Here is a 112,597-nt window from a genome sequence, read left to right as displayed (position 1 = left end):
CGAGGGCTGGCGCATAAGTGAACTTGTCGAGGAAGGCTATTGGAATCACAATTTGCCGGAGGGGTTCGCGTTCTGACGCCTGTTACGCGCTGTGCTGGATCCGCCCCGGACGCCGTTTTCAGACGTGGCAGCTACTGGCGCAACACCGTGTTCTTGGTGCCTTCTTCGACCTGGTCGATGACCAGCAGCTTGACCGGATCGGCGCCGACATTGGTCGCCTGATGCCACTGCCCGATCATCTCGATGATGAAATCACCTGTTTGATAGGTGTTGCTCTTGCCGGTCTCGACATTGGTGACCTGAAGCGTGCCGGCCTCGACATATGCATAGCGCGGAAACGGATGCTTGTGGACCGGCAAGGTCGCGCCCGGCGCGATCTGATAGGCCGAGACCAGGACCTGTACGTTCTTCTGCGGCAGCGTGATCGGCTGGCCGGACGCGGTCTCGGTGCGAGAGGCAAGCGGGGTCACGACAACCGGCGTGCCGCTGGCATCGAGCGCCTGGGCGTTGTTTGCAAACAGTGCAGCCGCGAGCAGCAGCGTCGATACCAAGATTTTTCGCATGATTCCCCCCGAGCTGCGCCAGCATTGCGCAGCAAGCTTTGAGGCACAAGCTTGTCTGTTCAGGAGCGCCTTATCCCGCTCTTCTGAACATGCCCGGCGTCATGCCATGCATGGCCCGGAATGTACGGGAAAAATGGCTCTGGTCGGCGAAACCCGCCGTAATAGCGGCGTCGGCGAGGCCAAATCCCTGTTCGATCAGCGCGCTCGCCCGGCGCAATCGCCGGTCGCGGATATAGGCCGCCGGCGTCAGGCCAATTACCTTGTTGAAGTCGCGGATGACCTGGAACCGGGTCACGCCAGCCGCGCCGGCAAGCCGCTTGAGGTCGACCTGCGAGCCAAGCTCGCTTTCGACAAGATCGCGGTAGAGGGAAAATCTTCGCTGCGATCCGGAGCTTTCGATCTCTTCGGCCTGTCCGCTCGAGTCGCCATGCCGAACGATCAGCCGTCGCAGCGCCACGAGCAGGGACGTCTCGGCCGTCATTGTGTCCGGGGATGTCGAGCCCTGGTGTGCTGCCATCAATGCTGCGGCGAGACTGCTGTCTTCGATAGTCGCGCGCGAAAATACTGGAGCGCCGTCGCGGCCGAGTTCGCGGGTAAGCGCGGTCATCATCGGCACCGAAGGATAAAACGTCCGGTAGGCCCAGCCTTCATCCGCCCCGCGTTCGCCGTCATGCCACTCCTCGGGATTGACGACGGTAATGGTGCCTGCCGGAGCGAGAACGCTTTTGCGGCCGATGCGAATGCGCTCGCAGCCAGAGGTGATCAGGGCGATCACATAGGTCGGGTGCGTGTGCAAGTCATAGCGGTGCCGGGTGAAGCGCGCCTCGAACAGGCCCAGGTCGGGGAAGCACGGATGGCGCCAGTATTTCCCGGTCTCTGCCGCTTCGTTTGTCCTTGCCATGGTCAATCCGGTTCAAGACGCCTCTCGCCGGGCCTTCTATGGCAGGCAAACCAAGCCGCTTTTTGTCGGCGGAAAGGAGGCATCATGTTGCATAATGACCCCGTCGCCGCGCTGACACCAGAGGTTATAGGCTGGCGGCACCATATCCATGCCAATCCGGAACTCGCATTCAATGAATACGAAACGGCGCGTTTCGTTGCAGAGAAGCTGCGCTCCTTCGGCGTCGACGAGGTGCATGAAGGGATCGGCGGCACCGGCGTCGTCGGTGTCCTGCGCAGCGGCGCTGGAACGTGCGCTATCGGCCTTCGCGCCGAGCTCGACGCGCTTCCGGTGCTGGAGAAAACCGGCCTGTCCTATGCTTCGAGGCAAGAGGGCGTGATGCACGCCTGCGGCCATGACGGCCACGCCGCCATGCTGCTCGGCGCCGCCAAACTGCTCAGTCAATCGCGCGCCTTCGACGGAGCCGTCACTTTCATCTTTCAGCCGGCCGAGGAAAACGAGGGCGGCAGCATGCGCATGATCGAGGACGGCCTGTTCAAGCGCTTTCCGGTCGAAGCGGTCTATGCGGTTCACAACTGGCCGGGCATCAGGCTGGGGACGATCGCCGCCCGCGTCGGGCCGCAAATGGCGGCCGTCGATAATTTCGAACTGACCTTTGAGGGTCTTGGCGCTCATGCCGCCATGCCGCAGCTCGGGGATGACCCGATCCTGGCCGCGGGCGCCTTCGTGCAAGCCGTCCAGCGCATCGTCAGCCGCTCGGTCGACCCTCAGAGCGCGCTTGTCGTCAGCATCACGCAGATTCATGGCGGCAATGTCGGCAATATCGTGCCGGGCAAGGTCTGGCTGCAAGGCACCTGCCGCTTCTTCGAGCACGGCCTTTCCGACCATTGCGAGAGGCTGATCGGCGAGATCGCACAAGGTATTGCCGCCGCGCATTCGCTCAAGGCCAGGCTCGACTACAGGAAGGGCTATCCGCCGCTGATCAATACGGCCGATGCGACGGCCCGCGCCGTCGAGGCCGCCGCCTCCGTCGTCGGCCGGGAGAATGTCTTGACCGAGTTCAGCCCCAGTCTCGGCTGCGAGGATTTCGCTTTCATGATCCGCGCCGCCGGCGGCTGCTATGCGTGGATCGGCGCCGGCGAGGTCGGCCCGGGCGAAGGCCTGCACGGCGACCGCTACGTTTTCAACGACGAGATCGTGCCGACGGTGATGCGCTATTACGTCAACCTCGTCGAGCAGACGCTTCCGCGGGCCGATCCTTCCACAGCAGTTTTTCCGGCGTGATCGGCAACTCCCGGATCCGCTTGCCTGTGGCGTCGAAGACGGCGTTGGCAACAGCAGCGGCAACGCCGGTGGCGCCGAGTTCGCCGATGCCTTTGCCGCCGATCGGGCTGGCATGCTCGTCCACCTCATCGACGAAGTGGATTATGATGTCGCCGGGAATGTCGGCGTTGACCGGAATGGCGACTCCGGAAAGGTTCTTCGACAGGAACCGGCCAAGCACCGGTTCGTGCCTGCTCTGCTCCATTGCCGCCATGCCCCAGCCCCAGATGATGCCGCCCGTCATCTGGCTGCGTGCGGTGCGGGGATTGACGATGCGGCCGGCGCTGTAGCTGCCCACGGCGCGACGAAGCCTGAGCAGGCCGAGCCCCGGATCGACGCCGACCTCCATGAAAATCGCGCCGAAAGTGCGCATCGCGAGGCCTTTGCCATGCTGCGCCGGATCGAACGAGCCGGAGCCGGTGATCTCGCCGATGTCGGTATGGCTCATCACGTCGGCGATCGTCTGACCGCCGGCAGCGCCTCTGCGGCGAATCTTGCCGTCCTGCATCTCGACCTCGTCCGGCAGCAGATTGGCAAGACGGGCAAGCTGCGAACGCGCATCTTCGGCAGCGGCAAGCACCGCCGCGCCCACCCCCATGGTCGATGACGAGCCATAGGTCGGTCCCGCCTCCGGCAGCTGTGTATCGCCCATTTCCATCTCAATCCTCTCCATCGGCAGGCCCAGCACGTCGGCCGCGATCTGCGGAAAGATGGTGAGTGTTCCGGTCCCTATGTCCTGGGTGCCGGTGCGGATGAGCACCGTGCCATCTCGGTGCAACCTGACCTCGGCTGCAGGCGTCGGGTTGCGGAAACAGCCCATGCTGCAGGTCGCCATGCCGTAGCCGATCAGCCAATCGCCGTCGCGTTGCGGCTTGCGCGGGCGCTCGCGCCAGCCGAACAGGCGGGCGCCTTCCTCATAAGCCTCGCGCAGCTTCTTCGACGACCAGGGCTGGCCGGTGGCCGGATCCGTGTCCGCATGGTTGACCAGACGCAGATCGAGCGGATCGATGCCGAGGCGGTGGGCGAGCTCGTCCATCGCGCTTTCGAGCGCCCAGGTGCCCGGACCCTCGACCGGCGCGCGCAGCGGCGTCGGCATGGCGACGTTTGCGCGCTCCACGCGCTGGCTGAGACGCATGGCCGGCGTGGCGTAGAGACCCTTCGAGGCTTCGGTGGCGAACTCGACGAAATCGTCGGTCACGGTGGTCAGGTTGACCACGTCCTGTTGCACGGCGGTCAGCTTGCCCGACCTGTCCGCCGCCAGCACGATCTTCTGTGCCATGCGCGGCTGATAACCGAGGCACGAATAGGCATTGGCTCGGCTTAGCGCCAGCCTGACCGGGCGCTCCATGATGCGCGCGGCGGCGGCGGCCAGCACCTGATGCGGCCAGATCCAGCCCTTGCCGCCGAAGCCGCCGCCGGTATGGCGGGAAATCACGCGGACCTTCTCGGCCGGGACATTCATGCGGGCGGCAACCACCTGGCGGACACCGTAGACGTGCTGCGTGGCGTCGTGCAGCGTCAGCTCTCCGTCATTCCATTCGGCGAGCGTCGCCGAGGGCTCCATGGCGTTGTGATGGCGCGACGGCTGCAAATAGACGGCTTCGACCGTGGCGGCGGCATCAGCAAGCCCGCGGTCGACCTCGCCCTTCGTAAACGTCGGCTCCAGGAACAGGAAGCCGCTCTCCCTCGGCACGACAGCAGCCTTGTCGATGGCGGTCCACTCGGGGGGTGCCGGCAACTCCGGCTCGGCGAACGCGTAGCGCAACGCGACGCGGCGAGCGCCGGCCTCCGCCGCCTCCAGCGTCTCGCCCAGCACAATGGCAAGCGGCTCGCCCTCGTGACGTATTTCGTCGCCCTGCATGGGCATGAAGCTCTGCGCCGCGGGCGGGCCTTCGGCTTGCTGCATCTGCGTATCGGGCTCGGCCCTTGGCGATACGAACCGGCCGAATTTGGGCATGTCCTCATGCGTGAGCACACGCACGACGCCGTTCTCGGCGAGCGCGTCGTCGACCATGATCGACGTCACGCGGCCGGCCGGAACGGGCGCGGTCACGAGTACCGCATAGAGCAGGTCGGGGGCGAAATAGTCGGCCGCATAGCGGGCGCGGCCGGTGACCTTGACGCCGCCGTCAGGGCGGGCAACAGGCTGGCTGATCATCATGACGGCATCCTCGCTGCTCTTTCGATCGCCCGCAAAGCGGCGGTCTTGGCCAGTTCGATCTTGTAGGCGTTCTGCGACAAGGGACGCGCTTCGGCGAAGGATTGCTCGATAGCGGTGCTCAACGCCTCGCGATCGCCGATTTCGGCACCGGCGAGCTGCTGGTCGGCGGCGCTCAGCCGCCACGGCCGCAGCGCGACGGACCCCAGCGCCAGGGCCGCCCGACGGATGGTTTGGCCGTCCATCTCCAGCACAGCGGCGGCAGAGACGATGGCGTACTCGTAGGATTCGCGCTCGCGCACCTTGAGGTAAGCCGATCGCGGCGCCGGCGCCGGCAGCTCGATTGCCGTGATCAGTTCGCCTTGCTGCAACACATTGTCTGCCTCGGGCCGCGTGTCGGGAAGCAGGTGGAATTCCGCTGCCGGAATGCGCCGGCCGCCGCTGCGGTGCGCGGTGACGATGACCGCATCAAGTGCTGCCAGCGCCACCGCCGGGTCGGATGGCTGGGTGGCGACGCAATCCTCGGTCCAGCCGAATATCGCGTGATTGTCGTTGATGCCATGCAATGCCGAGCAGCCGGAGCCGAGCTGACGCTTGTTGCATGGCAACTGCTCTTCGGCACGGAAATAGGCACAGCGCGTCTTCTGCAGAAGATTGCCGCCTATCGTTGCTAGGTTTCTCAGCTGCGGCGATGCGGCGTTGAGGATCGCCTGGCTCAACACCGGATAATCGCGCATCACCAGCGCATGCTGCGCGACATCGTTGAGATGCGTCAGCGCGCCGATCGTCAAGCCGCCGCCGGGCAGTGCCTCGATCTGATCCAGCCCGTCGAGGCGGGAGATATCGATGATCCGCGCCGGCCCGGCAATTCCAAGGCGCAGCCAGTTGAGCAATTCGGTGCCGCCGGCGAGAAAGGCGCTGTCGGGCGCGGCACCGGCTGCGATCGTGTCGCCCAGGCTGTCGGCGCGCGCATAGACGAATGGGGTCATTGGATCGCCCTCCCGGCCGCTGAGCGCACCGCCTCGACGATTTGCGGATAGGCCGAGCAGCGGCACAGATTACCGCTCATCCATTCGCGGATCTCGGCATCGGAGCCGGTATGTCCCTCCTCGATCAGTGCCGCCGCCGACATCACCTGTCCGGGCGTGCAGAATCCGCACTGGAACCCATCATGATCGATGAACGCCTGCTGCACGGGATGAAGCGCATCGCCGTTTGCCAAGCCTTCGATCGTCGTGACCTCGCGTCCCTCGCAGGACACGGCAAGTATCATGCAGGCATTCACACGCCGTTCGTCGAGATGCACGGTGCAGGCGCCGCACTCGCCGAAATTGCATCCCTTTTTCGTTCCGGTCAGATGAAGCCGCTCGCGCAGCAGGTCGAGCAGCGTGACGCGGGGATCGAGATCGGAAAGGCTGTGATCCTCTCCGTTCACCCGCAACCGCAATAGGTGCCGATCGTGGAAGTCCATTGGGGGTTACCTCGAAGCACATGCCGTACTCGTCGCAGGGACTCGTCCAGCAAGCAGCCACCCACCTGTCGAGGCGAAATAGGGCGGTCGATTCCGGTGAAAAGGCGCTGCCGGTCAGGGAAGGCTAAAAAACGCGCATTTGAGATTTGCGGCGGAGCGGAAAGGCCCTGCATAACTGTGGTTCACGGCCGTCCCAACATGAGCCGAATGCAGACGGTCCCCTTTAGGGACGATTACCATGAGCTGAAGTCACCTGGTGAGGTCTAAGACTATCTTTCCGGGAGCGTGGCCGGTGCGATTGCGCTCGATCGCGGATGCCAGATCGTCGAAGCCGATCACTTCTGCAATCGTCGACCGCAGCGGGCCGCCAGCGATCTCTTGAGCGATTGTGGCTAGGCGCGCGGTGTCAGGTTTGACTGACAACCAGATGCCACGACGGCCTACCGGGGCGCGCGAAACCACATCAGTTGCAGCGATGCTGGCCAGGACGCCGCCAGGCGATAGGACCGACCAAGATTTGTCTAAGACCTGGCCCCCGACAAGATCGACGATAAGGTCAATGTCGCTCGCAAGAAGCTCGAAGTTCTGCTTCTGGTAATCGATTACTTCGTCAGCGCCCAAGGCTTGGACATGGGCCACGCTCTTGGTTGAGGCTGTAGCATAGACGGTCGCTCCAGCCGTCTTGGCGAACTGGACAGCGAAGTTGCCCACCCCACCAGCCGCGCCGTGGATCAACACCCGCCGCCCCCGAAGGTCGAAATCGGCGACCTGAAGGACTTGCCATGCCGTCATCGCTGCCACCGGTACTGCCGCCGCGTCAATGTCTGACAGGACTGCAGGCGTCTTGACGAGTTTTTCGGCATTTATCAGCAAATGGTCAGCATAAGCGCCCAGGCCACCCAGCGCGGCCATGACCCGGTCTCCGACCCTCACGCCTTCGACGTTGGAGCCGGTCCGCAGCACGACCCCCGCCATTTCGATGCCAAGCGTCGCGGGCAAAGATAACTTGAACTTGTCGCGGACGTAGCCTTCACGGATTTTCCAGTCGATTCCGTTTACTCCGGCAGCCTTGACCTGGACGAGCACTTGGTCGGGACCAGGCTCGGGGGCGGATAACCAATCGACCTTCAAGCTCTCTGTGCCGCCATATGCTTGAAGACGTAGGGCCCGGCCGGAGCCAAGCGGTTCAGCCCGGCCCTGGGGCGCTTTGGAAGTCATTGTGTTGGTTCATCAGGCTTCTCCTTCCTGTTGGACGATATAGTTTGAAGCCTCTCAAGAAGAACTTCGAATTATGCAGTCCACCTCGGGTGAGAAATGTTATTCGACTGCTGGCGCTTGGGAATTTACTTGCTTGCGCTTTACGCGCTCAAAGCAGGATAGTCGGTGTAGCCCAGGGCGGTGCCACCATAGAAAGTGGCTTGGACTGCCGCATTCAGCGCCGCATTGGTCTTCAACCGTTCCACAAAGTCCGGATTGGCCAGGACCATCTGGCCGTAGGACTCCTGATCGGCCAGCCCCGAAGCTACGTCGGCGCCGATCTGGTCACGCGGACGACTTGGCCGATTGAGGATCAGCGATTGGTGCCAGAGCTTGCGGATATCGGCCAGCAGCGCCTCGTCGCCCTGGTGCATGATGTGCACGTAAGCGAGCCCGAGCTTGTCGAGTTCGGTGACCAGATAGCGGTAGAGGTCCCGCCCTTCGGCGCCTTCGTCGATCCCCCATATCGTCGTCCCGGGTGACAGGCGGATCGCGGTGCGGTCCGCGCCAATCTCCTCGGCGATCGCCGTGGCGACTTCGATGGCGAAGCGCGCTCGGTTCTCGATCGACCCGCCATATTCGTCCGTGCGCGTGTTGGCGCTGGGCGCGAAGAACTGCTGGACCAGGTAGGCGTTCGCGCCGTGAATCTCTATGCCGTCGGCGCCGGCCTCGACCGCCGAGCGGGCCGCATGGCGGAAATCGGCGACCGTCTGGCGCACCTCTTCGGTCGTAAGCGCGCGCGGCGTGGGAATATCCTGCATCCCGGTCATGGTGAACATACCCGCCGCCGGCGCGATCGCGGAGGGCGCGACCCCCTGGCGGTGATGCAGCGTATTGTCGGGATGCGACATGCGCCCGGCGTGCATCAGCTGGATGAAGATGCGGCCGCCCTTGTCGTGCACGGCGGAAGTGATCTTCCGCCAGCCGGCGACATGGGCGGGCGTGTAGATGCCCGGGGTGGTGAGATAGCCCTGGCCGTCATCCGAGGGCTGGGTGCCTTCGGTGACGATCAGGCCGACGCCGGCGCGCTGGGAATAATATTCGGTGGCCAGTTCGCCCGGCGTACCGTCGAAGCCGGCGCGGCTGCGGGTCATCGGGGCCATGACGAGGCGGTTAGGCAGAGTGTAGCGGCCGACGCGGACAGGGGTGAATAAGGGACTCATTGGGATCTCCATTTGCTGGAGCGCTTGTCCACTATTCCAATGTCGGGATAAATCCGGCAAAAGTGAAAATCAATGTTCCAAATATGGAGCAATAGCGTGAGCCACTTGAACGACATGGCGCTGTTCGTGGAGGTGGCGAGAGCGAGGAGCTTCCGGAAGGCGGCTGAGGCTCTGGGCATGCCCAACTCGACTCTGTCGCGACGTATCAGCGCGCTGGAGAAGGCGATCGGCCTGAGGCTTCTGCATCGAACGACGCGCAAGATCGAGCTCACCGAGGCCGGCCAGCTCTATTACGAACGAAGCAAGCGCATCGTCGACGAGGCACGGCTCGCACACGAGCAGCTCGCCGCGATGCTGGAGCAGCCGAGCGGTGTCCTGCGGGTCTCGCTCCCGGTCGACTTCGCCACGCTTTACCTGACGCCGATCATCGTCGATTTCGCGCGGCACTATCCCGGCATCACCTTCGAGTTCGACCTGACCCCGCGCCGCGTCGATTTGGTGGCCGAGCCGTTCGATGTAGCGATCCGCATCGGCGAGCTGGAAGACTCCAGCCTGATCGCTCGCCTGATCGGGCGCCACGCGCGCCACCTCTATGCGTCTCCTGGCTACATCGAAGCGTCCGACGAGCCGGCGACACCGGCGGATCTGGCGGAGCATGAATGCATCTGCATGCCGAAGATCTGGACCCTGCATCAGGGGATGAACAAGGTCGAAGTCGAGGTTGGAGGCCGCTTCACAGTCAACAGCGTCGGGATGATCCGCGCCCTGGCGGTCAACCACCAGGGCATCGCCCTGCTTGCCGAGAAGATCGTCGCCGAAGATTTGGCCTCGGGCAGGCTCCGGCGTGTCCTGCCCGAATGGCAGGGATCGTCGGTCAGCATTCACGCCGTCACCGAAACTCGCCTCATTCCAGCCAAGACCCAGCGCTTCATCGAATTCCTGTCCGCCAGGCTGGTGGAAACTTGACCCAGATCGTTACGCGGAGAAAAGTCGGACGGCGGCGCGCTGCATCGCGCCTCAGCGTAGAAAAGACGTTGGCTCGCCGGAGTCGATGAAGCTGAGAAATACGAATTTGCCATACCCCTACACCAGAATGCACCAGAGTCGCCAAAAATGCGCAAACGTGACCGGACGGCGCAGAAGCCCTACGCCTCGCCGGCGGGCCGACACCGACGCTCAGGGAGCGGGCCATCGCTCTACCGCGAGGGCGGGGCGAGGTGCGCACGGCTGAACTCACGGCCATCGGCATCCCCGATGCTATCTATCCAGGATGTGCGACGAGCGACTGCTCGTGAAGGTGGGTTCGGCATCACAAGGCTTCCCTGTGAGGTGAGATGGCGAGGGCCGGCAAACGGATCGATTCCGACCCTCACCGAAATGCTCGCCATCCCGGCCCGAATCAGCCTTCGCTCGGCACAGGCGTCTTGAGGAGTTGTTGCTCCCACAGGAAGGCGATGCCGCTGCCGCCGAAGTGCTGGATGAGAATCTCGGTCAGCTCTTCGACATGGTCGGTGCGCGCCCAGTCGCGCTGCCACTCGCCAGCGAGCGCCATCACGGTCATCATGTTTGCGCCAGCCGCGATCATCCGCTGGATGGCGATCTGGTGGGACTCGGTCGAAACGCCGCCCGACGCATCGGTGATCACGGACACGTCCCAGCCTTCGCCGAGGGCTTGGATGACAGGCATCGCGACGCAGACTTCGGTCCAAAGGCCTGCGATAATCAGTTGTTTGCGGCCGGTCGCCTTGACCACGTCCACCACCTTCTCGTCCTGCCAGGTGTTCACCCAAGTCCGGTCGATCACTTCCTGCCCCGGGAAGACGTCAGTGATCTGCTTGAAGAGGATGCCGCCACGACCCGCGATCACGCTGGTGAGAATGGTCGGAACATTGAAGGCTCTTGCTAGCTTCGCCAGCGCGGTCGCGTTGTTGACCACAGCTTGCGGATCGTGGCTGTTCAGGTTCGCGAGTTGGTAAGGCTGGTGGTCGATCAGAACGAGTACCGAGTCTTCAGGACGAAGAAGCGAATCAAGGCCGTTGCGAGGGGTCATCAAGACTTCCTTTCTCTGCCGCCATGGACGGCAATCTTTCTCTGCCGCTATGGACGGCAATGGGTTCACGGGAGACATGCGCCAGCGGGCGACGTTGCCTGGACGCAATTTGCCGTTCCTTTTGGTGATGCAGTAGTGCCATAATCAGGCAAGCTGTGTCGCGAAATGAGGAACGCTGAATTGGACATCGAAGATCTACAGACATTCGTCGCAGTGGCCGATGCAGGGGGCGTATCGGCCGCCGCGCGCCGGCTCGGCGTCTCCAAGTCAATCGTCAGTCGGCGGCTCTTTCGGGTTGAAGCGGAACTTGGCGTCCAGCTTCTTGCACGAACGACCCGCGGCGCCGCGCTCACCGAAGCGGGAATCGCGTTCAGAGACCATGCGGCCCGGGCCAGCGCAGAGATCGATACGGCTCGGGAAACGATTCTCCCCACCGGTGAGCTGCGCGGCCGCCTGAGGGTTGCCATGCCGCTTACTTTCGGCGCGACCCACTTCGCCCCCGTGCTCGCGGAAATGGCGCGTCTGCACCCGAAGCTTCACATCCATACTTCCTACAGCGATCGCTTCGTCGATCTCATCGCAGAAGGTTTCGATTGCGCGATCCGGGGCGCCTACCTTCAAGACTCCAACCTGATCGCGAAGCGCGTCGGGCCGATCCATGGAAAGCTTGTCGCAAGCCCGGGTTATATCGAGGTGCACGGGTCACCCGAGACTCTGGACGAACTCGTCACCCATCAGGCCCTCATGCAGGGAACGGAAGCCTGGCAGTTCATAAATGGCAGCAAGATTGTTACGGTCCAGCCGCAGGGCAGGTTCAAGGCCGATAGCGCCACGGCGCTTGCCGCCGCGGCGGCGGCAGGTCTCGGCATCGCCTGGCTCCCCGATTGCATCACACATGAATATGTGGCCTCCGGCGCGCTGGTCCCGATCATGACACGCTATCCGGTACCTCCGGGGGCCGCGTATGTCGTCCGACCGCCGGGTCAGCATCCCACGCGGAAAGTGCGGGTGCTCACCGAGATGCTGATTGAGTACTTCAAACGGAACACGGATCTTTGGGGTCTCGACAACTAGGACACGAACGGTGCGAAGCCTCCCCACCGGCAGGAGGCACGGGGGTAAATTCTCTAGGCAACGCCGCAGGCGCGACGTCCACGCGGATCATGTTCAACCGAGTAGGCGTTGAGATCTTGCCTGTGCAGATCTGGCGCGAGGCCTCTCCGCTTTGTCCCAGCGACGCCTCGCGCGCGCAGGCTCAAAGCTATGCAATCCGCCGTCCACGAACACCTCGCGCCCGTCTGTAAGCTGCTGTCGTTGAGGCAGCGACGGCAAGTAATAACGGGCGGCAACGTTCGGACGCCGCCGCGGCGAACTGAACGGCGCACTCGGGCGCGAAGCCGCCGGTCATCAGTATTTCCGCGCGGTAGCCGCCGAATAGGCGTGGGCGGGCGAACCTGCTATTCTACGCCTGATTTCATCGGTCCTCGATGCTCTGACACTCTGGAAGCAGGACTATCGAGATCGACGCGTAGGGAGAAATTGTACGCTGGCGCGCAATATCGCGCTATGGCGTAGAAGAGGCGGTGGCTCCCCGGGCCGGATTCGAACCAGCGACCAACCGGTTAACAGCCGGTTGCTCTACCACTGAGCTACCGGGGAACAGAGGCTCTCATGTGAGTGGGGCAGCCTATAGCAAACCCGTTTCGGCTTTGCAAAGAAGCATTTCGCATTTTTTCGGTGCTTTTTGGCGCAGGGCTTGCTGGCAATGGCCGGCGAGCGCCCTCATATGAGCTGTCTCTCGCATGTCACGGAACAGAAAAGGCCGTTGCGGCTTTCTCCGGCTGACGGTGCTACTGATGCAAACGGATCGACATTTCACATGACGGCAATGAGCGACGAACAGCCACCGGCCCGGAAAATCTCGGTCTTCGGCCGCCAGTTCACCATGCCGCGCTCGCGCGGCCTCCGGATTGCGATCGGCGTTGTGCTGATCATCGGCGGCATTCTCGGCTTCCTGCCGATCCTGGGTTTCTGGATGGTACCGATCGGATTGCTGGTGCTCTCCTATGAATTCGCGTTGGTGCGCCGTCACCGGCGCCGCTTCGTCGTCTGGTGGGAGCGACGGCGCCGGCCTGACTGAGATTGCCCCGCTGACGGCCGCCAGCCTGCCATATGTCGGCGAGCGGCGTCGTCCGCCCAACGTTTACCGAGGTTGGTCGAAGCAGCTCTCCAGACGTTCGCAAAGCTCCTTGAGAACGGCGGTAGCCGATGCCAGCCGCGCCCGGTCGCGCGGCGGCAGGGTGTTTGCGCCTTCTATGCTGAGGCGGTCGATGGCATAGCGCACAAGCTCTGCAGACTGCGACAATCCGCGCGACGTGCCGTCCTTCGTAGCTGCTCGACGCATGGCGGAGCCTCCTCTTTGCCCAACGTGGCCGCCGGTTTCGGGTTCCCGTCGCCCAGAATCATGCTTAACGATAAGCTAATATGTTATTGCTAAGATGGGCATTGCGTTGATAAGGCAGGGCATGGAATGTCGAGGAACCGTTGGGAATGCATGGTGGCCGCTTGACGGCATTTTCGCCGCAACCTATTGGAGCCGGGTGGAACGCCGGGAGCAATGAGGCCTCGTGGCGGAGTGGTTACGCAGAGGACTGCAAATCCTTGCACCCCGGTTCGATTCCGGGCGAGGCCTCCAATGCCCGAGCTCCCGCGCGTCAGCGCCAGGGGGCTTCAGTTCCGGTCGAAACAGCCGCGGCCTTTGCGCGGCAAGCGGATGGTTGGAACATGAGCGCTGATTTTGCCGAACGCCGGGTGAAGATGGTCGACGGCCAGATCCGCACCACCGACGTGACCAGCGCGCCGTTGCTCGAGGCGATGCTTGTGGTGCCGCGCGAGGCCTTTGTTGCCCCCGGCCAGCGCGATCTTGCCTATATCGACGAGGACATCCGCATTGCCGATACGGCCGATGGCCCGCGCTATCTGATGGAACCGTCGCCATTGGCCAAGCTGATGCAGCTGGCCGATATCGGCCCAAGCGATTCGGCACTCGATGTCGGCTGCGGCACCGGCTATGCGGCGGCGATCCTGTCGCGGCTGGCAAGGTCCGTGGTCGCGCTGGAAAGCGATGCGGCGCTGGCCGAGACCGCCACTTCGACGCTTGCGGCACTCGGTTGCGGCAATGTCACCGTGGTCCAGGGGCCGCTGCCGCAAGGCCACGCAGATAAGGCGCCTTACGACGTCATCCTGATCGGCGGCAGCGTCGGCGAGGTGCCGGCGGCGCTGTTCGACCAGCTTGCCGAAGGCGGCCGACTCGTCGCCGTGGAGGGGCAGGGCAATTCGGGCGTAGCCCGGCTTTTTTTTAAGACTGGAGGGGTTGTAACGGGAAGACGCGCATTTAATGCGGCAATTAAGCCACTACCGGGATTCGAACGCATTCCCGCCTTCGAATTCTGAGTGATTTTGCCTTGCAGCGAAGGCGCTGTCATGATCGCTTGCGTTTGAACAATCGTTGCTGATCTGCATAACCGGGTGTTTCTTGGGGGCTTTCAGCGGGGGAACGATAAAAAACGCGGCGCCGGCTGATCAGAAGGAGAAGCCAGCGTGGCGCAGTTCCCGTGCAAAACGAATGAGGGAATATAACGTGCCGTCTGTACGCAAGTTGCTTTTTACCGCTGTCCTCGTTTCGGCGACCGCGCTTTCTCCAATGGCCGCCTCGGCCGAAACCATTCTCGGGGCCCTTTCAAAAGCCTATCAGAACAATTCCTCGCTTAATTCGACACGCGCCGGCGTTCGCGTCACCGACGAGGGCGTTGCAATCGCAAAGTCCGGCTGGCGCCCGACCATCACCGGTTCCGCGGACATCGACTACACCAGCACCCATATCAATGGTACTAGTCGAACCGCGCGCATAACTACCGGCAACTTTGGCGTCCAGATCAATCAAACCCTGTTCGACGGCTTTCAGACCAGGAACAACGTCGCGGCCGCCGAAGCGCGGGTCAGCGCCTCGGTCGAGAGCCTGCGCAACACCGAAGAAAACACCCTTTTCAACGCGGCAAGTGCCTATATGGACGTCATCCGCGACCGCCAGATCGCGGTGCTGACCGAACAGAACCTGCAATTCCTGACCGAGCAGGCGCGTGCGGCGCGTTCGCGCTTCGAGGTCGGCGAAGGTACCCGCACCGACGTCGCGCAAGCCGACGCGCAGCGTGCCTCCGCGGTGGCGCAGTTGAGCGCCGCCCGCGCCACGGCGCTGGCAAGTGCCGCGACCTATCGCCAGATCGTCGGCGATGAGCCCGGCCGTCTCAGGCCGGCTTCGCCGCTGTCGAAGCTGTTGCCGTCGAGCCTCGATGCAGCGATCGCGATCGCATCGGCCGAACATCCGGCCATCCTCGCCACCGAGCACCTGGTCGACGCGGCGGCGTTTTCGGTTAAATCGGCCGAAGGCGCGCTGCTGCCGCAGCTTTCGGCTAGCGCCGGCGTTTCCGGCGACTATCGCAACACGGTTCCGGGCGTTCTTGGGGCATCGCAGGATGGCACAAGGACGTCGGCGAACATCGGCGCGACACTGACCGTGCCGATCTATTCCGGCGGACGGACCTCGGCGACCGTGCGCCAGAACAAGGAATCGCTCAGCCAGGCGCGGATCGAAGTCGACGTGAGTCGCGACCAGGTGCGCCAGGCCGTTACCTCGGCATGGTCGCAATACACCGCCGCGCAGCAAAGCGTCACGGCCAACCGGCAGGTGGTCGCCGCCGCGCAGCTTGCCCTGAACGGCGTCATCGAAGAGCGCAATGTCGGCCAGCGCACCACGCTCGACGTGCTCAATGCGCAGGCGACCCTCATCACCGCCAAGATCAATCTTGTCAGCGCCGAACGCGACGTGGTGGTGGCGAGCTATGCCATCCTCTCGGCGGTTGGCCATTTGTCGGCAGACCGCCTTGCGCTCAACGTGACGAAGTACAGGCCCGAAGAGCATTACAACGCCGTCAAGGACAAGTGGATCGGCCTGCGCACGCCGGACGGCCGCTGATCGCCAGGCCGTCTTTTCAGCCCGCGCTCGAACGACGCGCGGGCTTTCAACTCCCGACCCTAATCTGTTGAAATCCGAGATGTCGCCAGATTGGGGATTCTCGCAAGCCGTTCCGTCGGTTACGCTGTTGCCATGATTCGAATCCGGCATTGCCGGACAGGAAATCTGAGAACGAGTCACAAGGGCGGCGGATGTGACGATGGCGACGGCAAGCAGCGTACAGCGCGAACCTTCCATGGAAGAAATACTGGCTTCCATCAGAAGGATCATCGAGGACAGCGATACCGGCCGCAAGCAGCCGGGCGACGCGGACGAGCTGCGCCAGGATCTGCAACCGGCGCCGGCAGCCGGACGGGCAGCGGAGGGGGATGCGTTGCGCTCCGAACTGCGCGGCGGGCTGGAGATCGCCAAGCCGGCCACGCGCGCCGAGGTGCAGCCAACGGCCGCGCCGGTCATTGAGCCCCTGGAAACGCCGCTGCGCGCCGGCCCGGTAAAGGCAGCGGTGACGCCGGCTGAGGTGAACACCGCTCCCGCAAAGCCGGATCGGCCTGCGACAGCCAAGGCTGCCGAGACGACCGACACCATCATTGCCGATTGGCGGCGCGAGATTGCCATGGTCGGCGACGCAATGGCCAAGCCGGAGCGCGCCGAGCCACTCCGGACGCCGGACGCCGAGCCGAAAGCCGAGGTTTTCGAGAACGAGGCGACTGCTGGACCTGTGCCGGAGCCTTCGGAAATTGGCCCGGAGCCTTCGGAAAGCGGCCCGGAACCTTCTAAAATCGGCCCGGAATCTTCTAGAATCGGATTGGCGCGTCCGGCGGCCAGCGAGGCGCCGTCCCTTCGGCCGGCGATCCTTTCGGAGCATACGGGCCGGCAGGTTGCCGCCGCCTTCGGTGAGCTTTCAGACGCGTTTGCCAGCCGCAGCAAGAAGACCTTCGACGAGATGGCCGAGGAGATGCTGCGGCCGATGCTGCAGGACTGGCTGGACAACAACCTGCCGACGCTGGTCGAGCGGCTGGTGCGCGAGGAAATCGAGCGCGTCGCGCGCGGCGCGCAGTAGCAATTCGGAGAGCCGCCAACGGGCGGCGCTCGACCGGCGAATTGTCGAAGTCGGCGCTGCCCCTCATCCGCCTGCCGGCACCTTCTCCCTGTATAGTGACGGGGAGAAGGGGTTGACCGCAATTTAGGCGCCTTTTCCGCAACGTTCGTGACTGGCGAAAGCTTCAGTCAGGCGTTTTTCTCCCCGTCACTATACGGGGAGAAATGCCCGGCAGGGCAATGAGGGGCAGCGCAAACCTGAAGCGATTGCCGTGCAACATTCAGTTCCGCGAGTTGCACCGAACCATCCCGGCGCTATCTATTGGCCATGCCCTTGCGGTTGACTTGGCAACAACCTTCCGATTTACACCGGACCACAAATTCCGGACAGCGCGGACCGTTTTCCCATGCTCGAAAAGACCTACGACGCCAAAGCCGTCGAGCCGAAGATTGCCAGGATATGGGAAGAGGCCGACGCGTTTCGGGCCGGCGCCGGGGCCGAGGAGGGGGCTGAAGCCTTCACCATCGTCATCCCGCCGCCGAATGTCACCGGCTCGCTGCATATGGGTCATGCGCTCAACAACACGCTGCAGGACATTCTGGTGCGCTTCGAGCGCATGCGCGGCAAGAACGTTCTTTGGCAACCAGGCATGGACCATGCCGGCATCGCCACGCAGATGGTGGTCGAGCGCCAGCTTATGGAAAAGCAGATCCACCGCCGCGACCTGACGCGAGATGAGTTCATCGACAAGGTGTGGGAGTGGAAGGCCGAGTCCGGCGGCGCGATCCTCAACCAGCTGAAGCGGCTCGGGGCCTCGGCCGACTGGAGCCGGGAGCGCTTCACCATGGACGAGGGCCTGTCCAAGGCCGTGCTCGAAGTGTTCGTGACGCTCTACAAGGAAGGGCTGATCTACAAGGACAAGCGCCTTGTGAACTGGGATCCGAAGCTGTTGACCGCCATCTCGGATCTCGAGGTCGAGCAGCAGGAAGTCAACGGCAACCTCTGGCACTTCCGCTATCCAGTCGAAGGCATGACCTTCGATCCGGAAAATCCGAAGACCTTCATCACCGTTGCGACGACCCGCCCGGAGACGATGCTGGGTGATACGGCTGTCGCCGTCCACCCCGACGACGAACGTTTCCGGCATCTCGTCGGCAAGAACCTCATCCTGCCGATCGTCGGCCGCAGGATTCCGGTGGTGGCGGACGAGTATTCCGATCCCGAAAAAGGCAGTGGTGCGGTCAAGATCACGCCGGCGCATGACTTCAACGACTTCGAGGTCGGCAAGCGCCACCGGCTGCCGGCGGTCAACATCCTCACCGTCAATGCGGCGGTGAGCCTCAAGGACAATGAGGACTTTCTCGCCGGACTGGAAGTGACGCCGGAGCGCCAGGCCGTATGGGACAGCCTCGACGGCCTCGACCGTTTCGACGCGCGCAAGAAGATCGTCGAGTTGATGCAGGCGGGCGGCTTTCTCGAAAAGGTCGAGCCGCATCGCCACGCCGTGCCGCATGGCGACCGCGGCGGGGTGCCGATCGAGCCGTTTCTGACCGACCAGTGGTATGTCAATGCGGCGGAACTGGCCAAGCCTGCGATCGCCTCGGTGCGCGAGGGCCGTACCAATTTCGTGCCCAAAAACTGGGAAAAGACCTATTTCGACTGGATGGAAAACATCCAGCCCTGGTGCATTTCGCGCCAGCTCTGGTGGGGTCACCAGATCCCTGCCTGGTACGGGCCGGACGGGCATGTCTTTGTCGAAAAGACCGAGGAAGAGGCGCTCGGTGCCGCCGTCGAATATTATCTGGCCCTGGAAGGGCCGTGGAAGGCCTGGGTCGAGGACAAGCTTGAGAATTTCCAGCCTGGCGAGATCCTGACCCGCGACGAGGACGTGCTCGACACATGGTTCTCGTCGGCGCTGTGGCCGTTCTCGACGCTTGGCTGGCCGGACCAGACGCGGGAGCTGAAGACCTATTACCCGACCGACGTGCTGGTGACCGGTTTCGACATCATCTTCTTCTGGGTCGCCCGCATGATGATGATGGGCCTGCATTTCATGGATCAGGAGCCGTTTCATACCGTCTATGTCCATGCTCTGGTTCGCGACAAGAACGGGCAGAAGATGTCGAAGTCGAAAGGCAACGTCATCGATCCGCTCGAGCTCATCGACGAATACGGCGCCGATGCGCTGCGCTTCACCTTGACTGTGATGGCAGCGCAAGGGCGCGACGTTAAGCTCGATCCGGCCCGCATTGCCGGTTATCGCAATTTCGGCACCAAGCTGTGGAACGCGACGCGCTTCGCCGAGATGAACGAAGTGGCGCGCGACGACGATTTCTGGCTGCAGGACGCCAAGCTGGCGGTCAACCGCTGGATCTTGACGGAGCTGACGCGAGCCGCGCGGGACATAACGGACGGTATCACCTCATACCGCTTCAACGAGGCGGCGGGTGCCGCCTACCGGTTCGTCTGGAACCAGTTCTGCGACTGGTACCTGGAACTTTTGAAGCCGGTGTTCATGGGCACCGACGAGGCCGCCAAGGCCGAGAGCAGGGCATGCGTCGCCTTCGTACTCGACGAGATCTACAAGCTGCTGCATCCGATGATGCCGTTCATGACCGAGGAACTGTGGGCCGAAACCGCCGACGAGGGCAGGCAACGGCAATCGCTGCTTTGTCATGCGGCATGGCCGTCGCCCGACTTCGAGGACGAGGCGGCCGCCGCCGACATCAACTGGCTGGTCGACCTTGTCTCCGGCATCCGCTCGGTGCGTTCGGAGATGAACGTGCCGCCGGCGGCTATCGCACCGCTCGTGGTGATCGGCGCCAACGACGCGACACACGAAAGGCTCGAGCGTCAGGGCTCGGCTATCAAGCGTCTGGCGCGGGTCGGCGACATCTCGCTCGCCGAGGCGCCACCGAGGGGATCCGCCCAGATCGTGGTCAACGAGGCGACGATCTGCCTGCCGCTCGGCAGCCTGATCGACCTTGCCGCCGAGGCAGCGCGCCTGCACAAGGAGCTTGCGAAGGTGACCGAGGAAATAGCGCGGCTCTACAAGAAGCTGTCCAACGAGAAATTCGTCGCCAACGCGCCGGAAGAGGTGGTGGAGGCCGAGCGTGAAAAACTCGCCGAATATCGCGAGGCGCAAGAGAAGCTTTCGGTGGCATTGGCGCGGGTGCGCGATGCCAGTTGATCGAACAGATTGGGCCTGTTGGCCGCAATAGATTCGCCGGTCACGAATCTGCCTTCCAGACAGGCCGCCTGCCACGAAAACGGGCATTCCGCAGCGTAAATCTTGAGGCAAACTGAATGTTTTTGCCCCATTGTTGCCGTAATGTAACAATGGCTGACTGGGCACGCAAAATGCCCTGTTTTGTATTGATTTAGGGGTTTTTCCCGAGTTTTCTCGTCGATCTGTATTGTGGCGGCCATTTTCCCACCTCGGTAAGAAGGCCGACACCTTGTCGGAAATGCGTTCAGCCAAGCTGTACATGTACGCACGGCGAATTCGTTGTTGCGCCGTTAACCTGAATTGGTTCTAGCTTGATGCAAGGATATTTCGGGGAGGAGATTCATGTGTTATTCGCGTCTGAAAGTGCTGCTGGGCGCGGGAGCTTTTTCGCTGGCTTTGGCTGGGACGGTGCAAGCCGGGGGCTTTGACCGGGGCGGCGTTAATATCGACCAGCTGTTCGACGCGGCGCCATATTCGTTCGACGCAGGCGTCACCTATGTTTCGCCACAGCGCAAACTCAAGAATGTGCAGCGCCTCGATGGCTCGGGTTTGTCGACATCAGCGGTGGACGTTGGTGGCGACTATGCGGTGCCGCATGTCGGCATCAAGGCCAACATCTTTGAGCCCGTAGACTGTCTTGCCACCTATACGAGACCGTATGGTGCGGACGCGAATTTCGGCATGAACAACGCCTATTCGCCGACAGCGGTCAAATACGCCGTCGACACAGACGATTTCGGTCTCACCTGCTCCTACAAGGTGAACGTCGGCAAGGGCGCCATACGATTCATCGGCGGTGTCTCCTACCAGCAGGTCGACGCGTTTCTGTCCCGCCAGACACTGCTCGCCTTCGGCAATACCGGCCTCGGCGTATTCAAGCTATCCGACGAGGCATGGGGTTGGCGTGCGGGCGCCGCCTATGAGATCCCCGAGATCGCCCTGCGCGCCAGCCTGATGTACTCTTCAAGCTACAAATATGACGGGCTATCGGGAACCGTCGACACTACCGGCTTCAGGGGCGCCTTTCCGGCGGATCTGATTCCCGGCTCTACCGGCGTGTACCCAGTCTCGGCGTCAGCTGAGATACCTCAGGCTCTGGAATTCAAGCTGCAGAGCGGCATAGCTCCTGGCTGGCTGGCCTTTGGTTCCATCCGCTGGCAGGAGTGGAGCAAGCTTGGCGTCATTGCCATCAATGGCGTGCGCAGTCCGGTAACCGGTTTGCCCTCGCCCGTTTCATTCGACCTGCTGTATCGCGACGGCTGGACGGTCACGGGCGGTATCGGGCACAAGTTCACCGATCAATTGTCGGGCGTGGTTTCGCTGACCTGGGATCGCGGCACCTCGACGACCTCCGGCTATCAGTCGGATACCTGGGCCGTTGCCAGCGGCGTCTCCTATTCGCCGAACGACCAGATCGAGGTCAGGCTCGGCGGCTCGATCGGTGTGCTGACGAGCGGGTCATCGACTTTCAGCGGTGTCGGCGACGTGGCAAATGCCGTTACCTATACCTACGGCAACGACCTGCTTCTCGCTGGTTCGGCTTCCGTCAAGATCAAGTTCTAACTATTAAATTTTAAACGACAAAACGGCCGGGCACTGCCCGGCCGTTGGTTGGATGCGTGGCGTCCGGCATTCGGCCGGCGCAACAATTGTCCCCATGATGTTCGCTTCTGTAATTGTGACGTTTTGGCAACAGTTTCTGAACAACCCTCGCGTCGCCCGGCCGCCCGGGAACATTGCCTATTTCCCGCCATAAACCCGGCGCACCTCGAACCTGTCTCGGGACATGCGCCAAAAGGCTAGGCGAAGAGGCAGGCCGCACCGCCCGCGGCAAGGACGAGTATGGACGCCAGAGCGATCTCCAAGGCCAAGCTGCCGAGCCGCCACGTGACCGTTGGTCCCGAGCGGGCGCCGCATCGCTCCTACCTTTATGCTATGGGGCTGTCGGCGGCCGAGATCGCGCAGCCTCTGGTCGGTGTCGCCAGCTGCTGGAACGAGGCCGCGCCCTGCAACATCTCGCTGATGCGCCAGGCGCAAGTGGTCAAGAAGGGCGTGGCGGCCGCCAACGGCACGCCACGCGAATTCTGCACCATCACCGTCACCGACGGCATCGCCATGGGTCATCAGGGCATGAAGTCGTCGCTGGTGTCGCGCGAGGTCATCGCTGACTCGGTCGAGCTCACCATGCGCGGCCATTGCTACGATGCGCTGGTTGGATTGGCCGGTTGCGACAAGTCGCTGCCCGGCATGATGATGGCCATGGTGCGCCTCAACGTACCGTCGATCTTCATCTATGGCGGCTCGATACTGCCCGGCAGCTACCGTGGCCGGCAGATCACCGTGCAGGACGTGTTCGAGGCGGTCGGCCAGCATTCGGTCGGCACGATCGGCGACGCCGAGCTGCTCGAGATCGAGCAAGCCGCCTGTCCGTCGGCCGGCTCCTGCGGCGCCCAGTTCACCGCCAATACCATGGCCACCGTCGCTGAGGCGATCGGCCTGGCGCTGCCCTATTCCTGCGGCGCGCCGGCACCCTACGAGATGCGCGACCGCTTCAATTTCGCTTCCGGCGAAAAGATCATGGAGCTGATCGCAAGGAACATCCGCCCGCGCGACATCGTTACTATAAAAGCGTTGGAAAATGCCGCGACCGTGGTCTCGGCCACCGGTGGCTCGACCAACGCGGCGCTGCATCTGCCGGCGATCGCGCACGAGGCCGGGATGAAGTTCGATCTTTTCGACGTGGCCAAGATATTCGAGAAAACACCCTATATCGCCGACCTCAAGCCGGGCGGCAAATACGTCGCCAAGGACATGTTCGAGGCCGGCGGCATTCCGCTCTTGATGAAGACGCTGCTCGACCATGGCTATCTTCATGGCGATTGCCTGACGGTGACCGGCCGCACTTTGGCCGAAAATATGGAACATGTTTCCTGGAATGACAGCCAGGATGTGGTCCGTCCCGCCAACAGGCCGATTACCCAGACCGGCGGGGTCGTGGGCTTGAAGGGTAACCTTGCCCCCGAAGGCGCGATCGTTAAGGTCGCAGGTATGGCGGAGCTCAAATTCTCGGGTCCGGCACGCTGCTTCGATTCGGAAGAGGAATGTTTCGAAGCGGTTACGCATCGCAACTATAGGGAAGGCGAGGTTCTCGTCATCCGTTACGAGGGTCCGCGCGGCGGCCCGGGCATGCGCGAAATGCTGTCGACGACGGCGGCTCTCTACGGCCAGGGCATGGGCGGCAAGGTGGCGCTCATCACCGACGGGCGTTTTTCGGGCGCAACGCGCGGTTTCTGCATCGGCCATGTCGGGCCGGAAGCGGCAGTGGGCGGCCCGATCGGGCTGCTTAGGGATGGCGACTTGATCTCGATCGATGCGGTGAACGGCACGATCGAGGTTGCATTGTCCAAAGCCGAACTGGCGGCGAGGGCAAAAGCATGGAAGGCGCGCACGACCGACTATCAGTCGGGCGCGATCTGGAAATACGCACAGACGGTCGGACCTGCCCGCGACGGCGCGGTCACCCATCCCGGCGGTGCCAAAGAAACACACTGCTATGCGGACATCTGAGTTGTTGAGGTCGTCTGTTCTTTCGGCACTGGTTGCGCTCGCCACGTTTGGCGCGACCTTGGGCGCCGTCGGCCAGGCCATGGCCTTCGACGACAAGGTGTTCGACGACAAGACCGGCGTGAAGCCGCAGTCGAGCCCGTGGGCGGTGTTCCAGTTCGGCTTTTCCGCCTACAAGAACGGCCATAAGGAGCAGGCCGCGGAAGCCTATAAATATGCCGCCGAGAACGGCCAGATCGGCGCCACCTGGAAGCTTGCGCGCATGTATGCCGAAGGCGATGGCGTGGCGCGAGACGACTACGCGGCGTTCAAGTTCTTCAGCGAGATCGTCGACCAGGATGTCGAGCCCGGTTCGCCCGAGGAAAGCTATGTTTCGGACGCGCTGGTGGCGCTTGGCGACTATCTGAGGAAGGGCATTCCCGGCAGCCCCGTCGAGGAGAACGAGGTGGCGGCCCAGGAATACTACATGCGTGCCGCTGCCAACTACCGCAATCCGAACGCCCAGTTCGAGATGGGCCAGATGTTCCTCAAGGGTGAGGGCGGCGTCAAGGCCAGCGTCAAGCAGGCCGGACGCTGGTTCCAGCTGGCGGCCGAAAAGGGCCATGCGGGCGCGCAGGCGACGCTCGGCAACCTGCTCTTCCAAAGCGGCAAGATCGTGCGGGGGCTGGCGATGATGACCGCGGCGCTCGAACGGGCCTCACCCGCCGACCAGCCATGGATCCGCGGCATGCAGGAAGAAGCGTTTGCGGCCGCCGGCGAAGCCGACCGCCGCACCGCGATCTCGCTGGCCGACGACATCCTCACCAAGGGTGGCGGCGACCAGTAGGTCGGCAGAATTTCCGTTTTGAAATCAATTGTCGGTCGGTTCCGTCGGCATGCCGCTGGGCGCCGGTGTTGAGATCGGCGTGCCCTGCAGATGTGGGGCCAGCGTGTTCTCCGGGCAGCCATCCCGCTGCTTTGTCCAGGACGTGTTGTTGAGCACCATCTCGCAACGGGCGAGGTAGCTTTGGCCGGCAAGCGTCAGGCAGGCGACCCGGCCGATCTGGAATGATTTGCCGTTAGCCAGGCACTCTGCATCGGCAAAAGCCGGCGTCGCCACCGCCATCGCAAGCGCGCAGCCGATCGGGCAGAGTGCAAATCGAGTAGTCATGGGAACCCCAGCCACCATGATGATTTCTCATCAAGCGCGCGATTTGTGGCGATAAGAGGTCAACTTATCAATGTGCCGCCGGACAGCAGCTCCGGTCAGGCCGGCTGCAGCGCCAGATCGATCGCCACCGGCACGTGGTCGGAGGGTTTTTCCCAGGCGCGCACCTGTTTTTCGATCGAAGCCGAGGAAAACCAGTTGGCGGCTTCGGGCGACAGAAGCAGGTGGTCGATGCGGATGCCGTTGTTCTTCTGCCAGGCGCCGGCCTGATAGTCCCAGAACGTAAAAATGTCCGGGGCGTCGGTGACGGCACGCACGGCTTCGGTGAAGCCGAGATTCTTCAGCCGCCGGAACGCTTGCCGCGTCGCGGGCTGGAACAGTGCATCGCTTAGCCAGTTTTCCGGATACTTCGCGTCGATCGGCTCGGGAATGACATTGTAGTCGCCGGCCAGGACCAGTGGCTCTTCCAGAGCAAGCCGCTGCTCGGCCCAGCGCTCAAGTCGCGCCATCCAGGAAAGCTTGTAGGAGAACTTCTTCTCGTCGTCGATCGGGTTGCCGTTCGGCAGATAGATCGAGGCAACGCGCAAGGCGCCCTTGTCGGTCGAGAACACGCCCTCGATGAAACGCGCCTGCTCGTCGGCATCGTCGCCCGGCAAGCCGCGATTGACCTCGTCGAAACGCAGCTTCGACAGGATGGCGACGCCGTTGAAGCCTTTTTGGCCGTAAGTCTCGACATTGTAGCCGAGCGCCTCGATCTCGGCGCGGGGAAACTGCTCGTCGACCGTCTTGATCTCCTGCAGGCAGGCGATGTCGGGCGCGCTTTCCGTCAGCCAATGGGTCAAATTGCCGATGCGGGCGCGAACGCCGTTGATGTTCCAGGTGACGATTTTCATGGCGGCCTCGATAGGCTGGTGGTCCGGAGACTAGCGATCCGGTGGATGACGTTCGACAAGGCCGATCGTATTGCCTGCCGGGTCCTTTAGGAAGGCCATCCATTCGCTTTCCCCCGCCTGGCCGAACAGGCCTTCGGTGTCGCGATGGACGAGCGCCGGCGGCGCGGTGAAGGGAACACCGGCGGCCCTTGCCGAAGCGTGGAACTCGTCGAGGCCCGATATGTCGAGATAGACGGTGCCGGCAGGCAGGCCGTCGGTGAAAAGCAGGCGCACGTCACCGGCCATGATAAAGGCGATGCCCGGCGGATCGAAACGCGCATGCAGGTTCATGCCGAGCACCTCGCGCCAGAACGCCAGCGTCGCATCGAGGTCGCGCCCGGCGGAAAGCGCGACCTGACGGACCGCGCCGATGTCGGGCATTTCTAGATCGAGAAGCTAGTGCCGCAGCCGCAGGAGGCGACCGCATTGGGGTTTCTGATCTGGAACGACTGGCCCATCAGATCGTCGACGAAATCGATCACCGAGCCGCCCATATAGACCAGCGACAGGTCGTCGATCAGCACGGTGGCGCCGTCCTTCTCGATGGCGACGTCGTCGTCATTGCGCCTGTCGACCAGGTCGAACTTGTAGGAGAAGCCGGAACAGCCGCCGCCCTCGACCGAAACGCGCAGCGCCGTCTTGCCGGCTTCGCTCGCCACAATCTTGGCGATCCGCCTGGCGGCGGCGTCGGTCATCTCGACTTTCATGGCGGTCTTGGCATCAGCGCCCATGGGCGTCACCTTGCTTTCGGTTTTGTATGATAGGTATGAAGCGCGACGGGGCAAGTCAACTGCGGCATACGCTATGACCAACGAGTTGGGCGACATCGGATTCGGCTATCGGCCGCGCGCGGCCTATGCCAGCGAGCCGGCGAAGTCGCGCGGGCGGCTGTTCGACGAGGTGGAAAGCCCGACGCGCACGCCGTTTCAGCGCGACCGCGACCGCATCATCCATTCGACGGCGTTCCGCCGGCTGAAGCACAAGACGCAAGTGTTCGTCGCACACGAAGGCGACCATTACCGCACGAGGCTGACGCATTCGATCGAGGTCGCGCAAATCGCACGCGCTCTGGCGCGGGCGCTGCGCGGCGACGAGGACCTGGCCGAGGCGGTGGCCCTGGTGCACGACTTCGGCCACACGCCCTTTGGCCATACCGGCGAGGACGCGCTGAATGAAAAGATGGCCGCCTGGGGCGGCTTCGACCACAATGCGCAGTCACTGCGTGTGGTGACGCGGCTGGAGCGGCGCTATGCCGAGTTCGACGGGCTGAACCTCACCTGGGAAACGCTGGAGGGGCTGGTCAAGCACAATGGCCCGCTGACCGATGCCAAGGGGAAAGGGCTGAAGGGACCGGTGCCGCAGGCTATCCGCGACTATTCCGAACTGCACGACCTCGAGCTCGATCGCTTCGCTGGTATCGAGGCGCAGTGTGCGGCGATTGCCGACGACATCGCCTACAACACCCACGACATCGATGACGGCTTGAGGGCAGGGCTGTTGAGGCTGGATCTGCTGGAGGGCGTCTCGCTGCCGGGGTCGATCCTCAAGGGCGTGCGTCAGCGCTATCCGGCGCTCGATGACGTACGCACCGGCCACGAGCTGATGCGCCGGCAGATCACCATCATGGTCGAGGACGTGATCGTCTCGACGACAGCCAATCTGGCGCGCATCAAGCCCGGCAGCGCCGAAGCGGTAAGGGCGGCCGGCGAGCCGATGGTGAGCTTCTCCGCCGAGACGGCCGTATTGGAAAAGGAGCTGAAGGCCTTTCTCTACAAGCACCTCTACCGGCATGCGGAGGTCATGCGGGTGCGCGCCGATGCCGACCAGATCGTCAGGGACCTGTTCGACGTCTATTTCGCCGATCCGCGCGCTATGCCGGATGGCTGGCGCGAAGGGCTCGACCGGGCAGAGGACCGCGTCAAGGCGCGCAGTGTTGCCGATTTCCTGGCCGGCATGACGGACACTTATGCACTCAAGGAACACAGGCGTTTGTTTGACCATACGCCGGATTTGAGCTAGGGCGGGCGCGATTTTGCCGGCCAACGAGCCGGATCCCTGCAAAACCGTCAGAGCCACAGCAATGAACATCTTCGCCGATTTCAACGCGCGAATCATAAAGGCCGTCGAAGCGCTTGATTTGAAAGACAAGGATGGCGTGTCGCCGGACCTGTCGCGCATCGCCGTCGAGCCGCCGCGCGATGCCAGCCATGGCGATCTCGCGACCAACGCAGCCATGGTGTTGGCCAAGCCGACCGGCCAGAACCCGCGTGCGCTGGCCGAAAGGCTGGCCGAGGCGCTGCGCGCCGACGAGGATATCGCGGCCGCCGAGATCGCCGGCCCGGGCTTCGTCAATCTCAGGCTCAAGGACGGCTTCTGGCAGGCGCATCTGACTGCGCTGCTTGGCGAAGGCCGCAACTATGGCCGCTCGACTATCGGCGGCGGCAAGAAAACAAATGTCGAATATGTCTCGGCCAACCCGACCGGGCCGATGCATGTCGGCCATTGCCGGGGTGCCGTGGTCGGCGACGCGCTGGCCAATCTGATGGCCTTCGCCGGTTACGACGTGACCAAGGAATACGTCATCAACGATGCCGGTTCGCAGATCGACGTGCTCGGACGCTCAGTCATGCTGCGCTACCGCGAAGCGCTCGGCGATGAGATCGGCGAGATTCCGGCCGGGCTTTATCCAGGCGACTATCTGATCCCCGTTGGTCAGGCGCTGGCCAGCGAATTCGGCCGCTCCCTGCTGCAGATGCCGGACGAAGAGGCGCTTGCTATCGTCAAGGACAGGACGATCGATGCGATGATGGCGATGATCCGCGAGGATCTGGCGCTGCTCAATGTGCATCACGACGTCTTCTTTTCCGAGCGGACGCTGCATGCCAACAATGCGAAGAAGATTCGCTCGGCGATCAACGACCTGACGCTGAAGGGCCACATCTACAAGGGCAAGCTGCCGCCGCCCAAGGGCGAGAAGCCGGACGACTGGGAGGACCGCGAGCAGACGCTGTTCCGCTCGACCGCGGTCGGCGACGACATGGACCGGGCGCTGGTCAAGTCGGACGGCACCTTCACCTATTTCGCCGCCGATGTCGCTTACCTCAAGGACAAGGTCGATCGCGGCTTCGTCAACCTGATCTATGTGCTTGGCGCCGATCACGGCGGCTATGTGAAACGGCTGGAAGCGCTTGCCCGGGCGATTGCCGGCGACGAGGTCAAGCTTACCGTGCTGCTTTGCCAGCTGGTGAGGCTTTTTCGCGCCGGCGAGCCGGTGCGGATGGGAAAGCGAACTGGGAATTTCGTCACTCTTCGGGAGGTCATCGAAGAAGTTGGACGAGATGCAGTTCGCTTCATGATGCTCTACCGCAAGAACGACGCGCCGCTCGACTTCGACTTCGCCAAGGTGACCGAGCAGTCGAAGGACAATCCGGTGTTCTACGTGCAGTATGCCTCGGCGCGCTGCCATTCGGTATTCCGGCAGGCGAGCGAGCAATTGGGCGAGGCCATGTTCGACCGCAACCAGCTGGCCGCCGAAGTGGCTTTGCTGACCGATGAGGGGGAGATCGGCCTGATCAGGAAGCTCGCCGAATATCCTCGGCTGATCGAAGCCGCGGCGCTCGCGCTCGAGCCCCACCGGCTGGCATTTTACCTCTACGAACTCGCTTCCAGCTTCCACGGACACTGGAACCGGGGCACCGATAATCCCGACTTACGTTTTGTTAAGGTTAACGACCGACAATTGACGCATGCCAGACTAGGGCTGGTGCAGGCTGTTTCGGACGTTTTGACGTCCGGCCTGACGCTGATCGGAGCCAATGCGCCCACCGAAATGCGTTAGGTTTGAGTAAAAAACCTGTCACCTTTTGCCCACATTGCGCTGGTAAGGGCCAACCCTACGCGACGTCCATGGCGTCCGAATGAGTGCGAGTTCGGGAACAATAATGGCAGACAGAACCCAGCTGAGAGCAGCCGACCACAACGACATCGCCAACGATGATCCGTTCGCGGAACTGACCAGGATCATGGGGTTCGACCCGCGCCAGCCGGTCAAACCGCAAACGCCGGCCCAGCCGAAAACCGCTGCCGCCGAACCGTCGGTGGACGAGGGCGATTTCGAGATCGATCTCGAGAAGGAGTTGATGGGCGAATTCGGCGCCGACGCCAACGACAATGCTTCCCCTGCCAAGCTTCGCGAGCCGACACCCGAACCGGCCGCCGCCGACGAAATGGAGGACGCGCTTGCTGCCTCGTTCGAACAGGATTTCGCGTTCGACGACAGTGCGGCGGATGACGCTGCTCCTGTTGCGGCCGCTCCTGTTGCCGACGAAATTGCCTCCGGCCCCGAAAGGGCGTTCGCTCCCGCCGTCGAGCCGGAACTCGACGACGAGTTCGATAACGCCGTCGCCGGCTCGCTCGAAGACGTGTCGCCGTTCGAGGACGACCTTTCGAGTGACGACGAACTTGCCGCCTCGCTCGACCAGGATTTTCGGCACGACGACGGTGTGACGGCCAAGATCGCGGTGACCGGCGAGGATGAACCCAGGGCCGCAGCCGAGGCGATCGAGCCGGTCGACGAGCCCGCCTTCGACGATGAGTTCGACAGCGCCGTGGGAAGTTCGCTCGAAGACGAGCTGATGCTCGAAGAGCATGAGCCGATGGAGCAGACCGTCGCCGTTGAAACCGCCGCGCAAGCGGCCGCGTTCGATGACGAGTTCGACGATGCCGTTGCAAGCTCGCTCGAAGACGAGCTGATGTTCGACGAGCATGAGCCGGCGGAAAACGTCGCCGCCCCGGCATCGCCGGTTGAGGCGGCCGATGAGGATCTTGCCGGCCATTTCGATGATGCCATGGCCGATGTCGACATGGACTTCGACGTTCGCCCGAACGAGCCTGCCGAAATCGAAGAACCAGAGTTTATCGAAGAGCGGTCGATTGAAGAGCCAGAGGCCGCCCGGCTTTCCGGCACGGCCGCTGAAGCGGCGTTCGACGACGATTTCGATCTGAGCTTCGACGATGCGCCTGCCGAGGAAGCCGAAGAGCCCGTGGCGCAAGGTGCGGCCGAACCAGTGGCGCCGGCCGCTGTCGTCCCGACGGCCCCAGTGGCTGAGGAACGCAGCCTGGAAGACGAACTGAACGCGCTGCTCGGTGCGATGAGCACACGGCCGGCACAAGCGGTCAACGAACCTCAGACAAGCCCGCAGACTGCCCAGCAGCCTGCCCAGAAGCCCGTGATGGCTGTTCAGCAGCCCATTGCGCCGGTAATTCAGAAGCCAGCAGTGGCTGCTGAACAGCCAATGGCGGCGGTCAAAGACGTCGCCAACGAACCGGTGCATGCTGTCGACGAGCTGGATTGGGAACTCGACGAGCACGAGCCCGCCGAGCCGCCGCAGTCCAGTGCCGCCGATGACGCCGATCTTGGCAGTGTCCTCCTCGATGAGCTTGAAGGCGAGAATTTCGGTGTTGAAGCCGCTGCCGGACCCGCGGATGATCTCGACAGCGATGCGCTCGATGCCGACTTCGCCAGGAATATCGGCCTGGATCACGATTCGGCCGACAAGAGTGCGGCAGCTGCTGCCGAAGAAGACCCGCTCGATGCGCTGAACTGGCTGACGACACGCGCCACACCGCCCGAGCCGGCCCGCTCGTGGAGCCGCGTGACACCGGTCGCACAGCCTCAGCCCGCTTTTGCAAGCCAGCCGATGGCTTCGGCGCGTTCGGCACCACCGCCGCAGCCGGCTGCAACGCCGTCCTATCGGGCCGCACCGCTCGAAGAGAGGCCGTCCTATGAAGGCCAGGCATCCCGTGAAGAGAGGCCGTCCTATGAAGATCGGCCCGCCTACACGGAAGCTGCACCAACCTCGCATCAACAGCCTTCCGCCTATGACGAGATGCCCGATGTCGAGACGGTCGACGTGCCCGAGCGCGTCGTGGCGCTGGCGGACGATCTCGACATTCCGGAGCTCAACTTCGACGATGACGAGCCGGTGGCGCCCGCCTACGACGATCTCGATGCCGATTTTGCCAGCCTTCTCACCGAAATGAATGCCACGGATATAGCGCCTGCCCCGGTGCGCAGTGCTGGCTATGACGATGAATTCGATGCCGGCTTCGCGTCTGGCTACAAGCAAGATCGCGGCGAGACGCGCGCCTATGGCGCCAAGCCTGCGGAAGCCCCCGTCAGCGCGGCGGCCGCTTCCTATGCCGATGCAGCGGACGGTTTCGATCTGGGCCAATTGCCCGATGGCCAGCCGGTTTCGCAAGCCGACGATTTCACCTTCGATGAGCTCGACTACGATCCCGAACTGGACGAGGAGATGTCGGTTCCGGACCTTGCCGAGCGCGGGGCCGAAAGGCAGCCGCGCAGGCGCGGGCTGCTGATAGGTGCGGTGGTCGGCGCCGTGGCGATCGCCGGAGGCCTTGGCGCCTTTGCGTTGACCCTCGGCGGCAAGAGCGGCGGCGATGCGCCGGTTATCGTCAAGGCCGACAACAGGCCGATCAAGATCAAGCCGGAAAATCCAGGCGGCACCGTCGTGCCGAACCAGGACAACAAGGTTTATGACGCTGTGGTCAAGGGCGCCAAGCCCGCCGAGCCGGTTCAGCAGAAGCTGGTCACCAACACCGAAGAGCCTGTGGACCTGAAGGCCAACGAACCGGAGAGCCGCGTCGTCGATCTTTCGCCCAATGACCCCGATGCCGCAGACGATATCGACGCGCCCGGCACCGCGGCGTCCGACACCGACGGGTCTGGCACCAATGCGCCCGGCACTAACGCGTCTGACTCCAGCGCGCTTGGCGCCAGTGCGGCTGGCGCTACCGAAACCGCCGCCGCACCGGCGCCCAAGTCCGAGGATCGCATCGCGCAGGTTCTGCAGGAGGCCGAGAAGGGTGCAACCCCCGAGATCGTCGCCGTTGCGCCGCGCAAGGTACGGACCATGGTCGTGAAACCTGACGGTTCGCTGGTGGCGCGCGAGGATCCGGCGCCCGCCGCCCCGCAGATGGCTGCTGCCGAGCCGGCCGATCCGGCGCCGCAGCACGTGGCTCCGTCGGGCCAGGCCGACGCCGCCGCGCAGACCGGCACCGTGCCCCTGATCGACCAAATGACAAGCGATCCGAAGATTGGCGAACAGCCGAGTGGCGACCAGGCGAGCGGCGATCAGGCCGAAACCTCCAAGCTGCAGCCGGCGCCCAAGCCCGACACAAAGGCTGAAGCCAAGGCCCAGGCGTCAGCCAGCAAGCAGTCCGCCAGCACCCCGGCCACGGTTCCGGTGGCGCCGCAGCGTCCGTCCGACCAACCGGTCGATGTGGTTGGCGAGGTCAAGCCCGATCAGGTCGCTTCCATTGATCCGGCCGCGGCCAGGGCTGGTTCGTGGTCGATACAGATCGCTTCGCAGCCGACAGTCGAAAGCGCCCAGGCGACTTACCAGGATCTGCAGCGCCGCTACGGCAGCGTGCTTTCCGGCCGCACACCCAACATCGTCAAGGCCGAGATCGCCGGCAAGGGCACCTTCTACCGCGTCCGCGTTCCGGCGCAGTCTCGCAACGAGGCGATCAAACTGTGCACCAGCTACAAGGCTGCCGGCGGCAATTGCTTCGTGTCCCACTAGGCACCAAAACCTCTCGAAAAGCCGGCGTCCGCGCCGGCTTTTTTGCGTGAACGGAAACCTCTGAAGGCAAGTGCGGGCGATTCCCTTTGTCGGCGCGAAGCTCTAAACTGTTCCGCATGACCGAATCAAAATCCATGATCCTCGGCTGCGCCGGGAAATCACTGACCCGCGACGAGATCCGTTTCTATCGCAACGAATGCCCGTGGGGCTTCATCCTGTTTGCGCGCAATATCGGCGAGACCGAGCAGATCCGCGATCTGGTCGCCGCGATGCGCGACTGCGTCGGGCGTGCGGATGCGCCGGTGTTCATCGACCAGGAGGGCGGCCGGGTGCAGCGCCTGCGGCCGCCGCTGGCGCCGAACTATCCGGCTGCCGGTGCACTCGGCGCCTTGTGGCGCGACGACCATGACGCCGGCACCCGTGCCGCATGGCTGATGGCGCGGCTGCATGCCTTCGACCTGCTGCGCTACGGAATCACGGCGGATTGCCTGCCGGTGCTCGACGTGCCGATCGAGGGCGCCAGCGACGTCATCGGCGCGCGCGCCTATGGAAAGGAGCCGCGCGCCGTCATCGAATTGGGTCGCGCCGCGGCGGAAGGCCTGATGGCGGGCGGCGTGCTGCCGGTGATGAAGCATATTCCCGGTCATGGAAGGGCCTTCGCCGATACGCATTTCGAACTGCCGACCGTCGACGCCTCGATCGGCGACTTGCAGCGGCATGATTTTGCCCCGTTCAGGGAGCTCAACCATTTGCCGATGGCGATGACGGCGCATGTCGTCTATAGCGCGATCGACCCGAAGAACCCGGCCACCACATCCGGCAAAGTCATCGAAGAGATCATCCGCGACGAAATCGGCTTCGACGGCCTATTGATGAGCGACGACACCTCGATGAAGGCACTTTCTGGGGATTTCCCGTCAAAGGCGGCGGCGATCCTTGCGGCGGGCTGCGATCTGGTCCTTCACTGCAACGGCGTGTTCGAGGAGATGGCCGGCATTGCATCGCGCACGACCGGGCTTGAAGGCAAGTCGTTTGAGCGCGCGGAGCGGGCGCTGACCTATATCAGGAACCGTGACGTGGCGGACGAGACCGAGATTCGGGCCGAATTTGCCGGTTATTTCGACGCGGTGGCCTAGCATCAAAGGAAGCGAAGTGGCGGAAACATTGGACCTGAAGGCCGGCAAGGCCGCACCGATGGACCGCTTGTGGGCCGAGAACGACGATTCCCGGCTGACCGGCGATCCGGCGTTGGTCGTCGATGTGGCCGGCTTCGAAGGTCCTCTCGATCTTCTGCTGCATCTTGCCCGCAATCAGAAGGTCGACCTGTCGCGCATCTCGATCCTGGCGCTGGCCGAACAGTATCTGGCCTTCGTCGAGAAGGTGAGGGCGCTGAGGCTGGAGCTTGCCGCCGACTACCTGGTGATGGCGGCGTGGCTGGCGTTTCTCAAGTCGAAACTCCTGATCCCCAAGCAGCCCGGCGACGAAGGCGAAAGCGGCGAGGAACTGGCGGCGGTGCTGCAGTTCCGGCTGAAGCGGCTGGAGGCAATGCGCGACGCGGCGGCACGGCTGGTCAACCGCAACCGGCTCGGACGCGACGTGTTTGCACGCGGCATGCCGGAAATGGTCATCGTCGAGAAGCGCAATGCTTATTCGGCCTCGCTCTACGACCTGTTGACCGCCTATGCCCAGCAGCGCCAGAAGCAGGCAATAACCAATGTGACGATCGCCAGGCGCGGCGTGTGGTCGCTCAAGGATGCGCGCGACGTGCTGACCAGGCTGATCGGGTCGCTGCGCGACTGGACGGCGCTCGACAGTTTCCTGGTCGAATATCTGGCCGGCCCGGAAGAGCGGCGCACCGCGATTGCCAGCTCGTTTGCGGCGACGCTGGAACTGGTGCGCGAAGGCAAGATGGAAATGCGGCAGGACCAGGTGTTCGCGCCGCTTTATCTGCGCGGCCGCGCCCAGGCCATCAAGATAGTCGAGGGGACATCATGAGCGAACGCGCCAACGCTTCGGTCATTCCGTTCAAGGTCGACGACGACGCCGAGCAAGGCGCGGTCGCCGAGAACCCGGCACAAGATCAGGGGCAGAATTTGTCGCGGAATCCTGGCGAGCGGCTGCATATGGCGGAGGCCGTACGGATGGCCGAGGCGATCGTATTCGCCAGCGCCGAGCCGGTCAGCGAAAAACAGCTCACTTCGCGACTGCCCGACGGCATCAACATTGCCGCGGCAATGGCCGAACTGCAGCAGATCTATGCGCGGCGCGGCGTCAATCTGGTGCGCGTCGGCGATGCCTGGGCGTTTCGCACCGCCGGCGACCTCGCCTTCCTGATGAGCCGTGACACGGTGCAGCAGCGCAAACTGTCCCGCGCTGCCCTCGAAGTGCTGGCGATCATCGCCTACCACCAGCCGGTAACGCGCGCCGAGATCGAGGACATCCGTGGCGTCGAGACGTCAAAGGGGACGCTCGACACGCTGATGGAGACCGAATGGGTGCGGATGCGCGGCCGGCGTCGCACGCCCGGCCGTCCCGTCACTTATGGCACGACCGACATTTTCCTCGACCATTTCGCACTGGAGGAGATACGCGATCTCCCCGGCATGGAGGAATTGAAGGGTGCGGGGCTGCTGTCCGGCCGCATGCCGTCGAATTTCTCGGTGCCGCTGCCGCCGGCCGACCCCGATGCGCTCACCGACGACGAGGATCCGCTGACCGACATCGACCTCGAGGAACTCGGCCTTTTGACCCCGCGCGTCACGGAAGATTGACCCGAGCGCCATCTTAAAGCCATAGGCAGGGCGGAACTGCGCCGATTGGTAGCGGGCTGCTGTGCCGAAAGTGCGTGACATCTGCCACTCATTCATGAACTCTGTCGCAGTTCTGTTTGAATCCGAACCCGAAAGCGCATAGATCAGCGTCTGGGAAACCGTTCGAGAGAGATTTGCTATGGGTTCATTTTCGATTTGGCACTGGATGATCGTTCTGGTGATCGTGCTGCTGGTCTTCGGCCGCGGCAAGATCCCTGAGTTGATGGGCGACATGGCCAAGGGCATCAAGAGCTTCAAGAAGGGCATGGCCGACGACGACACTGCTGAGGACAAGCGTACCGTCGAACACCGTTCCGACGAAACCGTTTCGGTACCGAAGGAAAAGGCCAGCAAAGGCTGAGCCCCAACACTTTAGTCGGAACGTATAGCCATGTTCGAAGTCGGCTGGACCGAGATGCTGGTGATCGCGATCGTCATGATCGTGGTCGTCGGGCCCAAGGATTTGCCCAACATGCTGCGCACCTTCGGCCGCACAACGGCGAAGCTGCGCGCCATGGCCTCCGATTTCCAGCGGCAGTTCAACGACGCACTGAAGGAAGCCGAGCTCGACGACGTCAAGAAGTCGGTCGATTCGCTGAGAAGCCTCAATCCGGCGGCCGAGATCAGGAAACAGCTCAATCCATTCGAGCAGGCGGCCGCTGACGTCCGTTCCGGCGTCGATGCCGTGATGAAACCCAAGCCGGTCGTCGATCCCGCCACTTCGACAGAACAGGCAGCCGAGCCGCTGAAGAACGGCGCAACGACGATGCCGGGCGTCAGTCCGCCGGAGCCGACGCCGGCCACGCCGATCTTTCCGGCGATGACGGACGAGTCCGTCGTGGCACCGGCAGTGCAGGCGCAAACGACTGCAGCGGCCGTGCCGCAAAAAGCATCGGCGGCAAAGAAGAAGCCGGCGTCTGCGAAAGCAGCGGCTGCCGTGCCGGCCAAGCCGGCAAAGACCGCTGCGCCAAAGGCCGCCACGAAAGCTGAGCCGAAAGCTCAATCGGCAGCAACGAAGAAGCCGGCCGCCAGGAAAACGGCGGGAGCCGCAAAGTGAGCACTTCGGATAAGGAAAAGGACGAAATCGAGAAATCGTCGGCTCCGCTGATGGAGCATCTGATCGAGTTGCGCCGGCGGCTGATGTGGTCGATCGGCGGTTTCTTCGTCGCTTTTCTTGTGTGCTTCTTCTTCGCCAAGAAGCTGTTCAACCTGCTGGTCATTCCGTTCAGATGGGCTACGCAATGGGCCGGGCTCGACCCGCACAAGGTCGAGCTGATCTATACGGCACCGCAGGAATTCTTCTTTACCCAGGTCAAGCTCGCCATGTTTGGCGGCATGGTCATCGCCTTTCCGCTGATCGCCACGCAGATCTACAAATTCATCGCGCCCGGCCTCTACAAGAACGAGCGCAATGCCTTCCTGCCGTTCCTGATCGCCTCGCCGATCCTGTTCCTGATGGGCGCGTCGCTGGTCTATTTCTTCTTCACGCCGATGGTGATGTGGTTCTTCCTCGCCATGCAGCAGACCGGCACCAACGACCAGGTGCAGATTTCGCTGCTGCCGAAAGTGTCCGAATATCTCAGCCTGATCATGACGCTGATCTTCTCCTTCGGCCTGGTGTTCCAGTTGCCGGTGGTGACCAGCCTGATGACGCGGGTCGGTATGCTGTCGTCCCAGGGCCTGGCCGAGAAGCGCAAATGGGCGATCGTCATCGCCTTTGTGGTGGCGGCGGTGCTGACGCCACCCGACCCAATGAGCCAGATCGGCCTCGCCATTCCGACGATCCTTCTCTACGAGGTCTCGATCTGGTCGGCCCGGCTGATCGAGCGCAGCAAGGAGCGCGACCGTGTGGCCCGCGAAAAGCAGGACGCCACGGAAGAGGTGGCCGAAAAGCCGGCGGACGCGTCTTCGACGTAGCGATTGAGGCGGGCAGCTTTCGAAATCCGCGGGACAGCGCTCCCTCTGTCTTGCGCTCGACCTCTCAAGACCTGGGTTCCTCGCCCACGCGAAGCGGGGGAGAGGTGGCCCCGAAGCGGCCGGAGAGGGGTCTTTCGTAGGGCGCGGTTTCCCCTCTCCGTCTCGGCTTCGCCGAGCCACCTCTCCCCACTTCGTGGGGCGAGGAACCCAAGCTGGAATTAGGCCACGATTCTTCGCTGAAGGAGCAACTTTGTTCTTGCTTTGTGCCGGCAGCTATGCTACTAATTTGGGTATGGTGCCAATTGGCTCCAAAAACCCGCCTCCCGAGGCGGGTTTTTGTTTCCAGGGTTCTTTCGATCGAACGTTGCGCGTGCTGCCTACCTGAGGTCGGCGCGAAGGAACTCTGCCTTGACGTCTTGTATCGATGCGGTTTACGCCCTCTGGTCTTTGTTTTGGGCATTTGCTTGCCCCGAAACCGCCGTGCCGAGGACGAACAGACCATGCTTGACATCAAATGGATTCGCGACAACCCGAAGGCCCTTGTCGAAGCGCTCCAGAAGCGCTCGTGGTCGGCCGGGGAGGCGCAGTCCACGGTCGACGACCTGATCGCCGCGGATGAGGCGCGGCGCGAGCATCTGACCGAGCTGCAGACCAGGCAGGAACGCCGCAACGCCGCATCGAAGGAGATCGGCAATGCCATGCGCTCGGGCGATGCAGCTCTTGCCGAAAGGCTGAAGGCCGAAGTCGGCGAGATCAAGGCCTTCATCCAGAATGGCGAGGCGCGCGAGCGCGAGCTCGACAAGGCGCTGAACGATGCGTTGGCAGTGCTGCCAAACGTGCCGTTCGACGACGTGCCGGTCGGCAAGGACGAGCACGACAACGTCGTCAAGCGCGTCGTCGGCGAGGTGCCGACGCGGCCGAACTGGGTGAAGGAGCATTTCGAGATCGGCGAAGCGCTCGGCATGATGGATTTCGAGCGTGCCGCAAGGCTTTCGGGTTCGCGCTTCACGGTGCTCAAGAACCAGCTGGCGCGGATGGAGCGCGCGCTCGGCCAGTTCATGCTGGACCTGCACACCACCGAGCACGGCTACGAGGAGATCCAGCCGCCGCTGATGGTGCGTTACGAAACTATGTTCGGCACCGGGCAATTGCCGAAATTTGAGAACGACTTGTTCAAGACCGAAAAGTCTCGCCGAAGAGAGGACATTGGTCAGAAGGCACTTGACCTGCTGGAAAGTGCGTCAGGCAAGAGCAACGACGAACATAGGGCTTTGTTTACCGAGGCACGCCGCGAAATTGAATTGTACCTCATCCCCACCGCGGAGGTGCCGCTCACCAATCTCGTGCGCGAGGAAATCACGCCGCATGAAAAACTGCCGCTGCGCTATACCGCGCTGACGCCTTGCTTCCGTTCGGAGGCGGGTTCGGCCGGACGCGACACGCGCGGCATGCTGCGCCAGCACCAGTTCTACAAGGTCGAGCTGGTGTCGATCACCGACCAGGAGACTTCGGTTGCCGAGCATGAGCGGATGACCGAATGCGCCGAGGAGGTGCTGAAGCGGCTCGGCCTGCCGTTCCGCACCATGACGCTGTGCACCGGCGACATGGGCTTTGGCGCGCGCAAGACCTACGACATCGAGGTCTGGCTGCCCGGCCAGAATGCCTATCGCGAGATATCGTCGTGCTCGGTATGCGGCGATTTCCAGGCGCGGCGCATGGACGCCCGCTACAAGGACAAGGACGGCAAGGGCAATCGTTTCGTCCACACGCTGAACGGTTCGGGCACCGCCGTTGGCCGCGCTCTCATTGCCGTCATCGAAAATTACCAGAACGAGGACGGCAGCGTAACCATTCCTGAAGCGCTTCGGCCTTACATGGGCGGTCTCGCAAAGATCGAATCATCGAAGTGACAAGATTGTCGGCCCCGCGTTCCTTCGCGCCCCCCTCTGTCCTGCCGGACATCTCCCCCTCAAGGGGGGAGATTGCGCCGTCATCACAGCTTTCGCCAACTGTTGGCGTAGCAAGGAAGGCGGCGGCTACGGTATTGCCGATCTCCCCCCTTGAGGGGGAGATGCCAAGTGGTGGCAAAGAGGGCAGGACAGAGGCGGGTATCGTAGAGCGCTGCCGTCAATCCAATTCTGCAAAGGCGGTCTCATGCGCATCCTCCTGACCAACGACGACGGCATCCATGCCGAGGGCCTTGCATCACTCGAACGCATCGCCCGCACGCTGTCGGACGACGTCTGGGTGGTGGCACCGGAACAGGATCAGTCCGGCTATGCGCATTCGCTGTCGATCTCGGAGCCGCTGCGGCTCAGGAAAATCGGCGAAAAGCACTTTGCGGTGCGCGGAACGCCGACCGACTGTGTCATCATGGGCGTGAAGAAGATCCTGCCCGAAGCGCCTGACCTGATCCTGTCCGGCGTCAATTCCGGCGCCAACATCGCCGACGACGTCACCTATTCGGGCACGGTCGCCGGCGCCATGGAAGGCGCGCTGCTCGGCGTGCGATCGATCGCCATCAGCCAGGCCTATTCCTATGTCGGCGAGGACCGCGTCGTTCCCTACGAGACCACCGAAGCGCTGGCGCCGGCCCTGCTCGAAAAGCTCGTCGCCATGCCGTTGCCGGACGGCGTGCTGCTCAACGTCAATTTTCCGAACTGTGCGCCGGAAGAGATCGCCGGAACTGTAGTCACTTCGCAGGGCAAGCTGGTCCACAGCCTGTGGGTCGACGAGCGGCGCGACGGGCGCGGCCTGCCTTACTACTGGCTGCGCTTCGGCCGCGAGCCAGTCGAGGGCAAGCAAGGCACCGACCTCCATGCCTTGCGCAATCGGCTGGTGTCGGTGACGCCGCTGCAGCTCGATCTCACCGCGCATGAAATCCGCGATCAACTGGCCAAGGCGCTCGCATGAACTTGAACCACGCTGCAACGGTCGACGAGCGCGAAGGTTTCGCTGCCTTCCTGCTTCGCCTGCGCGGCAGGGGGACGGTGCCGAAGGCGCTGATCGCCGCCTTCGAGGCGACGCCGCGGCGCGGCTTTCTGTCTCCGCATTTCCACTCGATAGCCTGGTCGGACCGTATGCTGCCGATCGAATGCGGCGAGGCCATCGAAGGCGCCGACCTGCAGGCGGCGGTGATCGCGGCACTTGCCATCGAGCCGGGCAACCGGGTGCTCGAGATCGGCACCGGGTCCGGCTACACGGCGGCGGTGATGTCGCGGCTTGCCGCGCGGATCGTCACCATCGACCGTTACAAGACGCTGACCGAACAGGCCCGGCAGCGGCTCGAGGCGCTCGCCATCGGCAATGTCATCGTGCGCCAGGCGGACGGTTCCAACGGGCTGGCCAACGAAGCGCCGTTCGACCGCATCGTCGCCTGGGCGGCCTTCGACAGCCTGCCGCGCTTTCTCCTCGACCAATTGTCGAGCGGCGGCATCGTCATCGCGCCGATCGGACCCGACGAAGGCGAGCAGGTGCTGGCCAAGCTGACCAAGGTCGGCAGCCGCTTCGAACGCGAGGATATCGGCCTGGTGCGCCTGCAGCCGATCCTGCACGGTGTCGCCGCGGTGATCTAGGCTGTGTCGATATTCAGGTGAGGCCGGCCTGCAAATGGCGGCTTCCTCCGCTTCCGGCCTTCGCCGGCCGAAGCATTCGTAAGAGGTCGCGGCAGTTAAGGCTATGGCCGGCGTAGGCCGGTGCTCACGTGCCCAAAAGTACGCTCCGCTCCGGTTCTCGGAACCCACCATTTTCGGCTCGGCCTGACCTGAATCTCGACACACCCAGGGCTCGATCCTCGAATATTTTAAGAAAATTTGCGTCTGATTCTACAGGTTTAACCGACCGGTAACATTAACGCGCTTTAATCACACTCAGTTGTACCGGGTCTGTGCGGGTTAGTGCGATGCAATTCAGTGTTTTGAAGGCAAACGGACGCAATCTGGCGCGTGGCTGCGCCGTCCTCATGATCGCAGGCGCTGCGACGGGGTGTAGTTCCCAGGTGGCGCGGTTCAACAGCGTCGATGACGTGTTCACCGCCTCGACCAACAACCAGCGCGCCATCATCGACAAGCAGGATGCTGCCCAGCCCTATCCGGGCGATGTTGCGGCCGCGCCGATCGACGGCAGCCACACCCAGTCGGTCAGCCGCTCAAGCCTCGAACCGGTTACGGCACAGCAACTGCCGCCGCCGGCTCCCGCCCTGGCCCCTGCCGCCCGCCCGGTGCGTACCGCTGCCGCGCCGGCCCTGGCGCCTGCCGCTCCTCATGTCGACAGGACGGCAACCGGCACCGTTGCTCCGGCGGCAAGGCCGTTCAAGAACGCCGAGCCCGACGCGCCGCGCATGGCGACGGCCGCCGGCGCACCGCATGCAACCGAGATCATCGTCAAGGATGGCGAGACCATTTCCGGCCTGTCGCGGCGCTACGGCGTGCCGGCGGATGCCATCATGAAAGTCAACGGGCTGAGCGCAACCAAAGGGCTGAAGACCGGCCAGAAGCTCGTCATCCCGGCCTATGCTTACTCGAGCAACGGAGCCGCGCCGAAAGTCGCCGACGCCAAGCCCGCGAACGGCACCAGGCACGACCAGCCGGCCGACGCGCCGGAGAAGGTGGCCGTGCTGCCGCAGCAGCCGAAGCTCAGGGAAGGCAAGTCTGCCGCGCAGGTGGATGCCTCGGCCGCCGCAAGCCAGCCGAAGGATGGAAAGACTGCGCTCAAAACAGCCTCGGCGATGGCCAAGCCGGCCGGTGCCGGCGGCACTTACACGGTACAGCAAGGCGATACGCTGTCCGCCATCGCCAGAAAGACCGGCGTCGGCGTCGTTGCGCTGAAACAGGCGAACGGCATGCAGGACGGGCTGCTCAAGATCGGCCAGACCCTGAAAGTGCCGGCCGGCGGAACCGCTGTTGTCGCCGGCGCGAAGCCGGCAAAGGTCGATCCGGTGACGACGGCCACCACTCAGCCACCGGCCAAGACAACGCCGACGCAGACGCTCGCCTCCTACACGCCGCCAAAGAAGGATGCGAAAGTCATCCAGCAGGCCGAGGACGACGATGCGGTGGCGCCTGATGCAACCGGCATCGGCAAGATGCGCTGGCCGGTGCGCGGCCGCGTGATTTCAAGCTTCGGCGGCGGCAAGGACGGCGTCGACATCGCCGTGCCTGAGGGGACGCCGGTCAAGGCAGCCGAAAATGGCGTCGTCATCTATGCCGGCGACGGCCTCAAGGAATTCGGCAACACGGTGCTGGTGCGTCACGAAAACGGTCTGGTCACCGTCTACGGCCATGCCAGCTCGATCGAGGTGCAGCGCGGCCAAAAGGTCAAGCGCGGGCAGGAAATCGCCCTGTCCGGCATGAGCGGCACCACCGACTCGCCGAAACTGCATTTCGAAGTTCGCAAGAACTCGGCGCCGGTCGATCCGTCAGGCTATCTCGAATAGAGAAAAAGCGACTTGCGGGCCGCCTGACCTTCAGCCCGCCGAAGAAGTCCGCTCCGCAAGGTGCGGGCTTCTTCTGTTGCTTTTCTGGACCATGATCTAGTCCGAAACCGGGCTCCTTTTTTGCTACGCTGACCTTCGGTTCGGGATCATGGTCTAGTCCTTGAGCGACTTGCCGAGCCGGCCTGCCAGATCCTGGGTGAATTGCCAAGCGACGCGGCCCGAACGGCTGCCGCGCGTCGTCGCCCATTCCAGCGCCTCGGCGCGCAGCGTCTCGGGATCGATGGCGAGATCGTGATGGCGGACATAACCATCGATCATGTCGAGATATTCGTCCTGCGAGCATTTGTGGAAGCCAAGCCACAGACCGAAGCGGTCCGACAGCGAAACCTTTTCCTCGACCGCTTCCGACGGGTTGATCGCGGTCGAGCGCTCATTGTCGATCATGTCGCGCGGCAACAGATGTCGCCGGTTCGAGGTGGCATAGAAGATGACATTGGCCGGGCGGCCCTCGACGCCGCCTTCAAGTGCTGCCTTCAGCGATTTGTAGGACGTGTCGTCATGGTCGAATGACAGGTCGTCGCAAAACAGGATGAAGCGGAAGGGTGCTGCCTTCAACAAGCCCATCAGCTTCGGCAGCGTGTCGATGTCTTCGCGATGGATCTCGATCAGCTTGAGCGGCAGGTCGAGCTTCGCCGAAGCGTTGACCGAGGCGTGCACTGCCTTGACCAGCGACGATTTGCCCATGCCGCGCGCGCCCCACAACAGCACGTTGTTGGCGGCGTAGCCTGAGGCGAAGCGCTCGGTGTTATCGACCAATATGTCGCGGACTCGGTCGACGCCGCGGATCAGGCCGATATCGACGCGGTTGACCTTGCGCACCGGTTCCAGATAGCCAGGATCGGCCTGCCAGACGAAGCAATCGGCCTCGCCTAGGTCGGTTTGAGGCACCGGCGGCGAGGCGAGGCGGGCGACCGCCTCGATCAGGCGGTCGAGCTTCTGGTTCAGGATAGCGATGGTGCTGTCGGTCATCTCTTGTCTTTTTTGTTCGCGTTCAGAGCGGTGCGGCAGGGCAACCTACCTGATTTCAGCGGTTTCGAAACTCGTCCCAAGCATTTGTTCGGGCATGATCTTTTGCGAAAACCGAGCGTCGCTTTTCGGGATCACCCTCTAACACGGCTCGCCAGGCCGGAAAAGCAGCCGATTTGCCCGGCCGCGCAGTTGCATTGGCAACTTTACCGACTATATTCCGGCCAAATTTGGCGGGGCCGCCTTGCGGCTGTTTTTCAAAGTTCAGGAGTACCTCGATGTTCGTGACACCGGCATACGCCCAAGGCATCGGCGGGGACTCGTCCGCAATGTTTATCCAGATCGTGCCGTTTGCTCTGATTTTTGTGATCATGTATTTTCTGATCATCCGGCCGCAGCGCACGCAGCTGAAGAAGCGCGGCGAGATGCTGGCGGCGGTTCGCCGCGGCGATACCGTCGTCACCGGCGGCGGCTTGGTCGGTAAGGTGACCAAGGTGATTGACGACAACGAGCTCGAGATCGACCTTGGCGGCGGCACCAAGGTGACGGCGCTGCGCTCGACGATCGCCGACGTGCGCGTCAAGGGCGAGCCGGTGGCGAACCAGAACGCCAAGAAATAACCGAATTGTCGGCGGAACGATCCGCCAGTACGCCCGGACGGACGACGCCATATGCTTTATTTTTCGCGCTTCAAGATGATCCTGATCTGGCTGGCCGTGGCCGCCACAGTGGTCCTCGCTGCGCCCAACCTTTTTTCCGCCAGCACGCTGGCCAAGTTGCCCGACTGGGTGCCGAAGCGGCAGATGACGCTCGGCCTCGACCTGCAGGGCGGCTCGCACATCCTGCTCAGGATGGATCCGAACGATCTGATCAAGGATCGGCTGGAGACGACGCGCGACGAAATCAGGACGCTGCTGCGCGATGCCAAGATCGGCTATACCGGCCTTGCCGGGTCGGGGCGCACGGTGCAGGTCCGCATCACCGATCCCGCACAGATCGACGCCGCCAAGAACGCATTGAAGCCGTTGACCAATCCGGTGGCGGCCGGCCTGTTCAGCGGCGGCTCCGTCCAGGAGATGACCCTGGATGATTCCGAGGCCGGCCTGCTTAAATTCACCGTCACCGATGCCGGCATCAAATACCGTACGTCGACGGCGCTGACCCAGTCGATCGAGGTCGTCAGCCGTCGTGTCAACGAACTGGGAACGACCGAGCCGATCGTGCAGCGGCAAGGCGACGACCGCATCCTGGTGCAGGTGCCCGGTCTGCAGGACCCGCAACGGCTGAAGGAAATTCTTGGCCAGACCGCCAAGCTGACCTTCCAAATGGTTGACCAATCGATGCCGGTGCAGGATGCGCTGAACGGCCGTCCGCCGCCGGGATCCTCGGTGCTGTATTCGCAGGACGATCCGCCGGTTCCGTATCTGATCGAGAACCGCGTCATTGTTTCGGGTGAAAACCTCGTCGATGCCCAGGCGACGTTCAACTCTCAGACCAATGAGCCGGTGGTTTCGTTCCGCTTCGATTCCAAGGGGGCGCAGCGGTTCGGCCAGGCGACAGCGCAGAATGTCGGCAAGCTGTTTGCCATCATCCTCGACAACCAGGTGATTTCGGCGCCGCGGATCAACGAACCGATTCCTGGCGGTTCCGGCCAGATATCGGGGAATTTCACCGCCGAGAGCGCCAACGATCTCGCCGTGCTGCTGCGCGCCGGCGCCTTGCCGGCGACGCTCACCGTGATCGAGGAGCGCACCGTGGGGCCTGGCCTCGGCCAGGACTCCATCCATGCCGGCAAGGTCGCCGGCATCATCGGCTCGATCCTAGTGGTGGCGTTCATGTTCGTCGCCTACGGTTTCCTCGGCTTCCTCGCCAACATCGCGCTGGCGGTGCATGTCGCGATGATCGTCGGGCTGCTGTCGCTGCTTGGCGCGACGCTGACCTTGCCGGGTATCGCCGGTATCGTGCTGACCATCGGCATGGCGGTCGATTCGAACGTGCTGATCTATGAGCGTATTCGCGAGGAGCGACGTGCCGGCCGCTCGGTGATCCAGGCGATCGATACCGGCTTCAGCAAGGCGCTGGCGACTATCGTCGATTCCAACGTCACTTCGCTGATTGCCACCGTGGTGCTGTTCTACCTCGGCACCGGGCCGGTGAAGGGTTTTGCCGTCACCTATGCCATCGGCATCCTGACCACGGTCTTCACCGCCTTCACCTTCACCCGCCTGCTGGTGTCGATCTGGCTTCGCCGCGCCCGTCCGAAGGAGTTGCCACGCGCGCCGGTGACCTTCATTCCGCCGGGAACGAAAATTCCGTTCATGGGCATCCGCCGCTGGACGTTCACGCTCTCGAGCGTGCTTTCGGTGCTGTCGGTCATCGGCTTCATGACCATCGACATCAATTACGGCATCGATTTCAAGGGCGGCTCGCTGATCGAGGTGCAGTCCAAGGCCGGCAATGCCGATCTGGCCGACATCCGCGGCAGGCTAACGGAACTCAATATCGGCGAGGTGCAGGTTCAACAATTCGGCGAGCCGAACGACGTTCTGATCCGCGTCGGTACCCAGGAGGGCGGCGAGAATGCCGAGCAGACCGTCATCGACAAGGTGCGCGGCGAGCTGCAGGACCAGTATGATTTCCGCCGCGTCGAAGTGGTCGGGCCGACGGTCTCGGGCGAGCTTGCCAAGCAAGGCACCATTGCCATGCTGGTCGCGCTGCTCGGCATCCTGATCTATGTCTGGTTCCGCTTCGAATGGCAGTTCGCGGTCGGCGCCATCGTTGCGACCGTTCACGACGTGGTCATGACGATCGGCTTCTTCGTCCTCACCGGCCTCGAATTCAACCAATCGTCGCTGGCGGCGATCCTTACCATCATCGGTTATTCGCTCAACGATACGATCGTCGTCTATGACCGCGTTCGCGAGGATCTGCGAAAATACAAGCGAATGCCGCTGCCGCAATTGCTGAACAACGCCATCAACGAGACGCTGTCGAGGACGACGCTGACCTCGGTGACGACGATCCTGGCGCTGCTGGCCCTGGTGCTGTTCGGCGGCGAGGTGATCCGCTCGTTCACCATGGCCATGCTGTTCGGCGTCGTGTTCGGCACCTATTCGTCGATCTTTATCGCCGCGCCACTGCTTATCCTGTTCAAGCTGCGGCCGCAGGCCACAGCGTCCGATGAGGAAAAGCCGGTGGGCGGCGGCAAAGCCATAGCCACCTGACGGCTTGCCTCAAAAGTGGCCAAGGGCATCGTCATCCGCGAGGCGCATTTCCCCGGCCGCGCACCGATCGAGGCTTACGGCAATGGCGGTTTCCGCTTTGCCGACATGTCGCATCGCGGCTCGCTGCTGTGCCTGCCTTCTGGCATCTATGGCTGGGAGCCGGCCGATCCGCTGGCGCTGACGGCGGCGGATTTCGCCAAGCTGTTCAACGAGGCCGACAAGGTCGAGATCCTGCTGGTCGGCAGCGGCAAGGATCTGAGGCCGTTGCCCGCCGCGCTGCGTACGGCACTGAAAGAAGCGGGCATTTCCGCCGATCCGATGTCGACCGGGGCGGCTGTGCGGACCTACAATGTGCTGCTGGCGGAAAACCGCGCCGTGGCCGCAGCACTCATCGCCGTCGACTGACGTGGCCGAAAACACCAAAGTCGCCATGGAGACGGTGCGCGCCGCCGATCATGACCGCTATCTGACCGCGCTCTACGCGCCCGAAGACAAGCGGGACGCGCTGTTTTCGCTCTATGCCTTCAACGCCGAAATTGCCGGCATACGCGATCGCATCCGCGAAGCGCTGCCGGGCGAGGTGCGGCTGCAATGGTGGCGCGATGTCATCGCCGGCGAAGAGGATGGGGCTGAGGTCGGCCATCCCGTGGCGGACGCGCTAAGGGCGACTATTTCCACTCACCGCCTGCCCAAGGCTGCTTTCGACAATATGCTCGAAGCGCGCATCTTCGATCTCTATGACGACCCGATGCCGTCGCGCACCGACCTCGAAGGCTATTGCGGCGAGACCGCCGCCGCGCTCATCCAGCTTGCGGCGATCGTGCTCGATCCGGTCCAAGCACCACGCTTTGCCGAACTTGCCGGCAGGGCAGGTTGTGCGCAGGCGATGACCGGTCTCCTGCTTCTGCTGCCGCTGCATCGCAAGCGGGGACAGTGCTTTGTCCCGGCCGATATTTTGGCGGCGGCGGGATCGTCGCCGCAAGAGTTCGTTACAGGTGACAGCGGGCCGGGCGCGGAACGCGCCGTTGCCGCGATGATCGCGCTGGCACGGGAACATCTTTCCGCTTTCGAGCAGGGGGCGTCCGTTTTGCCGGTTTCATTGCGCCCGGCCTTTCTGCCGCTGGCTCTTTCGGGCGCCTATCTCGACAAGATGGAGCGCGCCCGCCACTCACCGCTTGATAGCGCGGTGCGGCTCTCTGTCCTGCGCCGGCATTGGCTTTTGTTCCGGCGAGCGACGCGAGGCTGGCCGGCCGCATAGAGGCTGCCGCGTAGCCAACCTGATCGTTATTCCGCCGCTTCCGCCCGAAAAGGCAGCCCCAGCCATTCGCGGCAGTCGGCGAGCGCGCGCGATGTCACCGCGTGCCGCTTGGCGACCGTCTTGTCCTTGCCACGCAGCCGCTTGCCCTCGATCTTTGGCGCGTCCACGGGCGGGAACAGGCCGAAATTGACATTCATCGGCTGGAAGGAGCGCTTCCCCGGCTCGTCGTCGGAGACAATATGGCCACCAGTGATGTGGTTGAGCAGCGCGCCGAAAGCGCTGGTCAAGGGCGGCAGCGACGGCGCGTGGCCAAGCCTTTCGGCGGCGGCAAAGCGCCCGGCAAGCAGGCCGATGGCGGCACTCTCGACATAGCCTTCGCAGCCAGTGATCTGGCCGGCAAAACGCAAGCCGGGTCGCGATTTCAACTGCAGCGACGCATCGAGCAGCGTCGGCGAATTGATATAGGTGTTGCGGTGCAGGCCGCCGAGGCGGGCGAACTCGGCGTGTTCCAGCCCGGGAATGGTGCGGAATATGCGCACCTGCTCGGCATGCTTCAGCTTGGTCTGGAAGCCGACCATGTTGTAGAGCGTGCCCAGCGCATTGTCCTGGCGGAGCTGGACGACGGCATACGCCTTTACAGACGGATTATGCGCATTGGTCAGTCCCATCGGCTTCATCGGCCCGTAGCGCAATGTCTCGACGCCGCGCTCGGCCATCACCTCGATCGGCAGGCAGCCGTCGAAATAGGGCGTGCCTTCCCATTGCTTGAATTCGGTTTTCTGGCCGTCGACCACCGCCTGCACGAAGGCAAGGTACTGCTCCTTGTCCATCGGGCAGTTGATGTAATCCTTGCCGGTGCCGCCGGGGCCGACCTTGTCGTAGCGCGACTGGAACCAGCAGATGTCCATGTCGATCGTGTCGAAATGGACGATCGGGGCGATAGCATCGAAGAAGGCGAGCGCGTCGGCGCCGGTTGCGTCCGCAATCGACTGGGCGAGCGACGGCGCCGTTAGCGGGCCGGTGGCAACGATCGCCTGGTCCCAGTCCGCCGGCGGCAGGCCGGGCACTTCCTCACGCTGGATGGTGATGAGCGGGTGGGCTTCGAGCTTTCTGGTCACCGCTTCGGAAAATCCGTCGCGGTCGACGGCCAGCGCACCGCCGGCCGGCACCTGATGCGCGTCGCCGGCGCTCATGATCAGCGAACCAGCCAGCCGCATTTCGGCGTGCAGCAGGCCGACGGCATTGGTTTGCGCATCGTCGGAGCGGAAGGAGTTGGAACAGACGAGCTCGGCCAGCCCGTCGGTCTTATGCGCGTCGGTACCGCGGACGGGGCGCATTTCATGCAGGACAACGGGAACGCCGGCTTCGGCCGCCTGCCAGGCGGCTTCGGAGCCGGCGAGACCGCCGCCGATAACGTGAATGGGGTTCTTGTCCATGAGCGCCGAAATAGTCGCTTGGCGCAAGGATTGCAATTGCCAGGGATCGCACCGCAAGTGGGCTGCTGCGGAATATTGCCCAAAACAACAACACCCGCCGGGGGAGGAGGTCCGGCGGGTGTCGTTTTGTTGGTCGATCCTCGGGAGGAGGTGAAGATCGACCGTATTCGTCATCGCCGGGGAGGAGGTCGGCTTTGACGAAATTCCTTTCGCCATTTGAAAGGGTGCGAAACCCTTTTTGAAACAGCGCCCGCCGGGGGAGGAGGTCCGGCGGGCGCCGTTTTTGTGGTCAACCCTCGGGAGGAGGTGAAGGCTGACCGTATCCGTCAGGGTCGGGGAGGAGGTCGACCCTGGCGAAATTCTTGTGGTTAGATCGCCCTGCGAGCGACCATCTTGATCTCGTCGCGGACGATGCCGAGATCGTTGAGCTGGCGATTCGACAGGCGACCCAGCTCGGTAACCGTCTCGCGGTAGACGCGCCAGTTACGATAGTTGCGGATCAGGTTCATTGTCGTTCTCTTTTCAAAACTGGTTCGGACCATTTGCGGCCCGAAGGATTAGACCGCCTTGCGGGCGACGTAGTGAATGTCGCTGCGGCTGATGCCGAGGTCGGTCAGTTCACGGGTGCTCAGGCGGTTCAGCTCGGACACGGTGTCCCTATAGCGGCGCCAGTTGCGATAGTTGCGGATCAGGTTCATGGTAGTCTCGTTTCGTCTTTCTTTCGGATCATTCCGTCTTTGTGTGCACCGTGAAAATAGGTGGGGTCATATCGATTTAAAAGCGCTATTGGTGCATGGCAGCAATGCAAATTGTGCAATGCAGCATTAACGCGCGTCCGGTTTTCCGCCCAGATCGGAAAACGCCGTTAGGTCAAACGCTTGGCCGGACGAGCTAAAAGAACCAAGCAAAGGGGAGGGGCATGGCGAGCTATTCGTCACGGGTCAGGTCGGATATCGCGCGATGGCAGCAGGCTGGCCTGATCGACGCGCCGACAGCCGAGGCTCTAACGCGCGACGTCGAGGCAAACGAACGCAAATCGCTGAGTTTCGGCTCGATCCTGGCGATGATGGCGGCGCTGCTGTTCGGCGCAGCTATCCTGATCTTTATCGCCGCCAACTGGGAAGTCATCCCGCGGCTGGTGCGGGTCGCGGCACTTTTTGCCGTTATCCTTGCCGGCTATGTCGGCGGCGCGGTGCTGAAGATGCGCGACCATGCGGCGATCGGCGAAGCACTGTGGATCGTCGCGGCGGCAGCGTTCGGCGGATCGATCGCGCTGATCGGCCAGATGTATCATTTGTCGGGCGACGAGGCCTCGGCCTTGATCACCTGGGGCGCCGGCACGGCGCTGGCGGCGGTGGCGCTGCGCTCAAACCCGCTGACCGTCGCTGCCGTCGGCATCGCCGATGCCTGGCTGTTCCTGAGAGGGTTCGACTACTTCCGGCGCACGGAATTTCCGCATCTCTTCGTGGTCATGGCGCTAATTCTGTTCGCCGTTTCGTTCTGGACGCGCAGCCAGGCGGCGCGCCACCTGATCATCCTGTCGGTGCTTTTCTACCTCGTGCTGTTGGCCATGGAATACGACACGCTGCAAGTCGCCATCCCGCTCGTTGCCGCATCGGTGCTGCTTTTTACCGCTGCGATCTTTGCTGCCGGGCCGGTCGAGAGGGTTTTGCAACTCGGCGGCAGGTTGCCCTTGCACGCGCTGATCGGCTTTCTCACCGGCCTGGCGATGATCCAATTCGAACTGGCGGATGAAAGCAGCTACAATAGCGGCTTCGCCATTGCCTCGGCTGTTGCGCTGGCCGGCATCGTCGCGGCGATCGTGCTGGGCGGCCGCGAGAGCCGGGGACTGCGCTGGGTTGCCTATACGGGCTTCGCCTTCGAACTCGCCATCATCTACGTGGTGATGCTGCAATCAATGCTCGACACCGCAGGCTTCTTCCTTGCGGCGGCGGTGCTTCTCGCCGTTCTTGCTTTCATTATCATCCGCATAGAAAAGCGCATGAACGCCTCGAACATGACAGGAGCGGCGGCATGATGACCGGCAAAAGACTGATCATCTCGGCGCTGGTCCTGGCGCTCGTCCAGATCGGCTTTCTGAGCTGGATCATCGCCGGACGCGCGGCGATCCTGCGCGATGGCAAGCAGGTCCTGCTCAAGGTCGAGCCGATCGATCCGCGCGATCTCTTGCGCGGTGACTACATTCTGCTCGGCTACGATATTTCGCGCATACCGGTGAAACTGATCGGCAACATTCCGGCCGGCAAGCTTTCCAGCGAGGAAACGTCGATCGTGGTCAGGCTGAAGCAGGGCGCCGATGGCTATTGGGGGCCGACCGCGGCTTGGTTCGGGCAAGCGCCGGTGCCCGCAGCATCCGATGAAGCCGATATCGTCGGACATGTCTTCGAGGGCTGGAATATCAGCCAGGGAGCAACGACGATCGCGCCGGATTACGGCATCGAGCGCTTCTATCTGCCGGAAGGCGAGGGGATGGCGATCCAGAACGACATGCGGGTGCGGCCGTTCGGCATCCGGGTGGCGATTGCGGCCAACGGCACCGCGCAGATCAAAGCGCTGGTGGATGGCGACAAGACACTGTTCGAGGAGCCGCTTTACTAGATCGCACTACGGCCTTGGCAATGATCCTCCTTCGCCAAGGCTTCGGAGGAGCTTCGAGTGGCCTGCCACCCGAAGCTCGAATAGCGAAGGGTGGTGCGGATGAAGGGACTCGAACCCCCACGCCTTTCGGCACTGGAACCTAAATCCAGGGCGTCTACCAATTCCGCCACATCCGCATTGCCCGGCCAATCCCATGTAGCCATCATTCTGTCAATGTCAGAGCCCACATCGGCATCATTGGCCGGAATGCAAAGATGGTTGAAAATCGGCCGCGCCTGTGACAAAAGGCGTGTCGAATGTGACGGGACGCGACGATCCGCTTCTGCAGAATGTGATAAGAAGTAGGAAAAACAAAGACTTATTCACATTTTGGAGCGTATTTCTGGAGGATTTGTGCCGCGTTGAGCGGACAGATCGCCAAGTCCCGCACCAAAAGCCATTCCCGGCAAGATCATACCGGCAGGCTGTAAACGGCAGGGGCCGTTTGACGGCCTCATTGGTGGAAACAAAGGTTTTATGATGCAGGTCACCGAAACGCTCAACTCCGGTCTCAAGCGCGAGATCAAGATCACCGTGCCGGCCGGTGACATGGAAGCCAAGCTGATGGCGCGGCTCTCCGATGCCAGGAACAAGGTCCGCATCAACGGCTTCCGCCCCGGCAAGGTGCCGGTGCAGCATCTGCGCAAGGTCTACGGCAAATCATTCATGGCCGAAGTGGTCAACGAGATTCTCAATGATTCGACCCGTTCGATCATCACCGGGCGCGGCGAAAAGGCCGCCATGCAGCCTGAAGTGATCATGACCGAGGACGAGAAGGAAGCCGAGAAGATCCTGGCAGGCGGTGCCGATTTCGAGTTCCGCCTGAACTATGAGGTCATTCCGCCGATCGAGATCAAGAATTTCTCCGACATCAAGGTGACGCGCCACGTGTTCGACGTGCCGGATGAAGAGATCGACGAGCAGGTCAAGCGTGTCGCTGAATCCGCCCGCACTTACGAGCCGAAGACCAGCAAGGCCGCCGAGGGCGACCGTGTGACCATCGATTATGTCGGCAAGATCGACGGCGAAGCCTTCGGCGGCGGCGCCGGCACCGATCAGCCGCTGGTGCTCGGCTCGAAGGAATTCATCCCCGGCTTCGAGGACCAGCTGGTCGGCAGCAAGGCCGGCGACGAGAAGCAGGTCACGGTTACCTTCCCGGAAAACTACCAGGCGGCGCATCTGGCCGGCAAGGAAGCCACTTTTGACGTGACGATCAAGGAAGTGTCGAAGCCCGGCGCGCTTGAGATCAACGACGAGATGGCCAAAAATCTCGGCCTTGAATCGCTGGAGCGCCTGCGCGAGGTGGTGCGCGGTCAGATCGAGAACCAGTTCGGCTCGATAACGCGCCAGAAAGTCAAGCGGCAGTTGCTCGACCAGCTCGACGCTGCTTACTCGTTCGAGGCGCCGTCCAAGCTCGTCGAGGCCGAGTTCAACAACATCTGGAACCAGGTCAACCGCGACCTCGAAGCTGCCGGGCGCACCTTTGCCGACGAAGAGACGACTGAAGAAGAAGCGCGTGCAGAATACATGCGGCTTGCCGAGCGCCGCGTGCGTCTCGGCCTGGTTCTCGCCGAAATCGGCGAGAAGGCCGGCGTCACGGTGACGGACGAGGAATTGCAGCGCGGCCTGTTCGAGCAGGTGCGTCGCTATCCGGCCAACCAGCAGCAGGAAGCCTTCGAATTCTATCGCAACAATCCCGAAGCGCTGAACACGTTGCGCGCGCCGATGTTCGAAGAGAAGGTGGTCGACCATCTGCTCGGCCAGATTTCGGTCACCGATGTCAAGGTCAGCAAGGAAGAGCTGCTGGCCGACGACGAGGATACGGAGACAACCAAGGCCAAGCCGGCGAAGAAGGCGGCTGCGAAAAAAGCGGACACCAAGAAGGCCGACGACGACGCTGAAGAGCCGAAGAAAAAGGCCGCGCCGAAGAAGAAGGCCGCCAAGGACGCTGAATAACGTCCCTGCTGAATTCCGAAAGGCCGCCTTCTCGAGGCGGCCTTTTTCGTTGTGGCGCAGACGCAACGGATTTCACGCATCTGGCGGTCGAGGTAGCGATATGAAGCTTTGATGATTATCTGCGCTGGGTTGCTGACCGCAGCGGTTGTTGGAGGCATCGTTGAGACAGTTCTTCGGTATCGGAAGCGTGGCGGCGGCGTTCCTGCTTGCGTCGGTCTGCGGCATTGCCCAGGCTGATACGGTTCTCGACAACTGGCGGTTCGACAAGAGCAGCGATGGCCTTGTCACCGCCTCGCTTTACGCGACCAACAAGCTCATCACCGGCGGCGGCGCATTGAGCTACAGCCCGGTTTTGACGATCGCGTGCCGGACCGCCGGCGAACCGCGTTGGAGCGAATGGCTGCAGCTGAGCGACACCGTTTCCGCCAGCCGAACCATCGCCATGTCGGTGACTGTCGGCCAATCCGGCAAGCTCAACGAAAGCTGGTCGGTCGGCCCGCGCAGCAGAATGCTGGTCCGCGACGGTGCCGACGGCATCAGGCGACTGATTTCCGCGGACCGGCTGCTGCTTTCCTGGCGGTTCGGGCTGCTGTCGGGGCGCGGCAAAGCCGAGTTTGACCTCACCGGAGTTGAAGAGGCGATCGGCCGGATCGCCGCCAGCTGCAACACCAAATTGCCTTGAGCAGATTGTCCGCAGTAAACCTTTGCATGGCCGAACTCTACCTGCCGGCCGGGTTCTGTGGTATGTAGGTGCCGCAACCCCAGGCAGTGGATATCCGTTCTGCCATTCAAGAGCGCATGCCAGCGGACTAAATGTCGGCCTGTGCAGGTCAGCCAGGGCAAATTGGCGATCAGGGAGGAAATGCCATGCGTGCCATTGTGTTTTTTATCATCATGTCCGTCGCCACCGTCATTGCCGGCCCCTCGCGGGCACAGGATGCCGCGGCGGGTGAGAAGGTCTTCGCCAAATGCAAGGTCTGCCACGTCGCAGACAAGGACCAGAACAAGGTGGGTCCGTCCTTGAACGGCGTTATCGGCCGAACGGCCGGGACGCATCCAGGGTTCAGCTATTCCAAGGCTATGACCGAGGCCGGAAAATCCGGCGTTAAATGGGACGAAGCCACGCTGACGACCTACCTTCACGATCCCAAGGCGATGGTCAAAGGAACGAAGATGGCATTCCCCGGCCTCAAGAAGGACGAGGACGTCGCCAATGTCATTGCTTATCTGAAGCAATTCTCCAAATAGACCGGCTCTTCCGCCGGATCTTGGTATAGCAAGCAGGTCGAGGCATAGCCTCGGCCGCAATCTGCCGGCAGTGTCGGTGGGGAGGGCGGCTCGTTGCAAAAAAGACATTGGCCGGCTAGGCTGCCATTCCCATCGGTGGTCGTCTGAATGTCGACTGAAGAAAGCCGTCTCAAGGATACCGGCATCCGCCTCTCGGAGGCGACGGCGGGTGATTTCTTTGCGCTTTTGAAACCACGCGTCATGGCGCTTGCCGTGTTTACTGCCTTCGTCGGCCTGATGATGGCGCCCGGCGTGATGAATCCAGTTATCGCCGTAATTGCCATCGGCGCAATCGCGGTTGGAGCGGGAGCCGCCGGCGCGCTCAATATGTGGTACGACGCAGACATAGACGTCTTGATGTCTCGCACGTCCAAGCGACCAATTCCGTCCGGTCGCGTCACGCCTGGCGAAGCTCTCAGCTTCGGTCTGGTGCTTTCCGCACTGTCGGTCATGACGCTCGGCGTACTGGTGGGGTGGCTCGCCGCATCGTTGTTGGCGTTCACCATCTTTTTCTATGTCGTCATCTACACGATGTGGCTGAAGCGCTCGACGCCACAGAATATCGTCATAGGTGGCGCGGCAGGCGCCCTTCCTCCGGTGATCGGGTGGGCTGCTGCAACCGGCGCAATCGGCATTGAAAGTCTCATCCTGTTTCTGATCATTTTCCTCTGGACGCCGCCTCATTTCTGGGCGCTGGCCCTTTTCAAGGTCGGTGACTATGCCGCGGCGGGGGTCCCGATGATGCCGAATGTGGCCGGCCAGCACTCGACCAGAAAACAAATCTTCGCCTATTCGCTGCTCTTGGCGCCAATCGGCGTGCTCCCTTGGGGCTTCGGCTTCGCGAGCGGATACTACGGCACTGCTTCAGCCGCGTTGGGTGCAGGTTTCATTTGGCAGGCCTGGAAGGTTCTCGTCGCCGACAAGGAGATGAAGCCGGCAAAGGCGCTGTTTGCGTATTCGATTGTCTATCTTTTCGCAATATTTGCGGCGTTGCTTGCCGACACCATTGTAATGCGAGTGATCGCTTCAGCCGACTATTGACCCCGGCTCAAAACATCACGTTGGCAGAGCACAAAATCCCAGCAACAGCAGAATAACGACGCCAAGGCCGAGTATGAGAACTGTCCTTCCGTCCATGACCTTCACCTTCGACTAGAAGAGCATATCGAAGAACGGCGTCCGTAGCTAGTCAGGCTACCCGGGACCTCCTGCTCCCGGGCCTTCCTACAAAGCGCGACAAGTCCCCCGCATGAGAGTATATTGATCATGGTGCAGGTCGCGGTTTGCGTGGGCCAATCATGCAGAACGGCAGCACCGTAAAATGCGACCTTACCGGACCTGGTCTGGAGGAATGGTCATGGCAAGCTTTCACGTGATAGCAGGCGCCAGCGAGACGCTGGAACACACCAGAATTCGAAAAATCGGTGTCTCCGATCTTTTTGATGCGCTCAGGCGTGGCGTCGATGATTTCATGGTCAAACCGTCGCACATCGTTTTTCTCTGCCTGATCTATCCGATTGCGGGAGTCGTGCTTGCTGTCTGGACATCAGGTAACAACACGCTGCCATTGCTGTTTCCGCTTGTATCCGGCTTTGCACTGATTGGTCCGTTCGCGGCGATCGGCCTCTATGAGATCAGCCGGCGACGGGAAGCCGGGCTCGACGCCTCGTGGAGGCACGCCTTTGAGGTCAGGAGTTCTCCAGCACTGCCGGCTATTGCAGCGGTCGGCGTCATGCTGCTTGCGATCTTCATCGCCTGGCTTTTGACGGCCCAGATATTCTACCAGACCCTGTTCGGCCCGGCGCCGCCGCAATCGCTGTCCAGCTTCATCAGTGAAATATTTGCCACGGGACGCGGCTGGACGCTCATCATCCTGGGTCACGCCATCGGCTTCGTGTTCGCCGCGGTTGTGTTGTGCACCACGGTCGTCGCATTCCCGTTGTTGCTCGACCGCGATGTCGGCGCCTACGAAGCCATCCACACCTCGGTGCGCGTTGTCCTGGCCAACCCGATCGTGATGGCCGTGTGGGGCCTTATCGTCGCCGTCGCCCTGATCGTCGGCTCGCTGCCAGTCTTCGCCGGGTTGGCAGTCGTGCTGCCGATCCTTGGTCATGCGACCTGGCATGTCTATCGGAAAGTTGTGGAATCGCCGCCGGCCACCAGACCGTGAGCTGAAAAAAACCAGCCCGGCGCGCACCGGTGAAAGTGCCGGTGCGGGCAGGTGGGGCAGAGCTTTCAATAGGCCGGATGGCTGAAACGGGCCTGGCGCGCGTCCTTTGTCAGGTCGCGAAAATCCCTGCCGCTCACATGCACCAGCGTCCTATGATCACCGCCCTCGAAATAGATTTCGGGAGCGTCGCCGAGGCTTTCATCGAGGACCACTGGCACATCATAGGCAGCGCCGATCGGTGGCACAGCGCCGACATCGCAATCGCCGAACAACGAGACCACCTCGTCTTCGCAGGCAAGTCCAAGAGGCTTCTCCATGACATCCTGCAATGTCGCGAGTTCTATCCTGTGCGTGCTTGGAACCACGGCGAGCGCGTAGCCACGGTCGTGGTGAACGACCACCGATTTGGCCATTATGCTGCCAGGCACATGTGCCGCAATGGCGGATTGTCTGCTTGTCGCCGTGCGGTGATGCTCGACGGTGTCGTAGGAAATTCCCTTCCTATCGATGAAGTCTTTCAGTCTGGTTGCGATGGTCATCTTGGGCGCCCCTTGCTGGTGTTCGCGACGCATGTGGAAACGCCGGCATCGCCTGTCGTTTCCGATACCAACAGAAATGGACCAGTCGTGGATTGTTTCAAGGCGAAGGCTCCAGGACCGGACGGCCCGGATCCGGATTGCATGTCAGGGCCCGGCCCCGAAAAACGCCATTCGGGTGAGAAGCGTGTAGTCCGCTTCGAAGACCATCATCGTCACGAACACCAGAACCAGCACCGGCGGCAGGATAATTGCATATGCCAGTGCCAGCCGTTCCCAGGCCATGTGCATGAAGATGGCGACGATCAGTCCTGCCTTAAGGATCATGAAGATCAGGATCAGCGACCATCTGAGATAGCCGTGGAGACCGAAATAGTCGACCAGATAGGAGCAGGTGCTGAGGATGAACAACCACGCCCAGACCACCAGATAGAGCTTGATCGGGTGCTCCTGATGAACCTCCGCCGGGGTAACGCCGGTCGTCGTCGCATCATGGGTACGGGCGCTGTCCAGTGCGTGTTGTCCCAGGCCGTTTGCGGTTGCTTCAGCCATGTCCTGCCTCTCACCAAAGATAGAAAAATGCGAAAATGAACACCCAGACCAGGTCGACGAAATGCCAGTAAAGCCCCATGATTTCGACGTTCTCGTAGCGGCCCCTTCGGCTGGTGAAGAAGCCGGGCCGTCCGACATCGTAATCCCCGCGCCAGACCTTTCGCGCCACGATGATCAGGAAGATCACCCCGATCGTCACGTGCGTGCCGTGGAAGCCGGTGATCATGAAAAAGGATGCGCCGAACTGGGCAGCGCCCCAGGGATTGCCCCAAGGCCGCACGCCCTCGGTGATCAGCTTGGTCCATTCGAAGGCCTGCATGCCGACAAAGGTCGCGCCGAGTGCTGCGGTCAAGAGCATCAGCACTGCCGTCTTGCGGCGGTCGCGGCGGTAGCCGAAATTGACCGCCATGGCCATCGTTCCGCTGCTCGAGATCAGCACGAAGGTCATGATGGCGATAAGGATCAGTGGAATGTCGGAGCCACCGATGCGCAGGGCGAAGACCTCGCTCGGATTGGGCCACGGCACACGTGTTGAGATACGCGCGGTCATGTAGGAGAGCAGGAAGCAGCCGAAGATGAACGTGTCGCTGAGCAGGAAGATCCACATCATGGCCTTGCCCCAGGACACGTTTTTGAACGCCCGCTGATCCGAGGACCAGTCGGCGGCGATGCCTTGCCAGCCTGCGGGCCGCGGCTCTGTTCGGCCGATGTGGGCCAGTGTCGTCTCTGCCATCCGCCCGTTCCTCCTAGGTCAGCAACCCTCGGCAAATGTCGATTAAAGTCGAAGCCCAGCCGGCCAGAAGCGCAAAGATGGCGAGCCAGACGAAAAGCAGGAAATGCCAGTACATGGCGCACAGCTCGACACTGAGGCGAAGCCGCTGCGGCTGCGCTCCGTTCCAGGCGCCGACGCTCGTTCTGCCCAGCCCGACCAGTCCTCCCAGTATATGCAGGCCATGCATTCCCGTTAGCAGGTAGAAGAAGCTGTTGGCCGGATTGGATGCCAGAAAATAGCCATCCGCACTCAGTTCCCGCCATGCCACAAGCTGTCCAATCAGGAAGACGAGCGCCGTGAGTCCAGCGGTGGCGAGGCCAAGCCTGACCATGTCCACTTGACCCTTGCGCGCCGCGAACGAAGCGCACTGTATCGCAATGCTGCTCAAGACCAGTACGCCGGTGTTAAGCCAGAGCAGGGGCGGGATGGGCAGCGGCCGCCAATCCGACAGCGCCATGCGCATGAAGTAAGCACTGGTGAACAGCGCGAACAGGCAGCCGACGACGGCAAGGAAGACGCCGAGACCGATCTTTGCGGTCGGCAGCGCCGATCGGTCCAGAGCGACAAAATCCCCGATCATACCTTGCTCGAGCCACGGTTTCGTCATTAGCCGCTGATGGGAAAGCCACCACCCGGCAATACCGGCGATCACGAGCAGGAAGACCAGGATTACGCTCATGCCGGCTCCCTGGAGGGCGCGAAGGAGCCCGGAACGTTTTGCGGTATGAAGTCCTCCTTGGCTCCCGGTACGCTGTAGTCATAGGCCCAGCGATAGACGATCGGCAGATCCTTGCCGAAATTGCCGTGGGCGGGCGGTGTTTCGGGCGTCTGCCACTCGAGCGTCGTTGCCCGCCACGGATTGCCGCCAGCCTCACGGCCATGGCGGATGCTCCAGATGAGATTGAACAGAAACACAATCTGAGCAAAACCGACTATAAAAGCCATGATGCTGATAAACGAGTTCAGGTGGTGAGCCGATTCCGTCATGATCGTCATGTCGGTCAATTCGTTGTACCGCCGCGGCACGCCCATCAAGCCGAGATAGTGCATGGGAAAGAAGATCAGATAGGCGCCGAGGAAGGTGACCCAGAAATGGAACCGGCCCAGTGTCTCGTTCAGCATCCGGCCGGTGACCTTCGGATACCAGTGATAGATCGCGCCGAAGATTACGATGATCGGGGCAACCCCCATGACCATGTGGAAATGGGCGACGACGAACATCGTGTCCGACAGCGGAACGTCGACGACGACATTGCCGAGGAACAAGCCGGTCAACCCGCCATTGACGAAGGTGACGATGAAGGCCAGGGCAAAAAGCATCGGAATCGTGAGGTGGATGTCGCCGCGCCACAGCGTCAGCACCCAATTGTAGACCTTGATGGCTGTTGGGACGGCGATGATCAATGTCGTTGTGGCGAAGAAAAAGCCGAAATAGGGATGCATGCCACTGACATACATGTGGTGCGCCCAGACCACGAAGCTCAGCGCGCCGATGCCGACGATGGCCCAGACCATCATGCGGTAGCCGAAGATGTTCTTGCGCGCATGGGTGCTGATCAGGTCGGATACGATGCCGAAGGCCGGAAGCGCCACGATGTAGACCTCCGGATGGCCGAAGAACCAGAACAGATGCTGGAACAGGATCGGGCTGCCGCCGCCGTGCTGCAACTGTTCGCCCATCTCGACGATCGCCGGCATGAAGAAGCTGGTGCCGAGCGCCCGGTCGAGCAGCATCATCACGCAGGCGACGAACAGCGCCGGGAAGGCGAGCAGCGCCATGATGGTGGCGGTGAAAATACCCCAGACAGTAAGCGGAAGGCGCATCAGCGTCATGCCGCGCGTGCGCCCCTGCAGCACCGTCACGACATAGTTCAAGCCGCCCATGGTAAAGCCGACGATGAATAGGATCAGCGAGACAAGCATCAGGATGATGCCCCAGTCCTGGCCGCCTGGCGTACCGGTCATGATCGCCTGCGGCGGATAGAGCGTCCAGCCGGCACCCGTCGGTCCGCCGGGCGCAAAGAAGCTCGACACCAGGACCAGCACGGCAAGCAGATAGATCCAGTAGCTCAGCATGTTGACATAGGGAAAGACCATGTCGCGAGCACCAACCATCAACGGGATCAGATAGTTGCCGAAGCCGCCCAGGAAGAGTGCCGTGAGCAGGTAGATCACCATGATCATGCCGTGCATGGTGATGAACTGGTAGTAGGCTTCCGGGGTGATGAAGTCGAATGTGCCGGGGAAGCCGAGTTGCAGCCGCATCAGCCAGGATAGCACCAGCGCGACCATGCCGATCGCTGTCGCCGTCGCCGAATACTGGATGGCGATGACCTTGGCGTCCTGCGAGAAAACGTATTTCGTCCACCAGCTGTGCGGATGGTAGAGTTCCATTTCCGCGACTTCGGCCGGCGGTACCGCATCTGCAGGTGTGATATCGACCATAGGAACACCTCCGTGCCCTTTTCGGCCAGCCCGACAGTTCGGGCTTGCCACACTAATTTCAATCCCGACGGCGCGCCGTCGTTCCGGTTTCCTACTCTGCCGAGCCCATCTGCTGGGGGGCGGACAGCTGCGCAAAAGTCTGCTGCTGGCCAAGCCACGCCAGATAGTCTTCCTGAGTATCGACCATGACCACGCCATGCATCATCGGATGTCCCTGGCCGCAGAGTTCGGCACACAGGACCTGGAAGGTTCCGGTCTTGGTCGGAGTGAACCAGAAATAGGTGACCGAGCCCGGGATCATGTCCATCTTGGCGCGGAATTCCGGCACGTAGAAATCGTGCAGCACATCGATCGAGCGGAGCAGCATCTTGACCGGTTTGCCTACCGGGAGGTGCAGGTCGGCCGCTTCCACTACGACATCGTCCTGGCCGTTGGCATCGGTGGCGATGACGCCGAGTGGATTTTCAGCGTTGACGTCGCGAGTGTCGGATGTGCCGAGCTTGCCGTCCTTGCCGGGGAGGCGGAAACTCCATTGCCACTGCTGGCCGACGACTTCGACCTCGGTTGCGTCACTTGGAACGTTAACGAACCGGCTCCAGACGAACAGGCCTGGAACGAGCAAAGCGGTGACGCCAACCGCGGTGACGACCGTCAGCCAGGATTCGAGCCGCCTGTTCTCAGGTTCATATGCCGCCTGATTGCCTTCCCGATGACGGAAGCGGAAGACGCAATAGGCCATGAAAAGAACCACGGCGGCGAAGACGACACCGGTGATCCAGAAAGTTATGATGATGGTGTTGTCGATATAGTCCCAGTTCGAGGCAATCGGCGTCCACCACCATGGGCTCAGGAAGTGGAACAACACCGAGCCCACGACTATCAGAACGAGTACAAGCGCAACGGCCATGTCCCGGTTCCTCCCGGTATTCCAAGCGGCGCAAGCCGTCCCCGGGAAATACCAAGTGCATCATAACTTGATTTGCGATGAAAATTCTAGAGCCGGCTGTGGGAAGGGCAAAAATACCATTTCGGCGCTGGCGGTCCTTCGGTTCGGCGATGATCAGCGGCAGCGCGTGGCAAACATCGTCAGCGTCGAGTAACCGGCAAGGGCGGGCACGCCGAATGTGCCCGGCAGAGTCACCGGAACGGCGATCGTCGGGGATCGTCGCGCGCAGGTTCTGCAGGAACAGCAGCATGACGAAGAACGTCAGCACGATTGCTTCGAGCAGTGTCCGTTCACCTGCTCGACGCTCGACGAAGAGAGTGGAGCCACTTTATTGGCCGGCAGATGTCACCCGCCAAACTGTGTTGCCGACGTCGTCGGCGATGAGCAGGGCCCCGGTTTTGTCGACAGCCAGGCCGACAGGCCGGCCGCGCGCCTTGTTGTCCTTGTCCAGGAAGTCAGTCACCACGTCGGTAGCGACGCCGCTCGGACGGCCGCCGCTGAATGGTACGAACACTACCTTGTAACCATTAAAACGCGTGCGGTTCCAGCTGCCATGCTCGCCAACGAAGGCGCCGCCGCGATATGCCTCGGGAAGGCTGGTTGCCGTATAGAAGGCCAGTCCCAGAGGGGCGACGTGGGAACTCAGTGCATAATCCGGAACGATCGCTTTTGCGACCAGGTCCGGACGTTGGGGCATGACGCGGGGATCGAGATGCTGGCCGTAATAGCTGTATGGCCATCCGTAGAAGCCGCCATCCTTTACCGAGGTCAGATAATCCGGCACGAGATTGGGGCCGAGCTCGTCGCGCTCATTGATCACTGCCCAGAGCGCCCCGGTCTGCGGCTCCCAGCTCAGGCCGTTTGGATTGCGCAAACCGCTGGCGAAAATGCGCGACCGGCCGGTGGCCCTGTCTACCTGCCAGATGGCGGCGCGGTTCTTCTCCGCCTCGATGCCGTTTTCGGCGACGTTGCTGTTCGAGCCGATGCCGACATAGAGCAGCGAGCCGTCGGGGCTTGCCACCAGGCTCTTCGTCCAATGGTGGTCGATCGGGCCGCCGGGCAGGGCGGTTAGCGGCGTCCCGGGCGCGGTGATCTTTGTGTCACCGGTGTTGTAGGGATAGCGGACGATGGATTCGGTATTGGCGACGTAGAGATCGCTTCCCACCAGCGCCACGCCAAAGGGGGAGCTCAGGTGGTCGAGGAATACGCTGGTCAGCTCCGGCTTGCCATCGCCATCGGTGTCGCGCAGCAGCGTAATGCGGTTGCTTGGGCCGCTGTCGCCGCCCGAGGTAACCCAGGATTCGATCCAGCCCATCACCAAATCCTTGGGCCGTTTGATCGGTTCGCCACCCGGCGCCTTGGACTCGACCACCAGGACGTCGCCGTTGGGCAGCACGTAAAGCGACCGCGGATGCTGCAAGCCGTGGGCATAAGCCTGGATCTGCAGCCCCTGCGCGACGGTCGGCTTTTCGTCGTTCTTCCATCCGACCACGGAAGCGAGGTGCATGGGCGGGAAGAAATATTGGATCGGCTCCGGCAGGTTTGGATTCGGCCCTATCTGACTGCTGGGATCCGGGTCGTTGCCGCTGCACGCTGCAAGAGTGATCGCCGCAGTGCAAACGAGGACGGACACCGCGATGCGCCTGGTCTGACCGATGGAGCTTGCTATGCGCATCAATCCGCCACTCCGACGTGATGCCGGTACACCATGGACCAGCCCAGCCAACCAGTGAAGATGAGGATGAGCACGACAACCGCCGAGAGGATCAAGCCGGTAGGAACGATGGAGGTCCATGCATCGCGGGAGTGCACGAGCATGTTGATGATGGATAACGCCAGCGCCAGAAGATTGCCGAGCACGTGCGGCCAGGCGGGGGGCTGTGCCCTTATCAGCGGATTGGCCAGGAAATCGATCAGCCCCGCGATCGCTGCTAGGCAGCCCATGATCACGCCGACGGTAACCAGCCAAGCGGAGAAGTCAGCCCACATCATCTCCGCTGTTCGCCAATAGGCTAGATCCGTCAGCAGGGTGCCGGCGAAGCAGGCGATCGGAAATGGCACGAGCATCGGATGGATAGGATGTCCCGCAATCCTGGCCGTCGAACGCGGATTGTGACCGACCATAATGCGCCATCCTTCCTATTCTCGTCCAAACAAACGCCGCCTGCCCGGCCTCCGGCGGCTGTTGCCGAGAGACCGGCAGACGACCGATAGATCCGTCAGGCCCAAAAAAGGGCGCTGGCTGGCTGCGCCTGTTAGGCGGCGGACTGGGTCGGCGGGTTCTGATACATCATCCAGAGCTCGAGCGCCGCCAGCACGGCGACCAGAATGCCGATCACGACATGCACGGTCATCGCCGTGGTCGCCTGGAATCCAAGCACCCAGGGCGATGCGAGAACCCACAGTCCGACGACCAGGTTCACCCACTCTTCCCACACGGCAAATGCTGCGAGGGCGGCAACCGAAAGCACGACAATCAAGATTCCGCTGCCGAGGGCGTTCTGCGTCTGCGGGCCTGCCGCAAAGGTGAAGATCCAGGGGGAGAAGAACAGAATTGCCCCAAGGATCAGGTTGGCTACGTCACAGAGCCTGGCGTTTGTCCACTGGTTCATGGCATCCTCCATAGGGAGCGTTTATGGCTCCCGAGTTCGGCAAGGTGGTGCCTGAGTTCGGCGAGATGCGCCCGAAGCCGCTCACTCCGTGTCACGGTAGTGCCCTGCCCGGCTGGAATTCCGCATCTGGCGGTACTCCAGCCAAATCCGGCTATCTAACTGAATTCCGGGCTTTATGTTCCATTCGGCACCGGCACGCCTGGATCACTTGGTGGTGATCGAGCGATCCAAAGCTGCCTGTCAGGGGGCGGCGGGGCGGCGGCGCGTAGCTCATTCTGTCTTTTTATCGAGCCGGTGAAACATTTCTCATGGATCGCAGTTCTTGGATGCAGAGGAGTTGAATAAGGGCAACCTGATTGCACGGGAGGAGCACGGACGGCACAACTATAAATACGCTCTGCATAGAATACTTCGCAACTGGAAGCTCTCGCTTGTCTTGGTTGCCGCCGAAGCTTGTTTGAAAGACGGCGGTCGCCGCCGAAAAGATTTCTAAATGAAAATAGCCCAGATCGCACCGCTAACCGAATCCGTGCCGCCCCGAACCTACGGTGGAACGGAGCGAATTGTTTCGTATCTGACCGAAGAACTTGTCCGACAGGGCCACGAGGTGACGCTGTTCGCCAGCGCCGATTCTCGTACCTCAGCCGAGCTGGTGCGGTGTTGCGACGTCGCGCTGCGCCTGAACCCCAGGGTCCAGGACGGTGGTCCGCACCATGTTATGATGCTTGAACGGGTGCGCCGGCGAGCCGATGAATTCGACGTTTTACATTTCCACGTCGATGTCCTGCACTTCCCCATAATTCGGGATTTTGCCAGACGAACGGTTACCACGCTTCACGGCAGGCTCGACCTGCCCGATCTGGCGCAGCTTTATGCGATGTTCGACGACGTTCCCCTGGTCTCGATCTCCTTCGACCAGCGCCGGCCCATGCCGCCCGTCAATTGGGTTGGAACCGTGCATCACGGCCTGCCCCGCGATCTTCTGCCATTCCACCCGAACACCTCTGGCTATCTTGCGTTTCTCGGTCGCATCTCGCCGGAAAAGGGGCCGGAAGCGGCCATAGAAATAGCAGCGCGGGCCGGGTTTCCCCTGAAGATCGCCGCCAAGATCGACAAGGTGGACCAGTCGTTCTGGAAGGAAAGGGTCGAGCCGCAAGTGCTGCGGCATTCGAACGTGGAGTTCATTGGCGAGATCGATGAGCGGCAAAAGGCGGATTTTCTGGGCAATGCGATAGCGCTTTTGTTTCCGATCGACTGGCCGGAACCCTTCGGGCTCGTAACGATCGAAGCAATGGCCTGCGGTACGCCGGTGGTTGCGTTCCGGCGTGGCGCCGTCCCGGAGATCATCGATGACGGTGTGTCCGGATGGATCGTGGATACGGTGGAGGAAGCCGTGGGCGCGCTCCGGCGCATAGACAGCCTCGATCGCGCACGAGTGCGGCAGACGTTCGAGAAGCGGTTCACGGTCGAGCGCATGTGCAGCGATTATGTGGCACTCTACCGAGCACTCACGAGCGGCACGGCAGACGCAGTTGCCCCCACAAACGAGCTCTCCAGAAATATCGCGATGGTGGCTGTGCCGGGCTGAGGAACCGACTAATCCACATACAGACCACGACGGCGGAGTCCGGGAGCGCCTGCGGGGTCCTGTCGCCGGGCGCGGCGATCGCGCCAGAAGCCTTTGATCAGCAGCAAGCCTTCCCGGGGCTGATGCTTTCGCGAGCGGCGGCGCACTGCCGCCCGGTCCGGATTGACGCGCGCTACTTTCGCTGCAAAGGTGCTTTAACGACTTGTTTACCATGCGTCAGTCAGGGGTGGGGGGAATTTGGAACGCTTTCTGGGCGCGAACCGCCTTAATTGGGATGATCGGGCCGAACTGCACTCGACCGACACAACGGGCAGCTACCACATCGAGAATGTGCTGGCCGGCGGATCCAATCTCTATGAGCTGGAAACACGCGAGCTCGGCGATATCGCCGGCAAGGATATCGTCCACCTGCAGTGTCACATCGGTCTTGACACGATCAGCCTGAAGAATCTCGGCGCAGGCAGCGTGACCGGGCTCGACTTTTCACCGACGGCGATCGTGGCGGCGCGGGATTTTGCTGCGAAGGCAGGCACCGACGTGCGCTTCGTGGAAGCGCCACTGTTCGAGGCGGTGGAAGCGCTCGGCCGGACCTTTGACATCGCTTACGTTACTTGGGGCTCGGTAAACTGGCTGGACGACGTGTTCCGTTGGGCGCGGGTGGTTGCCGATCTTCTGCGACCCGGCGGCCGCCTCTACATGGCCGAGGGCCATCCATTGATGTTTCAGTGCGATCGAAAGGCCGCGGCCCTGGAATTGAAGCACGACTGGCGAACGCCGATAGCTCGGCCGCTCGCCTGGAACGAGGAACTGACCTACACCGGCGATGATCGCATCTTGAAGCATCCTCGCTATTATGAATGGATCCACCCGATCAGTGACGTGGTGAATGCGCTGATTTCAGCTGGTCTGACGCTCGATTTTCTCAATGAGCATGATACGGTTTCGTGGCAGCACTTTTCATTTGCCGTGCGCGCCGGCAAGGATATGTACGGCCTACCCGAGAACTCTCCCAAGATACCGATGGCCTATTCCATTGGCGCGACGAAGCGCAGCGTCGGCAAGATACCATACCTTGTGTCTCCCAAGGCGATTGAGGGGCACTAGTCCAAGGTCAACGCTCCAGAGTACTCGGGTCGGAGCGTCGAAATGTGCAATGGCGCTCGGGCGCCTCGATCTTCCGAGCAAGGCTGATCTAGCTGGCGTTTCATATTGGTCCGCATCGTGCAGCCCGCCTTCAGCATCGCTGTCGGTATCGCAGCCGGCGTCAGCCGTCGGAAAATGAAATTTCTCAGGAGTATGAAGGTCAAATTAAACATTGAAAGCTAATGTTCCTCATCGGGTCGACCCCGAGAACCTGAAAATGGCACTTGAGGAATCGCCTATTGGCTTTTTTCCGCGCTAGGTTCAACGGCATCAAGGAGGCCGTCTTTTCGTCGGCAAATATTCCGGCGGCGATCGCGTTTGTCGTCATCCTTGTCAGCGCAGCGTTCGCGGAGCACCAGAACAAAATCGTCTCGGACCAGGCCGTCCGTGCGGACGTGCTGACCAAGGTCAATCTCATCCGCGCCAAGCTCGAAGGCAATATCAATGGAAACCTCCAGCTCGTGCGTGGACTGGTCGCCGCGGTCGTGACCGAGCCCTATATGGGACAGCAACGCTTCGCCTCGCTCGCGAGCAATCTATTTGGCGCCGACTCGCAATTGAACGATATTGCCGGCGCGCCCGATCTGGTCGTTTCCCTGATGTATCCGATGGAGGGTAACGAGCAGGCGATGGGTCTGGACTACCGCAAGAACGAGCGGCAGCGTGCGGCTGCGCTAAGGGCGCGAGACGAACGCAAGCTGGTGCTTGCCGGTCCCGTCGACCTGAAACAGGGAGGACAAGGCTTCATCGGCCGCTTTCCGGTCTTCGTGCCGAGCGCTGGCAATACGGAAAGGTTCTGGGGTATCATTTCCGCCGTTGTCGACGTGCAGCGCCTTTACAAAGCGAGCGGCCTGCTTGACGACGATCTCGGGATCGACGTAGCGCTGATCGGCAGGGACGCCCTCGGTCACCGAGGTGGTCAATTCTACGGCAATGAGGAGATCAGCAAAAGCGATCCGGTGACGGCTGACGTTTTGCTTCCTTCCGGCTCGTGGCAGCTCGCGGCCATTCCCAAAAACGGCTGGCCTTCGACGCCAAGCAACGCATGGTTGTTGCGCGCGATCATGGCGACGGCCGGAGCCTTGGTTGTGTTCCCTTTCCTGGTCACAGGCCGCCTGATTGGCGAAAGACAGCGCAATTATGCGGAATTGCGTCGATTGTCACGACGCTTGGAACTCGCTCTGGAAGCTTCGGCTATTGGGGTTTGGGAACACGATCTCGCGACCAACGAGCTTACGTGGGATGATCGCGTCAACGAAATATATGGCAAACCAACCGGCGAGCACCGGGGCTACCCAGACTGGGCGGGAGCAATCCACCCAGATGATTTGGCTGGCGCCAACGCGGACTTCGACAGGGCGGTGGCCAGCGGACGACCATATTTGTCGGAGTACCGAATTGTGCGTCAGGATGGCGAGATCCGTCATGTCCGGTCCAAGGCGATCCTTTACCGGGTCGCAAACGACACCCCAAAAATGATCGGCGCGGAATGGGACGTGACTGCGGACGTCCTGCTGAACAAGGATCTGGTTCGTGCAAAACAGCTGTCCGAGTCGAAAAATGCAGAACTCGAGTCGGCCAAAGCGCGCATAGAGCACATCGCGCTTCATGATTCGCTGACCGGCTTGCCCAACCGGCGTTACCTCGACCAGGTACTGGAACATTACGCGGCAAACGCCAGGCGCTCAGGCGGGCACGCGGCACTGCTTCACATAGATCTGGATCGGTTCAAGCACATCAACGATACGCTGGGCCACGCCGCCGGTGACGCGATGTTGGTTCACGCGTCAACCGTGCTCAGGTCGAAGGTCGGCGACGAGGGATTCGTCGCCCGTATCGGGGGAGACGAATTCATCGTTCTGTGCGTGGTGCGCGACGATACCAAGCAACTGGCGCTGCTCGCCGACCGCATCATCAGCCAGATGCGCGAACCCGTCTACTATCAGGGTCATCGATGCCGTTTTGGTGTCAGCGTGGGAATCGCTGTCGATAACGCAAAAGATGTCGAAGCCAAACACCTGCTGGTGAACGCCGATATCGCGCTTTACCGAGCAAAGGGGCGGGGCCGCAATCGATACGAATTCTTCACCGACGCGATGCAAAGCGAAATCGTCGATACTAAGCGGATTGCCGACGAAATTCTCGGCGGCCTCGAGCGCAACGAGTTCATCCCCTTCTACCAGCCCCAATTTGACGCAAAGACGCTCGAAATCGTTGGGGTTGAGGCGCTGGCGAGGTGGAAACATCCAATAAAGGGTATTTTGGCGCCCGACATCTTCCTGAGGATTGCAGAAGAACTGAACGTCGTCTCGATCATCGACCAAGCCATATTGAAACAATCGCTTTCGGATTTCGAAGAGTGGTCCGCTGCAAAACTTCACATTCCGCGGGTGTCGGTCAATGTCTCGGCCAGGCGCCTTCAAGACGAGGAGCTCATCAAGAGCCTGCGAGAACAAAATATCAAGAAAGGAACAGTTTCGTTCGAGCTTGTTGAGTCGATTTTCCTGGACGAGAACGACGACCTTGTCACCTGGAATATCGAGCAGATAAAAGAGCTGGGGATTGACGTCGAAATAGACGATTTTGGTACCGGCTACGCTTCGATGGTCAGTTTGCTGAAGTTGCAGCCGCGCCGGCTGAAGATTGATCGGCAGCTGGTCACCCCAATCGTCAAATCTCCGCAGAGAAGGCAGGTTGTCTCGTCGATCATTGAAATCGGCAAGTCGCTGGGTATCGAGGTCGTGGCGGAAGGCGTTGAGACGATGCAGCATGCACGGCTACTCAAGGGCCTGGGCTGCGACATATTGCAGGGTTATGCCTTCGGCCACGCGTTCGACTCCGAGGGACTTAAGACCTTTGTCCGATCGCGGCGCCTGCGCACGGCCAGCTGAGCCTCGGCGCCAGAGTTTTATCGAGCCGACCGCCTTGACGTTGCGGTCCATAGGCGCACAGCGGACAAAGCAGAAAACAACGCCAAACCTCAGATCAGCAGCAGGCCCTTCATGCTGGAGTGGCCTTTCCTGCCGATGATGATGTGGTCGTGAACGGCAATGCCAAGCGGTTTGGCCGTCTCTATGATCAGCTTGGTCATCTCGATGTCGGCGCGCGACGGCGTCGGGTCTCCCGACGGATGGTTATGCGCCAGAATGATCGCCGTGGCGGAGAGCTCCAAGGCGCGCCTGACCACCTCGCGCGGATAGACCGGTGTGTGGTCGACGGTGCCGACCTGCTGGACTTCGTCGGCGATCAGCGCGTTTTTCTTGTCGAGGAACAGGATGCGGAATTGCTCGCGCTCCTCGAAAGCCATCACCGACCGGCAGTATTCGAGAACCTGCGTCCAGGTCGACAACAGCTCGCGGCCGGCGATCTCGCCGCGCGCCATGCGCTGCGCCGTTGCCGCAACCACCTTGAGGTCGAGCGCCACCGCCGGGCCGATGCCCTTCACCTCCTGCAGGCGCTCGACGGGCGCACCGAGGACCTCGGCCAATGTACCGAAGCGTGCCAGCAATGCCTTGGCGACAGGCTTGGTGTCGGCGCGCGGGATCAGCCGAAACAACAAAAGCTCGAGCAGTTCGTAGTCGGGGAGGGTGTTGGTACCGGCGGCGAAGCGCTCGCGCAGGCGGTCGCGATGGCCGAGATAATGCGGCTTGTCGGCGGCCACCGCCTTCGCGGGCGATCGCACTGGCCTTTCGGGAAAGAAGGCCCGCTCGTCGTCGTCACCGTTCATGGCTGCCCCACCCAGCATTTGCCGGGCAAGGTAACGCCCGATCTGCCAGACACTAGGCCCGCAGGCCGGGGCGGTCGAGGTTTTTTGGCGACAGCGTGAAGATCTCGCAGCCGGTCTCGGTGACGCCGATCGTGTGCTCGTACTGCGCCGACAGCGAACGGTCGCGCGTCACCGCGGTCCAGCCGTCCGACAGCACTTTCACATGCGGCCGGCCGAGATTGATCATCGGCTCGACGGTGAAGATCATGCCCGGCCGCATCTCGACGCCTTCGCTGGCGCTGCCGTAATGCAGGATATTCGGCGCGTCGTGAAACAGCCGGCCAACCCCGTGGCCGCAGAAATCGCGCACCACCGAGCAACGCTCGGCTTCGGCATAGGTCTGGATGGCGGCGCCGATGGCGCCGGTTCGGGCGCCCGGCTTGATTGCCGCGATGCCGCGCATCAGGCACTCATACGTGACTTCGAGCAGCCGCTCCGCGGCACGCTTGATCGTGCCCACCGGATACATGCGCGAGGAGTCGCCATGCCAGCCGTCGAGGATATAGGTGACGTCGATATTGACGATGTCGCCATCCTTCAACGGCTTGCTGTCGGGTATGCCGTGACAGACGACGTGGTTGATCGAGGTGCAGGATGATTTCGTGTAGCCACGGTAGTTGAGCGTCGCCGGAAGCGCGCCATGATCCATCCCGAACTCGAAGACGAAGCGATCAATCGCTTCGGTGGTGACGCCGGGCGCCACAATCGGTACCAGTTCGTCGAGGCAGCGCGCGGTGAGATCGCAAGCCTTGCGCATGCCGACAAAACCTTCCTCGTCGTAAAGACGGATCTGGCCGGTGTTTCTGAGCGGTGCCGTGGCGGCGTCGAGATAGGTGACCATTTTTGTCCGTCTTGCAGGGATGCGAGGCCTGGATGAGCCCGCGAGAGAAATCCCCCCAGATTTGGCACCGGAAAGCGCAAGGTTCAAGGACGAACTGCCGGCGACGGCCGAAGACCGGCGATATTCATGCCTGGGAGCATTCTCCTTGCCTGCAGCGGCTCATGCTTCCGCCGGGTTCATCTGGCTACCGCAGTGACGACACATTTCTAGGCGAGAAGTCGGCCCAAGCGTTAGCCGCCAGGGCAACTTTTTGCGACGAACGCCGCTGCTGCGGGGTCGGTTCGGGAGAGATCGAATGGACAGACTGCAATTCGAGGTGCCGGTGCGGATCGCGCCTGTGCCCGGCCAGCCGGTCGAGGAAATCTACAGTGTCGAGCAGGCGCTCGATTTCCTGCAAACGTGGCCGGTTCGCCGGAAGGGACCAACCTACCAGGCCGCGTTCAATGCCTGTTTTGGCGCCACGGTGGACATCGTCGAGACCGAAGACGCATGGCGGGCCTTCATGGCCTTTTGCCGGGTGAGCGCCCTCCTGGCCAGGGACATGATGGTGCCGCGCAAGCGCGGCGGCGAGGCGAGGGGACTGCGGGCGTAGACAGCCTTCGACGTAGTCCTCAGTCGTCTTCGCCTCTTCTTGCCGACATCCCTATCAGAGTGGCGGGTCCAGCAAAGCTTGCGCAGCATCACGCTGGCGATAGACATAATGCCAAGTTGAAATGCTGGTACGCCCAAGGGGAATCGAACCCCTGTTACCGCCGTGAAAGGGCGGTGTCCTGACCGCTAGACGATGGGCGCGCTCAGATGTGAGCGCTTATAGTTGCGTCGCGACAAACCGGCAACCCGTCTGCCGCCGGCTGCGACAACTTTTTTCCTTTGGCTCCAAACCGCGTCTTTCCGACAGCCAAGCTGGTTTTTGCGGCATGATGCAACGCCGCCGAAGGGCCTTTGCGGTGACGGAAGATCCTCGCCCTAGCCGCGCCTGCGGCAGCGCCAGTTCCAGTCGCGCTCGGGGCCGACATCGACGTGAACGGATTCGGTGTGGCAGTAGGTGCCGACGCCACCGCGGCCCGGCATGGTGCGGATGTAGCTCGCCAGTTCCCATTTCGAGACGCCAGGAACCTGGATATCGGCGGCGGCGCAGTACATGTGCAGCGAATTCTTTGCGCCGTTGGCGCGGCGGTTGCGGGCCGGATCGCGATAGCCGGAGGTGACCGTCATCTTGCGGCCGTAGTGGCCTTCGATCGTCTTCAGCACGCGAACCAGCGACGGCTTCAAGCAGGCGACATCGACGCTGTCGTTCTGTTTCAGGAGGCCGTTGGGCGCCAGCCGGGCAAGGCCGGCGGCGGAGGCGACCTGGTAGGCGCCACCCGAACCTTCGTCTTCGTTGAGATCGACGTCACTTTCATCGTCGAGGCCGGATTTGCGCTTGATCTCGAACAGCGCCGTCTGGCGCACGCCGGGCAGCGCATCGGCCGTGAAGTGGCTGGTATCGCCCGTCGACACCAGCTGCACCGGCTTTTCAGCCGGATCGGCCGAAGCCAGGGTGATGGTGGGTTTTGCCGCAGGCGTCGCCTTGGCCTGCATGACCGTTGGCTGCCCGCCCGATCTGCTGTTGGCCGGCGAAGAAGGTGCCGCTGAAGCAGGCGTGGCGCTGAACAGCGAGGCCAGGAAGTTTTTCTTCGGTGCGTAGGCCTGTGGCTGCGGCATCTCGCCGGCGGTCACATAAACCGGGTTGTTCATCGCCGGCGCTGCGGCCTTGGCGTCGGGCTTCGATGCATCAGCACTGTTCTGCGCCACGGCCTGATCGGCCGTCTGGGCGTTTGGTTGCAGCGGCTGCGGCGTGTGTCCCGCGATCGTCCCGGCTGCCGTGGGAACGGCGATCGGGAAGCCGGCATCGGGCCTGGCCCCTGGCTTGGCCACTGGCACATAGGCCACCTGCTCGGGAAGGTTGGCGTCACCGTCGGCATTCATCGTCATTTGTGCGGTCGTCATCTGCGACGATGATGCGGCCGTGCTGGCCTGGGGCGCACCGGCGGCCGTGCTGATTTCGGTAGCCGAGGTATTATAGCCTGGCATGCCGACCGACATGGTCGGGTCGCCGGCCGAGGTGCAGGACGCCAGGAGCACCGAGAAAAGCGCCGCCACAATGGCGCGGCTTTCTCCCTTCGCGAGGCGCGATCCTGCTGATCTCAAAACAAAATTCCCCCTCGATATCCGACCGGTTCGTCATTGGCGCGGCGTCGAAACGTCTCGTCGAAATGACCCTTGTTCCCCGAACCGGAAACGAGACCTGTGTCAAATCTGCAAGCCTCAAAGTAATTTGGCGGCTAGAGGATGAATCAAGGCTGCTCAGGGTTGACGGCACCATTTCGCCCGCTTTTGGCGGCGCGTCAACTCACCACACATTACAGATGGTTACACGCGCACCTTGACATAGGTGCCGGGGGCTTCGCCTAGAACTTGCATATGCTCGCCCGGTTTGCGGGCCGGTACGCGGGTATTGTCCCTGGCTTCGATCCAGCGTTGCCAGTGCGGCCACCAGGAACCGGGATGGTCGGTGGCCCCGGCGAGCCACTGGTCGAAGTCGCCGGCCGGCTTGCCGCCGGTCCAGTAGTGATATTTCTGCGCTGCCGGCGGATTGACGACCCCGGCGATGTGGCCGGAGCCGGCCATGACGTAATCGACCTCGCCGCCGAAATATTTCGAGCCGAGGAATACCGACAGCGCCGGCGCGATATGGTCCTCCTTAGAGGCGAGGTTGTAGACCGGCATGGTAACGTCCTTCAGCGAAACCGTGCGGCCCGCCAGTTCCATCATGCCTTGCGAAAGCCTGTTCTCGAGATAGCAATTGCGCAAATAGAAGGAATGGTTGGCAGCGCCCATGCGTGTCGAATCGGCATTCCAGTAGAGCAGGTCGAAAGGCAGGGGATCCTTGCCGCGCATGTAGTTGTTGACGACATAGGGCCAGATCAGGTCGCCCGAGCGCAGCATGTTGAAGGCGGTCGCCATCTTGGTGCCGTCGAGATAGCCTTTCTCGTTCATCGCCTTTTCGACGGCCGCGACCTGCTCCTCGTCGACGAACACTTTTAGATCGCCGGCATAGGTGAAATCGACCTGGGTGGTGAAGAAGGTGGCGGATTTGATGCGGTTGTCGCCTTCCTGCGCCATCAGCGCCAGGGCCGCCGCCAGAAGCGTGCCGCCGACGCAATAGCCGATGGCGTTGACTTGCCTTTCGCCGGTGGCCTTTTCAATCGTGTCGAGGCCGTATTGCAGGCCCTCCCTGATATAGGCCTCCCAGCTCTTGGCGCCGTGCCGCTCGTCCGGGTTGATCCAGGAGATGACGAAGACGGTGTGGCCTTGCTCGACTGCCCAGCGAATGAAGGACTTTTGCGGGTTGAGGTCGAGGATGTAGTATTTGTTGATCCATGGCGGGCAGATCAGCAGCGGCCGCTTGAGCACGGTGTCGGTCGCCGGATCGTATTGCAGGATTTCGGCGACGTCGCTGCGGCCGACCACCTTGCCGGGCGTGGCGGCGAGATTCTTGCCGATCTCGAAAGGCGAATAATCGGCCTGCCGCAGCTTCAGGTCGCCCTTGCCGGCGGCAATGTCCTCGGCCAGCATCTTCATGCCGCGCACCAGGTTTTCGCCGTTCGAGGCGACAGTCTCGCGAAACAATTCCGGATTGGTCAGGATGAAATTCGACGGCGAGATGGCATTGGACACCTGCTTGACATAAAAGCCGGCCTTGTGGCGGGTGTGCTCGTCCAGGCCGTCGGCGTGCTCGACCAGTTCGGCCGCCCAGCGCGAGGTGACCAGATACGCCTGTTTGAGGAAATCGAAGAAGGCGTTGCGGCACCATTCCGGGTCCTGGAAACGCTTGTCGCCGCGCTCGGGCTTGACCGCGTCCTCGGCGTCCTCGGCGCCGGCGCCGATGCGCTGGACGGCGTTGGCCCAGACGGTCATGTAGCCGGAAAACAGCCGCGTTTGCGCCTCCAGCGCGCGCTGCGGGTCGGAGAGCCAGTACTCGGTGAGCTTGGAGAACGTCTTCACCATGTCGACGACCGGCTCGGCGACGTGATCGCGCACCTCGCCCTTTTCCCGCGGCTCGGCCCATGCCGAGGCGGCCTTGCCGGCCTGCTCGATCATGCGGGCCATGTTCAGAGCGAAGCGCTCCGGGTCCTTCACCAGATATTGCTCGACGGTCGAAGGTTGGTCATCTTCCGCTTTGCCCGAATCGGGTGTTTTGGACATGGTTCGCGGGGTTCCTCCCGAAGCGTTTTGTTGACATATTACCATGGGATATCGAACAGGGTCCAATGTGCTCTAACCCGGCCGCCAGGAAAACAATATGACGATTAATATTGGCAAGAACGTTTTTTCCGGCACTGGTCGTTTTTGCCGCATGGCGCTCGTCCTGTTGGCGATGGCCGGTTGCACGAGCAGCAACATAGAAGGTGCAGCGCCCGCCACCGGCCTTGTCGGCGCGAAGGACACCGGTTCCTATCCGAACCTGAACATCCGGCCGCAGGTGGCGGCCGAGCAATTCACCGACGAGGAAAAGAACGCCAAGCTCGCCCAACTGAAGGCCGAGGAGGAGAGCCAGGCCGCCAAGGGCGGCGGCGTCAAGGTTGCGGACCAGGCAGCGCTGGACCAGCTGGCAAAAAAACACGGCGCCGAGGCGCTGAAGCAGATCGAAGGCAAATGCGACCCCGCTCTCGACCCTAGTTGCAAATAAGCTTATACGCGCGACCGCAACCTCACTGTCTGGAACTGCCATGGAAGAATTTCACAAGGTCCGCCGGCTTCCGCCCTATGTCTTCGAACAGGTCAACCGGCTGAAGGCCAGCGCCCGTTCGCGCGGCGCCGACATCATCGACCTTGGCATGGGCAATCCGGACCTGCCGACGCCCAAGGCCATCGTCGACAAACTCTGCGAGGTGGTACGCGATCCGCGCACGCACCGCTATTCGTCGTCGCGCGGCATTCCGGGCCTGCGTCGTGCCCAGGCCAACTACTATGCCCGCCGCTTCGGTGTGAAGCTCGACCCGGACAGCCAGGTGGTGGCGACGCTCGGCTCGAAGGAGGGCTTTGCCAATATGGCGCAGGCGATCACCGCCCCCGGCGATGTGATCCTATGCCCCAACCCGACCTATCCGATCCATGCGTTCGGTTTCATCATGTCGGGCGGCGTCATCCGCTCGCTGCAGGTCGAGCCGGACGACGGCTTCATCCCGGCGTTGGAGCGCGGCATCCGCCATTCGATTCCAAAGCCGCTGGCACTGATCCTCAATTATCCATCCAACCCGACGGCACTGGTCGCTTCGCTCGATTTCTACAAGGAGGTGGTGGCCTTCGCCAGGAAGAACGACATCATCATCCTGTCGGATCTTGCCTATTCGGAGATCTATTTCGACGGCAATCCGCCGCCTTCGGTGCTGCAGGTGCCGGGCGCCATAGACGTCGCCGTCGAGTTCACCTCGATGTCGAAGACCTTTTCGATGCCGGGCTGGCGCATGGGTTTTGCGGTCGGCAATGAACGGCTGATCTCGGCGCTGACGCGAGTGAAATCCTATCTCGACTACGGCGCCTTCACGCCAATCCAGGTGGCGGCGGCGCATGCACTCAACGGCGACGGCGCCGACATCGCCGAAGTGCGCGACGTCTACCGCAAACGCCGCGATGTCATGGTCGACGCTTTCAGCCGCGCCGGCTGGACCATTCCCGCACCGGCGGCTTCGATGTTCGCCTGGGCGCCGATCCCGGAGCCGTTCAAGCACCTGGGCTCGCTTGAATTCTCCAAGCTCCTGATCGAGCACGCCGACGTCGCGGTGGCGCCGGGCGTCGGCTTCGGCGAGCATGGCGACGATCACGTGCGCATCGCGCTGGTCGAAAACGAGCACCGGATCCGGCAAGCGGCGCGCAATATCAAGCGCTTCCTCGCATCCAGCGCCAAGCAGCCGAATAACGTCGTGCCGCTCGCCGCGCATCGCTGATTTTCTACACATCAACCGACTGAATGGGGCGTCGCCGGACATGGCTGAAGCGTTGCGTGTTGGAATTGCCGGGCTCGGCACCGTCGGTGCGTCGGTGGCCCGCGTGCTACGCGACAAGGCGGCCGAACTGACGCGGCAGTGCGGGCGCGACATCGTCGTGTCAGCGGTTTCGGCCCGCGATCCCAAACGCGACCGCGGCGTTGATCTTGGCACAGCACAGTGGTTCGACGACGCCGTCAAGATGGCGCAGACCGCCGAGATCGACGTGTTCGTCGAGCTGATCGGCGGCGACGAAGGCCCATCACGCTCGTCTGTCAAAGCGGCGCTCGAGGCCGGCCGACATGTCGTCACCGCAAACAAGGCGTTGCTTGCCAAGCACGGGGTGGCATTGGCCGAGATCGCCGAGAGGAAAGGCGTGCTGCTCAATTACGAGGCGGCGGTGGCCGGCGGCATTCCGGTCATCAAGACGATGCGCGAGGCGATGGCCGGCAATTCGGTGACCCGCGTTTTCGGCATCCTCAACGGTACCTGCAACTACATTCTGACGCGCATGGAAGCCGAGGGCCTGTCTTTCGATGCCTGCCTGAAGGATGCGCAGCGGCTGGGCTATGCGGAAGCCGACCCGACCTTCGACATCGAGGGTCACGACACCGCGCACAAGCTGTCGATCCTGACCAGCCTTGCCTTCGGCACGAGGATCGCCGCCAACGATATCTACATGGAAGGCATCTCCAACATCAGCCAGGCCGACATCCGCGCGGCCGGCGATCTCGGCTACCGGATCAAGCTGCTTGGCGTCGCCCAACGCACCGAAAGCGGCATCGAGCAGCGCGTGCACCCGACCATGGTGCCGACGGCCTCGGTCATTGCGCAGGTGCACGGCGTCACCAATGCGGTGGCGATCGAAACCGACATCCTCGGCGAATTGCTGCTTTCCGGCCCTGGCGCCGGCGGCAACGCCACCGCGTCGGCGGTGATCGGCGACATTGCCGACATCGCCAAGAGCCGACCTGGCTTCCAGCATGGTCCGGTCTTCGGCCGGCCGGCGAAGGAATTGAAGCCTTACAAGAAAGCGCAGATGCGCAGCCATGCCGGCGGTTATTTCATCCGGCTGACCGTACACGACCGCCTCGGCGTCTTCGCGGCAATAGCCAAGCGCATGGCCGACAACGACATTTCGCTGGAATCGATCGTCCAGCATGCCGCCGGGCCGGAAACCGAGGCACAGAAGACCGTCATCCTGGTGACCCACGAGACGACCGAGGCGGCGGTGCGCAAGGCCGTCGACGGCATCACCAGGGACAGCCTTCTGACCGATAAGCCGCAAGTCATCCGCATCGAGCGGGCCGGATAGCAGTCTCACATTTTGCGTTTAATCGATTGATATTGCTGGCTTTCAAAAAGGTCCAGCGCAGGTCTTGCTGTTGTCACGGGGCTTTGACACAAGAAGCGCGTCTCTGGCGGGAGGCTAATGCATGTCGCCCAAAAGTGTGCAGCGGTTTTGGGACAACGACATGCATAATAAAAACAAACTGCCAACGAGGATTGTCCATCGATGAATGTGGCCCAGAACATTGTCGCCGGCCTCGACCGGATACTGACCATGGAATTGGTGCGCGTCACCGAACGCGCCGCGGTCGCGGCCGCCAGATTGCGCGGACGCGGCGACGAGAAAGCCGCCGACCAGGTCGCGGTCGATGCCATGCGGCAGGAGCTCAACCGTCTTGCCATCAACGGCACGGTGGTGATCGGCGAGGGCGAGCGCGACGAGGCGCCGATGCTCTATATCGGCGAGGAGGTCGGTACCGGCAAAGGCCCGGCTGTCGACATAGCGCTCGATCCGCTCGAAGGCACGACGATCTGCGCCAAGAACCTGCCCAACGCATTGGCCGTTATCGCCATTGCCGAAAAAGGCAGCCTTTTGTTCGCGCCGGACGTCTATATGGACAAGATCGCGATCGGCCCGGGCTATGCCGACGGCATCATCGACATCGATGCCTCGCCGGCCGAAAACATCGCCAGCCTGGCCACGGCCAAGGGCGTGCCGGTGGCGGAGATCACCGCCTGTATTCTCGACCGGCCACGCCATGGCGCCTTGATCGAAGCCGTGCGGGCGACCGGAGCCGCAATCCGTCTGATCGGCGACGGTGATGTCGCCGGGGTCATCCATACCACCGACCCGGACGAGACCGGCATCGACATCTATCTCGGCACCGGCGGCGCGCCGGAAGGCGTGCTCGCAGCTGCCGCCTTGCGCTGCACCGGTGGCCAGATGCAGGGCAGGCTGATCCTCGACACGCCGGAAAAGCTGGCGCGCGCGGCCAAGATGGGATCTCCGACCCGAAACGGATCTACTACACGCAAGACATGGCACGCGGCGACGTGCTGTTTGCCGCGACCGGCGTCACCGACGGCAATATGCTGGCCGGCGTCAAGTTCGGCCGCAATTTCATCACCACGCACACGATCGTGCTGCGCTCGTCATCGCGGACCGTGCGCGAAATCAAGGCCAAGCACCAGGATCTGGAAAAGTTTTGATTTCGACTCAGTTAGCCGTTGCATACTGTGCGCAATGACAAATTGCAGACGGCGCGTCACGTGACGGGGGAAAGACGCTTTTTCCTCGATGTCAGGCAGTCGGCCACCGGCGTTTCCTGGGAGCACCGGCTGACCGAGCGTCAGGACATGGCTGCGCTCGCCATCGCGCAAGGTTATGGCGTGCCCGACATCGTGGCACGCGTGCTGGCCGGGCGTGGCGTCACCGCCGAGCAGACCGAGCGGTTTCTCGATCCGACCATCCGCAACCTGCTGCCCGACCCGGCATCGCTGACCGACATGGACAAGGCCGCCTCTCGCATCGCCCAGGCGGTGATGGCCAGGGAAAAGGTGGCGATCTTTGGCGACTACGATGTCGACGGCGCCGCCTCATCGGCGCTGCTCAAGCGCTTTCTCGCACATTTCTCGGTGCCGTCGGAGATCTACATACCGGACCGCATCTTCGAGGGTTACGGCCCCAATCCGGAAGCGATGCGCGAACTCGTTTCGCGCGGCGCGACGCTGATCGTCACCGTCGATTGCGGGACCAATAGTGCTGCTTCCATCGACGCGGCGAAGGCCGTCGGCGCCGACGTCGTAGTGCTCGATCACCATCAGGTCGGCGGGCCGTTGCCGGCGGCGGCTGCGGTCGTCAACCCCAATCGCGAGGACGACCTTTCCGGACAAGGCCATCTTTGTGCGGCCGGCGTCGTCTTCCTTTGCCTGGTGCAGACCGCGAAGATTCTGCGCAGCCGCCTGCCGGATGCCGCACCGCCGGACCTGCTTGGCCTGCTCGATCTGGTGGCGCTTGGCACCGTCTGCGACGTGGTGCCGCTCACCGGCATCAACCGCGCCTTCGTTGTCAAGGGGCTGCAGGTGGCGCGGCAGCAGAGAAACGAAGGGCTGGCGGCACTGGCGCGCGTCTCGCGTATAGGCGAGCCGATCAGCACGTTCCATCTGGCCTTTCTGATCGGTCCGCGCATCAACGCCGGCGGGCGCATCGGCGACGCAGCACTTGGCAGCCGCCTGCTTGCAACCGACGACCCGGTCGAGGCCCGCACCATCGCCGAGACGCTGGATCGGCTCAACCAGGAGCGGCAGTCGATGGAGCAGGAGATGCTGGCCGCGGCGCGCTCAGAGGCCGACGCCGAGCTTGCCGGCGGCAATGGTCCGGCCATCGTGGTCACAGCCAGCAGCAACTGGCACCCGGGCATTGTCGGCCTGCTTGCCTCGCGGCTCAAGGACCATGCGCGCCGGCCCGCATTTGCCATCGCCTTCAACGCCAATGGTGTCGGTACCGGTTCAGGCCGTTCAGTGTCGGGCTTCGACCTCGGCCGGCTGGTGCGCGAGGCTGCCGATGCCGGACTTATCGTCAAGGGCGGCGGCCACGGAATGGCGGCCGGCATCACTGTCGAGCGGGCGAAGCTCGGCGAACTCAGGGCTTTCTTCGAAGAACGCGCGGCGGTGGATGTGTTCCGCCTGCAAGGCGAGGAGAGCCTGGCGATCGACGGCGCGCTAGCCGCCGAGGGCGCGACGCTTGGGCTGCTCGATGCGCTTGAGAGGGCAGGGCCGTTCGGCGCCGGGTATGTTGCGCCGGTGTTCGCGCTGCCGCGCCACCGGCTTGTCGATGCTCGGGCGGTCGGCAGCAACCACATCCGCGCCGACCTGCAGTCGGAAAGCGGCGGCCGCATCCAGGCGATCGCCTTTCGCGCGGTCGACACGGCTCTTGGCGAATTCCTGTTCAAGAACAGGGGCAAGCCGGTGCATGTAGCCGGCTCGCTGTCGGGCAACCACTGGAACGGCAACCGCACGGTGCAATTTCGTATCGTCGACGCGGCGCTTGCCTGAGAGCTCGCTGCCGCCCTGCCTAAGCGAGGACGGTCTGCAGCCGGGTCAGGTCGCCGATCTGCGCCATCGTTGCCTGGTAGCCGATACGGATCGCTTCGTCGGCGCGGTGGAATTCGGTCAGGCCGATATGGCTGAGCTTCGGCTGCAGCGATATGTCCGGCGGGTCGCCGGCCAGCCTGGCGCGCGAAATGCGGTCCTGGATGATGTTGAAGGCCTCGACCATGACGCCGGTAATGCCGAGCCGCGTCTCGCGCGACTGGCGTTCGGGATCGGCGTGGCCGGCCCTCGGCGCGTCTTTCTCGACGACCAACTCGCCGGCATTGTGCTTGATCACAGCGGCGCGGCCGAACAGATCGTAGTGAAGGTTCACCGCAACCACGAGCGGCTGCTCGTAGGCGCGGCAGACCGAGACCGGCACCGGATTGACCAGTGCGCCATCAACCAGCACGCGCCCATTGCAGGCGACCGGCTCGAACACGCCGGGCAGCGCGTAGGAGGCGCGCATGGCGGTACTCAACGAGCCGCTCGACAGCCAGATTTCATGGCCGGTACGGATTTCGGAAGCGACGCAGACGAACGGTTTTGGCAGGTCCTCAAAGCGGATGCCGGCTATGTGCTCGCGCAGCCGCGCATCGAGCTTCATGCCACCGAACAGGCCGCTGCCGCGTAGATTGAGGTCGAGAAGGCCAAAAATGCGCCGCCTGGTCAGGCTGCGCGCGAATTCTTCCAGCTCGTCAAGCTTGCCGGCAACATAGCAGCCGCCGACCAGCGCGCCGATCGAGGTGCCGGCGATCATCGACACTTCGATGCCGGCTTCGTCAAGCGCGCGCAGCACGCCGATATGCGCCCAGCCGCGCGCACAGCCGCCGCCCAATGCCAGCGAAATCCCTGTTTTGCCCGGAGATTTGGTTTCGGATGCGCCCGCGGCCGAGGAGAGGCCATTGGCCTCCCGAACGTCAGGTCTGTTGCGCAATGACGCCCAGTCGAGCATCACAATCTCCCTTGTCCCACGGTCATCCTATAGGCGGGCCGTATCGAAATCATGAATATACGTGGCTGAAGTGCTGCGAATGGTTCATATTGATGGTGTATTGGGCTTTCGATACGTTTTTTCCGCATCGAACAGCGGCTTGCTGCCGTCGCTGGCAAGCGTCCCTTTGCCATCGCTCAGCCCCACCGTCCGATAAAAGCATGAACGTCGGCCGGTGTGACAAGTTGCTTGGTGACCCAGCACTTTGACGCGCAACCATATCGCGTCCTGGTCACAATCCGTGAGCATCTCGACAACCTGCTGGACATTGCCCGAGGTTTCGCCCTTCTTCCACAGCGCGTTGCGCGAACGCGACCAGTAGTGCGCGATGCCGGTCTCGAGCGTCAGCGCCAGCGCCTCGGCATTCATGTGCGCGACCATCAGCAGCACGCCGTCTTCGGCATCGGTGACCACGACAGTGACGAGGCCGACAGCATCGAAGCGCGGTGAAAGGACCGCGCCTTCCTCGAGTGCCTTCTTGTCTGTTGGAGCTTTCGGGAATTCCAATGCCGACATTCGCCGGTCCTTATTTAACTAAGGTGGGGCGGGTCTGATCAGTTTCGCCGCCGCGCACCATGGTGACGAAGCGGACCTGCTCTTCGGGTGTATCCTTGAAGACGCCGGTGAAGGTCGAGGTCAGCGTGGTGGAGCCCTGCTTGCGAATACCGCGCATGGCCATGCACATATGCTCGGCCTCAAGCATAACGGCGACGCCGCGCGGATTGAGCACGTCCTGGATGACCCCGGCAATCTGCGCCGTCATCGCTTCCTGGGTCTGCAGGCGGTGAGCGAAGATGTCGACGACGCGGGCGATCTTGGATAGGCCGACGACCTTGCCGTCCGGCAGATAGCCGACATGCGCCTTGCCGATGATCGGCACCATGTGGTGCTCGCAATGCGAGTGGAACGTGATGTCCTTGACGATCACGAGGTCGTCATAGCCGGCGACTTCCTCGAAGGTGCGGCCAAGTTCCTCGGCTGGGCACATATCATAACCGTTGAACATTTCGCGGAACGCCTTGGTGACGCGCTTCGGTGTGTCGATCAGACCCTCGCGGTCAGGGTTGTCGCCGGTCCAGCGCAGCAAGGTGCGCACCGCGGCTTCGACTTCGGCCTCGCTTGGCCGGTCGGTGACCGGCTTTTCCATATAGGCCGACTGCGGCATGAGTTTCTTGATAACGGCGTCCATAAAGGCGTCTCCCGTAGTTCCTCTCTTAGGAGGAACGAGTTGAACGGACCACGACCTTTCGGGTGTTAGAAACTCGCCCGGTTTCCAGCCCGTAAGTGGCGTGAACAGATTTGGGCATGACGAGGTTTGTGGTCGCCTTGTCGATACCCGACTACTGCCATTATATATGTTCGTGCCGAGCGAAAGGAAGACGCCAGAGCGGCAATCGCTGTTCGCTGGGCGGCGACGGATTGGAAAAATATGATCGACGATGTCTACAATGCGGAAATTCTGGGTTTTGCCGGAAATATCGCACGGATCGGCCGGCTCGACCGGCCCGATGCAACCGCACGAGCACATTCCAAACTGTGTGGCTCGACGGTGACCGTCGATCTGAAGATGGATGACGGCGTCGTCAGCGATTTCGCGCATGACGTGAAAGCCTGTGCGCTTGGCCAGGCGTCGTCTTCGATCATGGCGCAGCATGTCGTCGGCGCCAGTGCAGAAGAATTGCGCAGCGTGCGCGAGACGATGCTGAAGATGCTGAAGGAAAATGGCCCGCCGCCCGAAGGCCGCTTCGCCGACCTGAAATACCTGGAGCCGGTGCGCGACTATAAGGCGCGCCACGCCTCGACCATGCTGACCTTCGACGCAGTGGTCGACGCGATCGGCCAGATCGAAAAGAAGCGGGCGGAAGAGGCAGCTTAAACCTTGGCGAGAAAACGCCGGCTTTCGGCGAATTCCGCCCGGACCCAGTCGGCAAAAGCCCTGGCTGGCTCGGAAAGGTCATTCAGCCTTCTGGCCACTAGCCAATAGGCGCCCGACGCGACGTCGATGTCGAAAGGCTTGATCAGCGCGCCGGACGCAAGTTCTTCGCCGATCTGCAAAAGATCGCCCAGCGCGACACCATGTCCAAGCAAGGCTGCCTGCTTCGAAAGCGAAGCATCGGCCAGCATCGGGCCGCGCGCAGGCACGGCATCAGCCGTCACGCCCGCCGCTTCGAACCAGCGCGCCCAAGCCTGACGGTTTTCTTCGTGCAGCAATGTATAGCGACCAAGGTCGATCGGCTTTTCCAGAGCTGGGCCGGATGCAAGAAGTGCCGGCGACAGGACTGGGGAATCGACGACCGCGGCAAGCTGTTCGGCTTCGCTGCGTGGCCATGAGGTGGCGTGCGCACTGAAACGCAGGGCAAGTTCGGGCTGATCGCTGCGAAACTCTATCAATCTCGGGTCGACCTCAAGGGAAACGTCGATGTCGGGTCGCAACTCGCGAAAGCGGTTGAGCCGCGGCACCAGCCATACGGATGCAAGTGATGGCTCGACGCTGACACGCACCACGGACTGCGTCGGGGCCGCCGTCAATTCCGAAAGCAGCCTGTCGATGCCCTCGAAACTTCTGACCAACTGGTCGAGCAGCCGCTGGCCGGTGTCGGTCAACTCGACGCGGCGATGATGGCGGAAGAACAAAGGTTGGCGCAGGAAGGTTTCGAGCTCGCGGATCTGTCGGCTGATCGCCGCCTGCGAAACATAAAGCTCCTCGGCCGCACGGCTGAAGCTCAGGTGACGACCGGCTGCTTCGAAGCTTCTGAGAGCCGTCAGGGGGAGGTGTCCGCGCTTCATTCGCATAACTCAGAGTTATCTGACGTGGACGTTATACTCGTTTGAAGAGCAAGGCCAGCGGCGCTCTAATCGGTGCTCAAGGAGTGCCGCCATGATCCAGTTTCTCAACATTCTGGGCGATGTGATGCGGATCGCGACGTTTCAATGGTACGACGAGAAACCGCATAGGGATTGGTGCGAGGAGAGGCCGCCGACCAGCGTCGCCGTATGCCGAAGGCCGACGCCCGACCGCTATCCGGTTCGCCCTACCAGGCCATGACGGGATTGCCGGAACGGCATTGCGTTCCTGGCCCGATGCGCACATCTATCGCGTAGGGAAACGCGATGTGGAGACTGCGGTGGTCGGCCAACATCGGCATGCGCACGGCGCCAGGCCGATTCGACAAGGACGCAACTGGTCCGGCCCGTGGCGCAAGACGCCGGGCCGCGTCTTCGGCACGTCGCTTGTCCGACTTTACCAGCTGACGCTGTCCGGCTTCGTCGGCAATTCCTGCCGGCATCTGCCGACCTGTTCCGAATACGCGTACGAAGCGATCGCCCGCCACGGGCTGTGGGCCGGCGGCTGGATGGGGTTTTTCCGGGTGCTGCGCTGCGGACCGTTCGGCACGCACGGCATCGACCGGGTGCCTGAGGCACTGGCTGATCGCTACCTCTGGTTCACGCCATGGCGGTACTGGCGGATCGGGAAAAAACGTGGCGACCTGGACAGTTGACCGCAACTGTGCGGTGCACAAAGGGATCGCTTTTTACGATCTGGTAGGGTTAACCGCAGCTTGCGCTGACATAGCGCATTTGAGACAAAATCGAGACAAGACACCTCGCTAAGCCGCTCCTGACACCCTTCAGGAGAGATTACCAAATGCGCCGGATAGATCGTCGTCCCTTCATTTTCGCCGTGGTTCTCTACGTCCTGGCGTGGCTGATGGGTTTTCCGATCCGTGCGCAATCGGCGCCGCTCGGGGACGTCGAATGCACGCTGATCGTCGACGCCGCAAGCGGCGAGACGCTGTATCGCCAAGGGACCTGTGATCAGCGCTTCAGCCCCGCCTCGACATTCAAGGTTCCGCTGGCGCTGATCGGCTATGATGCTGGAATCCTGAGCGACGAGCATACGCCAAGCTGGGAGTACAAGGCAGAGTTCAATGCCCCGAAACGGGACCGCAAGACCGTCGACCCGACGATCTGGGAAAGGGATTCGGTCCTTTGGTTCTCACGCGAGATTACGCGCCGGCTCGGCAGCAAACAGTTTGCCGGCTATGTGTCCAGATTGGACTATGGCAACACCGAAGTCTCCGGCACTGCCGGCAAGAATGACGGCCTCACCCATTCCTGGGTGAATTCTTCGCTCAAGATATCGCCGGTCGAGCAGGTCGATTTCCTGCGCAAGCTGCTGGCGCGAAAACTGCCGGTTTCGGACAAGGCCCATGCGATGACCAGCGCGATTGTCCCGACCTTCCGGGCAGGCGGCTGGACGGTGCAGGGCAAGACTGGAACGACCAGGCTCGGCGACAGCGCCGACAAGCGCTCGCTCGGCTGGTTTGTCGGCTGGGCGCAGACCGATACCCGCAAGATCGTCTTTGCCCGCCTGGTAGTCGATACGAAACATTCCGACACGCCAAAGGGGCTCAAGACGCGGGCGATGTTCCTGAAAGATATGCCGAATCTCCTCAGGTGACCTACATCCGGCTTTACGGCGCCGAAAACTGCCCATAAAAGACCGCTCGCCGCCGGACGCATCCGGCTCTTACTGATGCATGTCGTAGCCCCAAAACCGCTAAGCAGTCTTGGGCGACATGCATTTCACCACCCGCGCTCGTTTGCGGGACTGGATAGGAGAATCTTATGCTGAATTCCGTTTCCCTGACATTTCCCGATGGTTCCGTTCGCGATTACGACGCGGCGATGACCGGCGCCGGCCTGGCGGAATCGATCTCGAAGTCGCTGGCCAAGAAGGCCGTTGCCTATTCGATCGACGGCACGCTGCGCGATCTTTCCGACCGGATCGGCAAGTCCGGCAAGGTCGAGATCATCACCCGCGAGGACCCGCGTGCGCTGGAGCTCATCCGCCACGATGCAGCCCATGTGCTGGCCGAAGCCGTGCAGGAACTTTGGCCGGGAACGCAGGTGACCATCGGGCCGGTGATCGAAAACGGGTTCTACTACGATTTTGCCCGCAACGAGCCGTTCACGCCCGACGATTTCCCGGTGATCGAGAAGAAGATGCGCGAGATCATTGCGCGCAACAAGCCGTTCACCAAAGAGGTCTGGTCGCGCGAAAAGGCGAAAAGGATCTTTGCCGACAAGGGCGAGCGCTACAAGCTCGAGTTGATCGACGCCATCCCCGAGGATCAGGACCTCAAGATCTATGCACAGGGCGACTGGTTCGACCTCTGCCGTGGCCCGCATATGGCCGCGACCGGCCAGATCGGCAGCGCCTTCAAGCTGATGAAGGTCGCCGGCGCCTATTGGCGCGGCGATTCGAACAATCCGATGCTGACCCGCATCTACGGCACGGCCTGGGCCGACCAGGCGCAGCTCGAAGCCTATCAGACGATGCTGGACGAGGCGGAGAAGCGCGACCACAGGAAGCTCGGCCGTGAGATGGACCTGTTCCACTTCCAGGAGGAGGGCCCCGGGGTCGTGTTCTGGCACGCCAAGGGCTGGAGGATGTTCCAGAACCTGGTCAATTACATGCGTCGCCGCCTCGACGAGCAGGGCTATCAGGAGGTCAACGCGCCGCAGGTGCTCGACAAGAGCCTGTGGGAGACGTCAGGCCACTGGGGCTGGTACCGGGACAACATGTTCAAGGTGACGGTTGCTGGCGACGACACCGACGACGACCGGGTGTTTGCGCTGAAGCCGATGAACTGCCCCGGTCACGTCCAAATCTTCAAGCACGGGCTGAAATCCTACCGCGATCTGCCGGTAAAACTTGCGGAATTCGGCAATGTGCATCGCTATGAGCCGTCCGGCGCGCTGCACGGGCTGATGCGCGTGCGCGGCTTTACCCAGGACGATGCGCACATCTTCTGCACCGAGGAACAGCTCGCCGACGAGTGCATCAAGATCAACGATCTGATCCTGTCGACGTATGCCGATTTCGGCTTCGACGAAATCACCGTCAAGCTGGCGACCCGCCCCGAAAAACGGGTCGGCACCGACGCGATGTGGGATCATGCCGAGGGCGTGCTGCAGGACGTGCTCGACAAGATCGCGGCGCGGTCGGGCAACCGGATCAAGACGGGCGTCAATCCGGGTGAGGGCACGTTCTACGGGCCGAAGTTCGAATATGTGCTGAAGGACGCCATCGGCCGCGACTGGCAATGCGGCACCACGCAGGTTGATTTCAACTTGCCGGAACGGTTCGGCGCCTTCTACATCGGCTCGGATTCGGAAAAGAAGCAGCCGGTGATGGTGCATCGCGCCATCTGCGGCTCGATGGAGCGTTTTCTCGGCATCCTGATCGAGAATTATTCCGGCCATTTCCCGCTCTGGTTCGCGCCGCTGCAGGTGGTGGTGGCGACGATCACTTCCGATGCCGACGATTACGCCCAAAAGGTCGTTGCACAGCTGAAGGCGGCGGGGCTGATCGCCGAAGCCGATCTGCGCAACGAGAAGATCAACTACAAGGTCCGCGAGCATTCGCTGGCCAAGGTCCCGGTCATCCTCGTCTGTGGCAAGCGCGAGGCCGAGGAAGAAGCGGTCAATATCCGTCGTCTCGGTTCGCGCGACCAGGAATCGCTCGGCCTCGCAGCCGCCGTGAAGCTGCTTGCCGATGAGGCGGTGACACCCGACCGCAAGCGCCGCGCGGCCTGAACCAGCCGACCAGCAACGAATGGCGGTGGAGCGATCCACCGCCATTTTTATATTTTATATGCCTGTCACGCCGCGCGCCTATCTGGCAAATCGATCGACGTGCGCGTCGGCGACGCGCTGGCGCGACGCATGCGCAAGGCAGCTTAGAGGGGCGCGCCTCAGTCGGCGCCTTCCTCGGAATCGATGGCCGAAGCCTCGGTGGCCAGAACCTCGATGTCCTGGTTGTGCCCAGCCACCACCGTAAAATCCTTCTGGTAGATGCGGTCGCGGTTCTTGGCGATGATGGTGTAGTCGCCCTCGGCCAGCACCATCGAGGCAAAGGCGCCGACAGTTTCCTTGATCGGATCGCCGGATTCGTTGAGCAGGGACCAGGAGGTGTCGGCGATCGCCTCGCCGCCTGGTTCGCGCACCAGCTTCATGGTCATTTCGGCGGCACGGTGCTCGACGGTCGCTTCGGTCAGCTTGCCGGCCTCGACGCGGATGTCGGAGCGGATGACCGCGTTCACCGCGCCATAGGTCGACACGACGTGGTAGGTGCCGGCATTGAGCCGCACGACGCTGTTCGGCTCGACATCGGGTATGATCAGGGCGCGATCGCCATCGGCCGCGGCGTGGCTCTCATAGATCGAGAAGCGCAGCTTCTTCGGCGGTATGCGTACCCCGCCGGACAGCACGGCATCGAGCTTGAGGCCGCCGGCATCGAGCACGAGGCTCTCGCGCTTGGCTTCCTTGCCGACGGTGATGCGCTTGGTGGCGCCGGCCCGCCCGTAGGAGGCGTGGACCAGATACGAACCCGGCTCGAGCTGGAATATGGCGGTGCCGCCATGAGAGGAGGCGACCATCGGCAGCTTGCCGTCGCTGGCCGATTCGGGTTTGAAGACGCGCCAGACGATGCCGCGCGTGATGTCGGCGCCCTTGTCGGTCAATTGCGCCGACAGCGTGATCGCCCCGCTGCTGCCCAATGCCAGCGATGTCTCGCTTTTCGGAGGCGCATAGCCCGAAATTCCGGGAAGCTTCAGCTCGCCGAGGCCGTCCACATCCTGGGCGACGGCAAGCGAAACCGGCACCATCAACAGTGCGGCAGCGAGCCATATCAGGAAAAGACGCAATGTCCCCTCAAACATGCCTTGGGTTGAAGCCCAAGGCGGTGGCAATTTCAAGGCTTAAGAGTCCGGTCGGCTTCTGCTACAGGGCTCTTTGTCCGGCGCGCCGCGCCAATGCCCAAGCCGCCCGATGTCCCGATGGTGCGCTTCAGCTCAAATTCCAGGAGACTTGCGCCCATGGCGTCGCCGATCATCGATCTTCTGCTGACCCGAAATTCCGCGCCGATCCCGGATTTGAAAGAACCGGCACCGGGCGATGCGGAGATCGCGACGATGATCGCCGCCGCCTCGCGGGTGCCGGACCATGGCCGGCTGGAGCCTTGGCGTTTCATCCTCTATCGCGGCGAGGCCCGTATCGAGATCGGCAAGAAGCTGGCAGAACTTGCCGAACAGCGCGAAGGGCCGCTGCCGGAAGGCCGGCGCAACCAGGAATTGGCGCGCTTTTCGCGGGCACCGCTGGTCATCGGCGTGATTTCTATCCCTAGGGAAAATCCAAAGATCCCGCAATGGGAGATGTTCCTGTCCGGCGGCATGGCGGCGATGAACCTGATGCTTGCCGCCAATGCGCTGGGCTACGGCACCAACATGATCAGCAACTGGTATTCCGACGTGCCCGAGGGCAGGGCGATCCTCGGCCTGGCGCCGCATGAGCGGGTCGTCGGCTTCGTCCATATCGGCTCCTACCAGGGGCCAGCACCGGAACGACCGCGGCCCGATCCGGCAAAGCTCTATGCCGACTATTCAGGGCCGTGGGTGGGATAATTTCGGCGCGGAACAGACCCCCTAAGGATCAAGCTCCGATGCCTTGGCTCGCGCCAGGAGCCGCTCTGCGAGCTTGAGATGCGGCCGGTCGTACATCTTGCCATCCATGCCAACGACGCCGGGATTTCCTGCCGCCTCGAACGCCTCGACGATCGCCAGGGCGCTTTTCACCGCTTGCGCCGAAGGCGTGAAGGCGGCGTTGATGACCGGTACCTGCGCCGGATGGATCGCCATCTTGCCGGTGAAACCGTCGCGCTCGGCCTCGGCGCATTCGGCCTCGAAGCCGGCCATGTCGCGAAAATCCGGAAAGACGGTGTCGATTGCCGCGACTTCCGCGGCACTTGCGGCAAGCATGGTCATGGTGCGGGCGAGGCGGAACACATCCGTGTAGCGGCCATTCGCGTCGCGCGTCGCGCGCGCGCCAATCGCCGCCGACAGATCTTCCGCCCCCCAGGTGACGCCGACAAGCCGCGCGCTTGCACGGGCGTAGGTCGCTGCGGCCAAGACGCCTGCGGCCGTTTCGGTGATGATCGGCAGGATCCTTATCGCGCCATCCGGCAGGCCGCCTTCGGCTTCGTGCACCCTGAGCTTGGCCGAGAGATGCTGGACATCCAGTCCGCTGTTCGACTTAGGCAGCATGATGCCGTCTGGTTTCACCGGCACGAGCGCCGCCAGATCGTCGTCGGTCAGTCCGGTCGAAAGATCGTTGACGCGCACATAGATCGCGGAGCTGGTCCGGTGCCTGTGCTCGGCGATAAAACGCGCCGCTGTGTCGCGCGCCAACCCCTTGTTCTGCGCGGCAATCGAATCCTCGAGGTCGACGATGACCACGTCGGCGCCTACGCCAAAGCCCTTCTCCAGCTTCTTTTCCGAATCGCCAGGAACGAAGAGCAGAGAACGCATCGGCTATGCCTTTTTCATCATCATGGCTTGCCTCGTGCATTTGGCAACCAGCACATCGTTCTGGTTATAGGCGCGGTGCTCGAACTCGACGATACCGCGGTCCGGTTTCGACCTGGAATCGCGCACCGAAACCACCGTGGTCTCGACGCGAATGGTGTCGCCGTGGAAGACGGGGTGCGGAAACACTGTCTCCTTCATGCCGAGATTGGCGATGGTGGTGCCGACGGTGATGTCATTGACCGAGATGCCGATCATCAGGCCAAGCGTGAACAGCGAATTGACCAGCGGCTTGCCCCATTCGCTCTTCGCCGCGAAGTCGAAGTCGATGTGCAGCGGCTGCGGGTTCAGCGTCATCACCGAAAACAGCATATTGTCGCTTTCGGTCACGGTCTTGCGCAGCGTGTGCTTGAACACATGGCCGAGAACGAACTCCTCAAGGTAAAGTCCGGCCATTGTCGATCTCCTCCGCTGCTTAAGGGTTGATAGGCGTTGCATACCGGGCTCGCAAGCCAGTTAACGAACATGGTGAACCGTTCGTAAACCATTTGTGCCTACGGTCTCCGCCAGGGTCAGAAGCGTTCTGGCAAGGGGCGTAAGCAGGCGACATGGTCGTTTCGCATTTCCTGAAATGGATCCATACGGCGAAGGTGTCGGAGCGTGCTGCGGCGGCAAGCGCGCTGGCTCGCGCCTATGTCGACTCGGAGCTGCCTTTCGAGGACCGCTGCGCTGCCGAGGCGGCGCTGACGTTGCTGCTCGATGACGTATCGTCGAAGGTGCGGGCGGCGATCGCCGACGCGCTTTCCATGAGCCATCATGCGCCGCCGCAGATCGTCAGCGCGCTGGCCTCGGACCAGCCGGAAGTCGCAGCCTTGGTGCTGGCGCGCTCGCCGCTGCTCACCGATGCCGACCTGATCGATCGGGTTGCCGGCGGCCAGAAGGCGACGCAGAAGGTGATCGCCGACCGGCCACGCGTCTCGATGTCGGTTGCGGCGGCGATCGCCGAGATCGGCGAGCCGGAAGCCTGCGCCACGCTGCTCGCCAACAGCGGCGCCGACATCGCATCCGTCAGCTTTCGCCGCATGGCCGAGCGGCACGGCCATCTGCCTCTGGTGCGCGAGGCGCTGATCGCCGACACCCGGCTGCCCGCCGATTGCCGGCATACGCTGCTGGTCAAGCTCGGGGAGATGCTCAAGGGGTCGCCGCTGGTGCTGGCGCTGATGGGCGCCGCCAGGGCCGAGCGCGTCACGCGCGATGCTTGCATCAAGGCTTCGGTGACGCTGATCGAAGGCACGCGGACAGAGGAACATACCGCACTTGTCGAACATCTGCGCCTGCGCGGCGACCTGACCGCAAGCTTCGTCGTCCGCACCATTGCGCACGGCAAGGTCGACTTCTTTGGTTCGGCGCTGGTCGCGCTCAGCCAACAGTCCGAACAACGGGTGAGAGCACTGCTGGCCGGCGGGCATGACATAGCGTTGCAGGCACTGTTCCGCAGCGCCGGGCTTGCCGCCGCCACCCACGCCATCATTCTGCGCGCGCTGAAGGTCTGGCGCGAGGTCGCCAATGGCAAACGCCTCGCCGGCGTCCAGGAAGTCAGCTGGCTGATGCTGAAGGAATTGGGCGGACAGTCCGCAGAAGGCGATCTCGCCGGGCTGGTCAAATCGATCCATCTCGACGCGCTGCGCGAGAACGCACGCGGGCACGCGCTGGCGATCGCTGCTGCCTAAACCCGGTCCTTCGCGAAAAAATCCGGAAAATCCTCGATCGCGGCGGCAATGATGCGCAGCGAAGCGGCGATCTGCAGCATTTCGGCCGCGACGCTGCGCTCCGCGATGCCTGCTGCATACTGCCTGGCGACTGCGACGGTCGCCGTCTGCGGCTCGCCGGGCCGCCTGAACAGCAGCTCGCGTGCCAGACCGCGCAGGAAATTGGCGATGGAAAGTGCTGTTTCAGGCGGGATCGCGGAACTTTGCTGCGCGTTGCGCAGCCGTAGGATTTCGAGGCCGACGGTAACCGCAGCTATGCCGCCGCCGAGAACCGCGTCGCCTTTCTTGCCGGCGTTCTGCAGCAGTGGCATCAACTGGTTGATCCGGTCGTAGGCAAGGCTTTCGAAGGCCGATCGCCGCGGCAGGCGGTCGTGCAGGCAAAGGCGTGCAAGATCTTCGCGCATGGTTTGCAGGATGCGGTTGACTGTAACCCAGGGGTCGGCGGGCAGCACGACGGCGAAGACGCCGATCGCCAGAAGAATGCCGACAAGGACCGCTGCCGAATTGGCGAAGAACGGCTCCGGATCGTAGGTCATGACCTGATGTGGGCTGAGGAAGGCGAGGAAATTGATCGCAAAGGCCGTTGCCACGCCGACGTAGCGCGGATTGGCCATGGCCAGTGCCGCTGGCACCAGGATCGGCACGACAAAGACCATGAACCATCCGAAGCCCGGCAAAGCCGGAAGCGCCAACTGGCCGATGAGAAACGCAAAGGGCAGGGCGAGCAACGTGCCCTCGAAGAAGTTCCATGCCGACCGGATCGGATCGGCGCGCGCGGCGAACAGGCTGGAGACAACGGCGACCAGAATGACCGTGCCGGTCGCGTCCGACCATTTCGTCGCCAGCCAGAAGCCGGCGACCAGGAGCGTGGCGATTGCCGCGCGCACGGCATTGCGCGATGCCGCACGGTAATCGCGGTGCACCACCAGCGCTGGCTGCCGCCGTTCGCGACTGGCACGAGACGGGGGAGAGCGGAGTGCATCCAGGCCGCGCAGCACTTGCTGCATTGCCTCGGCGAAGTCGGCAGCAATGGTTAGGCGGGTGACAGTGCCAGCCCAGTCAATGTCTTGCCCGGCCGCGATGTCAGGCATCTGCCGTGCCTTGCCGGCGATTGCGTCGAGCCGCGCCACCCAGGGCGCCGTATCGTCCAGTGCGCCCGGCTTGGCTACCAGTTCGCCGACAACGGCCTGCAACTCGGCGCGAACGGGGATGAGGGCTGCATTCTTCGGCGCGGCGTGGGCATGCAGCGCACGCGCCGCTGACAGGGCCGACAGAAGCTGGCCGATGGTACGCCGGACCGGATAGGCGCGGGTGGCGAGGCTCGGCCCCTCCAGCCTTGCGTAGGTGCGCATCTCGCCGAGCGTTTGGACGTCGCCGATCAGCTTGCGGTGCAGCCCGGCAAGCTTTTCCGCATCGCCGCCGGAAAAAGCGCCGTCCGCATAGGCCGCCAGGTCGAGAATGCTGCGTTTCAGTCTTGAGATGATGGCGTCGGCGGCCAGTTTCGGCAGGATCAGACGGCTGCTCAGCGCGGCGCAAATGATGCCAAGCACGATTTCCGCGCAGCGCGCCACGGCGAGATCGATGACGAGGTGCGGCTGGCCGAAAGCCGGCAGGCCGATGATCATCGCGGTGTAGCCGGCAAGCGCCGCGCCATAGGCTTCCGGATTGCGTAGCAGCGACGAGACCAGCGAGCAGATGCCGATCCAGACGGCAAGAACTGCAACCAGCAACCACGGGTTGGCATCGAAAACAGTGGTAATGCCGATCGCAGCCAGCGCGCCGGCAAGCGTGCCGAGGAGACGATAAAACCCCTTCGCCAGCACCATGCCGGCGACCGGCTGTGCGACGATGAACACCGTCATCATCGCCCATTGCGGGTGGTCGAGCTTCAGCGCATAGGCGGCCAATATCGCGATGAGGCCGGCCGAAACGGTGCGCAGGGCAAAGATCCAGTCCGAGCGCGTCGGCCGCGTCAGGCCAGCGATCCGCGTGCCGATATCGTCCTTCAGCCGCGCCCAGGTCAAGTGCTCGTCTCCAGCTCAGAAGGCCAAGCTAGCGGCGGGAGCTCAGATATCCAGCACTTCCGTCTCGGCGAATTCCGCGCGTTCCTGGATGAACCGGAAACGGGCCTCGGGCTTGGTCCCCATCAATGCGTCGACCGCATCCTTGGTCGCCGCCTCGGCATCGATAACGTCGACCCGCAGCAGCGTGCGCTTTTTCGGGTCCATGGTGGTTTCCTTGAGCTGGGCGGCCATCATTTCGCCCAGCCCCTTGAAGCGGCCGATTTCGACCTTGCCGCGCCCGGTGAATTCGGTGCGCAGGAGTTCGTCCTTGTGCGCGTCGTCGCGGGCATAGGCGACCTTGCCGCCTTGCCGGATCGAATAAAGCGGCGGGACCGCCAGATAGAGATGGCCGCCGCGGACCAGGCTTGGCATCTCCTGGTAGAAAAAGGTGATCAGCAGCGAGGCGATATGGGCGCCGTCGACGTCGGCATCGGTCATGATGATGACCCGGTCGTAACGCAGGTCCTCGTCGCGATATCTCGAGCGCGTGCCGCAGCCAAGCGCCTGGATGAGGTCGGATATCTGCTGGTTGGCGGCAAGCTTGTCGTTGCCGGCGCTGGCGACGTTGAGGATCTTGCCGCGCAGAGGCAGCACCGCCTGGCTGGCGCGGTCGCGCGCCTGCTTTGCCGAACCGCCGGCCGAATCGCCCTCGACGATGAACAGCTCGGCACCGGCGGCGGCATTCTGCGTGCAGTCGGCGAGCTTGCCGGGCAGGCGCAGCTTGCGCACCGCACTCTTGCGCGACACTTCCTTTTCCTGGCGGCGGCGCACCCGCTCGTCGGCGCGCGCGATCACCCATTCGAGCAGTTTCGAAGCTTCCTGCGGATTGTCGGCCAGCCAATGGTCGAACGGGTCGCGGATAGCGCTTTCGACGATGCGGATCGCCTCGATCGTCGCCAACCTGTCCTTGGTCTGGCCGACGAATTCCGGTTCGCGGATGAACACCGACAGCATGCCCGCCGCCGAGATCATCACATCCTCGGAAGTGACGATCGAGGCGCGCTTGTTGCCGACCAGGTCGGCATAAGCGCGCAAGCCGCGCGTCAGGACGTTGCGGAAGCCGGCCTCATGCGTGCCGCCCTCCGCGGTCGGGATGGTGTTGCAATAGGAATTGATAAAACCGTCGCCGCCGAACCAGGTCACCGCCCATTCGAGCGAACCGTGGCCGCCCTGCTTCTCGCTCTTGCCGGCAAACATTTCACGGGTCACCTGGAATTCGTCGCCGAGCGAGGCTTTCAGATAGTCCTTGAGGCCGCCCGGAAAATGGAATTCTGCCTTGGCCGGCGTCGTGTCCTTTTCCTTGATCAGCGACGGATCGCAGGTCCAGCGGATTTCGACACCGCCGAACAGATAGGCCTTTGACCGCGCCATGCGGTAGAGCCGCGCAGGCTCGAAAGCAGCACCCTTGCCGAAAATCTGCTCGTCTGGATGGAAGCGGATCTTCGTGCCGCGGCGGTTGTGCACCTCGCCGAGCTGCTCCAGGCCGGTCACCGGAACGCCTCGCGAGAAGCGCTGGCGATAGAGCTTGCGCCCAATCGCGACCTCGACCTCGAGATGGTCGGACAGCGCGTTGACCACGGAAACGCCGACACCGTGCAGGCCGCCGGACGTCTCGTAAACCTTGCTGTCGAACTTGCCGCCTGAATGCAGCGTCGTCATGATGAGTTCGAGCGCCGGCTTCTTGAATTTCGGGTGCGGATCGACCGGAATGCCGCGACCGTTGTCGGTTACGGACAAGTATCCGTCGGCGGAAAGCTCGACATCGATGAAGGTCGCATGGCCGGCGACCGCCTCGTCCATCGAATTGTCGATGACCTCGGCGAACAGATGGTGCATCGCCTTGTCGTCGGTGCCGCCAATGTACATGCCCGGGCGGCGGCGCACCGGCTCCAGCCCCTCCAGCACTTCGATATCGGCGGCACTGTAGCTCTCGCTGGCGTCGCGGGGCGCCGGCCGCTTCGCCGCCTGCACCAGCGGGTCGGCCGGGCGCGCGGCGGCGCGAGCCGGTTGCGGCTGCTTGTCCAATTTGGCGAAAAGATCGTTATTGTCGTCCATGCCGGTCCTGGATTCCGATGCTGCGAATCACCACCCGATACTGCCACGCTTTTCGCGGGCAGGCGACGGAGGTTCCTGTTACGTTCGAGGATAGAGCCTCTTACTGCAAAACCATTCGACAGCCAAGCGGCGGAAATGGGGTCGAAGCTTGGGGCATCGACGCTTTGTAAACCTTGTCCGAAGGTTACGCCGCAAGGTTGGCTGAAAAACGATATCCGCGAACTGTCGCTGACCTAGAATGCAGTGGAACCCTCAAGAGGCTGTCGCTTAAGCATGTTGGATTACAGTTCGCTTCTGCTCGCGGCGGCGCTGTCGGGCACGTGCCTTAGCATCACCATGTTTGCGATCTGGTTCAGCGCGCCACAGGCACGCTTTGTGCTGACGGTGGCCTGCGGCATTCTCGTGCTGGTCGCACATGTCGTGTTGTTTTGGCATTACGCAAGAGATCCAAGCCCCTGGCTTTGCCAGATCGTGCTTGCGCTTCTCAGCCTCGGTTTCCTGATTATCTGCCTGTCGGCTATGCAATATCTCGGCATAGGCGACTACAGGCGAGCCATCTTGCCGACCTTGGTTGCGATGGCTGTTTGCGCGGGCGCGACGTATCTCGGGTTTGATGGTGTCGGCATTATTGTCACCTACGCGACGGTAACGGCGCTGCTCTCGCTCATCGGGGCGATGTTCTGGATTGAGGGTGGTCACGATCGCCGGATATTGCTGGTCGTCTCGTTCCTGAGCGGCGTCTGTGCGCTGTCGTTCGGACTTTGCGGCGCGGTCCTGCTGGTCACGGGCCAATGGGTGCTGGGTGTTGCGCCCGACAATTGGGCCGAGCGGGTGAATTCCGTCGTGGCCGTCGCCTGCATGACCGGGCTCGGCGCATTGACGCTCTCCCTGCACCATTTGCAGGCGCAGATCGAACTGAAGGCCGAGACGATGACCGATCCATTGACCGGGCTGATGAATCGGCGGGCGTTGACGGCACTCTACGGCGAGCGGGTCTTCGGTCCGTTCATGTCCGTCGCCATGTTCGACCTCGACCATTTCAAGAGGACGAACGACGTATTCGGTCACCCGGTCGGCGACCAGGTCCTGCGCTGCTTCGCCGGCGTCATCAGGAAGTACGCCAGAACCGGCGTCGACGCCTTCCGGTTGGGCGGCGAGGAATTCGTGCTCGTCATGTCGCGGATGACGGAAGAGAAGGCCTATGACATTGCGAGCAAGATCAGCGTCGCCTTCGGCACGGAAGTCGTGGCCACCCAGCTCGGTCCGTTGCGAAGCACAGTCAGCGGCGGCATCGGCTTTGGCGGAACAAACGGCACCGGTCTCGACGATGTGCTGGCCGAAGCCGACGCAGCACTCTATGCGGCAAAGCGCGCCGGGAGAAATCGCGTCGTCGTCCGGGACCGGGCGAGCAAGGCCGACGGGCCGGCCTTGCGTTCTGCCTGATTGAGGTTTCTATCTTCTTGTTAGACCCACGATCTTGTCCGAAAACCGGATTCCACTTTTCGGGATCATGATCTATTCCGCCGCACCCAGATATTCCGACAGCGGCGGGCAGGAGCAGACAAGGTTGCGGTCGCCGGCGACATTGTCGATGCGCGACACCGGCGGCCAGTATTTTGCCGCCGTGTCGGCATCGCCGGCGGGGTAGGCCGCCTCCAGGCGCGAATAGGGATGGGTCCACTGGCCGGCCAACGCCTCGGCGGCGGTGTGCGGCGCATTGACTAGAGGATTGTCGGCCAACGGCCATTCGCCCTTCGCCACCTTGGCTGCCTCGCCGGCTATGGCGATCATCGCCTCGCAGAAGCGATCCAGCTCGCGCTTGGGCTCGGACTCGGTCGGCTCCACCATCAGTGTGCCGGCCACCGGGAACGACATGGTCGGTGCATGGAAGCCATAGTCGATCAGCCGCTTGGCGATATCGTCGACGCTGATGCCGGCGCTGTCCTTGAGCACGCGGGTGTCGAGGATGCATTCATGCGCAACGCGTCCGTTGCGCCCTTTGTAAAGCAGGGGGAAATGCTCGCCGAGCCGCGTCGCCACATAGTTGGCGGAGATGATCGCCGTCTCGGTCGCCTGCTTCAGGCCGGAAGCGCCCATCATGCGGATATACATCCAGGTGATCGGCAGGATGGAGGCACTGCCGAACGGTGCCGCCGCCACGGCATGGGCCGAGCCTTCGGTGACGTGGCCGGGCAGATATGGCTTCAGGTGCGCCTTGACGCCGATCGGGCCGACACCGGGGCCGCCGCCGCCATGCGGGATGCAGAAGGTCTTGTGCAGGTTCATGTGGCAGACATCGGCGCCGATATCGCCGGGACGGGCGAGGCCGACCAGCGCGTTGAGGTTGGCGCCGTCGAAATAGACCTGGCCGCCATGGCTGTGGACGAGGGCACAAAGGTCGCGCGCGCCTTCCTCGAAGACGCCATGCGTCGAAGGATAGGTGAACATCAGCGCCGCAAGATTGTGCGCATGCTCGGCCGTCTTGGCCTGCAGGTCTTCCATGTCGATATTGCCGTCCTCGGTGCAGCGCACGACGACGACGCTCATGCCGGCCATGGCAGCACTTGCCGGATTGGTGCCATGCGCCGAGGACGGGATCAGGCAGACGGTGCGATGGCCTTCGCCGCGCGACAGATGATAGCCGCGAATGGCGAGCAGCCCGGCATATTCGCCCTGGCTGCCGGCATTGGGCTGCAGGGTCACCGCGTCGAAGCCGGTGATCTCGGCCAGCCAGCCTTCCAGCTCGTCGATCATGGCGCGATAGCCTATCGAATGGTTTGCCGGCGCGAAGGGATGCAGGTTGGCGACATCAGGCCAGCTCACCGGCATCATTTCGGCGGCGGCGTTGAGCTTCATGGTGCAGGAGCCGAGCGGGATCATGGCGCGGTCGAGCGCCAGGTCCTTGTCGGCCAGCCGGCGCAGGAAGCGCATCATGTCGGTTTCCGAGTGGTTTTCGCGGAAGACGGGCTGGGTGAGGAACTCCTTGCCGCGCATTTTTCCGGGCATGGAACTGCGGGCGGCAACGCCGGCCTTGGCGCCGAAAAGCGCTGCGATCGCCTCCAGATCGGCTTCGGTGGAGGTCTCGTCGAAGCTGATGCCGACATGGTCGGTGTCGATGACGCGCAGCAGCCGGCCGGTCTTTTCTGCGGCGGCGGCAATCGCGCCGGCTCTGCCCTTCACTTTCACGGTCACAGTGTCGAAGCGGCTGTCGCCGAGCACCGAAACGCCCGCTGCCTTGAGGCCGGCAGCCAGGCGGTTGGCCAGCGTGTGGACGCGGCCGGCAATCGCCTGCAGCCCGGCAGGGCCATGCCAGATCGCGTAGGCCGTCGCCATATTGGCGAGCAGCGCCTGTGCGGTGCAGATGTTGGACGTCGCCTTGTCGCGGCGGATATGCTGTTCGCGTGTCTGCAAAGCGAGGCGATAACCAGGACGGCCCTTGCTATCCGTCGACTGGCCAACGAGCCGGCCGGGCATCAGCCGCGTCAGCCTGTCGGAGACGGCGCAATAGGCGGCGTGCGGCCCGCCAAAGCCCATCGGCACGCCAAAACGCTGCATCGGGCCGACGGCGATGTCGGCGCCAAGCCTGGCCGGCGCATCGGTCAGCGTCAGGCCAAGCGGGTCGGCGATGAAGACGACCAGCGCGCCGGCAGCACGGGCCCTGTCGATCGCTGCCTTGTGGTCGCCGTAGACGCCGAATGTATCGGGCCAGGAGACCAGCAGGGCGGCGGTGTTGTCGTCGATCACCTCGCCGTCGACCTCGATGCCGAGCGGCTCGGCGCGGGTGCGCACGACGTCCAGCGTCTGCGGGTGCGGCGTGCCGGCCAGTGCCACCTTGGTGCGCTTGTCGCGATGAAGGCGCAGCGCGATGCCAACCGCTTCGGCCACCGCCGTCGCCTCGTCGAGCAGCGAGGCCGATGCCACCGGCAGGCCGGTCAGTTCCGTCACCAGTGTCTGGAAGTTGAACAGCATCTCCAGCCGGCCCTGACTGATCTCGGCTTGGTAAGGCGTGTAAGCCGTATACCAGGCCGGGTTCTCGAACAGGTTGCGCTGGATCACCGGCGGCACGTGGACGCCATGATACCCGGCACCGATGAAGCTCTTCTGCACCGTGTTCTTTGCCATCGTCGCCGCGAGCTCGGCCAGCGCTTCCGCTTCGCTTGCGGGCGCGGGCAGGGCCAGCGGCCGGTCGAGCCGGATCGACTTCGGCACTGCCTGGCTGATCAGGGTCTCGACCGAAGGAACGCCGATCGTCGCCAGCATGGCTCTGACGTCATGGAGGCCCGGGCCGATATGGCGAGCCGAGAAGGGGTAGGGTGCTGCGGTCATCTTCCTGGTCCTGCTATCAACCAATATGGGCTTTGTAAGCGGCTTCATCGAGGAGTCCGTCGAGTTGGCGCTCATTGGCCAGCTTCATCTTCCACAACCAGCCGTCGCCGGTTGCCGCCGAATTGACGAGTGAAGGATCCGATGACAGCGAGGTGTTGGCCTCGGTGATCTCGCCGTCGACCGGCGCGTAGACGTCCGATGCGGCCTTGACCGATTCGACCACCACGGCGGTGTCGCCCTTGGCCAGCTTCTTCCCCGGCTCCGGCAGTTCGACGAAGACGAGATCGCCGAGCTGCTGCTGCGCGTAATCGGTGATGCCGACCGTGGCGATGCCGCCCTCGACGCGCAGCCATTCGTGATCTTCGGTGAAATAGGTCTTTGCCATTGAAATCATCCTTTGCGGTAGCGATGGGGCGTGAAGGGCAACGGGTGGATGTCGACCGGGATTTTCGTCCCGCGGACATCGGCGAACAGTTTTGCGCCGGATTTGGCAAGCGGCGTCTGGACGTAGCCCATGGCGACCGGATGACCGGCCGAGGGGCCGAAGCCGCCTGAGGTGACATGGCCGGCAGGGTTGCCGTCAGCATCGAAAAGGGCAGCACCGGCGCGCACCGGCTGGCGGCCTTCCGGCTTCAGGCCGACGCGTTTTTGCGCCGGACCACGCTCCAGGATGGCGCGCAGCGCATCGGCGCCGATGAAGGCGCCAGAGGCGCGAACCTCCTTGGGGATGGCCCACATCAGCCCGGCGCTGGCCGGATCGATCTCCGGCGTGATGTCCAGCCCGTGCAGGCACAGTCCGGCTTCGAGCCGCAGGCTGTCGCGGGCGGCAAGGCCGACCCACATCACCCGCTCGTCCTCGAGCAGCCTGGCGACGAGGTTTCTTGCATCCGCTTCCGGCAGGCCGATCTCGAAGCCGTCTTCGCCGGTATAGCCGGACCGGCTCATGAACCATTTTTCGCGCGGCTCGATGCCGTGCATGAACACCAGCGAACCGGTCTCGATGCCGGCGCGGGAAAGGGCAGCCCACGCCTCGGGGCCCTGTATGGCCAGGAAGACGCGGTCGAGCGCATCCACTTTTACATCGAAATCGCCCTCTGCATCGAAATTTTTGGCCAGTGCGCGCAGATGCTTTTCGTCGGCGGCGGCGTTGCCGGCATTGGCGACCATCATGAAGCGCTCGGCGCCGAGCCTGGTGACGATCAGATCGTCCAGAATGCCGGCCGCCTCATTGAGGAAGAACGTGTATTTGGACTGGGAAACCTCAAGTGCGCCGGCATCGAACGGGCAGGCGCGGTTCAGAAGCGCTGCTGCCCCCGTACCGCTGATTTCGAACAGCTTCATGTGCGAGATGTCGAACAGGCCGGCATGCTCACGGCTGTGCAGGTGCTCCTTCATCACGCCGGCCGGATAGGTCAGCGGCATCGACCAGCCGGCGAAGGCGCCAAAGCGCGCACCAGCTGCCATGTGCAGATCTTCGAGGGGAAGGTGTTTGGTATCGTCGCCCGTCATGTCATCTCCAGAGTCGCACGCAAGCGGCCGCGAATGGCGACCAGTCCGTGCCCCTCTGTCTGAAGCCTGAGAGACTCGCGCCCCGTAACTCTGTCGGCAGCGCTTACACCTTCGGCGCGGGGGCAAGCCCCGACTTTCCAGAGTGTCTTTCCCGTCTACGGTTCTTTTGCCTGAGAGATTTCGGGCGATTTCCCCTTCGGCGGCAGCTCTCGCTGCTCTCTCCCACAAACAGGTAGGACTCGGTCAGGAGCCCTCGACTCGTCATCCATAGCCCGTGGACGACACCTTGTCACCTGCCGGCGACATTTTTACGCCAAGTCTTCTGCAGGCCTTCTTTACAGGCAAGCCTTCGCTAACCACGCCGCTTGCCGGTTTCTCAAGACCTTGCCGATATACCGCATAAGGGCCGGGAATTACCGGCGGCGGGCGGGGAACAAAATGGGCGAATTGATCATGAGCGCGCCGGTGGCCGGGCTGACCTCGAAAAATCGGATCACGGCGGAAGACGTGGTCATGCTGCGCGGCGAAGTGTTCGGCGACGGCGTGGTAACGCGCGGCGAGGCCGAGGCGCTGTTTGCGCTGGATGCAACGGCGAGGGACAAATGCGCAGAATGGCTTGAGTTTTTCGTCGAGGCCGTCACCGATTTCATCGTCCACCAGGAAAAGCCGGCGGGCTATGTTTCGCAAGACAATGCCGACTGGCTGATCCGGACGATTTCGCGCGACGGCATGGTCGACAGCCAGACCGAACTCGAGCTGCTGGTGCATGTGCTGGAAGTTGCCAAATCATCGCCGAGCACGCTTTCCAGCTATGCGCTGGAGCAGGTCGCTCATGCGGTCGTGGACGGCAAGGGGCCGCTGATGACCGGCGGCAGGCTTATCCCTGGGTCGATTGCCAAGGCTGAGGTCGAGCTGTTGCGCCGCATCCTTTACGCCTACGGCGGCGATGGCAACATCGCCATCAGCCGCGCCGAGGCCGAGGTGCTGTTCGAGATCAACGAGCGGACAGCGGCGGGCGACAACGATCCGTCCTGGAACGATCTGTTCGTCAAGGCGATCGCCAATTTCGTCATGTGTTCGGCCGGCTACGAACCGCCGGTGCGCGACGTGGCGCTGCGCCGGGATTCGTTCTTCGAGCAGGCCGATCCGGAGATCGGCGGGTTCTTCAGCCGCATGGTATCGGGCGGCCTGTCCGGCATCATGGAAGCCTATCGCTCACCCGGCGATATCGAAGCCGAGTGGGAGTCCAAGAACAAGGCAGCCGAGGCTCTGGCCCGCCGCGCCGAGACGGTCGATGCCGGCGAGGCCAAATGGCTCGCTGAACACATCGGCGACCGGCCGCTGCATGAGAACGAGCGCGCGCTGCTGACGCTGATCAAGCACGCCTCGCCGGAAATCCATCCGGCGCTCAAGCCGCTGATCGACAAGGTTGCATAACAGGTCGCGACCCTATTGCTTGGCGGGCTCGGACTTAGCTGTCTCGAAGCGCGACATCCATTTGAAGCTGCCGAACCAGTAGCGGCGCACGCCGCCTATGGTGCCGTCGGCGGTGCGCGCGCCGATCCAGTTGTTGACGTATTGGATGAGGCGGACATCGTCCGGGCGCATCGCAAACGCTTCCGGCGTCCGCAACAGCGGGCCGCCCACCATCGTCAACTTCGCGTCATAGAGCCTGGCGGCCATCTGCGGCGTCGGCGACGTCGCGACCATCGCCTGTGCGTCGCCGCCGATGATCGCGGCGAAAACATCTGAGGTATTGTCGAAAGACAGGATGGTCGCCTTGGGAAAAGCTTCCTTCGCGGCGGCTTCATCGGTGGAATTGGACAGCACGGCGATCTTGTATCCCGGCGCCGCCACTGCCTTTCCCGGCCTTTTCCCAAGGCTGGCGATCGTCGCAACCATACGGATATCGGCGGTACCGGTCTGGTTGGAGAACACCACCTCGCGTGCGCGTTCCGGCGTGCTGGCGTAGCCCGCCGCGATCATGTCGAAATCACCCTTGAGCAGTCTTGTCTTGAGGTCGTTCCAGGGCACCTCGACCAGCTTCAGGTCGACGCCGAGATCAGACGCCAGCGCACTGGTCAGGTCGACATCATAGCCGGCCAACTTCCCGTCGGCCTTCTTGAGGATCCATGGCGGGTTGAGCGCCACGCCGATCGTCAGTGCCTTCTGGTCGATGATGCGCTTGAGGCTGTCGTCCGCCCGGGCCGGCAGCAGCGACAAAGCCAACCAGGCAGAAAGGGCAAGTATAGTTGTGGCGATCATCTTAGCGCGCATTAATATAACCTCGCTGAGCCCGTCCGGTTGTCAGATTTACACAGAGGTGCCATTCTGTCGATAGCGGACCCTGATGGAGAGTTGCGATGTCGACACGGATGACGGTTACCGGTTCGATGATGTTCCTGGTTTGCATCCTGGGCAATCCGGCGAAGCTTTCGCTGCTGCCGGCGGCAGCGCAGGCTGCGGGGGCAAAACGCGTGGTCTGCTCCAGCGCCGATTACCGCTATTCCTATTGCGGGGTCGATACGCGCCGCGGCGTGCAGTTGACCTCCAGGCTTTCGAAGGCGCGTTGCGTATACGGTAGAAGCTGGGGCTATGACGGCGGCGGCATCTGGGTCGACAATGGTTGCTCGGCCGAATTCGCAGTCGCCGGCCCCGACCGCAATCCCTCTGCTGGCGACGTCGCCGCAGCCATTATCGTCGGCGGCGTGGTAGGCGCCATTCTCGACAACGGCAATTCGCATCGCCATCATTCCGATAATTACTATCCGAAGCCGCGCCCGCGCCGTTACGACCAATCGATCGATCCGACGCCGCAATTCGACAATCAGGGCAACCCCAACTTCGATACCCACGGCAACTACCAGGGACCGCACGGGCTGGGCAAGCTTGTCACCCCTGACGATAATCCTGACCTGAATCCGGCCCTGCGCAGCGACGGCGACGACAGCGACGACGACAGTTAGATGAAGCTTGGGTCAGGTTTCGGTCAGATGCCGCCGTACCAGTCGTAGCCATTGTCCTCCCAATAGCCGCCTCTGCCGCCGCCGAGATTGGCGAAGCCGTCGACCAGCTCGATCTTGTAGAGGTATTTCGGCATCTTGTAGCCGAGCTGGCGCTCGACGCGGACGCGCAGCGGCGCGCCGTTCTCGACCGGCAATGGCTTGCCGTTGAGGCCATAGGCAAGGATCGTCTGCGGATGGCGGGCATCGACCAGGTCGATCGAGCCGTAATATTTGATGTCGCCGGCAAGGCTGCGGTCGATCGTATCGAGGCAGTGGAACATGACGTAGCGCGCCTGCGGCTTGACCACTGCCTGATCGAGCACCAGCGACAGCGGCGTGCCGGTCCATTTGGCAATGCAGCTCCAGCCTTCGACGCAGTCGTGACGGGTGATCTGGGTGCGGCTCGGCATGTTCATCAGCTGCTCGCGGCTCAGCGACAGCGGTTTTTCGACCAGGCCTGAAACCTCCAGCCGCCAGTCGGCGAAATCGCTGGCGAGCAGGCCCTTGTAGAAATCGTCGTCCGGTGCGGTGACACCGTTCGGCCGCTGTGGCTGGCGAATGTCGGCCTCGGTGAACTCCGGCGCCAGCGCGTCAGCGCCGGCAAGCAGTCGCTGCGCCCGCCAGGTCAGGCCATTGGCGCTTTCGAGGAAGCTGCGCAGGCTGTCGCCGACGCCCAGCTGGCTGTCGAAGGCGTCGCAGCCCGACAGCATGATGCCGGAAAGGCCGAGGCTGGCCGAGGTCAGGAACTTTCTTCGGCTTATCTGTAGCTTGGAGCTGATCTCGAATTTCGCCATGTCAGGCACTCCTCTCTGGCGCATTGTCGCCATGCGCCGGCGGGTCGGTTCGGTACCACCCGGTGATGATGGAGCGCAGCTCGTTGATCGGGCCGGCGGCCAGGATCATCAGGATGTGGATAATGAAGAAGGCGACGAGCAGCAGCATCACCGTGAAATGAATGGTGCGCGCCGTCTGTCGGCCGCCGAGCAGATCATTCAGGAACGGCAGCACCGAATCCATGCTCGGCGACATGGCAAGCCCGGTGATGATCATCAGCGGCAGCAGCACGAAAAGCACGCCGCCATAGGCCATCTTCTGCAGCGTGTTGTAGTCGCGCGTGTGATGGAACCTGAGCTTGGCGTGCTCGACAATGTCTCGCGGCAAGCGCCTGAAATCATCGAGGCGCGGGGCAAGATCGCGGCGCAAATGGCCGTTGATCAGGCTGGCGACCAGCCAGACCAGCAGCGTGGTGGTCAGCACCCAGGCAAAGAAGAAATGAACGACGCGCGCGGTGCCGAGATCGTAATAGGAAGGGATCGTCGCCCAGGACGGGAAGGCACGGGAGGTTTCCTGGCCGGCCGGACCCGACCAGCCGAGCACGCCAGTGGTATCGAAGCGCTTGCCGAAGATTTCGGTATAGCCGCGCGGGCCAGTCGCCGTATTCTCGGCGCCAATGGCGAAGACGGTGTTGTTGTAGCCAAAACCCGACTCCTTGCCGATATAGAGCTGCGGGCGGGCGTTGAAGATCTGCAGGCCGGAAAGCAGCATGAAGAACAGCGCGATCGCCCACAGCCAATGCGTCAGCCGCGTCCAGCGCGACTGGCGATAGATCAGCGTCGCATCACTCGGCGCGGCGGTATCTGCTCCGGCGGCTTGGTTTCTGGCAAGCGATTCCATTTGTTGTTCCCTCCGGCCGCGCGTTCGTCGCGGCCTCGTCAGATCTCTTCTCCTCCCAATACGTCGCCAGCCTAAGCGATGTTTCACCCGATCACGGATTTATTACGGACTGCCGAGGCTGACGGCGAGGTTGACCGCGGCTGCCACGATGACCGTGTTGAAGAAGAACGACAGGATCGAATGCACAAGCACGACACGGCGCATTTGCGAGGTCGTGATGTTAGTGTCGGCGGTTTGGGCCGTCATGCCGATCACCGTGGCGAAATAGAGGAAATCCGAGCCTTCCGGCCGCTTGCCGCCCGGGAAGTCGAGGCCGCCGACCGGAATTTTCTTTTTTGTGTCGCCATCCATCGCATCGCCATCCAACCAGTAGATATGCGCGTAGTGAAGTGCGGCCATCGCATGGATGGTCAACCAGCCAAGCGGGATAGACAGCAGCGCCACCGTAAGCTCGACGGTGTCCGCGCTCTTCTCCCTGTTGATCAATTGAAACAACGAAATGATGGCAATAGCGACGACAATCAGCGTGACCGCGAAGATGGCCAGTACCGGCAGGTCCGTGTCGCCTGCATCCTTGCGCAGATAGCTGCCGGTAAGCCGCGGCATGTGGGCGATGACAAGAACGAGATAGGCGGCAAAGAACACATTGGCGCCGATCGAATAGGCAAGCGGCGCACGCCAGACCAGCGCGGCGCCAAAGGCTGCCGCGCCGATGCAGGCCGACACCGCGAACGGCGTGTGGCGTCGCATGGGCATCTTGGTCGGGGTACCGGTCGCCATGACCTTCAGTCCGCTGACGCGGATTTCAGCGCTCGCCGTAGGATGCGGTCAAGCTCGCCCAGGAACCGCGAGCGATCCTGCGGCGCGAAGCTCGAATTGTAGCCCTTGCTTTCGCCGGTTTCGCGCAGATGCTGCTTGAGATCGCGCATTGCCACCGCCATGCCGATCGTTTCGGGCGTAAACGGGCGTCCGGTCGGACCAAGTACGTGGGCGCCAAGCGCCACCGCGCGCGCGGCAAGCGGGATATCGGCGGTCACCACGATATCGTTGGACCGGGCATTTTCGACGATCCAGTCGTCGGCGGCATCGGCGCCCTTGGAGACGACGACATTGCGGATCATCGGATCGCGCGACGGACGCAAGCCGCCATTGGAGACGAAGGTGACGACGATGCCGTGCCGCTCGGCGACTTTTTCGACCTCGGCCTTCACCGGGCAGGCGTCGGCATCGACGAGAATAGCAGGTGCGGGCATCGTTGTTCCAAATGTGAAAGAGCCGGGCGGCGTCGCCCGGCTCGATCGATGATAGTCGAGCGGCTACTAGGCCGGCAACGCGCCGGATCTCTTGGCCGTCCAGGTGGCGATATAGTCCATCAGTCCTGGATTGAGGCAATCGTAAGGTTCGAGCCCGATCGACTTCAGCTGTGACCTTATGCCGTCCATGCGGCTCGGATCGACACCGGATTCGATGATCGAAGAGACAAAGGCGGTGAAGCCCGGCGGTGACCAGCCGTCTTCCTGGAAGCGTTCCGGATGGATGAAGGACAGCCCCTTGAAAGCGTGGTCGCGCTCGACCGGGCCGTGCATGTGGACGCCGCAGCCGGTGCAGGCATGGC

At 62.6% G+C, this 112,597-nt stretch carries 102 protein-coding genes, 4 tRNA genes, 3 pseudogenes and 1 riboswitch (1 of these 110 cut by a window edge); of the genes and pseudogenes, 56 read left to right on the top strand and 53 right to left on the bottom strand.

Going from position 1 to position 112,597, the window contains the following annotated elements:
* Positions 1 to 76, top strand: the final stretch of a protein-coding gene (locus tag NKI24_RS09490; protein WP_352451931.1) for a nuclear transport factor 2 family protein. 371 nt of this gene lie to the left of the window's left edge; the window shows 76 of its 447 coding nt (coding positions 372-447); its start codon lies off the left edge, out of view; its stop codon occupies positions 74 to 76.
* 55 nt (positions 77 to 131) lie between these two features.
* On the opposite strand, the gene NKI24_RS09485 is transcribed toward NKI24_RS09490, so the two are convergent.
* Both NKI24_RS09485 and NKI24_RS09480 read right to left on the bottom strand, forming a co-directional pair.
* Positions 132 to 563 carry a cupin domain-containing protein gene (locus NKI24_RS09485; protein WP_352451930.1) on the bottom strand — a complete coding sequence of 144 codons (432 nt, stop codon included), beginning with the start codon at positions 561 to 563 and terminating at the stop codon, positions 132 to 134.
* 70 nt (positions 564 to 633) lie between these two features.
* Positions 634 to 1,464, bottom strand: coding sequence for an AraC family transcriptional regulator (locus NKI24_RS09480; RefSeq protein ID WP_352744709.1), 831 nt, complete (start codon positions 1,462 to 1,464; stop codon positions 634 to 636).
* 84 nt (positions 1,465 to 1,548) lie between these two features.
* On the opposite strand from NKI24_RS09480, the gene NKI24_RS09475 reads away from it, so the two are divergent.
* Entirely contained in the window at positions 1,549 to 2,748 is a 1,200-nt protein-coding gene (locus NKI24_RS09475; protein ID WP_352635531.1) for an amidohydrolase, read from the top strand.
* On the opposite strand, the gene NKI24_RS09470 is transcribed toward NKI24_RS09475, so the two are convergent.
* The 5 genes from NKI24_RS09470 to NKI24_RS09450 form a co-directional block, all read right to left on the bottom strand.
* Positions 2,687 to 4,948: a xanthine dehydrogenase family protein molybdopterin-binding subunit gene (locus NKI24_RS09470; protein WP_352744705.1), complete on the bottom strand. Its 2,262-nt coding sequence runs from the start codon at positions 4,946 to 4,948 to the stop codon at positions 2,687 to 2,689. The genes NKI24_RS09475 and NKI24_RS09470 overlap by 62 nt on opposite strands.
* Positions 4,945 to 5,934, bottom strand: a complete 990-nt coding sequence (locus tag NKI24_RS09465; protein WP_352451925.1) for an FAD binding domain-containing protein — start codon at positions 5,932 to 5,934, stop codon at positions 4,945 to 4,947. The genes NKI24_RS09470 and NKI24_RS09465 overlap by 4 nt, the downstream gene beginning before the upstream one ends.
* Positions 5,931 to 6,416, bottom strand: coding sequence for a (2Fe-2S)-binding protein (locus NKI24_RS09460; protein WP_352451924.1), 486 nt, complete (start codon positions 6,414 to 6,416; stop codon positions 5,931 to 5,933). The genes NKI24_RS09465 and NKI24_RS09460 overlap by 4 nt, the downstream gene beginning before the upstream one ends.
* A gap of 249 nt (positions 6,417 to 6,665) precedes the next feature.
* Positions 6,666 to 7,547: an NADP-dependent oxidoreductase gene (locus NKI24_RS09455; RefSeq protein WP_352744700.1), complete on the bottom strand. Its 882-nt coding sequence runs from the start codon at positions 7,545 to 7,547 to the stop codon at positions 6,666 to 6,668.
* 227 nt (positions 7,548 to 7,774) lie between these two features.
* The gene (locus NKI24_RS09450) at positions 7,775 to 8,848 is read right to left on the bottom strand and encodes an alkene reductase (protein ID WP_352744697.1); all 1,074 of its coding nucleotides are present in this window, start codon (positions 8,846 to 8,848) and stop codon (positions 7,775 to 7,777) included.
* Positions 8,849 to 8,932: 84 nt separating this feature from the next.
* On the opposite strand from NKI24_RS09450, the gene NKI24_RS09445 reads away from it, so the two are divergent.
* The gene (locus NKI24_RS09445) at positions 8,933 to 9,802 is read left to right on the top strand and encodes a LysR family transcriptional regulator (RefSeq protein ID WP_352744694.1); all 870 of its coding nucleotides are present in this window, start codon (positions 8,933 to 8,935) and stop codon (positions 9,800 to 9,802) included.
* Positions 9,803 to 10,235: 433 nt separating this feature from the next.
* Here the strand turns inward: NKI24_RS09445 and NKI24_RS09440 are convergent, their stop codons facing one another.
* On the bottom strand, positions 10,236 to 10,886 hold the full coding sequence (locus NKI24_RS09440) for a hydrolase (protein WP_352744691.1): 651 nt from the start codon (positions 10,884 to 10,886) through the stop codon (positions 10,236 to 10,238).
* 180 nt (positions 10,887 to 11,066) lie between these two features.
* Here NKI24_RS09440 and NKI24_RS09435 point away from each other — a divergent pair, with 180 nt between their 5' ends.
* Complete coding sequence (locus tag NKI24_RS09435) at positions 11,067 to 11,960, top strand: LysR family transcriptional regulator (protein WP_352744688.1); 894 nt, start codon at positions 11,067 to 11,069, stop codon at positions 11,958 to 11,960.
* A 510-nt stretch (positions 11,961 to 12,470) separates the two neighbouring features.
* Here NKI24_RS09435 and NKI24_RS09430 read toward each other — a convergent pair.
* Positions 12,471 to 12,545 (bottom strand) — tRNA-Asn (locus tag NKI24_RS09430).
* Between the two features lie 220 nt (positions 12,546 to 12,765).
* Here NKI24_RS09430 and NKI24_RS09425 point away from each other — a divergent pair.
* Positions 12,766 to 13,026, top strand: a complete 261-nt coding sequence (locus tag NKI24_RS09425) for a hypothetical protein (protein WP_023676401.1) — start codon at positions 12,766 to 12,768, stop codon at positions 13,024 to 13,026.
* 63 nt (positions 13,027 to 13,089) lie between these two features.
* On the opposite strand, the gene NKI24_RS09420 is transcribed toward NKI24_RS09425, so the two are convergent.
* Positions 13,090 to 13,290, bottom strand: coding sequence for a hypothetical protein (locus NKI24_RS09420; RefSeq protein WP_352451402.1), 201 nt, complete (start codon positions 13,288 to 13,290; stop codon positions 13,090 to 13,092).
* A 217-nt stretch (positions 13,291 to 13,507) separates the two neighbouring features.
* Between NKI24_RS09420 and NKI24_RS09415 the strand changes: the two genes are divergently transcribed.
* The 8 genes from NKI24_RS09415 (at position 13,508) to NKI24_RS09380 (ending at position 24,576) form a co-directional block, all read left to right on the top strand.
* A tRNA-Cys gene (locus NKI24_RS09415) sits at positions 13,508 to 13,581 on the top strand.
* A gap of 89 nt (positions 13,582 to 13,670) precedes the next feature.
* Positions 13,671 to 14,339, top strand: coding sequence for a protein-L-isoaspartate O-methyltransferase family protein (locus NKI24_RS09410; protein ID WP_352500882.1), 669 nt, complete (start codon positions 13,671 to 13,673; stop codon positions 14,337 to 14,339).
* 187 nt (positions 14,340 to 14,526) lie between these two features.
* Positions 14,527 to 15,918: a TolC family outer membrane protein gene (locus NKI24_RS09405; protein WP_023676398.1), complete on the top strand. Its 1,392-nt coding sequence runs from the start codon at positions 14,527 to 14,529 to the stop codon at positions 15,916 to 15,918.
* Positions 15,919 to 16,117: 199 nt separating this feature from the next.
* Positions 16,118 to 16,978 (top strand): PopZ family protein, encoded by an 861-nt coding sequence (locus NKI24_RS09400; RefSeq protein WP_352744683.1) that lies wholly within the window; start codon positions 16,118 to 16,120, stop codon positions 16,976 to 16,978.
* 385 nt (positions 16,979 to 17,363) lie between these two features.
* A complete protein-coding gene (locus tag NKI24_RS09395) occupies positions 17,364 to 20,147 on the top strand; it encodes a valine--tRNA ligase (protein ID WP_352744681.1) in 2,784 nt (927 codons plus the stop codon).
* A 381-nt stretch (positions 20,148 to 20,528) separates the two neighbouring features.
* Entirely contained in the window at positions 20,529 to 21,749 is a 1,221-nt protein-coding gene (locus NKI24_RS09390) for an OmpP1/FadL family transporter (RefSeq protein WP_352744678.1), read from the top strand.
* A gap of 279 nt (positions 21,750 to 22,028) precedes the next feature.
* Entirely contained in the window at positions 22,029 to 23,753 is a 1,725-nt protein-coding gene (gene ilvD, locus NKI24_RS09385; protein ID WP_352744675.1) for a dihydroxy-acid dehydratase, read from the top strand.
* A complete protein-coding gene (locus NKI24_RS09380; RefSeq protein WP_023678939.1) occupies positions 23,740 to 24,576 on the top strand; it encodes a tetratricopeptide repeat protein in 837 nt (278 codons plus the stop codon). The genes ilvD and NKI24_RS09380 overlap by 14 nt, the downstream gene beginning before the upstream one ends.
* Positions 24,577 to 24,600: 24 nt before the next feature.
* On the opposite strand, the gene NKI24_RS09375 is transcribed toward NKI24_RS09380, so the two are convergent.
* The 4 genes from NKI24_RS09375 to erpA all read right to left on the bottom strand — a co-directional run bounded on the left by NKI24_RS09375 (position 24,601) and on the right by erpA (position 26,560).
* Positions 24,601 to 24,918: a hypothetical protein gene (locus NKI24_RS09375; protein WP_352744672.1), complete on the bottom strand. Its 318-nt coding sequence runs from the start codon at positions 24,916 to 24,918 to the stop codon at positions 24,601 to 24,603.
* 77 nt (positions 24,919 to 24,995) lie between these two features.
* Complete coding sequence (gene xth, locus NKI24_RS09370) at positions 24,996 to 25,790, bottom strand: exodeoxyribonuclease III (protein ID WP_352744669.1); 795 nt, start codon at positions 25,788 to 25,790, stop codon at positions 24,996 to 24,998.
* Between the two features lie 30 nt (positions 25,791 to 25,820).
* Positions 25,821 to 26,210, bottom strand: coding sequence for a VOC family protein (locus NKI24_RS09365; RefSeq protein WP_352470415.1), 390 nt, complete (start codon positions 26,208 to 26,210; stop codon positions 25,821 to 25,823).
* 2 nt (positions 26,211 to 26,212) lie between these two features.
* The gene (gene erpA, locus NKI24_RS09360) at positions 26,213 to 26,560 is read right to left on the bottom strand and encodes an iron-sulfur cluster insertion protein ErpA (RefSeq protein ID WP_254818314.1); all 348 of its coding nucleotides are present in this window, start codon (positions 26,558 to 26,560) and stop codon (positions 26,213 to 26,215) included.
* Between the two features lie 73 nt (positions 26,561 to 26,633).
* Here erpA and NKI24_RS09355 point away from each other — a divergent pair, with 73 nt between their 5' ends.
* From NKI24_RS09355 to NKI24_RS09295, 13 genes are all read left to right on the top strand, one after another.
* On the top strand, positions 26,634 to 27,848 hold the full coding sequence (locus NKI24_RS09355; protein WP_352744665.1) for a deoxyguanosinetriphosphate triphosphohydrolase: 1,215 nt from the start codon (positions 26,634 to 26,636) through the stop codon (positions 27,846 to 27,848).
* A 61-nt stretch (positions 27,849 to 27,909) separates the two neighbouring features.
* Positions 27,910 to 29,667, top strand: coding sequence for an arginine--tRNA ligase (gene argS, locus NKI24_RS09350; RefSeq protein WP_352744662.1), 1,758 nt, complete (start codon positions 27,910 to 27,912; stop codon positions 29,665 to 29,667).
* 103 nt (positions 29,668 to 29,770) lie between these two features.
* Positions 29,771 to 33,433 carry an SPOR domain-containing protein gene (locus NKI24_RS09345; RefSeq protein WP_352744659.1) on the top strand — a complete coding sequence of 1,221 codons (3,663 nt, stop codon included), beginning with the start codon at positions 29,771 to 29,773 and terminating at the stop codon, positions 33,431 to 33,433.
* 116 nt (positions 33,434 to 33,549) lie between these two features.
* Positions 33,550 to 34,569, top strand: a complete 1,020-nt coding sequence (gene nagZ, locus NKI24_RS09340; protein WP_352744656.1) for a beta-N-acetylhexosaminidase — start codon at positions 33,550 to 33,552, stop codon at positions 34,567 to 34,569.
* A 58-nt stretch (positions 34,570 to 34,627) separates the two neighbouring features.
* A complete protein-coding gene (locus NKI24_RS09335) occupies positions 34,628 to 35,428 on the top strand; it encodes a segregation and condensation protein A (RefSeq protein WP_352744834.1) in 801 nt (266 codons plus the stop codon).
* A complete protein-coding gene (gene scpB, locus NKI24_RS09330; RefSeq protein ID WP_352744654.1) occupies positions 35,425 to 36,204 on the top strand; it encodes an SMC-Scp complex subunit ScpB in 780 nt (259 codons plus the stop codon). Before NKI24_RS09335 ends, scpB begins: the two co-directional genes overlap by 4 nt.
* Before the next feature lie 178 nt (positions 36,205 to 36,382).
* Positions 36,383 to 36,604: a twin-arginine translocase TatA/TatE family subunit gene (locus NKI24_RS09325; RefSeq protein WP_352451388.1), complete on the top strand. Its 222-nt coding sequence runs from the start codon at positions 36,383 to 36,385 to the stop codon at positions 36,602 to 36,604.
* Between the two features lie 30 nt (positions 36,605 to 36,634).
* Positions 36,635 to 37,300: a Sec-independent protein translocase protein TatB gene (gene tatB, locus NKI24_RS09320; protein ID WP_352451387.1), complete on the top strand. Its 666-nt coding sequence runs from the start codon at positions 36,635 to 36,637 to the stop codon at positions 37,298 to 37,300.
* A complete protein-coding gene (gene tatC / locus NKI24_RS09315; protein ID WP_352451386.1) occupies positions 37,297 to 38,160 on the top strand; it encodes a twin-arginine translocase subunit TatC in 864 nt (287 codons plus the stop codon). Before tatB ends, tatC begins: the two co-directional genes overlap by 4 nt.
* A gap of 500 nt (positions 38,161 to 38,660) precedes the next feature.
* Complete coding sequence (gene serS, locus NKI24_RS09310; protein ID WP_352744651.1) at positions 38,661 to 40,070, top strand: serine--tRNA ligase; 1,410 nt, start codon at positions 38,661 to 38,663, stop codon at positions 40,068 to 40,070.
* Positions 40,071 to 40,314: 244 nt separating this feature from the next.
* Positions 40,315 to 41,073 carry a 5'/3'-nucleotidase SurE gene (surE, locus tag NKI24_RS09305; protein WP_352467008.1) on the top strand — a complete coding sequence of 253 codons (759 nt, stop codon included), beginning with the start codon at positions 40,315 to 40,317 and terminating at the stop codon, positions 41,071 to 41,073.
* Positions 41,070 to 41,735: a protein-L-isoaspartate(D-aspartate) O-methyltransferase gene (locus tag NKI24_RS09300; RefSeq protein ID WP_352744649.1), complete on the top strand. Its 666-nt coding sequence runs from the start codon at positions 41,070 to 41,072 to the stop codon at positions 41,733 to 41,735. The genes surE and NKI24_RS09300 overlap by 4 nt, the downstream gene beginning before the upstream one ends.
* Before the next feature lie 326 nt (positions 41,736 to 42,061).
* On the top strand, positions 42,062 to 43,594 hold the full coding sequence (locus tag NKI24_RS09295) for a peptidoglycan DD-metalloendopeptidase family protein (protein WP_352744646.1): 1,533 nt from the start codon (positions 42,062 to 42,064) through the stop codon (positions 43,592 to 43,594).
* Positions 43,595 to 43,747: 153 nt separating this feature from the next.
* Here NKI24_RS09295 and NKI24_RS09290 read toward each other — a convergent pair whose 3' ends face one another.
* Both NKI24_RS09290 and NKI24_RS09285 read right to left on the bottom strand, forming a co-directional pair.
* Positions 43,748 to 44,623, bottom strand: coding sequence for an ATP-binding protein (locus tag NKI24_RS09290; protein ID WP_352526035.1), 876 nt, complete (start codon positions 44,621 to 44,623; stop codon positions 43,748 to 43,750).
* 55 nt (positions 44,624 to 44,678) lie between these two features.
* Positions 44,679 to 44,993: a hypothetical protein gene (locus NKI24_RS09285; protein WP_352744843.1), complete on the bottom strand. Its 315-nt coding sequence runs from the start codon at positions 44,991 to 44,993 to the stop codon at positions 44,679 to 44,681.
* Here NKI24_RS09285 and yajC point away from each other — a divergent pair.
* The 4 genes from yajC to NKI24_RS09265 are packed head-to-tail and all read left to right on the top strand — an operon-like array spanning position 44,899 to position 49,102.
* On the top strand, positions 44,899 to 45,240 hold the full coding sequence (yajC, locus tag NKI24_RS09280) for a preprotein translocase subunit YajC (protein ID WP_352451381.1): 342 nt from the start codon (positions 44,899 to 44,901) through the stop codon (positions 45,238 to 45,240). The two genes, NKI24_RS09285 and yajC, sit on opposite strands and share 95 nt — an antisense overlap.
* Positions 45,241 to 45,291: 51 nt before the next feature.
* Positions 45,292 to 47,844, top strand: coding sequence for a protein translocase subunit SecDF (secDF, locus tag NKI24_RS09275; RefSeq protein ID WP_352744643.1), 2,553 nt, complete (start codon positions 45,292 to 45,294; stop codon positions 47,842 to 47,844).
* Positions 47,845 to 47,859: 15 nt separating this feature from the next.
* Positions 47,860 to 48,249 carry an Mth938-like domain-containing protein gene (locus tag NKI24_RS09270; protein WP_023678919.1) on the top strand — a complete coding sequence of 130 codons (390 nt, stop codon included), beginning with the start codon at positions 47,860 to 47,862 and terminating at the stop codon, positions 48,247 to 48,249.
* Between the two features lie 25 nt (positions 48,250 to 48,274).
* Positions 48,275 to 49,102, top strand: a complete 828-nt coding sequence (locus NKI24_RS09265) for a phytoene/squalene synthase family protein (RefSeq protein ID WP_502901442.1) — start codon at positions 48,275 to 48,277, stop codon at positions 49,100 to 49,102.
* Positions 49,103 to 49,128: 26 nt separating this feature from the next.
* On the opposite strand, the gene trmFO is transcribed toward NKI24_RS09265, so the two are convergent.
* The 3 genes from trmFO to NKI24_RS09250 all read right to left on the bottom strand — a co-directional run bounded on the left by trmFO (position 49,129) and on the right by NKI24_RS09250 (position 51,236).
* Positions 49,129 to 50,538 carry a methylenetetrahydrofolate--tRNA-(uracil(54)-C(5))-methyltransferase (FADH(2)-oxidizing) TrmFO gene (trmFO, locus tag NKI24_RS09260; RefSeq protein WP_352744637.1) on the bottom strand — a complete coding sequence of 470 codons (1,410 nt, stop codon included), beginning with the start codon at positions 50,536 to 50,538 and terminating at the stop codon, positions 49,129 to 49,131.
* Positions 50,539 to 50,906: 368 nt separating this feature from the next.
* Positions 50,907 to 51,047 (bottom strand): DUF1127 domain-containing protein, encoded by a 141-nt coding sequence (locus NKI24_RS09255; RefSeq protein WP_023678914.1) that lies wholly within the window; start codon positions 51,045 to 51,047, stop codon positions 50,907 to 50,909.
* 48 nt (positions 51,048 to 51,095) lie between these two features.
* Positions 51,096 to 51,236, bottom strand: a complete 141-nt coding sequence (locus NKI24_RS09250; protein ID WP_023678913.1) for a DUF1127 domain-containing protein — start codon at positions 51,234 to 51,236, stop codon at positions 51,096 to 51,098.
* Positions 51,237 to 51,457: 221 nt separating this feature from the next.
* Here NKI24_RS09250 and NKI24_RS09245 point away from each other — a divergent pair, with 221 nt between their 5' ends.
* The gene (locus tag NKI24_RS09245; RefSeq protein ID WP_352744634.1) at positions 51,458 to 52,576 is read left to right on the top strand and encodes a DUF2157 domain-containing protein; all 1,119 of its coding nucleotides are present in this window, start codon (positions 51,458 to 51,460) and stop codon (positions 52,574 to 52,576) included.
* Positions 52,573 to 53,157 (top strand): GDYXXLXY domain-containing protein, encoded by a 585-nt coding sequence (locus tag NKI24_RS09240; protein WP_352744632.1) that lies wholly within the window; start codon positions 52,573 to 52,575, stop codon positions 53,155 to 53,157. The genes NKI24_RS09245 and NKI24_RS09240 overlap by 4 nt, the downstream gene beginning before the upstream one ends.
* Positions 53,158 to 53,248: 91 nt before the next feature.
* Here NKI24_RS09240 and NKI24_RS09235 read toward each other — a convergent pair.
* A tRNA-Leu gene (locus tag NKI24_RS09235) sits at positions 53,249 to 53,333 on the bottom strand.
* 343 nt (positions 53,334 to 53,676) lie between these two features.
* Here NKI24_RS09235 and tig point away from each other — a divergent pair.
* From tig to NKI24_RS09210, 5 genes are all read left to right on the top strand, one after another.
* On the top strand, positions 53,677 to 55,152 hold the full coding sequence (gene tig, locus NKI24_RS09230; RefSeq protein ID WP_352744831.1) for a trigger factor: 1,476 nt from the start codon (positions 53,677 to 53,679) through the stop codon (positions 55,150 to 55,152).
* 160 nt (positions 55,153 to 55,312) lie between these two features.
* Positions 55,313 to 55,834 (top strand): hypothetical protein, encoded by a 522-nt coding sequence (locus NKI24_RS09225; protein WP_023678909.1) that lies wholly within the window; start codon positions 55,313 to 55,315, stop codon positions 55,832 to 55,834.
* A 212-nt stretch (positions 55,835 to 56,046) separates the two neighbouring features.
* Complete coding sequence (locus NKI24_RS09220) at positions 56,047 to 56,400, top strand: c-type cytochrome (protein WP_502894937.1); 354 nt, start codon at positions 56,047 to 56,049, stop codon at positions 56,398 to 56,400.
* Between the two features lie 147 nt (positions 56,401 to 56,547).
* Positions 56,548 to 57,480, top strand: a complete 933-nt coding sequence (locus tag NKI24_RS09215; protein ID WP_352451372.1) for a heme o synthase — start codon at positions 56,548 to 56,550, stop codon at positions 57,478 to 57,480.
* Positions 57,481 to 57,796: 316 nt separating this feature from the next.
* Positions 57,797 to 58,609, top strand: coding sequence for a DUF2189 domain-containing protein (locus NKI24_RS09210; protein ID WP_023678906.1), 813 nt, complete (start codon positions 57,797 to 57,799; stop codon positions 58,607 to 58,609).
* A 65-nt stretch (positions 58,610 to 58,674) separates the two neighbouring features.
* Here NKI24_RS09210 and NKI24_RS09205 read toward each other — a convergent pair whose 3' ends face one another.
* From NKI24_RS09205 to NKI24_RS09160, 10 genes and pseudogenes are all read right to left on the bottom strand, one after another.
* Positions 58,675 to 59,148 carry an aminoacyl-tRNA deacylase gene (locus NKI24_RS09205; protein WP_352744625.1) on the bottom strand — a complete coding sequence of 158 codons (474 nt, stop codon included), beginning with the start codon at positions 59,146 to 59,148 and terminating at the stop codon, positions 58,675 to 58,677.
* A 144-nt stretch (positions 59,149 to 59,292) separates the two neighbouring features.
* On the bottom strand, positions 59,293 to 59,697 hold the full coding sequence (locus NKI24_RS09200; RefSeq protein ID WP_352470444.1) for a cytochrome C oxidase subunit IV family protein: 405 nt from the start codon (positions 59,695 to 59,697) through the stop codon (positions 59,293 to 59,295).
* Between the two features lie 10 nt (positions 59,698 to 59,707).
* Positions 59,708 to 60,430, bottom strand: a complete 723-nt coding sequence (locus tag NKI24_RS09195; protein WP_023678903.1) for a heme-copper oxidase subunit III family protein — start codon at positions 60,428 to 60,430, stop codon at positions 59,708 to 59,710.
* Positions 60,431 to 60,443: 13 nt separating this feature from the next.
* The gene (locus tag NKI24_RS09190) at positions 60,444 to 61,148 is read right to left on the bottom strand and encodes a cytochrome c oxidase subunit 3 (RefSeq protein WP_352451369.1); all 705 of its coding nucleotides are present in this window, start codon (positions 61,146 to 61,148) and stop codon (positions 60,444 to 60,446) included.
* On the bottom strand, positions 61,145 to 62,914 hold the full coding sequence (gene ctaD / locus NKI24_RS09185; RefSeq protein WP_023678901.1) for a cytochrome c oxidase subunit I: 1,770 nt from the start codon (positions 62,912 to 62,914) through the stop codon (positions 61,145 to 61,147). The genes NKI24_RS09190 and ctaD overlap by 4 nt, the downstream gene beginning before the upstream one ends.
* Positions 62,915 to 63,005: 91 nt before the next feature.
* On the bottom strand, positions 63,006 to 63,821 hold the full coding sequence (coxB, locus tag NKI24_RS09180) for a cytochrome c oxidase subunit II (protein ID WP_254818347.1): 816 nt from the start codon (positions 63,819 to 63,821) through the stop codon (positions 63,006 to 63,008).
* Between the two features lie 168 nt (positions 63,822 to 63,989).
* Positions 63,990 to 64,146, bottom strand: a pseudogene (locus tag NKI24_RS09175) (efflux RND transporter permease subunit); the annotation flags it as partial.
* A gap of 42 nt (positions 64,147 to 64,188) precedes the next feature.
* Positions 64,189 to 65,535, bottom strand: coding sequence for a PQQ-dependent sugar dehydrogenase (locus tag NKI24_RS09170; RefSeq protein WP_352451368.1), 1,347 nt, complete (start codon positions 65,533 to 65,535; stop codon positions 64,189 to 64,191).
* Complete coding sequence (locus NKI24_RS09165) at positions 65,535 to 65,984, bottom strand: DUF2231 domain-containing protein (protein WP_352451367.1); 450 nt, start codon at positions 65,982 to 65,984, stop codon at positions 65,535 to 65,537. The genes NKI24_RS09170 and NKI24_RS09165 overlap by 1 nt, the downstream gene beginning before the upstream one ends.
* A gap of 131 nt (positions 65,985 to 66,115) precedes the next feature.
* On the bottom strand, positions 66,116 to 66,472 hold the full coding sequence (locus NKI24_RS09160; RefSeq protein WP_352744621.1) for an SPW repeat protein: 357 nt from the start codon (positions 66,470 to 66,472) through the stop codon (positions 66,116 to 66,118).
* 493 nt (positions 66,473 to 66,965) lie between these two features.
* Here NKI24_RS09160 and NKI24_RS09155 point away from each other — a divergent pair, with 493 nt between their 5' ends.
* From NKI24_RS09155 to NKI24_RS09145, 3 genes are all read left to right on the top strand, one after another.
* A complete protein-coding gene (locus NKI24_RS09155) occupies positions 66,966 to 68,060 on the top strand; it encodes a glycosyltransferase family 4 protein (protein ID WP_352451365.1) in 1,095 nt (364 codons plus the stop codon).
* Between the two features lie 237 nt (positions 68,061 to 68,297).
* Positions 68,298 to 69,164: a class I SAM-dependent methyltransferase gene (locus NKI24_RS09150; RefSeq protein ID WP_023678894.1), complete on the top strand. Its 867-nt coding sequence runs from the start codon at positions 68,298 to 68,300 to the stop codon at positions 69,162 to 69,164.
* 350 nt (positions 69,165 to 69,514) lie between these two features.
* Complete coding sequence (locus NKI24_RS09145) at positions 69,515 to 72,094, top strand: bifunctional diguanylate cyclase/phosphodiesterase (RefSeq protein WP_352744828.1); 2,580 nt, start codon at positions 69,515 to 69,517, stop codon at positions 72,092 to 72,094.
* A gap of 89 nt (positions 72,095 to 72,183) precedes the next feature.
* Here the strand turns inward: NKI24_RS09145 and radC are convergent, their stop codons facing one another.
* Complete coding sequence (gene radC / locus NKI24_RS09140; RefSeq protein ID WP_023678891.1) at positions 72,184 to 72,930, bottom strand: RadC family protein; 747 nt, start codon at positions 72,928 to 72,930, stop codon at positions 72,184 to 72,186.
* A gap of 52 nt (positions 72,931 to 72,982) precedes the next feature.
* On the bottom strand, positions 72,983 to 73,810 hold the full coding sequence (gene map / locus NKI24_RS09135; protein WP_352454462.1) for a type I methionyl aminopeptidase: 828 nt from the start codon (positions 73,808 to 73,810) through the stop codon (positions 72,983 to 72,985).
* A 295-nt stretch (positions 73,811 to 74,105) separates the two neighbouring features.
* Between map and NKI24_RS09130 the strand changes: the two genes are divergently transcribed.
* Positions 74,106 to 74,402: a DUF982 domain-containing protein gene (locus NKI24_RS09130; protein WP_352744616.1), complete on the top strand. Its 297-nt coding sequence runs from the start codon at positions 74,106 to 74,108 to the stop codon at positions 74,400 to 74,402.
* A 125-nt stretch (positions 74,403 to 74,527) separates the two neighbouring features.
* Here the strand turns inward: NKI24_RS09130 and NKI24_RS09125 are convergent.
* The 3 genes from NKI24_RS09125 to phaC all read right to left on the bottom strand — a co-directional run bounded on the left by NKI24_RS09125 (position 74,528) and on the right by phaC (position 78,058).
* Positions 74,528 to 74,602: transfer RNA gene (locus tag NKI24_RS09125), tRNA-Glu, on the bottom strand.
* Between the two features lie 174 nt (positions 74,603 to 74,776).
* Complete coding sequence (locus tag NKI24_RS09120) at positions 74,777 to 75,895, bottom strand: YcbK family protein (protein ID WP_352744825.1); 1,119 nt, start codon at positions 75,893 to 75,895, stop codon at positions 74,777 to 74,779.
* Positions 75,896 to 76,222: 327 nt separating this feature from the next.
* Positions 76,223 to 78,058, bottom strand: coding sequence for a class I poly(R)-hydroxyalkanoic acid synthase (gene phaC, locus NKI24_RS09115; protein WP_352744613.1), 1,836 nt, complete (start codon positions 78,056 to 78,058; stop codon positions 76,223 to 76,225).
* Positions 78,059 to 78,155: 97 nt separating this feature from the next.
* On the opposite strand from phaC, the gene NKI24_RS09110 reads away from it, so the two are divergent.
* From NKI24_RS09110 to recJ, 5 genes and pseudogenes are all read left to right on the top strand, one after another.
* Positions 78,156 to 78,542 (top strand): hypothetical protein, encoded by a 387-nt coding sequence (locus NKI24_RS09110; protein WP_352744610.1) that lies wholly within the window; start codon positions 78,156 to 78,158, stop codon positions 78,540 to 78,542.
* Positions 78,543 to 78,582: 40 nt separating this feature from the next.
* Positions 78,583 to 79,800 (top strand): LL-diaminopimelate aminotransferase, encoded by a 1,218-nt coding sequence (locus tag NKI24_RS09105; protein ID WP_023678886.1) that lies wholly within the window; start codon positions 78,583 to 78,585, stop codon positions 79,798 to 79,800.
* Between the two features lie 40 nt (positions 79,801 to 79,840).
* Positions 79,841 to 81,154 (top strand): homoserine dehydrogenase, encoded by a 1,314-nt coding sequence (locus tag NKI24_RS09100; protein ID WP_352500850.1) that lies wholly within the window; start codon positions 79,841 to 79,843, stop codon positions 81,152 to 81,154.
* Between the two features lie 201 nt (positions 81,155 to 81,355).
* Positions 81,356 to 82,338: pseudogene (glpX, locus tag NKI24_RS09095) on the top strand (class II fructose-bisphosphatase).
* Positions 82,339 to 82,398: 60 nt separating this feature from the next.
* Positions 82,399 to 84,183: a single-stranded-DNA-specific exonuclease RecJ gene (gene recJ / locus NKI24_RS09090; RefSeq protein WP_352744606.1), complete on the top strand. Its 1,785-nt coding sequence runs from the start codon at positions 82,399 to 82,401 to the stop codon at positions 84,181 to 84,183.
* A 19-nt stretch (positions 84,184 to 84,202) separates the two neighbouring features.
* Here the strand turns inward: recJ and NKI24_RS09085 are convergent, their stop codons facing one another.
* The 3 genes from NKI24_RS09085 to folE form a co-directional block, all read right to left on the bottom strand.
* Positions 84,203 to 85,174, bottom strand: a complete 972-nt coding sequence (locus tag NKI24_RS09085; RefSeq protein WP_352704306.1) for a patatin family protein — start codon at positions 85,172 to 85,174, stop codon at positions 84,203 to 84,205.
* An 84-nt stretch (positions 85,175 to 85,258) separates the two neighbouring features.
* Positions 85,259 to 85,729, bottom strand: coding sequence for a phosphoribosyl-AMP cyclohydrolase (gene hisI, locus NKI24_RS09080; protein WP_352744604.1), 471 nt, complete (start codon positions 85,727 to 85,729; stop codon positions 85,259 to 85,261).
* Positions 85,730 to 85,739: 10 nt separating this feature from the next.
* The gene (gene folE, locus NKI24_RS09075; RefSeq protein WP_352451356.1) at positions 85,740 to 86,402 is read right to left on the bottom strand and encodes a GTP cyclohydrolase I FolE; all 663 of its coding nucleotides are present in this window, start codon (positions 86,400 to 86,402) and stop codon (positions 85,740 to 85,742) included.
* A gap of 240 nt (positions 86,403 to 86,642) precedes the next feature.
* Here folE and NKI24_RS09070 point away from each other — a divergent pair, with 240 nt between their 5' ends.
* Positions 86,643 to 87,089 carry an iron-sulfur cluster assembly scaffold protein gene (locus NKI24_RS09070; RefSeq protein ID WP_352451355.1) on the top strand — a complete coding sequence of 149 codons (447 nt, stop codon included), beginning with the start codon at positions 86,643 to 86,645 and terminating at the stop codon, positions 87,087 to 87,089.
* On the opposite strand, the gene NKI24_RS09065 is transcribed toward NKI24_RS09070, so the two are convergent.
* Positions 87,086 to 88,000 carry a LysR substrate-binding domain-containing protein gene (locus NKI24_RS09065; RefSeq protein WP_352500847.1) on the bottom strand — a complete coding sequence of 305 codons (915 nt, stop codon included), beginning with the start codon at positions 87,998 to 88,000 and terminating at the stop codon, positions 87,086 to 87,088. The two genes, NKI24_RS09070 and NKI24_RS09065, sit on opposite strands and share 4 nt — an antisense overlap.
* A gap of 91 nt (positions 88,001 to 88,091) precedes the next feature.
* Here NKI24_RS09065 and NKI24_RS09060 point away from each other — a divergent pair, with 91 nt between their 5' ends.
* From NKI24_RS09060 to thrS, 4 genes are all read left to right on the top strand, one after another.
* Positions 88,092 to 88,259, top strand: coding sequence for a hypothetical protein (locus NKI24_RS09060; protein WP_352473909.1), 168 nt, complete (start codon positions 88,092 to 88,094; stop codon positions 88,257 to 88,259).
* Positions 88,260 to 88,338: 79 nt separating this feature from the next.
* On the top strand, positions 88,339 to 88,713 hold the full coding sequence (gene yidD / locus NKI24_RS09055; protein WP_352451412.1) for a membrane protein insertion efficiency factor YidD: 375 nt from the start codon (positions 88,339 to 88,341) through the stop codon (positions 88,711 to 88,713).
* Positions 88,714 to 88,859: 146 nt separating this feature from the next.
* Positions 88,860 to 89,675 (top strand): class D beta-lactamase, encoded by an 816-nt coding sequence (blaOXA, locus tag NKI24_RS09050; RefSeq protein WP_352451353.1) that lies wholly within the window; start codon positions 88,860 to 88,862, stop codon positions 89,673 to 89,675.
* 167 nt (positions 89,676 to 89,842) lie between these two features.
* Positions 89,843 to 91,816 (top strand): threonine--tRNA ligase, encoded by a 1,974-nt coding sequence (gene thrS / locus NKI24_RS09045; protein WP_352451352.1) that lies wholly within the window; start codon positions 89,843 to 89,845, stop codon positions 91,814 to 91,816.
* Positions 91,817 to 91,974: 158 nt separating this feature from the next.
* Here the strand turns inward: thrS and NKI24_RS09040 are convergent, their stop codons facing one another.
* On the bottom strand, positions 91,975 to 92,940 hold the full coding sequence (locus tag NKI24_RS09040) for an RgsD C-terminal domain-containing protein (RefSeq protein ID WP_352704586.1): 966 nt from the start codon (positions 92,938 to 92,940) through the stop codon (positions 91,975 to 91,977).
* A gap of 156 nt (positions 92,941 to 93,096) precedes the next feature.
* Here NKI24_RS09040 and NKI24_RS09035 point away from each other — a divergent pair, with 156 nt between their 5' ends.
* A complete protein-coding gene (locus tag NKI24_RS09035) occupies positions 93,097 to 93,681 on the top strand; it encodes a nitroreductase family protein (RefSeq protein WP_352568828.1) in 585 nt (194 codons plus the stop codon).
* Between the two features lie 21 nt (positions 93,682 to 93,702).
* On the opposite strand, the gene NKI24_RS09030 is transcribed toward NKI24_RS09035, so the two are convergent.
* A complete protein-coding gene (locus NKI24_RS09030) occupies positions 93,703 to 94,584 on the bottom strand; it encodes an HpcH/HpaI aldolase/citrate lyase family protein (RefSeq protein WP_352451350.1) in 882 nt (293 codons plus the stop codon).
* Between the two features lie 3 nt (positions 94,585 to 94,587).
* Positions 94,588 to 95,079, bottom strand: coding sequence for a MaoC family dehydratase (locus NKI24_RS09025; RefSeq protein WP_502894930.1), 492 nt, complete (start codon positions 95,077 to 95,079; stop codon positions 94,588 to 94,590).
* Positions 95,080 to 95,189: 110 nt separating this feature from the next.
* On the opposite strand from NKI24_RS09025, the gene NKI24_RS09020 reads away from it, so the two are divergent.
* A complete protein-coding gene (locus NKI24_RS09020) occupies positions 95,190 to 96,311 on the top strand; it encodes a DUF2336 domain-containing protein (RefSeq protein ID WP_352451348.1) in 1,122 nt (373 codons plus the stop codon).
* Here NKI24_RS09020 and NKI24_RS09015 read toward each other — a convergent pair.
* A complete protein-coding gene (locus tag NKI24_RS09015) occupies positions 96,308 to 98,374 on the bottom strand; it encodes an FUSC family protein (RefSeq protein ID WP_352744595.1) in 2,067 nt (688 codons plus the stop codon). The genes NKI24_RS09020 and NKI24_RS09015 overlap by 4 nt on opposite strands.
* A 42-nt stretch (positions 98,375 to 98,416) precedes the next feature.
* Positions 98,417 to 100,468, bottom strand: a complete 2,052-nt coding sequence (parE, locus tag NKI24_RS09010) for a DNA topoisomerase IV subunit B (protein WP_352737122.1) — start codon at positions 100,466 to 100,468, stop codon at positions 98,417 to 98,419.
* Between the two features lie 273 nt (positions 100,469 to 100,741).
* Between parE and NKI24_RS09005 the strand changes: the two genes are divergently transcribed.
* Positions 100,742 to 101,911, top strand: a complete 1,170-nt coding sequence (locus NKI24_RS09005) for a GGDEF domain-containing protein (RefSeq protein ID WP_352744591.1) — start codon at positions 100,742 to 100,744, stop codon at positions 101,909 to 101,911.
* Positions 101,912 to 101,983: 72 nt separating this feature from the next.
* Here the strand turns inward: NKI24_RS09005 and gcvP are convergent, their stop codons facing one another.
* The 3 genes from gcvP to gcvT are packed head-to-tail and all read right to left on the bottom strand — an operon-like array spanning position 101,984 to position 106,303.
* The gene (gene gcvP / locus NKI24_RS09000) at positions 101,984 to 104,794 is read right to left on the bottom strand and encodes an aminomethyl-transferring glycine dehydrogenase (RefSeq protein ID WP_352744589.1); all 2,811 of its coding nucleotides are present in this window, start codon (positions 104,792 to 104,794) and stop codon (positions 101,984 to 101,986) included.
* A gap of 16 nt (positions 104,795 to 104,810) precedes the next feature.
* Positions 104,811 to 105,179, bottom strand: a complete 369-nt coding sequence (gene gcvH / locus NKI24_RS08995; RefSeq protein ID WP_352451343.1) for a glycine cleavage system protein GcvH — start codon at positions 105,177 to 105,179, stop codon at positions 104,811 to 104,813.
* 5 nt (positions 105,180 to 105,184) lie between these two features.
* Positions 105,185 to 106,303: a glycine cleavage system aminomethyltransferase GcvT gene (gene gcvT, locus NKI24_RS08990; RefSeq protein ID WP_352473893.1), complete on the bottom strand. Its 1,119-nt coding sequence runs from the start codon at positions 106,301 to 106,303 to the stop codon at positions 105,185 to 105,187.
* A gap of 148 nt (positions 106,304 to 106,451) precedes the next feature.
* Positions 106,452 to 106,538, bottom strand: a riboswitch (glycine riboswitch).
* A gap of 203 nt (positions 106,539 to 106,741) precedes the next feature.
* Between gcvT and NKI24_RS08985 the strand changes: the two genes are divergently transcribed.
* Positions 106,742 to 107,740 (top strand): hypothetical protein, encoded by a 999-nt coding sequence (locus NKI24_RS08985; protein WP_352451341.1) that lies wholly within the window; start codon positions 106,742 to 106,744, stop codon positions 107,738 to 107,740.
* Between the two features lie 12 nt (positions 107,741 to 107,752).
* Here NKI24_RS08985 and NKI24_RS08980 read toward each other — a convergent pair whose 3' ends face one another.
* Positions 107,753 to 108,568 (bottom strand): transporter substrate-binding domain-containing protein, encoded by an 816-nt coding sequence (locus NKI24_RS08980; protein WP_352744585.1) that lies wholly within the window; start codon positions 108,566 to 108,568, stop codon positions 107,753 to 107,755.
* Between the two features lie 98 nt (positions 108,569 to 108,666).
* On the opposite strand from NKI24_RS08980, the gene NKI24_RS08975 reads away from it, so the two are divergent.
* Positions 108,667 to 109,269, top strand: coding sequence for a DUF3011 domain-containing protein (locus NKI24_RS08975; RefSeq protein WP_352451338.1), 603 nt, complete (start codon positions 108,667 to 108,669; stop codon positions 109,267 to 109,269).
* A 23-nt stretch (positions 109,270 to 109,292) separates the two neighbouring features.
* On the opposite strand, the gene NKI24_RS08970 is transcribed toward NKI24_RS08975, so the two are convergent.
* From NKI24_RS08970 to NKI24_RS08950, 5 genes and pseudogenes are all read right to left on the bottom strand, one after another.
* Positions 109,293 to 110,102 carry a molybdopterin-binding protein gene (locus tag NKI24_RS08970; RefSeq protein ID WP_352451337.1) on the bottom strand — a complete coding sequence of 270 codons (810 nt, stop codon included), beginning with the start codon at positions 110,100 to 110,102 and terminating at the stop codon, positions 109,293 to 109,295.
* A 1-nt stretch (position 110,103) separates the two neighbouring features.
* Complete coding sequence (locus NKI24_RS08965) at positions 110,104 to 110,982, bottom strand: cytochrome b/b6 domain-containing protein (RefSeq protein WP_352454437.1); 879 nt, start codon at positions 110,980 to 110,982, stop codon at positions 110,104 to 110,106.
* Between the two features lie 102 nt (positions 110,983 to 111,084).
* On the bottom strand, positions 111,085 to 111,762 hold the full coding sequence (locus tag NKI24_RS08960; RefSeq protein WP_352744580.1) for a DUF1345 domain-containing protein: 678 nt from the start codon (positions 111,760 to 111,762) through the stop codon (positions 111,085 to 111,087).
* 5 nt (positions 111,763 to 111,767) lie between these two features.
* Positions 111,768 to 112,235, bottom strand: a complete 468-nt coding sequence (locus tag NKI24_RS08955) for a YaiI/YqxD family protein (protein WP_352454435.1) — start codon at positions 112,233 to 112,235, stop codon at positions 111,768 to 111,770.
* A 66-nt stretch (positions 112,236 to 112,301) separates the two neighbouring features.
* A pseudogene (locus NKI24_RS08950) lies at positions 112,302 to 112,597 on the bottom strand (S-(hydroxymethyl)glutathione synthase); the annotation flags it as partial.

This window comes from Mesorhizobium sp. M0701, from assembly GCF_040320365.1.
In the GTDB taxonomy this organism is placed as follows: domain Bacteria; phylum Pseudomonadota; class Alphaproteobacteria; order Rhizobiales; family Rhizobiaceae; genus Mesorhizobium.
This window is presented reverse-complemented; position numbering and strand designations above follow the sequence as displayed.

What these genes read in the sequence shown, in the direction of transcription:
- NKI24_RS09485 (WP_352451930.1), bottom strand. Translation starts at nt 563, where the DNA reads ATGCGAAAAATCTTGGTATCGACGCTGCTGCTCGCGGCTGCACTGTTT.
- NKI24_RS09480 (WP_352744709.1), bottom strand. Translation starts at nt 1,464, where the DNA reads ATGGCAAGGACAAACGAAGCGGCAGAGACCGGGAAATACTGGCGCCAT.
- NKI24_RS09475 (WP_352635531.1), top strand. Translation starts at nt 1,549, where the DNA reads ATGTTGCATAATGACCCCGTCGCCGCGCTGACACCAGAGGTTATAGGC.
- NKI24_RS09470 (WP_352744705.1), bottom strand. Translation starts at nt 4,948, where the DNA reads ATGATGATCAGCCAGCCTGTTGCCCGCCCTGACGGCGGCGTCAAGGTC.
- NKI24_RS09465 (WP_352451925.1), bottom strand. Translation starts at nt 5,934, where the DNA reads ATGACCCCATTCGTCTATGCGCGCGCCGACAGCCTGGGCGACACGATC.
- NKI24_RS09460 (WP_352451924.1), bottom strand. Translation starts at nt 6,416, where the DNA reads ATGGACTTCCACGATCGGCACCTATTGCGGTTGCGGGTGAACGGAGAG.
- NKI24_RS09450 (WP_352744697.1), bottom strand. Translation starts at nt 8,848, where the DNA reads ATGGAGATCCCAATGAGTCCCTTATTCACCCCTGTCCGCGTCGGCCGC.
- NKI24_RS09440 (WP_352744691.1), bottom strand. Translation starts at nt 10,886, where the DNA reads ATGACCCCTCGCAACGGCCTTGATTCGCTTCTTCGTCCTGAAGACTCG.
- NKI24_RS09425 (WP_023676401.1), top strand. Translation starts at nt 12,766, where the DNA reads ATGACGGCAATGAGCGACGAACAGCCACCGGCCCGGAAAATCTCGGTC.
- NKI24_RS09420 (WP_352451402.1), bottom strand. Translation starts at nt 13,290, where the DNA reads ATGCGTCGAGCAGCTACGAAGGACGGCACGTCGCGCGGATTGTCGCAG.
- NKI24_RS09410 (WP_352500882.1), top strand. Translation starts at nt 13,671, where the DNA reads ATGAGCGCTGATTTTGCCGAACGCCGGGTGAAGATGGTCGACGGCCAG.
- NKI24_RS09400 (WP_352744683.1), top strand. Translation starts at nt 16,118, where the DNA reads ATGGCGACGGCAAGCAGCGTACAGCGCGAACCTTCCATGGAAGAAATA.
- NKI24_RS09395 (WP_352744681.1), top strand. Translation starts at nt 17,364, where the DNA reads ATGCTCGAAAAGACCTACGACGCCAAAGCCGTCGAGCCGAAGATTGCC.
- NKI24_RS09390 (WP_352744678.1), top strand. Translation starts at nt 20,529, where the DNA reads ATGTGTTATTCGCGTCTGAAAGTGCTGCTGGGCGCGGGAGCTTTTTCG.
- ilvD (WP_352744675.1), top strand. Translation starts at nt 22,029, where the DNA reads ATGGACGCCAGAGCGATCTCCAAGGCCAAGCTGCCGAGCCGCCACGTG.
- NKI24_RS09380 (WP_023678939.1), top strand. Translation starts at nt 23,740, where the DNA reads ATGCGGACATCTGAGTTGTTGAGGTCGTCTGTTCTTTCGGCACTGGTT.
- NKI24_RS09375 (WP_352744672.1), bottom strand. Translation starts at nt 24,918, where the DNA reads ATGGTGGCTGGGGTTCCCATGACTACTCGATTTGCACTCTGCCCGATC.
- xth (WP_352744669.1), bottom strand. Translation starts at nt 25,790, where the DNA reads ATGAAAATCGTCACCTGGAACATCAACGGCGTTCGCGCCCGCATCGGC.
- NKI24_RS09365 (WP_352470415.1), bottom strand. Translation starts at nt 26,210, where the DNA reads ATGCCCGACATCGGCGCGGTCCGTCAGGTCGCGCTTTCCGCCGGGCGC.
- erpA (WP_254818314.1), bottom strand. Translation starts at nt 26,560, where the DNA reads ATGGGCGCTGATGCCAAGACCGCCATGAAAGTCGAGATGACCGACGCC.
- NKI24_RS09355 (WP_352744665.1), top strand. Translation starts at nt 26,634, where the DNA reads ATGACCAACGAGTTGGGCGACATCGGATTCGGCTATCGGCCGCGCGCG.
- argS (WP_352744662.1), top strand. Translation starts at nt 27,910, where the DNA reads ATGAACATCTTCGCCGATTTCAACGCGCGAATCATAAAGGCCGTCGAA.
- NKI24_RS09345 (WP_352744659.1), top strand. Translation starts at nt 29,771, where the DNA reads ATGGCAGACAGAACCCAGCTGAGAGCAGCCGACCACAACGACATCGCC.
- nagZ (WP_352744656.1), top strand. Translation starts at nt 33,550, where the DNA reads ATGACCGAATCAAAATCCATGATCCTCGGCTGCGCCGGGAAATCACTG.
- NKI24_RS09335 (WP_352744834.1), top strand. Translation starts at nt 34,628, where the DNA reads ATGGACCGCTTGTGGGCCGAGAACGACGATTCCCGGCTGACCGGCGAT.
- scpB (WP_352744654.1), top strand. Translation starts at nt 35,425, where the DNA reads ATGAGCGAACGCGCCAACGCTTCGGTCATTCCGTTCAAGGTCGACGAC.
- NKI24_RS09325 (WP_352451388.1), top strand. Translation starts at nt 36,383, where the DNA reads ATGGGTTCATTTTCGATTTGGCACTGGATGATCGTTCTGGTGATCGTG.
- tatB (WP_352451387.1), top strand. Translation starts at nt 36,635, where the DNA reads ATGTTCGAAGTCGGCTGGACCGAGATGCTGGTGATCGCGATCGTCATG.
- serS (WP_352744651.1), top strand. Translation starts at nt 38,661, where the DNA reads ATGCTTGACATCAAATGGATTCGCGACAACCCGAAGGCCCTTGTCGAA.
- surE (WP_352467008.1), top strand. Translation starts at nt 40,315, where the DNA reads ATGCGCATCCTCCTGACCAACGACGACGGCATCCATGCCGAGGGCCTT.
- NKI24_RS09300 (WP_352744649.1), top strand. Translation starts at nt 41,070, where the DNA reads ATGAACTTGAACCACGCTGCAACGGTCGACGAGCGCGAAGGTTTCGCT.
- NKI24_RS09295 (WP_352744646.1), top strand. Translation starts at nt 42,062, where the DNA reads ATGCAATTCAGTGTTTTGAAGGCAAACGGACGCAATCTGGCGCGTGGC.
- NKI24_RS09290 (WP_352526035.1), bottom strand. Translation starts at nt 44,623, where the DNA reads ATGACCGACAGCACCATCGCTATCCTGAACCAGAAGCTCGACCGCCTG.
- yajC (WP_352451381.1), top strand. Translation starts at nt 44,899, where the DNA reads ATGTTCGTGACACCGGCATACGCCCAAGGCATCGGCGGGGACTCGTCC.
- NKI24_RS09285 (WP_352744843.1), bottom strand. Translation starts at nt 44,993, where the DNA reads ATGATCACAAAAATCAGAGCAAACGGCACGATCTGGATAAACATTGCG.
- secDF (WP_352744643.1), top strand. Translation starts at nt 45,292, where the DNA reads ATGCTTTATTTTTCGCGCTTCAAGATGATCCTGATCTGGCTGGCCGTG.
- NKI24_RS09265 (WP_502901442.1), top strand. Translation starts at nt 48,275, where the DNA reads ATGGAGACGGTGCGCGCCGCCGATCATGACCGCTATCTGACCGCGCTC.
- trmFO (WP_352744637.1), bottom strand. Translation starts at nt 50,538, where the DNA reads ATGGACAAGAACCCCATTCACGTTATCGGCGGCGGTCTCGCCGGCTCC.
- NKI24_RS09255 (WP_023678914.1), bottom strand. Translation starts at nt 51,047, where the DNA reads ATGAACCTGATCCGCAACTATCGTAACTGGCGCGTCTACCGCGAGACG.
- NKI24_RS09250 (WP_023678913.1), bottom strand. Translation starts at nt 51,236, where the DNA reads ATGAACCTGATCCGCAACTATCGCAACTGGCGCCGCTATAGGGACACC.
- NKI24_RS09245 (WP_352744634.1), top strand. Translation starts at nt 51,458, where the DNA reads ATGGCGAGCTATTCGTCACGGGTCAGGTCGGATATCGCGCGATGGCAG.
- NKI24_RS09240 (WP_352744632.1), top strand. Translation starts at nt 52,573, where the DNA reads ATGATGACCGGCAAAAGACTGATCATCTCGGCGCTGGTCCTGGCGCTC.
- tig (WP_352744831.1), top strand. Translation starts at nt 53,677, where the DNA reads ATGCAGGTCACCGAAACGCTCAACTCCGGTCTCAAGCGCGAGATCAAG.
- NKI24_RS09220 (WP_502894937.1), top strand. Translation starts at nt 56,047, where the DNA reads ATGTCCGTCGCCACCGTCATTGCCGGCCCCTCGCGGGCACAGGATGCC.
- NKI24_RS09215 (WP_352451372.1), top strand. Translation starts at nt 56,548, where the DNA reads ATGTCGACTGAAGAAAGCCGTCTCAAGGATACCGGCATCCGCCTCTCG.
- NKI24_RS09210 (WP_023678906.1), top strand. Translation starts at nt 57,797, where the DNA reads ATGGCAAGCTTTCACGTGATAGCAGGCGCCAGCGAGACGCTGGAACAC.
- NKI24_RS09205 (WP_352744625.1), bottom strand. Translation starts at nt 59,148, where the DNA reads ATGACCATCGCAACCAGACTGAAAGACTTCATCGATAGGAAGGGAATT.
- NKI24_RS09200 (WP_352470444.1), bottom strand. Translation starts at nt 59,697, where the DNA reads ATGGCTGAAGCAACCGCAAACGGCCTGGGACAACACGCACTGGACAGC.
- NKI24_RS09195 (WP_023678903.1), bottom strand. Translation starts at nt 60,430, where the DNA reads ATGGCAGAGACGACACTGGCCCACATCGGCCGAACAGAGCCGCGGCCC.
- NKI24_RS09190 (WP_352451369.1), bottom strand. Translation starts at nt 61,148, where the DNA reads ATGAGCGTAATCCTGGTCTTCCTGCTCGTGATCGCCGGTATTGCCGGG.
- ctaD (WP_023678901.1), bottom strand. Translation starts at nt 62,914, where the DNA reads ATGGTCGATATCACACCTGCAGATGCGGTACCGCCGGCCGAAGTCGCG.
- coxB (WP_254818347.1), bottom strand. Translation starts at nt 63,821, where the DNA reads ATGGCCGTTGCGCTTGTACTCGTTCTGATAGTCGTGGGCTCGGTGTTG.
- NKI24_RS09170 (WP_352451368.1), bottom strand. Translation starts at nt 65,535, where the DNA reads ATGCGCATAGCAAGCTCCATCGGTCAGACCAGGCGCATCGCGGTGTCC.
- NKI24_RS09165 (WP_352451367.1), bottom strand. Translation starts at nt 65,984, where the DNA reads ATGGTCGGTCACAATCCGCGTTCGACGGCCAGGATTGCGGGACATCCT.
- NKI24_RS09160 (WP_352744621.1), bottom strand. Translation starts at nt 66,472, where the DNA reads ATGAACCAGTGGACAAACGCCAGGCTCTGTGACGTAGCCAACCTGATC.
- NKI24_RS09155 (WP_352451365.1), top strand. Translation starts at nt 66,966, where the DNA reads ATGAAAATAGCCCAGATCGCACCGCTAACCGAATCCGTGCCGCCCCGA.
- radC (WP_023678891.1), bottom strand. Translation starts at nt 72,930, where the DNA reads ATGAACGGTGACGACGACGAGCGGGCCTTCTTTCCCGAAAGGCCAGTG.
- map (WP_352454462.1), bottom strand. Translation starts at nt 73,810, where the DNA reads ATGGTCACCTATCTCGACGCCGCCACGGCACCGCTCAGAAACACCGGC.
- NKI24_RS09130 (WP_352744616.1), top strand. Translation starts at nt 74,106, where the DNA reads ATGGACAGACTGCAATTCGAGGTGCCGGTGCGGATCGCGCCTGTGCCC.
- NKI24_RS09120 (WP_352744825.1), bottom strand. Translation starts at nt 75,895, where the DNA reads ATGTCGGTCGGCATGCCAGGCTATAATACCTCGGCTACCGAAATCAGC.
- phaC (WP_352744613.1), bottom strand. Translation starts at nt 78,058, where the DNA reads ATGTCCAAAACACCCGATTCGGGCAAAGCGGAAGATGACCAACCTTCG.
- NKI24_RS09110 (WP_352744610.1), top strand. Translation starts at nt 78,156, where the DNA reads ATGACGATTAATATTGGCAAGAACGTTTTTTCCGGCACTGGTCGTTTT.
- NKI24_RS09105 (WP_023678886.1), top strand. Translation starts at nt 78,583, where the DNA reads ATGGAAGAATTTCACAAGGTCCGCCGGCTTCCGCCCTATGTCTTCGAA.
- NKI24_RS09100 (WP_352500850.1), top strand. Translation starts at nt 79,841, where the DNA reads ATGGCTGAAGCGTTGCGTGTTGGAATTGCCGGGCTCGGCACCGTCGGT.
- NKI24_RS09085 (WP_352704306.1), bottom strand. Translation starts at nt 85,174, where the DNA reads ATGCTCGACTGGGCGTCATTGCGCAACAGACCTGACGTTCGGGAGGCC.
- hisI (WP_352744604.1), bottom strand. Translation starts at nt 85,729, where the DNA reads ATGTCGGCATTGGAATTCCCGAAAGCTCCAACAGACAAGAAGGCACTC.
- folE (WP_352451356.1), bottom strand. Translation starts at nt 86,402, where the DNA reads ATGGACGCCGTTATCAAGAAACTCATGCCGCAGTCGGCCTATATGGAA.
- NKI24_RS09070 (WP_352451355.1), top strand. Translation starts at nt 86,643, where the DNA reads ATGATCGACGATGTCTACAATGCGGAAATTCTGGGTTTTGCCGGAAAT.
- NKI24_RS09065 (WP_352500847.1), bottom strand. Translation starts at nt 88,000, where the DNA reads ATGAAGCGCGGACACCTCCCCCTGACGGCTCTCAGAAGCTTCGAAGCA.
- NKI24_RS09060 (WP_352473909.1), top strand. Translation starts at nt 88,092, where the DNA reads ATGATCCAGTTTCTCAACATTCTGGGCGATGTGATGCGGATCGCGACG.
- blaOXA (WP_352451353.1), top strand. Translation starts at nt 88,860, where the DNA reads ATGCGCCGGATAGATCGTCGTCCCTTCATTTTCGCCGTGGTTCTCTAC.
- thrS (WP_352451352.1), top strand. Translation starts at nt 89,843, where the DNA reads ATGCTGAATTCCGTTTCCCTGACATTTCCCGATGGTTCCGTTCGCGAT.
- NKI24_RS09040 (WP_352704586.1), bottom strand. Translation starts at nt 92,940, where the DNA reads ATGTTTGAGGGGACATTGCGTCTTTTCCTGATATGGCTCGCTGCCGCA.
- NKI24_RS09035 (WP_352568828.1), top strand. Translation starts at nt 93,097, where the DNA reads ATGGCGTCGCCGATCATCGATCTTCTGCTGACCCGAAATTCCGCGCCG.
- NKI24_RS09030 (WP_352451350.1), bottom strand. Translation starts at nt 94,584, where the DNA reads ATGCGTTCTCTGCTCTTCGTTCCTGGCGATTCGGAAAAGAAGCTGGAG.
- NKI24_RS09025 (WP_502894930.1), bottom strand. Translation starts at nt 95,079, where the DNA reads ATGCAACGCCTATCAACCCTTAAGCAGCGGAGGAGATCGACAATGGCC.
- NKI24_RS09020 (WP_352451348.1), top strand. Translation starts at nt 95,190, where the DNA reads ATGGTCGTTTCGCATTTCCTGAAATGGATCCATACGGCGAAGGTGTCG.
- parE (WP_352737122.1), bottom strand. Translation starts at nt 100,468, where the DNA reads ATGGACGACAATAACGATCTTTTCGCCAAATTGGACAAGCAGCCGCAA.
- NKI24_RS09005 (WP_352744591.1), top strand. Translation starts at nt 100,742, where the DNA reads ATGTTGGATTACAGTTCGCTTCTGCTCGCGGCGGCGCTGTCGGGCACG.
- gcvP (WP_352744589.1), bottom strand. Translation starts at nt 104,794, where the DNA reads ATGACCGCAGCACCCTACCCCTTCTCGGCTCGCCATATCGGCCCGGGC.
- gcvH (WP_352451343.1), bottom strand. Translation starts at nt 105,179, where the DNA reads ATGGCAAAGACCTATTTCACCGAAGATCACGAATGGCTGCGCGTCGAG.
- gcvT (WP_352473893.1), bottom strand. Translation starts at nt 106,303, where the DNA reads ATGACGGGCGACGATACCAAACACCTTCCCCTCGAAGATCTGCACATG.
- NKI24_RS08985 (WP_352451341.1), top strand. Translation starts at nt 106,742, where the DNA reads ATGGGCGAATTGATCATGAGCGCGCCGGTGGCCGGGCTGACCTCGAAA.
- NKI24_RS08980 (WP_352744585.1), bottom strand. Translation starts at nt 108,568, where the DNA reads ATGATCGCCACAACTATACTTGCCCTTTCTGCCTGGTTGGCTTTGTCG.
- NKI24_RS08975 (WP_352451338.1), top strand. Translation starts at nt 108,667, where the DNA reads ATGTCGACACGGATGACGGTTACCGGTTCGATGATGTTCCTGGTTTGC.
- NKI24_RS08970 (WP_352451337.1), bottom strand. Translation starts at nt 110,102, where the DNA reads ATGGCGAAATTCGAGATCAGCTCCAAGCTACAGATAAGCCGAAGAAAG.
- NKI24_RS08965 (WP_352454437.1), bottom strand. Translation starts at nt 110,982, where the DNA reads ATGGAATCGCTTGCCAGAAACCAAGCCGCCGGAGCAGATACCGCCGCG.
- NKI24_RS08960 (WP_352744580.1), bottom strand. Translation starts at nt 111,762, where the DNA reads ATGGCGACCGGTACCCCGACCAAGATGCCCATGCGACGCCACACGCCG.
- NKI24_RS08955 (WP_352454435.1), bottom strand. Translation starts at nt 112,235, where the DNA reads ATGCCCGCACCTGCTATTCTCGTCGATGCCGACGCCTGCCCGGTGAAG.